The organism is Staphylococcus muscae (genome assembly GCF_003019275.1).
Classification (GTDB): Bacteria; Bacillota; Bacilli; order Staphylococcales; family Staphylococcaceae; genus Staphylococcus; species Staphylococcus muscae.
Genome location: NZ_CP027848.1, coordinates 288,357 through 403,699, shown reverse-complemented (window position 1 = coordinate 403,699; position 115,343 = coordinate 288,357). Strand labels below are relative to the sequence as shown.

At 36.9% G+C, this 115,343-nt stretch carries 103 protein-coding genes, 1 other RNA gene, 4 pseudogenes, 1 riboswitch and 3 other annotated features (2 of these 112 cut by a window edge); of the genes and pseudogenes, 12 read left to right on the top strand and 96 right to left on the bottom strand.

Annotation, left to right across the window (positions count from 1 at the left end):
• Window positions 1–252, bottom strand: the 5' portion of a protein-coding gene (gene cymR, locus C7J88_RS01890; protein ID WP_095116655.1) for a cysteine metabolism transcriptional regulator CymR. 168 nt of this gene lie to the left of the window's left edge; 252 of the gene's 420 nt are visible here — the first part of the coding sequence; it begins with the start codon at window positions 250–252; its stop codon lies off the left edge, out of view.
• Between the two features lie 129 nt (window positions 253–381).
• Here cymR and C7J88_RS01885 point away from each other — a divergent pair, with 129 nt between their 5' ends.
• A complete protein-coding gene (locus C7J88_RS01885) occupies window positions 382–1,647 on the top strand; it encodes a replication-associated recombination protein A (RefSeq protein ID WP_095116654.1) in 1,266 nt (421 codons plus the stop codon).
• Window positions 1,648–1,692: 45 nt separating this feature from the next.
• Here the strand turns inward: C7J88_RS01885 and C7J88_RS01880 are convergent, their stop codons facing one another.
• The 40 genes from C7J88_RS01880 to C7J88_RS01685 all read right to left on the bottom strand — a co-directional run bounded on the left by C7J88_RS01880 (window position 1,693) and on the right by C7J88_RS01685 (window position 42,003).
• Complete coding sequence (locus C7J88_RS01880; RefSeq protein ID WP_095116652.1) at window positions 1,693–2,463, bottom strand: tRNA threonylcarbamoyladenosine dehydratase; 771 nt, start codon at window positions 2,461–2,463, stop codon at window positions 1,693–1,695.
• A 144-nt stretch (window positions 2,464–2,607) separates the two neighbouring features.
• Window positions 2,608–3,489 carry an oligopeptide ABC transporter permease gene (opp4C, locus tag C7J88_RS01875; protein ID WP_169712270.1) on the bottom strand — a complete coding sequence of 294 codons (882 nt, stop codon included), beginning with the start codon at window positions 3,487–3,489 and terminating at the stop codon, window positions 2,608–2,610.
• 23 nt (window positions 3,490–3,512) lie between these two features.
• Window positions 3,513–4,475 (bottom strand): oligopeptide ABC transporter permease, encoded by a 963-nt coding sequence (gene opp4B, locus C7J88_RS01870; protein WP_095116647.1) that lies wholly within the window; start codon window positions 4,473–4,475, stop codon window positions 3,513–3,515.
• Window positions 4,472–5,461: an ABC transporter ATP-binding protein gene (locus C7J88_RS01865; RefSeq protein ID WP_095116645.1), complete on the bottom strand. Its 990-nt coding sequence runs from the start codon at window positions 5,459–5,461 to the stop codon at window positions 4,472–4,474. Before C7J88_RS01865 ends, opp4B begins: the two co-directional genes overlap by 4 nt.
• Window positions 5,451–6,464 (bottom strand): ABC transporter ATP-binding protein, encoded by a 1,014-nt coding sequence (locus C7J88_RS01860; protein WP_095116643.1) that lies wholly within the window; start codon window positions 6,462–6,464, stop codon window positions 5,451–5,453. The genes C7J88_RS01865 and C7J88_RS01860 overlap by 11 nt, the downstream gene beginning before the upstream one ends.
• A 97-nt stretch (window positions 6,465–6,561) precedes the next feature.
• Window positions 6,562–8,277: an oligopeptide ABC transporter substrate-binding protein gene (opp4A, locus tag C7J88_RS01855; RefSeq protein ID WP_095116641.1), complete on the bottom strand. Its 1,716-nt coding sequence runs from the start codon at window positions 8,275–8,277 to the stop codon at window positions 6,562–6,564.
• Between the two features lie 314 nt (window positions 8,278–8,591).
• Window positions 8,592–8,945, bottom strand: a complete 354-nt coding sequence (locus C7J88_RS01850; protein WP_095116639.1) for a thioredoxin family protein — start codon at window positions 8,943–8,945, stop codon at window positions 8,592–8,594.
• Between the two features lie 34 nt (window positions 8,946–8,979).
• On the bottom strand, window positions 8,980–9,294 hold the full coding sequence (gene trxA, locus C7J88_RS01845) for a thioredoxin (RefSeq protein ID WP_095116637.1): 315 nt from the start codon (window positions 9,292–9,294) through the stop codon (window positions 8,980–8,982).
• Between the two features lie 52 nt (window positions 9,295–9,346).
• Window positions 9,347–10,006: a carboxymuconolactone decarboxylase family protein gene (locus C7J88_RS01840; protein WP_095116635.1), complete on the bottom strand. Its 660-nt coding sequence runs from the start codon at window positions 10,004–10,006 to the stop codon at window positions 9,347–9,349.
• Window positions 10,007–10,074: 68 nt separating this feature from the next.
• The gene (gene trxB, locus C7J88_RS01835) at window positions 10,075–11,052 is read right to left on the bottom strand and encodes a thioredoxin-disulfide reductase (protein WP_095116633.1); all 978 of its coding nucleotides are present in this window, start codon (window positions 11,050–11,052) and stop codon (window positions 10,075–10,077) included.
• Between the two features lie 62 nt (window positions 11,053–11,114).
• On the bottom strand, window positions 11,115–11,687 hold the full coding sequence (locus C7J88_RS01830; protein WP_095116631.1) for a TetR/AcrR family transcriptional regulator: 573 nt from the start codon (window positions 11,685–11,687) through the stop codon (window positions 11,115–11,117).
• A gap of 258 nt (window positions 11,688–11,945) precedes the next feature.
• On the bottom strand, window positions 11,946–12,608 hold the full coding sequence (locus C7J88_RS01825; RefSeq protein ID WP_095116629.1) for an SDR family oxidoreductase: 663 nt from the start codon (window positions 12,606–12,608) through the stop codon (window positions 11,946–11,948).
• 237 nt (window positions 12,609–12,845) lie between these two features.
• Window positions 12,846–13,568 carry an NADPH-dependent F420 reductase gene (locus C7J88_RS01820; protein ID WP_095116627.1) on the bottom strand — a complete coding sequence of 241 codons (723 nt, stop codon included), beginning with the start codon at window positions 13,566–13,568 and terminating at the stop codon, window positions 12,846–12,848.
• Window positions 13,569–13,667: 99 nt separating this feature from the next.
• Window positions 13,668–14,051: a winged helix-turn-helix transcriptional regulator gene (locus C7J88_RS01815; RefSeq protein WP_095116625.1), complete on the bottom strand. Its 384-nt coding sequence runs from the start codon at window positions 14,049–14,051 to the stop codon at window positions 13,668–13,670.
• A 74-nt stretch (window positions 14,052–14,125) separates the two neighbouring features.
• Window positions 14,126–14,318, bottom strand: a non-coding RNA gene (ssrS, locus tag C7J88_RS01810) — 6S RNA.
• A gap of 67 nt (window positions 14,319–14,385) precedes the next feature.
• Window positions 14,386–16,152 (bottom strand): aspartate--tRNA ligase, encoded by a 1,767-nt coding sequence (gene aspS / locus C7J88_RS01805; RefSeq protein WP_095116623.1) that lies wholly within the window; start codon window positions 16,150–16,152, stop codon window positions 14,386–14,388.
• A gap of 3 nt (window positions 16,153–16,155) precedes the next feature.
• Window positions 16,156–17,424: a histidine--tRNA ligase gene (hisS, locus tag C7J88_RS01800; RefSeq protein WP_095116621.1), complete on the bottom strand. Its 1,269-nt coding sequence runs from the start codon at window positions 17,422–17,424 to the stop codon at window positions 16,156–16,158.
• Window positions 17,425–17,790: 366 nt separating this feature from the next.
• Window positions 17,791–18,669, bottom strand: a complete 879-nt coding sequence (locus tag C7J88_RS01795) for an N-acetylmuramoyl-L-alanine amidase family protein (RefSeq protein ID WP_095116619.1) — start codon at window positions 18,667–18,669, stop codon at window positions 17,791–17,793.
• Window positions 18,666–19,118: a D-aminoacyl-tRNA deacylase gene (dtd, locus tag C7J88_RS01790; RefSeq protein WP_095116617.1), complete on the bottom strand. Its 453-nt coding sequence runs from the start codon at window positions 19,116–19,118 to the stop codon at window positions 18,666–18,668. The genes C7J88_RS01795 and dtd overlap by 4 nt, the downstream gene beginning before the upstream one ends.
• 13 nt (window positions 19,119–19,131) lie before the next feature.
• A complete protein-coding gene (locus C7J88_RS01785; protein ID WP_095116615.1) occupies window positions 19,132–21,321 on the bottom strand; it encodes a RelA/SpoT family protein in 2,190 nt (729 codons plus the stop codon).
• Window positions 21,322–21,584: 263 nt separating this feature from the next.
• Window positions 21,585–22,103: an adenine phosphoribosyltransferase gene (locus tag C7J88_RS01780; protein ID WP_095116613.1), complete on the bottom strand. Its 519-nt coding sequence runs from the start codon at window positions 22,101–22,103 to the stop codon at window positions 21,585–21,587.
• A 10-nt stretch (window positions 22,104–22,113) separates the two neighbouring features.
• The gene (gene recJ, locus C7J88_RS01775; RefSeq protein WP_095116610.1) at window positions 22,114–24,399 is read right to left on the bottom strand and encodes a single-stranded-DNA-specific exonuclease RecJ; all 2,286 of its coding nucleotides are present in this window, start codon (window positions 24,397–24,399) and stop codon (window positions 22,114–22,116) included.
• A gap of 99 nt (window positions 24,400–24,498) precedes the next feature.
• Entirely contained in the window at window positions 24,499–26,778 is a 2,280-nt protein-coding gene (gene secDF, locus C7J88_RS01770) for a protein translocase subunit SecDF (RefSeq protein WP_095116608.1), read from the bottom strand.
• Between the two features lie 224 nt (window positions 26,779–27,002).
• Window positions 27,003–27,266: a preprotein translocase subunit YajC gene (yajC, locus tag C7J88_RS01765; RefSeq protein WP_095116606.1), complete on the bottom strand. Its 264-nt coding sequence runs from the start codon at window positions 27,264–27,266 to the stop codon at window positions 27,003–27,005.
• A gap of 15 nt (window positions 27,267–27,281) precedes the next feature.
• Window positions 27,282–28,421: a tRNA guanosine(34) transglycosylase Tgt gene (tgt, locus tag C7J88_RS01760; protein WP_095116604.1), complete on the bottom strand. Its 1,140-nt coding sequence runs from the start codon at window positions 28,419–28,421 to the stop codon at window positions 27,282–27,284.
• Window positions 28,422–28,438: 17 nt separating this feature from the next.
• Entirely contained in the window at window positions 28,439–29,464 is a 1,026-nt protein-coding gene (gene queA / locus C7J88_RS01755) for a tRNA preQ1(34) S-adenosylmethionine ribosyltransferase-isomerase QueA (protein ID WP_095116602.1), read from the bottom strand.
• 12 nt (window positions 29,465–29,476) lie between these two features.
• Window positions 29,477–30,475: a Holliday junction branch migration DNA helicase RuvB gene (gene ruvB, locus C7J88_RS01750; protein ID WP_095116600.1), complete on the bottom strand. Its 999-nt coding sequence runs from the start codon at window positions 30,473–30,475 to the stop codon at window positions 29,477–29,479.
• A gap of 10 nt (window positions 30,476–30,485) precedes the next feature.
• Entirely contained in the window at window positions 30,486–31,085 is a 600-nt protein-coding gene (ruvA, locus tag C7J88_RS01745; protein WP_095116598.1) for a Holliday junction branch migration protein RuvA, read from the bottom strand.
• Between the two features lie 14 nt (window positions 31,086–31,099).
• Window positions 31,100–31,543 carry an ACT domain-containing protein gene (locus C7J88_RS01740; protein ID WP_095116596.1) on the bottom strand — a complete coding sequence of 148 codons (444 nt, stop codon included), beginning with the start codon at window positions 31,541–31,543 and terminating at the stop codon, window positions 31,100–31,102.
• A 23-nt stretch (window positions 31,544–31,566) separates the two neighbouring features.
• Window positions 31,567–32,856, bottom strand: a complete 1,290-nt coding sequence (gene obgE, locus C7J88_RS01735; protein WP_095116594.1) for a GTPase ObgE — start codon at window positions 32,854–32,856, stop codon at window positions 31,567–31,569.
• Between the two features lie 215 nt (window positions 32,857–33,071).
• Window positions 33,072–33,356 carry a 50S ribosomal protein L27 gene (gene rpmA / locus C7J88_RS01730; protein WP_014613716.1) on the bottom strand — a complete coding sequence of 95 codons (285 nt, stop codon included), beginning with the start codon at window positions 33,354–33,356 and terminating at the stop codon, window positions 33,072–33,074.
• A 10-nt stretch (window positions 33,357–33,366) separates the two neighbouring features.
• Window positions 33,367–33,687: a ribosomal-processing cysteine protease Prp gene (locus C7J88_RS01725; protein ID WP_095116592.1), complete on the bottom strand. Its 321-nt coding sequence runs from the start codon at window positions 33,685–33,687 to the stop codon at window positions 33,367–33,369.
• Window positions 33,688–33,690: 3 nt separating this feature from the next.
• Window positions 33,691–33,999 (bottom strand): 50S ribosomal protein L21, encoded by a 309-nt coding sequence (gene rplU, locus C7J88_RS01720; RefSeq protein WP_044360228.1) that lies wholly within the window; start codon window positions 33,997–33,999, stop codon window positions 33,691–33,693.
• Window positions 34,000–34,010: 11 nt separating this feature from the next.
• Window positions 34,011–34,083 (bottom strand) — a sequence feature (ribosomal protein L21 leader region).
• 35 nt (window positions 34,084–34,118) lie between these two features.
• Entirely contained in the window at window positions 34,119–34,637 is a 519-nt protein-coding gene (gene mreD / locus C7J88_RS01715) for a rod shape-determining protein MreD (RefSeq protein ID WP_095116589.1), read from the bottom strand.
• A complete protein-coding gene (mreC, locus tag C7J88_RS01710; protein WP_095116587.1) occupies window positions 34,634–35,470 on the bottom strand; it encodes a rod shape-determining protein MreC in 837 nt (278 codons plus the stop codon). The genes mreD and mreC overlap by 4 nt, the downstream gene beginning before the upstream one ends.
• A gap of 172 nt (window positions 35,471–35,642) precedes the next feature.
• On the bottom strand, window positions 35,643–36,116 hold the full coding sequence (locus C7J88_RS01705; RefSeq protein WP_095116585.1) for a DUF4930 family protein: 474 nt from the start codon (window positions 36,114–36,116) through the stop codon (window positions 35,643–35,645).
• Between the two features lie 437 nt (window positions 36,117–36,553).
• Window positions 36,554–37,240 carry a RadC family protein gene (gene radC / locus C7J88_RS01700; RefSeq protein WP_095116581.1) on the bottom strand — a complete coding sequence of 229 codons (687 nt, stop codon included), beginning with the start codon at window positions 37,238–37,240 and terminating at the stop codon, window positions 36,554–36,556.
• The gene (locus C7J88_RS10730; RefSeq protein ID WP_408640785.1) at window positions 37,237–37,920 is read right to left on the bottom strand and encodes a prepilin peptidase; all 684 of its coding nucleotides are present in this window, start codon (window positions 37,918–37,920) and stop codon (window positions 37,237–37,239) included. Before C7J88_RS10730 ends, radC begins: the two co-directional genes overlap by 4 nt.
• A gap of 175 nt (window positions 37,921–38,095) precedes the next feature.
• Entirely contained in the window at window positions 38,096–39,361 is a 1,266-nt protein-coding gene (locus C7J88_RS01690) for a bifunctional folylpolyglutamate synthase/dihydrofolate synthase (protein ID WP_095116577.1), read from the bottom strand.
• A gap of 11 nt (window positions 39,362–39,372) precedes the next feature.
• On the bottom strand, window positions 39,373–42,003 hold the full coding sequence (locus tag C7J88_RS01685; RefSeq protein WP_095116575.1) for a valine--tRNA ligase: 2,631 nt from the start codon (window positions 42,001–42,003) through the stop codon (window positions 39,373–39,375).
• A 40-nt stretch (window positions 42,004–42,043) separates the two neighbouring features.
• Window positions 42,044–42,259: a binding site (T-box leader), on the bottom strand.
• Between the two features lie 58 nt (window positions 42,260–42,317).
• Here C7J88_RS01685 and C7J88_RS01680 point away from each other — a divergent pair.
• Window positions 42,318–42,872, top strand: coding sequence for a DNA-3-methyladenine glycosylase I (locus C7J88_RS01680; protein WP_095116573.1), 555 nt, complete (start codon window positions 42,318–42,320; stop codon window positions 42,870–42,872).
• A gap of 1 nt (window position 42,873) precedes the next feature.
• Here C7J88_RS01680 and C7J88_RS01675 read toward each other — a convergent pair whose 3' ends face one another.
• The 21 genes from C7J88_RS01675 to C7J88_RS01575 all read right to left on the bottom strand — a co-directional run bounded on the left by C7J88_RS01675 (window position 42,874) and on the right by C7J88_RS01575 (window position 65,104).
• Window positions 42,874–43,944, bottom strand: coding sequence for an AbrB family transcriptional regulator (locus C7J88_RS01675; protein WP_095116571.1), 1,071 nt, complete (start codon window positions 43,942–43,944; stop codon window positions 42,874–42,876).
• Window positions 43,945–44,079: 135 nt separating this feature from the next.
• Window positions 44,080–45,369 (bottom strand): glutamate-1-semialdehyde 2,1-aminomutase, encoded by a 1,290-nt coding sequence (hemL, locus tag C7J88_RS01670; RefSeq protein WP_095116569.1) that lies wholly within the window; start codon window positions 45,367–45,369, stop codon window positions 44,080–44,082.
• A gap of 22 nt (window positions 45,370–45,391) precedes the next feature.
• Complete coding sequence (gene hemB / locus C7J88_RS01665; protein ID WP_095116567.1) at window positions 45,392–46,366, bottom strand: porphobilinogen synthase; 975 nt, start codon at window positions 46,364–46,366, stop codon at window positions 45,392–45,394.
• Window positions 46,367–46,369: 3 nt separating this feature from the next.
• Complete coding sequence (locus C7J88_RS01660) at window positions 46,370–47,044, bottom strand: uroporphyrinogen-III synthase (RefSeq protein WP_095116565.1); 675 nt, start codon at window positions 47,042–47,044, stop codon at window positions 46,370–46,372.
• 15 nt (window positions 47,045–47,059) lie between these two features.
• Window positions 47,060–47,986 carry a hydroxymethylbilane synthase gene (gene hemC, locus C7J88_RS01655; protein ID WP_095116564.1) on the bottom strand — a complete coding sequence of 309 codons (927 nt, stop codon included), beginning with the start codon at window positions 47,984–47,986 and terminating at the stop codon, window positions 47,060–47,062.
• 25 nt (window positions 47,987–48,011) lie between these two features.
• Window positions 48,012–48,683 carry a cytochrome c biogenesis protein CcsA gene (gene ccsA, locus C7J88_RS01650; RefSeq protein ID WP_249027480.1) on the bottom strand — a complete coding sequence of 224 codons (672 nt, stop codon included), beginning with the start codon at window positions 48,681–48,683 and terminating at the stop codon, window positions 48,012–48,014.
• Window positions 48,684–48,863: 180 nt separating this feature from the next.
• Window positions 48,864–50,207 carry a glutamyl-tRNA reductase gene (gene hemA / locus C7J88_RS01645; RefSeq protein ID WP_095116561.1) on the bottom strand — a complete coding sequence of 448 codons (1,344 nt, stop codon included), beginning with the start codon at window positions 50,205–50,207 and terminating at the stop codon, window positions 48,864–48,866.
• A gap of 123 nt (window positions 50,208–50,330) precedes the next feature.
• Window positions 50,331–50,936 carry a ribosome biogenesis GTP-binding protein YihA/YsxC gene (gene yihA / locus C7J88_RS01640; RefSeq protein WP_095116559.1) on the bottom strand — a complete coding sequence of 202 codons (606 nt, stop codon included), beginning with the start codon at window positions 50,934–50,936 and terminating at the stop codon, window positions 50,331–50,333.
• Between the two features lie 115 nt (window positions 50,937–51,051).
• Entirely contained in the window at window positions 51,052–52,314 is a 1,263-nt protein-coding gene (clpX, locus tag C7J88_RS01635; RefSeq protein WP_095116557.1) for an ATP-dependent Clp protease ATP-binding subunit ClpX, read from the bottom strand.
• Window positions 52,315–52,538: 224 nt separating this feature from the next.
• Complete coding sequence (gene tig, locus C7J88_RS01630; RefSeq protein WP_095116555.1) at window positions 52,539–53,846, bottom strand: trigger factor; 1,308 nt, start codon at window positions 53,844–53,846, stop codon at window positions 52,539–52,541.
• A gap of 85 nt (window positions 53,847–53,931) precedes the next feature.
• Window positions 53,932–54,852 carry a hypothetical protein gene (locus C7J88_RS01625; RefSeq protein ID WP_095116553.1) on the bottom strand — a complete coding sequence of 307 codons (921 nt, stop codon included), beginning with the start codon at window positions 54,850–54,852 and terminating at the stop codon, window positions 53,932–53,934.
• Window positions 54,853–54,861: 9 nt separating this feature from the next.
• Window positions 54,862–55,473, bottom strand: coding sequence for an NUDIX domain-containing protein (locus C7J88_RS01620; RefSeq protein WP_095116551.1), 612 nt, complete (start codon window positions 55,471–55,473; stop codon window positions 54,862–54,864).
• A gap of 140 nt (window positions 55,474–55,613) precedes the next feature.
• Window positions 55,614–55,970, bottom strand: coding sequence for a 50S ribosomal protein L20 (rplT, locus tag C7J88_RS01615; protein ID WP_095116548.1), 357 nt, complete (start codon window positions 55,968–55,970; stop codon window positions 55,614–55,616).
• An 81-nt stretch (window positions 55,971–56,051) separates the two neighbouring features.
• Window positions 56,052–56,252, bottom strand: coding sequence for a 50S ribosomal protein L35 (gene rpmI / locus C7J88_RS01610; protein ID WP_095116545.1), 201 nt, complete (start codon window positions 56,250–56,252; stop codon window positions 56,052–56,054).
• A gap of 26 nt (window positions 56,253–56,278) precedes the next feature.
• Window positions 56,279–56,806, bottom strand: coding sequence for a translation initiation factor IF-3 (gene infC, locus C7J88_RS01605; protein WP_095118126.1), 528 nt, complete (start codon window positions 56,804–56,806; stop codon window positions 56,279–56,281).
• Window positions 56,807–56,830: 24 nt separating this feature from the next.
• Window positions 56,831–56,966, bottom strand: a sequence feature (ribosomal protein L20 leader region).
• Between the two features lie 41 nt (window positions 56,967–57,007).
• Window positions 57,008–58,516, bottom strand: a complete 1,509-nt coding sequence (locus C7J88_RS01600) for an amino acid permease (protein WP_095116541.1) — start codon at window positions 58,514–58,516, stop codon at window positions 57,008–57,010.
• A 116-nt stretch (window positions 58,517–58,632) separates the two neighbouring features.
• Window positions 58,633–58,806: riboswitch (Lysine riboswitch) on the bottom strand.
• A gap of 58 nt (window positions 58,807–58,864) precedes the next feature.
• Window positions 58,865–60,802 (bottom strand): threonine--tRNA ligase, encoded by a 1,938-nt coding sequence (thrS, locus tag C7J88_RS01595; RefSeq protein WP_095116539.1) that lies wholly within the window; start codon window positions 60,800–60,802, stop codon window positions 58,865–58,867.
• Between the two features lie 335 nt (window positions 60,803–61,137).
• On the bottom strand, window positions 61,138–62,061 hold the full coding sequence (gene dnaI, locus C7J88_RS01590) for a primosomal protein DnaI (protein ID WP_095118125.1): 924 nt from the start codon (window positions 62,059–62,061) through the stop codon (window positions 61,138–61,140).
• Window positions 62,061–63,434 (bottom strand): replicative helicase loading/DNA remodeling protein DnaB, encoded by a 1,374-nt coding sequence (dnaB, locus tag C7J88_RS01585; RefSeq protein ID WP_095116537.1) that lies wholly within the window; start codon window positions 63,432–63,434, stop codon window positions 62,061–62,063. The genes dnaI and dnaB overlap by 1 nt, the downstream gene beginning before the upstream one ends.
• On the bottom strand, window positions 63,434–63,904 hold the full coding sequence (nrdR, locus tag C7J88_RS01580) for a transcriptional regulator NrdR (protein ID WP_095118124.1): 471 nt from the start codon (window positions 63,902–63,904) through the stop codon (window positions 63,434–63,436). Before nrdR ends, dnaB begins: the two co-directional genes overlap by 1 nt.
• 198 nt (window positions 63,905–64,102) lie before the next feature.
• Window positions 64,103–65,104 (bottom strand): glyceraldehyde-3-phosphate dehydrogenase, encoded by a 1,002-nt coding sequence (locus tag C7J88_RS01575; protein ID WP_095116535.1) that lies wholly within the window; start codon window positions 65,102–65,104, stop codon window positions 64,103–64,105.
• Window positions 65,105–65,390: 286 nt separating this feature from the next.
• On the opposite strand from C7J88_RS01575, the gene C7J88_RS01570 reads away from it, so the two are divergent.
• The gene (locus tag C7J88_RS01570) at window positions 65,391–66,701 is read left to right on the top strand and encodes an ISL3 family transposase (RefSeq protein ID WP_095115876.1); all 1,311 of its coding nucleotides are present in this window, start codon (window positions 65,391–65,393) and stop codon (window positions 66,699–66,701) included.
• Window positions 66,702–67,072: 371 nt separating this feature from the next.
• On the opposite strand, the gene coaE is transcribed toward C7J88_RS01570, so the two are convergent.
• From coaE to C7J88_RS01490, 16 genes are all read right to left on the bottom strand, one after another.
• On the bottom strand, window positions 67,073–67,693 hold the full coding sequence (gene coaE, locus C7J88_RS01565; protein WP_095116534.1) for a dephospho-CoA kinase: 621 nt from the start codon (window positions 67,691–67,693) through the stop codon (window positions 67,073–67,075).
• Between the two features lie 13 nt (window positions 67,694–67,706).
• Entirely contained in the window at window positions 67,707–68,579 is an 873-nt protein-coding gene (gene mutM / locus C7J88_RS01560; protein WP_095116532.1) for a bifunctional DNA-formamidopyrimidine glycosylase/DNA-(apurinic or apyrimidinic site) lyase, read from the bottom strand.
• A gap of 19 nt (window positions 68,580–68,598) precedes the next feature.
• The gene (gene polA / locus C7J88_RS01555) at window positions 68,599–71,226 is read right to left on the bottom strand and encodes a DNA polymerase I (RefSeq protein ID WP_095116529.1); all 2,628 of its coding nucleotides are present in this window, start codon (window positions 71,224–71,226) and stop codon (window positions 68,599–68,601) included.
• A gap of 138 nt (window positions 71,227–71,364) precedes the next feature.
• Complete coding sequence (gene pnpS / locus C7J88_RS01550) at window positions 71,365–73,080, bottom strand: two-component system histidine kinase PnpS (protein ID WP_095116527.1); 1,716 nt, start codon at window positions 73,078–73,080, stop codon at window positions 71,365–71,367.
• The gene (locus C7J88_RS01545) at window positions 73,081–73,776 is read right to left on the bottom strand and encodes a response regulator transcription factor (protein ID WP_095116525.1); all 696 of its coding nucleotides are present in this window, start codon (window positions 73,774–73,776) and stop codon (window positions 73,081–73,083) included.
• Between the two features lie 854 nt (window positions 73,777–74,630).
• The gene (gene icd, locus C7J88_RS01540; RefSeq protein WP_095116521.1) at window positions 74,631–75,893 is read right to left on the bottom strand and encodes an NADP-dependent isocitrate dehydrogenase; all 1,263 of its coding nucleotides are present in this window, start codon (window positions 75,891–75,893) and stop codon (window positions 74,631–74,633) included.
• A gap of 49 nt (window positions 75,894–75,942) precedes the next feature.
• Window positions 75,943–77,061, bottom strand: a complete 1,119-nt coding sequence (locus tag C7J88_RS01535; protein WP_095116519.1) for a citrate synthase — start codon at window positions 77,059–77,061, stop codon at window positions 75,943–75,945.
• 344 nt (window positions 77,062–77,405) lie between these two features.
• Window positions 77,406–79,166, bottom strand: a complete 1,761-nt coding sequence (pyk, locus tag C7J88_RS01530; RefSeq protein WP_095116517.1) for a pyruvate kinase — start codon at window positions 79,164–79,166, stop codon at window positions 77,406–77,408.
• Between the two features lie 18 nt (window positions 79,167–79,184).
• Window positions 79,185–80,156, bottom strand: a complete 972-nt coding sequence (pfkA, locus tag C7J88_RS01525; protein WP_095116515.1) for a 6-phosphofructokinase — start codon at window positions 80,154–80,156, stop codon at window positions 79,185–79,187.
• 524 nt (window positions 80,157–80,680) lie between these two features.
• Window positions 80,681–81,991 (bottom strand): ISL3 family transposase, encoded by a 1,311-nt coding sequence (locus tag C7J88_RS01520; RefSeq protein WP_059108181.1) that lies wholly within the window; start codon window positions 81,989–81,991, stop codon window positions 80,681–80,683.
• A gap of 226 nt (window positions 81,992–82,217) precedes the next feature.
• The gene (locus C7J88_RS01515) at window positions 82,218–83,162 is read right to left on the bottom strand and encodes an acetyl-CoA carboxylase carboxyltransferase subunit alpha (RefSeq protein ID WP_095116513.1); all 945 of its coding nucleotides are present in this window, start codon (window positions 83,160–83,162) and stop codon (window positions 82,218–82,220) included.
• A 2-nt stretch (window positions 83,163–83,164) separates the two neighbouring features.
• Window positions 83,165–84,022: an acetyl-CoA carboxylase, carboxyltransferase subunit beta gene (gene accD, locus C7J88_RS01510; protein ID WP_095116511.1), complete on the bottom strand. Its 858-nt coding sequence runs from the start codon at window positions 84,020–84,022 to the stop codon at window positions 83,165–83,167.
• Between the two features lie 189 nt (window positions 84,023–84,211).
• Window positions 84,212–85,450, bottom strand: coding sequence for an NADP-dependent malic enzyme (gene ystJ / locus C7J88_RS01505; RefSeq protein WP_095116509.1), 1,239 nt, complete (start codon window positions 85,448–85,450; stop codon window positions 84,212–84,214).
• 214 nt (window positions 85,451–85,664) lie between these two features.
• Window positions 85,665–88,856 (bottom strand): DNA polymerase III subunit alpha, encoded by a 3,192-nt coding sequence (locus C7J88_RS01500; RefSeq protein ID WP_095116508.1) that lies wholly within the window; start codon window positions 88,854–88,856, stop codon window positions 85,665–85,667.
• Between the two features lie 32 nt (window positions 88,857–88,888).
• A complete protein-coding gene (locus C7J88_RS01495; protein WP_095116506.1) occupies window positions 88,889–89,824 on the bottom strand; it encodes a DHH family phosphoesterase in 936 nt (311 codons plus the stop codon).
• A 10-nt stretch (window positions 89,825–89,834) separates the two neighbouring features.
• Window positions 89,835–91,130, bottom strand: a complete 1,296-nt coding sequence (locus C7J88_RS01490) for a DRTGG domain-containing protein (protein WP_095116505.1) — start codon at window positions 91,128–91,130, stop codon at window positions 89,835–89,837.
• Between the two features lie 241 nt (window positions 91,131–91,371).
• Between C7J88_RS01490 and C7J88_RS01485 the strand changes: the two genes are divergently transcribed.
• The gene (locus C7J88_RS01485; protein WP_095116503.1) at window positions 91,372–91,785 is read left to right on the top strand and encodes a universal stress protein; all 414 of its coding nucleotides are present in this window, start codon (window positions 91,372–91,374) and stop codon (window positions 91,783–91,785) included.
• A 64-nt stretch (window positions 91,786–91,849) separates the two neighbouring features.
• Here C7J88_RS01485 and C7J88_RS01480 read toward each other — a convergent pair whose 3' ends face one another.
• Window positions 91,850–92,539 (bottom strand): metal-dependent hydrolase, encoded by a 690-nt coding sequence (locus C7J88_RS01480; RefSeq protein ID WP_095116502.1) that lies wholly within the window; start codon window positions 92,537–92,539, stop codon window positions 91,850–91,852.
• A 132-nt stretch (window positions 92,540–92,671) separates the two neighbouring features.
• Between C7J88_RS01480 and C7J88_RS01475 the strand changes: the two genes are divergently transcribed.
• On the top strand, window positions 92,672–93,727 hold the full coding sequence (locus tag C7J88_RS01475) for a M24 family metallopeptidase (RefSeq protein ID WP_095116500.1): 1,056 nt from the start codon (window positions 92,672–92,674) through the stop codon (window positions 93,725–93,727).
• A gap of 110 nt (window positions 93,728–93,837) precedes the next feature.
• Here C7J88_RS01475 and ald read toward each other — a convergent pair whose 3' ends face one another.
• Window positions 93,838–94,953 (bottom strand): alanine dehydrogenase, encoded by a 1,116-nt coding sequence (gene ald / locus C7J88_RS01470; protein ID WP_095116498.1) that lies wholly within the window; start codon window positions 94,951–94,953, stop codon window positions 93,838–93,840.
• A gap of 117 nt (window positions 94,954–95,070) precedes the next feature.
• On the opposite strand from ald, the gene C7J88_RS01465 reads away from it, so the two are divergent.
• Window positions 95,071–95,574 (top strand): universal stress protein, encoded by a 504-nt coding sequence (locus C7J88_RS01465; RefSeq protein WP_095116496.1) that lies wholly within the window; start codon window positions 95,071–95,073, stop codon window positions 95,572–95,574.
• 464 nt (window positions 95,575–96,038) lie between these two features.
• Here C7J88_RS01465 and C7J88_RS01455 read toward each other — a convergent pair whose 3' ends face one another.
• From C7J88_RS01455 to C7J88_RS01450, 3 genes and pseudogenes are all read right to left on the bottom strand, one after another.
• Entirely contained in the window at window positions 96,039–96,410 is a 372-nt protein-coding gene (locus C7J88_RS01455) for a hypothetical protein (RefSeq protein WP_095116494.1), read from the bottom strand.
• Window positions 96,410–96,620, bottom strand: a pseudogene (locus tag C7J88_RS10725) (BRO-N domain-containing protein); the annotation flags it as partial. The gene C7J88_RS01455 and the pseudogene C7J88_RS10725, both read right to left, overlap by 1 nt.
• A pseudogene (locus C7J88_RS01450) lies at window positions 96,592–96,937 on the bottom strand (helix-turn-helix transcriptional regulator). The pseudogenes C7J88_RS10725 and C7J88_RS01450, both read right to left, overlap by 29 nt.
• A gap of 51 nt (window positions 96,938–96,988) precedes the next feature.
• Between C7J88_RS01450 and C7J88_RS01445 the strand changes: the two are divergent.
• The 5 genes and pseudogenes from C7J88_RS01445 to C7J88_RS10610 all read left to right on the top strand — a co-directional run bounded on the left by C7J88_RS01445 (window position 96,989) and on the right by C7J88_RS10610 (window position 100,418).
• Window positions 96,989–97,700, top strand: a pseudogene (locus tag C7J88_RS01445) (XRE family transcriptional regulator).
• Between the two features lie 12 nt (window positions 97,701–97,712).
• Window positions 97,713–98,321 carry a 3'-5' exonuclease gene (locus C7J88_RS10620; protein WP_249027479.1) on the top strand — a complete coding sequence of 203 codons (609 nt, stop codon included), beginning with the start codon at window positions 97,713–97,715 and terminating at the stop codon, window positions 98,319–98,321.
• Window positions 98,322–98,382: 61 nt separating this feature from the next.
• Window positions 98,383–98,655, top strand: coding sequence for a BRCT domain-containing protein (locus C7J88_RS10615; RefSeq protein WP_249027478.1), 273 nt, complete (start codon window positions 98,383–98,385; stop codon window positions 98,653–98,655).
• A 669-nt stretch (window positions 98,656–99,324) separates the two neighbouring features.
• Window positions 99,325–99,549: an Arm DNA-binding domain-containing protein gene (locus tag C7J88_RS10720; protein ID WP_095116486.1), complete on the top strand. Its 225-nt coding sequence runs from the start codon at window positions 99,325–99,327 to the stop codon at window positions 99,547–99,549.
• A 155-nt stretch (window positions 99,550–99,704) separates the two neighbouring features.
• Window positions 99,705–100,418: a site-specific integrase gene (locus tag C7J88_RS10610; RefSeq protein ID WP_229709377.1), complete on the top strand. Its 714-nt coding sequence runs from the start codon at window positions 99,705–99,707 to the stop codon at window positions 100,416–100,418.
• Window positions 100,419–100,484: 66 nt separating this feature from the next.
• Here the strand turns inward: C7J88_RS10610 and glnA are convergent, their stop codons facing one another.
• The 4 genes from glnA to hflX all read right to left on the bottom strand — a co-directional run bounded on the left by glnA (window position 100,485) and on the right by hflX (window position 104,893).
• On the bottom strand, window positions 100,485–101,825 hold the full coding sequence (gene glnA / locus C7J88_RS01425; protein ID WP_095116484.1) for a type I glutamate--ammonia ligase: 1,341 nt from the start codon (window positions 101,823–101,825) through the stop codon (window positions 100,485–100,487).
• A 22-nt stretch (window positions 101,826–101,847) separates the two neighbouring features.
• Window positions 101,848–102,216, bottom strand: a complete 369-nt coding sequence (locus tag C7J88_RS01420; RefSeq protein WP_095116482.1) for a MerR family transcriptional regulator — start codon at window positions 102,214–102,216, stop codon at window positions 101,848–101,850.
• A gap of 186 nt (window positions 102,217–102,402) precedes the next feature.
• The gene (locus C7J88_RS01415) at window positions 102,403–103,647 is read right to left on the bottom strand and encodes a methionine gamma-lyase family protein (RefSeq protein WP_095116480.1); all 1,245 of its coding nucleotides are present in this window, start codon (window positions 103,645–103,647) and stop codon (window positions 102,403–102,405) included.
• A gap of 7 nt (window positions 103,648–103,654) precedes the next feature.
• Window positions 103,655–104,893 carry a GTPase HflX gene (gene hflX / locus C7J88_RS01410; RefSeq protein ID WP_095116478.1) on the bottom strand — a complete coding sequence of 413 codons (1,239 nt, stop codon included), beginning with the start codon at window positions 104,891–104,893 and terminating at the stop codon, window positions 103,655–103,657.
• Between the two features lie 109 nt (window positions 104,894–105,002).
• Between hflX and C7J88_RS01405 the strand changes: the two genes are divergently transcribed.
• Window positions 105,003–105,476 (top strand): glutathione peroxidase, encoded by a 474-nt coding sequence (locus tag C7J88_RS01405; RefSeq protein ID WP_095116476.1) that lies wholly within the window; start codon window positions 105,003–105,005, stop codon window positions 105,474–105,476.
• A gap of 230 nt (window positions 105,477–105,706) precedes the next feature.
• Here C7J88_RS01405 and hfq read toward each other — a convergent pair whose 3' ends face one another.
• From hfq to mutS, 9 genes and pseudogenes are all read right to left on the bottom strand, one after another.
• The gene (gene hfq / locus C7J88_RS01400) at window positions 105,707–105,910 is read right to left on the bottom strand and encodes an RNA chaperone Hfq (RefSeq protein WP_095116474.1); all 204 of its coding nucleotides are present in this window, start codon (window positions 105,908–105,910) and stop codon (window positions 105,707–105,709) included.
• Between the two features lies 1 nt (window position 105,911).
• Entirely contained in the window at window positions 105,912–106,859 is a 948-nt protein-coding gene (gene miaA, locus C7J88_RS01395) for a tRNA (adenosine(37)-N6)-dimethylallyltransferase MiaA (protein ID WP_095116472.1), read from the bottom strand.
• Window positions 106,860–106,864: 5 nt separating this feature from the next.
• Window positions 106,865–107,797, bottom strand: a pseudogene (locus tag C7J88_RS01390) (lysophospholipase).
• A gap of 148 nt (window positions 107,798–107,945) precedes the next feature.
• On the bottom strand, window positions 107,946–109,616 hold the full coding sequence (locus C7J88_RS01385) for a glycerol-3-phosphate dehydrogenase/oxidase (protein WP_095116470.1): 1,671 nt from the start codon (window positions 109,614–109,616) through the stop codon (window positions 107,946–107,948).
• Between the two features lie 125 nt (window positions 109,617–109,741).
• On the bottom strand, window positions 109,742–111,247 hold the full coding sequence (gene glpK, locus C7J88_RS01380) for a glycerol kinase GlpK (RefSeq protein WP_095116468.1): 1,506 nt from the start codon (window positions 111,245–111,247) through the stop codon (window positions 109,742–109,744).
• 48 nt (window positions 111,248–111,295) lie between these two features.
• The gene (locus C7J88_RS01375; RefSeq protein ID WP_095116466.1) at window positions 111,296–112,111 is read right to left on the bottom strand and encodes an MIP/aquaporin family protein; all 816 of its coding nucleotides are present in this window, start codon (window positions 112,109–112,111) and stop codon (window positions 111,296–111,298) included.
• A 211-nt stretch (window positions 112,112–112,322) separates the two neighbouring features.
• Complete coding sequence (locus tag C7J88_RS01370) at window positions 112,323–112,856, bottom strand: glycerol-3-phosphate responsive antiterminator (RefSeq protein WP_095116464.1); 534 nt, start codon at window positions 112,854–112,856, stop codon at window positions 112,323–112,325.
• Between the two features lie 25 nt (window positions 112,857–112,881).
• Window positions 112,882–114,858, bottom strand: coding sequence for a DNA mismatch repair endonuclease MutL (mutL, locus tag C7J88_RS01365; RefSeq protein WP_095116462.1), 1,977 nt, complete (start codon window positions 114,856–114,858; stop codon window positions 112,882–112,884).
• 11 nt (window positions 114,859–114,869) lie between these two features.
• Window positions 114,870–115,343: the end of a DNA mismatch repair protein MutS gene (mutS, locus tag C7J88_RS01360; protein ID WP_095116460.1), read on the bottom strand. It continues 2,121 nt past the right edge of the window; the window shows 474 of its 2,595 coding nt (coding positions 2,122–2,595); its start codon lies beyond the right edge, outside the window — the gene reads right to left on this strand; it ends in the stop codon at window positions 114,870–114,872.

Sequence of the window (115,343 nt, the reverse complement as noted above, 5' to 3'; positions counted from 1 at the left end):
TTCGAGTAGTCGAATAATATCACCTGCTGTAATCTCTTCAGATGACATGTTTAATTCATAGCCACCTTTTGCACCACGTACACTTCTAATTAATCCTGCATTACGTAACGGACCGACAAGTTGTTCAAGATATAAATCACTGAGGTCGTTTTCTTCAGCAATTGTTTTTAAAGACACGCAACCCGTACCTTCTCTTTTTGCTAAAGCAATCATCAATGTTAAACCATATCTGCCTTTAGTCGATATTTTCATTAAATCATCTCACCTATCCATCCTATTTGCTTACAATTTTTCACTATTTATATTATTATAATACCATTGTGACAAGAGTACAAATAATAGTTGAGTCATTCACTCGATAATACGAACAGGAGGTATTCCATGACAACCGAACCTTTAGCTTCCCGTATGCGACCACGCAATATCGACGAAGTCATTGCACAACAACACCTTGTAGGTGATAGCGGGATTATTCGACGTATGGTTCAAGCTCAACGCTTATCGTCAATGATATTTTATGGCCCTCCAGGCATTGGTAAGACGAGCATTGCTCAGGCGATTGCTGGTAGTACTGCCTTTAAGTTTCGCCAGTTGAATGCCGTTACAAATACAAAAAAAGATATGCAATTGATTGTAGAAGAAGCGAAAATGTCAGGACAAGTTATTCTGTTGCTCGATGAGATTCATAGACTTGATAAAGCGAAACAAGACTTTTTGTTACCACATCTTGAAAATGGCAAAATTGTTTTGATTGGTGCTACAACTTCAAATCCATATCACGCAATAAACCCGGCGATACGGTCACGTGCACAAATCTTTGAACTCTATCCTCTAGGCCCAGATGATATTAAACAAGCTCTAAAAAAGGCATTAGAAGACGATGAACGAGGATTAAAAAGTTATGACGCAACGATCGATGACGATGCCTTTGAATACTTCGCCACACAGAGTCAAGGCGATGTTAGAAGTGCGTTGAATGCTCTAGAACTTGCGGTATTGAGTGCGAATACAAAACCTGCACATATCACATTACAAGATGCAGAGGATTGTCTACAACGTGGCGCATTTTTAAGTGATAAAGATGGTGATATGCATTACGACGTGATGAGTGCATTCCAAAAGTCCATTCGTGGGAGTGATGTCGATGCTGCTTTACACTATCTCGCACGTCTTATTCAAGCTGGAGATTTACCGACGATTGCACGACGTCTATTAGTGATTAGTTATGAAGATATCGGACTTGCATCACCGAGTGCAGGACAACGTACACTTGCAGCAATAGAAGCTGCTGAACGCCTTGGATTTCCAGAGGCACGTATCCCACTGAGCCAAGCAGTGATTGAACTTTGTCTGTCGCCAAAATCTAATTCAGCAATTACTTCTATTGATGGTGCACTTTCTGATATTCGCAAAGGGCATGTCGGACAAATACCAGATCATTTGAGAGATGGACATTACAGTGGTGCAAAAGAACTAGGTCGAGCAATTGGATACAAATATCCACATAGTTATGATTCAGGGTTTGTCGCACAACAATACTTACCAAATAAGCTTAAAAATAAACAGTATTATCAGCCAAAAGAAACATCTAAGACTGAACAACAGATGAAACAAATCTATGAGAATATCAAAAAACAACAGAAATAGTTTATAGACACATAAAAACGCCCCACAATATGAGGCGTTTTTGCTTTATTGTTTATCTTTAATACGTGTAACAGGAATATCTTCTACAATTTTGTTACATACATAACTTGCCATAATTAAGCCTACTGTACTTGGACAGAAAGCATTTGAAGCGGGTGGCATCTGTGCTTTTCGATTTTTACCTTGTGCATCACCGACAACTGCTTTCACATCTTCACGTATGACGATAGGACTTTCATCGGAGAAAACAACTGGAATACCACGATAAATTTTCTTTTGTTTTAACTTTTGGCGAATAATACGTGCAATCGGATCTGTATGTGTCTTTGAAATATCTGCAATTTCAAAGCGTGTTGGGTCTGTTTTGTTTGCTGCCCCCATGCTTGAAATAATTTGGATACCGCGTTGTAAACATTGCTCCATTAAATGCACTTTATAAATAATTGTATCACTGGCATCAACAACATAATCAATGTCATAGTCATCGAATAGTTGTTCATATGTCTCTTCAGTATAGAACATATGTAATGATGTGACTTTACAATCTGGATTAATCAGTTTAATACGTTCTTCCATCAATGTTACTTTACTTTGACCGATTGTTGTCGTTAAAGCGTGTAACTGACGATTGACGTTTGTAATATCGACATCATCTTTGTCGATTAAAATAATATGCCCGATGTTCGTACGTGCTAATGCTTCTGCCGCAAATGATCCGACGCCGCCTACACCTAGTACGACAACCGTTGTATTTTTAAGGCGATCAAGTCCTTCTTGCCCGATCGCAAGTTCATTTCTTGAAAATTGGTGTTTCATTTTTTTCTCCTTTTTCCCTATATATTTAACTTTAGTATGTATGATATACGAGTATGATGCAAGCAACAAAATAATAGGTACATCTATAAAATCCAAATGAAGATTTTATAGATATACCCTTTTACTCTTATATTATTAAAGTATCTAATGGCGTGACTTAGGATTTAAAGCATCTTTTAATCCTTCACCAATAAAGTTGATACAAAGAATTGTCACAGTGATTGCAATTGCTGGTGGCATCCAAATCCATGGTTTCCCACGTAAAATATCTCCTTCTTGTGCATCGCTTAACATATTTCCCCATGTCGGTACTGTTTTATCAATACCAAATCCTAAGAAGCTAAGCCCCGCTTCTGCAACAATTTGTACCGCAAAAATTAATGTTGCTTGTACAATGACAACACTTAAAATATTTGGGAATAAGTGTTTGAATAATATTTTATGCACGGGTGTTCCAATTGACTTTGCCGCTAAGAAATATTCATTCTCCTTCTCTTGCATCACTTTTCCTCTGACGATACGTGCGACACCAACCCAAGACAAGGCAATAAGCACCACAGCTAAGACAATCGCTGATCCGTATTGATTTTCAATCTTGCCACTAAATGTCGCATTTAATACAACCGCAAACGGAATGAATGGGAAGAGCATGACAAATTCAGTAAAACGCATTAAGACTGTATCTACCCATCCACCATAATATCCAGAAATCATACCGATAACGATTCCGATAGCCATTAATCCAACAGTCGTAATTAATCCAAACGTGAGTGAAACACGGCCAGAGTATAGAAGACGACTAAATATATCACGACCACCAGAATCAGTACCAAGCCAATGTTCAGCTGACATCTGCCCTTTAATTAACACTAAATTTTGTACGTTCGGATCATGTGGTGCGAGAAATGGTGACAAAAGTGAAATGATGAATATTAAAGCTAAGATGATACTTGCTGTCATCGCTGGTTTGTTTCTTTTAAATTTTTGAAGCGCTATCTGTAATGGCGAACGGTTCTTTTGTTTAATTTCTTTTGACATAATTTCCCCTCCTAATTACTCTTGATTCGTGGATCCACAATACTGTATGCGATATCCGAAATCAGATTTGCTAATAAACCTAAAAATGAGAAAAATAGGAGAAGTGCCATCATGAGTGGATAATCTTTCCCACTAATTGAATCAATTAATAACTTACCAATGCCTGGATATGAGAAGATCGTTTCAGTAATCACTGCACCACCAAAGACAGATAATACATCAGCCCCGAAGAATGTAACGATTGGGATAATTGAATTTCGAAGTATATGTTTATTATAAATCGTCGATTCTGATAAACCTTTTGAACGTGCAGTTCTGACATAATCTCTTCGTGAATTTTCGATAATGTCATTTCTCAAAAATTGTACATAACTAGCGGTTGATAATAACCCAAGAACTGTTCCCGGTAAGATGGAGTGATATAGTTTACTCATGTAATACTCAAACGTACCACTTTCGAGGCCAATCGCAACAGATCCTGAGAATGGGAACCAGCCAAGTTGGAAAGCAAAAACATAAATTGCGAACACACCAGCAACGAATGAAGGAATGGCTAACATTAAATAATTGATAAATTGAATACTGTAATCGATGGGACTATACGGTTTGCGACCTGACAATATACCCAGTGGAAATGAGATAAGGTATGTAATCACGATACTGATGACACCTAATAAAATCGTATTCGGCATTCGTTCTTCAATTAAATCAATGACAGGGCGTTTATAACGAATTGAGTCACCGAGTTCCCCTTGAAGTACATTTTTACCCCACGTCATATATTGTTGAGGGATAGAATCATTGAGTCCGAGTTTTTCACGCTGCTCTTCATAATAGCTTGCACTTACATTTGGATCCATTTGACCGGTAAAAGCATCACCCGGCTGAAGCTTCGCAAGCATAAAGATAACAATTGACATGCCAATCAGTAATGGAATCATAAGTAAAAAACGTCTAATAATTAATGTTGTCATTGCGGAAACACCTCTTCTTCTAACAGAATACACGCTGCATAGTGATCTTGTTCAACACGTCGATAGTCCGGCTTTTGTGTGCGACATTCTTCTTTTGCTACTGGACATCTTGTATGGAACGGGCAACCTTTTGGTGGATCACTCGGTGAAGGAAGATCCCCATGTAACAAGATTCTCTCTTTCTTTTCACCTGGACGAATTTCTGGAATAGCTGAGATGAGAGATTGTGTATAAGGATGCTGTGGCCGATTGTAAATCGCTTCGGCAGGCCCTTGTTCGACAATATGTCCTAAATACATCACACAGATATAATCACTCACATGTTTTACAACACTTAAATCATGTGCAATAAACAAGTAGCTTAATCCAAATTCTTCTTGGAGTTCGTCCATAATATTTAACACTTGAGATTGAACGGATACATCGAGTGCACTTACTGGTTCGTCAGCAATAATCAGTTTTGGTTTTAAAGCAAGTGCTCTTGCAATGCCGACACGTTGCCTTTGACCGCCAGAAAACTCATGTGCATATTTGTAGTAAGATTGTTCATTTAAACCGACACGTCTTAATAAATCTTTTACTTCGCTCTCAATTTCTTTTTGAGACTTTTTATAATAATTCCGAATCGGTTCCCCAACAATGTCGCCCACCATTTGCATTGGATTGAGAGATGCATACGGATCTTGGAACACCATTTGAAATCCTTTACGGGCTTCACGAAGTGCTTTTCCTTTTAAATGCGTAATGTCTTGGTTGCAGAAGTGGATTTCACCTGAAGTGACATCTTGTAAACGTAAAATTGTACGTCCAGCAGATGATTTACCACATCCAGATTCACCTACAAGGCCTACTGTTTGCCCTTCTTTAACAGTGAAAGAAATGACATCTACCGCTTTTACTTCTCCGACTTTACGTTTAAAGACCCCTCCTTTAATCGGATAGTATTGCTTTAAATTTTTCACTTCTAAAATTGAATTATTCGACATGTGTTGGACCCCCTTCTGCCATTACAGTTTCGTCAAATAAATGACACGAGACACGGTGTGTTTCATTAATATGGATAGTTCTGAGATTTTGTTGAGTACAGGCTGGCATTGCATGTGGACATCGATTCGCAAACTTACAGCCTACTTCTGGAAGTTCATCGAGTCCAGGTACCGTTCCTTCAATTGTTTCCAATCGTTCTTGTTTGATGTCCAAACGTGGAATTGCGTTAATCAACAATCTCGTATATGGATGTTTCGGTTCATTAAAAATATCTTCTACTCTCGCACGTTCGACAATTTCTCCAGCATACATCACAGCGACGTTATCACACACTTCGGATATGACGCCAAGATCATGCGAGATGAATATAATCCCCATATCATTATCTTGTTGAATAAACTTTAAAAGTTCTAATATTTGCGCTTGTACGGTCACATCGAGTGCTGTTGTCGGTTCATCAGCGATCAGTAACTCTGGTGAGCATGAGATTGCCATCGCAATCATGACACGCTGACGCATTCCACCAGAAAGTTGATGTGGATAAGAATTAACAACTTCATCAGCACGTGGAATCCCTACTTGTTTCAATAATGTAATTGCACGTTCTTTTGCTTGTGACTTATTTACATCAAGATGATTGACCATCATTTCAACCATTTGGTTTCCAATCGTGAATACAGGATTGAGTGATGTCATTGGCTCTTGGAAGATCATTGCCAACTCATTCCCACGTATTTTGTTAAAATCATTCATTGAAAGGTTATCAATTCGATTCTGCTTGAAATGTACTTCACCGCTATGAATTTCACCAATTTTATCAGGTAACAAACGCATAATTGACATGCTAAGTACAGATTTTCCTGATCCTGACTCACCTACAATGCCCATGACCTCTCCCTTATTAATTGTTAAGTTAATATTTGAAATTGCATTGTATCGCTTGCCATTGATTTCAAAACCTGCACATAAGTCTTTCACTTTTAAAAGTTCTTTATCTTTCATAAAAGTGCCCCCTATCCCCTTTTTATTGTGTTGTTAGCGAAAATAAAGGATTGAGCAGTACGATTGCCCAATCCTTTAAACATCTTTCATCTAAGCCTTATTCTTCAACAGTCCATTCATAAATTGGGTTTGTTCCTCTAAGAGATACTTCAAAGTTTTTCACTTTGCTACTTACAGCTGTTACATCTTCAAGTTCAACAATAGGAATAACAGGTACGTCTTCTGCCATTGTCTTTTGCCATTCGAGATATTTCTCTTTACGTTTATCTTTATCTTCACCTACAACGTCACCGTCAACTGCATCTTCAAGCAATTTATCAGCTTTTTCATTGTTGTAACGTGATTCATTCCATAACGCATTAGATTTGTATAAGCCAGATAGATCTGGATCTGCACCTTGTACCCAAGTTCTTACATAAACTTCCATATCTTTTTCAGCATTTTCTAGGTCTTCACCGAACTTACCGAACTCAACCATTTCTGTTTTTGTTTTCAATCCAACTTTTTCCCAATAACCTTTAAGTGCTGCCGTACGTGGTTCAAATGTTGGGTTAGAGCCGGCATAGTGCTTCAAGTTGATTACGAATGGTTTACCATCTTTATCTTCTCTCCAACCATCACCATCTTTATCTTTGTAACCTGCTTCATCTAATAGTTTCTCCGCTTTTTTCACATCATATTCATAAGTGTGTACGTCATCTTTGCCTGCACCACTCCAGTGAGCTGATGGGATTAAGCCGCTTAATGGTTTACCATAGCCGTAATAGAAAGCTTCAATCCATTCTTTACGGTTAATCGCATGTGCCATAGCTTGACGTAACTTTTTATCTTGATACTTTGGACGTTCCTTTCCAATTGTTTGTGTTTTTTTATCATAGTCATTCAATACAAAACCGACAATCGTATAAGATGTAGATGGTGCTTTTAATAATGAAAGATTTTCTGCCCCATTATCACTGATTTCTTTCGCAACGGGTGGTGATAAAGTAGACATATCAATTTCGCCACTTTCTAATGCTTGTGCCATAGATGTTTGTTCAACTACACGAAGGTTGACTTTATCAAGTTTTGGTTCACCTTGCCAATAGTCATCAAATTTTTCTAATGTTACTGATTCACCGTCTACAATACTTTTTACTTTGTAAGGTCCAATACCGATTGGATTTTTACGAACTTCTGGTGATTTTGCCATATCTTTTACTGGAATATCTTTGAAAATCTTTTCACTAATCACTGCACTTGTCCAAAGATTTAATAAGTTGTTTGCTTTATTTTCTTTAAATGTTAATTCCATTGTGTAGTCATCAATTTTTTTGATGCCTTCAATTGTATCAGCTTCACCTTTACGCTTTGCTTCCGCACCTTTAACACCTTCTACGTAGTCATAGCGTGGTCCATCATAGTCAGGATCAGCTAATGTTTCTAGAGTAAAAATCCAGTCGTTAATTGTTAAAGGATTGCCATCTTGCCATTTAATACCTTTTTTCATCTTGAATGTATATGTAAGCTTGTCATCCTTCTTTTGCTCCCAAGATATAATTTTAGGTTTGATATTTAATTCGTCATCAAAATCAACTAAAGAATCGTTGAAAAAATTGATGACGTCATCGTCACCTTTCGAACCTGCAAAAATACTTTGGAAGTCCCCTTGTGGTGGTTCTGCAATACCGACATTTAGTGTGCCCCCTTTAGCATCACTTTTTTCGGTTTTGCTTTTGTTGTCCCCCGAATTTGAATCCCCTTTGCCACATGCTGCCAAAACAAAAACTAGACAAATAAACAATATAGAAATAGAACGCCATCGTTTATTCATAAAATTCCCCCTTTATTTTGTGTCTATTTATTTACAATTATTATATTAGTCTGATAATTTCGTCAACAAATTATTAGAAGTTTTTAATAATTACCTTAAAAATTATAAATACCCGATATTTTCTTTATTATCGAATATAAATAAATTGTAGTTAAAAAGGCATATCGACTTAATAAAGAGATTTTTATCGTAAAGATACTAATTTTCTATCACCATTTATCTGAAACATAATTAAAAATGGACTGCGTCATGACACAGTCCATTACAAAATATTTTATTTTCAATGATTGGATACGTATATGAATTCATTTAGTTTATTGTTTTTTTGAAAAGATAGATTCATATGAATTATTTTCAAATGTTTTTAGTTCAACGATGCGTTGTTCTAACTCTTCAAAGTTAATAATTCTTGCTTGTCGATGCATTTCTTTACTTTTGTAGAATAGTATTACAACAGGAGCTGTAAACAGTGATAATTGTCCAGCAGCTTCTGGAATTTCATTTACCATGATTTGTACACTTTCCATTTCATGTTTTTTGGCCAATGCATCTACTCTTGGAAAATCAGCATGACAAACGCTGCATCCTTCTGACATAACATATAATAATAGTTTATCTTTTTTATCAATTTTATTCATCAAATCATTGTAATTAATCACTTTTTCCATTGTTTACAACTCCTTTTTTAGTCTTTTTAGTTTACTACATATATTGTGCTAACACATTTTCTAAGTTTGATTTTGGATTAAATCTTACTAAACTTTGTACTAATTGACCATCTTTAAAAATCAACAATGTCGGGATGCTTTGAATTTGATATTGAGCTGCTAAGTTTTGTTCTTGATCAACATCTACTTTTCCAATTGTTACTTTACCTTCTAAATCATTGCTCAATTCTTCTAAGACTGGTGATTGCATTTGACAAGGTGGACACCATGTCGCCCAAAAATCGATAAGTGTGATACCTTTTTCAATTGTTTCATTAAATGTTTTTTCAGTGACTGTTACAGTTGCCATGATTCTCTCTCCTTTAGTTATATATCATATTTTTATTTTTGATTTTGGCGTACTAGTGATCATATGCATTTAAAGCATTGACGCTATGTGATAATGCTGAACCTGCTTTTAATGCTGTTGCCACAATGATTGCTTCAGCGACTTCTTCTTTCGTTGCTTGCGCTTTTTTTGCTGCTTTTGTATGAATATCAATGCAATAAGGACAACCTGTTGTATGTGCGACCGCAATTGCCATCAATTCTTTTTCTTTTGCAGTAAATAACCCTGCTTTCATCGCTTGTTGATCAAATTGCGCAAATGCTTTAAAACGTTCACCATCTAATTGACCCATTTCTTTTAGTCTATTGAAATATGATGCTCTATACAGTTCATCATCTTCTATTTCATCATATGCATTTAGCGCATTAACACTATGTGCCATCGCTGAACCTGCTTTTAATGCTGTTGCTACCATGATGACCTCTGCCATTTCTTCTTTAGCACCACCTAATTTTTTAAACGCTTTGACATGATTATCAATACAGTGTGGACAACCTGTTGTATGCGCCACAGCAACGGCAATTGCTTCCTTCAATTTTTCACTGAGTTCCCCTTCTGATAATGCCTGCTTATCAAATTCTGTAAACTTTCTGTATGATTCAGATGAAAGTTTACTCATCTCAGCTAATCTTCTAAAATCAGATTTCTTATATAAACTATCATTTTGTAACATTGTCAAAACTCCTTTAATTTTCATTTATAAACTGACCAGTTGGTACAAATTATATATTATTTTTCTCATTAAACCGTTACATGCTCTTTTTGATCATTTAATGCTTCGATATATGAGATAGCACTTTGTGCCGCAATACTACCGTCACCAGTGGCTGTCACAATTTGACGTAGTCCTTTTTCACGTACATCACCAGCAACAAATATCCCTTTAATATTTGTACTCATATCATCATTGGCAACAATATAGCCCATTTCATTTGTGATACCTAAGTCTACAAAAGCTTCTGTGTTAGGTTTTGTTCCAATATAAATGAACAAGCCATCAGCATCGACAGTCTGTTCTGATGCGTCAACTGTTGAAACAAGTGTTAATGAGCCAACTTTACCATCAATTGCATTTACAGATTTTAAAGTATGATTCCAAATGAAGTCGATTTTTTCATTTTTAAATGCACGGTCTTGAAGGATCTTTTGTGCACGTAATTCATCACGACGATGCACAATGGTTACTTTATCTGCAAATTTTGTTAAATATGTGCCTTCCTCAATTGCAGAATCACCACCACCAATCACATATACATGTCTATTTTTAAAGAATGCGCCATCACATACAGCACAATAGCTTACACCACGTCCACCAAGTGCTTCTTCATGTGGAACACCCATTTTCTTATGCACAGCACCTGTCGCGATAATCACAGCCTTAGCTTCAACTTTGCTAGATCCCAAGTCAATCACTTTGTAATCGCCTTTATCCTCAATACCGTGAATATCTCCATATTGATAATCTGCACCGAACTTTTTCGCATGGTCGAACATTTTATTGGAAAGGTCTGGTCCTGAAATCATTTCAAAGCCAGGGAAATTTTCAACTTCTTCTGTATTCACCATTTGTCCACCTGGCATGCCTCGTTCAATCATGACTGTATTCAAATTGGCACGTGAAGCATAAACAGCTGCAGTCATTCCTGCTGGTCCTGCTCCTAAAATTGCTACATCATATCTTACTTGCTCTGTCATTTTATCAAGCCTCCTATTTATCATTTGAAATTAGTATTTACCTACCAGTCGGTACAATTAAGGTAAACAATTACGTGATATGCTTATCACGTTAATTGATATTGCCATTTAATTGTATCAATAGCATTTTTCAAATATTGTGTATCTTGTTTTACTTTCATCAACATAATCGCACCTTCAATTGTTGAAAAAATAGACTGTGCTTGTTTTTCAGTATCAAAGCTTTTTATATGTTCTTGCTCAGATAAAGCATCTAAATTTTCTTTAATTGACTGTATCCATTTATCAATGAAAGCTTCTATTTTTTCTCTAAAAACTTCATCGTGTTCACTCATTTCAAGTGCTAAGTTCCCCACAGGACATCCTGCTTTTGACGCCATATCTTCATGGTATTTTAATGACCAATCCAACATCGCATTCAAATTCTCTTGAGGATTTTCACTTGTTTGAAGTCGATTTTTTAAAAGTTGTTCTGTCCATTCTTCAACAATATCATCGATGACAGCTAATCCCATATCTCGCTTTGAAGAAAAGTAATAGTAGAACTGACCTTTTCCAATATCAGCGGCATTTAATATATCGCTAATAGACGTAGCATTGTAACCTTTCGAATGAATGACGTTACGTGCCACTGTTAATATCTCTTGATTCTTCGACATTACAATTAACCTCCTTCAAAACAAAATAATGTAACTTTCCAAAACCTACCGGTCGGTACAAAATAATTTTAACTTAAAGGCTTTTATAAGTCAATATTAAAGTCTTATATAAATATGATAATCAATTAAATACCTACCAGTCAGTACAATTAGTATATTAGATCAAATTATTACAAATGTCAACACTAATGTTTTAACACTTAATTATAAAAGCTAACACGGGACGATTTGCCCCTGTTAGCTTAAATACAAGTTTGCTTATTTATGTGTCGCAATTGCTTCATGAATATCTTGATTGCCACCGATAATTTGGAATTCTTTTCCTTGAATTTCACTTTGTGTTAATACTTCATAAAGTACGCTTGCCACGTCTTCACGTGGAATAGTAATATCATCAGGATTTTCAAATAATGATTCAATTTCAATCTTACCTGTTCCTGGATCATCTGCTAAAATACCAGGGTGTACAATCGTTGCTTTTAATGAGCTACGACGTAAATAATCATCAGCATAATGTTTTGCAATCACATAAGGTTGTAAGCTGCCACCTTCTTCAATTGCTTCTCGTCGTGAATCCCAAGTAGATACCATGACAAAATGGTCTACTTTTGCTGCCTCACTTGCATGAATTGCTTTTACTGCACCATCTAAATCGACAGCGATTGTTTTGTCGGCCCCTGTATGGCCACCTGAACCAACTGAAAAGACCACTTGATCATAACCTTCAAATTTTGATGCCAATGCTTCAACATTATCTGACTCGACATCAATTAATGTTGCTTGAATCCCTTGTGCTTCAAGTGTCTCTTTTTGTTCTTCTTTACGAACACCTGCTGTAAAATCAATATTTTGTGCTTTTAATTGTTGAACTAAATAGCGTCCAACGCCACCATTTGCACCTAATACAAATACTTTACTCATATGAATCCCTCCAATTAATCATAAATTCATACTAATATATTCGGAATTGAATTTCATATAATTTGCTCAAAGCTGAATCATATAGAAACTGGCTGCGACATAATAAATTTATGTGCTGGGAATCCGATTAACAGTGTTCCAAAAGCAGGATTTTTGGCAGAACTCCCACGATTTCGGCAAAATTTGAAAAGCTATTTTGCTCAAATCTTAAACGTTTTTTCACAATCTCTTTTCATTTTAACCTTTATATAATTGTCTGTTTAATTGAACAACATCATCATGTGTCATACCAGGTTTAAAATGTTTTCCCACTTCATCTCTTTGTTTGGGCGCTGCATCTTTGTCTGCTCTTTCTAAAGCATCTCTCAAGTCACCTTGACTCAGTTCTGTACAATAGGCAGGTGTCCCTGGATGGTGTCTCCAAGAATTTTCTAATGTACCGTTATCTACCGGATCAAAGCCGACTTCATTTACAATTTGCATCACTGTTGCTTTTTGATCAGCATCATTACCAGATACAGCCATTCCAATTCGACCAGGCTCATGTTCTGCTTTGCCTCGTTCTGCAAGTGTATATGCTAATTGACTGTTAAATGCCTTCACAACATCTCTACCAATTTGTTTAGAAACCCAGACACTTTCAGGCATCCCCTCTTCAATTTCTTTCACTTGTGGATCACGGAATGGATAATAGTTTGATGTGTCTACAACAATGACATCTTTCTCTAATTGATCAATAATTGGTTTCAAATTTTCGATAACGAACAGAGGTAAAGAAAGAATCAATACATCAATATCTTTCACAACTTCCTCTACTGGTACTGCTTGTCCACTGAAGTCCTTATTTTTCAAATGATCAACAGAACGCACGTCTGCAACTTTCACTGCATGCCCTGTACCGTGTAATTTATGTGACAATGTGGCACCAATCGGACCGGCACCAATAATACCAAATTTCATAAAAACATCTCCTCAAATTGATATAATCTCATAGTATATCAAGATGAGTTATTTTAAAATAAGGCAATTTTTATTATCTTAGTACTATTTTTAGTACCTTTAATGTTCAAATGCTGATGGTATTTCTTCTGAAGTTGTTCCAAACGCTTGACCAAAATCATCCATCATTTCAATTATTTTAATGAGTGCTTTTCCTTTTTCAGTCAGACTATAAACCACTTTAGGTGGTACTTCTGGGAACACTTCACGATGAATGATGCCATCTTCTTCTAATTCTCTTAATTGTTTTGTAAGCGATCCTTGTGAAATGCCTTGTAAAAAGGATTTTATATCCGTATATCTTTTATTTTCATTCTTAAGAATCCAGACAATGATATTCTTATAACGGCCAGATAAAATATTTTGTGTGTAAGTTATGTTATAAATATCTCTATGTTTATTTAACGGACATTCTGTAAATCCGTCTTTACAAATTTTTGTCATGATATCCCTCCTGTTGTTGGAATTAACGGGTAAAAATACAAAAAAATACGCAAGACATAATGTCTTGCGTACCGATAGAATCCGTAGATGCCGTAGTTAATGAGTGCTTGATCATTTTGGCCTGCTATATACAGGTGGGTGTCCTGTTTCTTGTTTAGCACGTCCTCCAATGAGGCGTGTGCGCTGCAAGAAAACCAATTAGACTCCCTGATCAAAGAGTGTTAGGTCAAAATATAAAAAGCGAACTTACGAACATCTCAGACGACTATCTTATATACTCATATTAACACATAATCCATTTTTAGCAAGTAAAACGAATATCGCATACTTTCGATTAATGTTTAATACGTAATGACAATTCGTCTAATTGACGCTCTGATACTGTACCTGGCGCATCTGTTAATAAATCAGTTGCTGATGCTGTTTTAGGGAATGCGATTGTATCACGTAAGTTTGTACGACCTGCAAGTAACATCACAAGACGGTCTAAACCTAATGCGATACCACCATGTGGCGGTGCACCAAATTTGAAGGCATCTAATAAGAAACCAAATTGTTCTTGTGCTGCTTCTTCAGTAAATCCAAGTGCTTTAAACATTTTTTCTTGTAATTCACCGTCGTGAATACGGATTGATCCGCCACCTAATTCATAACCATTTAACACAATGTCATAAGCTTGTGCTTGCGCTGTTTCAGGTGCTGTTTCTAACTTCTCAACATCTTCAGGTTTTGGTGATGTGAACGGGTGATGCGCTGCAACATAGCGATGTGCTTCTTCGTCATACTCTAATAAAGGCCAATCTGTTACCCATAAGAAGTTCATTGCTTCTGGATCAACTAAGCCACGTTCTTTACCAAGTTTTACACGTAAAGCACCTAAACTTTGTGCGACAACGTCTTTAGAATCTGCTACGAATAATACAAGATCTCCTGCTTTTGCACCGGTTGATTCTTGTAATTGTGCTACATGTGATTCTTCAAAGAAACGAGCAATCGGACCGTTTAAGCCTTCTTCTACAACTTTCACCCATGCTAAACCTTTGGCCCCATAGATATTAACGAACTCTGTTAAACCATCGATATCTTTACGTGTGTAGTCTTTTGCACCATCTTCTACAACGATTGCTTTCACTTGGCCGCCACCTTCAACAGCACCTTTAAATACTTTGAAGTCCATTGTATGACCAAGTTCAGATACATCGATTAATTCCATACCGAAACGTGTATCTGGCTTATCACTACCGTAGCGTTCCATTGCTTCCGCATAAGTCATACGTGGGAATGCTTCTGTTAAGTCAATACCTTTAACTTCAGATACAACTTCTTTCAACATTGCTTCACCTAGTGCCATCACATCTTCTTGCTCGACGAAACTCATTTCGATGTCGACTTGTGTGAACTCTGGTTGGCGGTCTGCACGTAAGTCTTCATCACGGAAACATTTTGCGATTTGGTAGTATTTGTCGAAACCACTGATCATTAATAATTGTTTAAATAATTGTGGTGATTGTGGTAAGGCATAGAATTCACCATCATGTACACGTGATGGTACAAGATAGTCACGTGCGCCTTCAGGTGTTGATTTAGTTAAAACAGGTGTTTCAATGTCATAGAAACCTGCTTGATCTAAATAACGACGAATTGCTTGTGTTGTTTGATGACGCATTTTAAATGTTTCAGCAAATTTTTCACGTCGTAAGTCTAAGTAACGATATTTTAAGCGGATATTTTCATCGACTGTTAAGTTTTCTTCATTCAATGCGAATGGTGGTGTTTCTGATTTATTGATGATTTTTAATGTTTTCGCTTGGACTTCTACTTGTCCTGTTTTGATTTTAGGGTTAACTGTTTCTTCATCACGTTTTGTGACTGTTCCTGTTACTTCAACCACATATTCAGAACGAACGCGTTCAGCTACTTCAAGTGCTTCAGCTGAAAAGTCTGGGTTGAAGACAACTTGTACATATCCTTCTCTATCACGTACGTCAACGAAAATTAATCCACCAAGGTCACGTCGATTGTGTACCCATCCTTTTAATGTAATTTCTTGTCCTAGTAATTCTTCTGTAACTAATCCACAATAAGTTGTTCTTTGTGTCATTTTTTAAGCTCCTTTAGTAATATAACTTGCGATTTCTTCAAATTTTAAAGTCTCTGACTGACCTGTTTCCATATTTTTCACTGCGACTTGCTGTTGTTCTAATTCTTGATCACCGATAACAATCGTATATTTCGCTTGTAGACGATCGGCTTGTTTCATTTGACCTTTTAATTTACGTGATAAGTAATCTTTATCTACTTTAACACCTGCATGACGTAAATCATTTAGTAATTTCACGGCATAATCATCAGCAGCTTCACCCATTGTCGCAATAAATAAATCTAAGTGATTTTCAACTGGTAGTTCGATACCTTCTGCTTCAAGCGCTAGTAAAAGTCTTTCAATACTTAACGCAAACCCGATACCTGTTTGTTTTGGTCCGTCTAAAAGTTCTAATAAACCATTATAACGACCGCCGCCGCATAATGTCGTAATGGCGCCATCGTAATCTTTGCTATCCATCATTAATTCAAATGCTGTATGTGTATAATAATCTAAACCACGAACAAGGTTTGGATCCACTTCATAAGGAATACAGAGTCGGTCTAAATGTGCTTTGACTGACTCAAAATAAGCTTTTGATGTGTCATTTAAATAATCTGTAATAGATGGTGCTGTTTTCATTTCTGGCTGATTACGATCTACTTTACAGTCCAAAATACGCATTGGGTTCGTGTCGATACGTTTTTGACAATCTGCACAGTAATTATGAATGACAGGCTTGAAATGATCTCGTAATGCTTGTTGATATTCAACACGAGATTCTGCATCTCCAATACTGTTAATGACTAACTTCAAGTTTTTCAAACCGAATGATTGGTAGATGTGCATCACTAATGCAAGTACCTCTGCATCGATACTTGGGTCTTCAGCACCAATCGCCTCTACACCAAACTGATTAAACTGACGATAACGTCCTTTTTGTTTACGTTCATAACGGAACATTGGACCATTATAGTAAAGTTTAACTGGTTGGTTTGGTAAACCTTGCATTTTATTTTCGATATAACTACGTACAACAGCCGCTGTACCTTCAGGGCGTAATGTTAAACTACGATCCCCTTTATCTTTAAAAGTGTACATTTCTTTTTGTACAACATCCGTAGAATCACCGACACCCCTTGCAAAAAGTTCCGTACTTTCAAAAATAGGTGTTCGAATTTCTTCATAGTTGTAGCACGACATCAAATCATGCAATTTTGATTCGATATAACGCCATTTTGCGGAAGATTCCGGTAAAATATCTTGCGTTCCACGTGGGATATTAATCATTTCATACATCTCCTTACTTTCTTGGATGATCGACATATTTATTACAACAATTAGGGATTTTAATAAAAACAAAACGCCCCTTATATGCTCGCACATATAAGGGACGTTCAATTGCCGTGTTGCCACCCTAATTAAGATGTGATCTGTATTTCACATCTCCACTCTATTGCTGATAACGTGCGCAACACGACTTTATTTTCATAAAGTACCTCTTCTTGTGTTAGATGATTATGATTCAATGATTTATCTTTCAGCCTAGGATAAACTCTCTTTGGCAATTGCCACATCTCATCATATATCGTCAAGAATACATACGGTTTTTAAATTTCATCTACTATCATAACTGTTTTATGACAGATTTTCAAGTTATTCATAAAGGAAATAATTTTTCAAGCCGTCCACAATGGCTGTTTCAACAATATAACGATGGTTTTGATCGTTCATTAATATTTCGTCTGTCGGATTACTAATGTATCCAAGCTCTAATAGTACAGCTGGTTTCTTCGTTTGGCGTAAGACTTGGTAATCTTCTTGTCTTGCACCCCTATCAGATAGCAACACTTTTTTCTGAATACTAGCATTTAATGTTTTCGCTAATGGTGCTTGTTTTTTATGAAAATAATAAACGGTTGCACCATTCGCATTTTGTGACGCTAATGCATCATTATGAATACTAATAAAGGCATCTCCTTTTGCCTTGCGATCTTCCAGGCTTACAAACGTATCATCTTTACGTGTCATTACTACTTTTGCGCCTTCTTTTTCTAACATTTTCTTCAATTCTAATCCTGTTTTCAAAGTGATATCTTTTTCATGAGAATTTTTAGCAGTCTGACTGGATGCGCCATTATCTTTTCCACCATGTCCCGGATCGAGTACGATAGTTTTGTTTTTCAATGGTTTCAAATCAGGATTGACATCTTCCTTGATATCAAGATTTGTATGCCAGCCAGCAATCCAGCCCTTTTGATGATTTTTAGATGATATCACTTCAAGCCATTTGCCAGAACGTGATAGCACTTTAAACGTATCTCCCTTTTGTACATTGTATACAACTGGATACCCAGCATTAGGACCTGTACGAATCTCTGCATTTTCTACCAAATAAATTTTGTCATCATCCTGTGTAGTTGTTAAGACAATCAAAACAATCAAAAATACAAGCGCAAATAACGCTAATAACGCAAGGTAGACACGTTTAGGATTTAGTTTTCTTTGTATCAGCCATTGATTCAGCTTCATCATACAATCTTGCCATTTTCAGTTTCATAAATAATCGTTACAGGGCCATCATTTTGTATGTCAATTAACATATCAGTTCCGAAGTCTCCTGTTTTGACAGTAAGATTAAAGTTGCGCAATGCATCATTAAATTTTTCATACAATGCGTTTGCTTCATCTGGTGCCATTGCATTTGAAAATCCAGGTCGGTTTCCTTTTTTCACATCTGCATACAAAGTAAATTGCGAAATAGATAAGACTTCACCTTCAATTTGTTGCACATTTAAATTTAATTTTCCTGCTTCGTCTTCAAAAATACGTGCATTTGCTATTTTTTTAGCTAACGCTTCTACATCCGCTATTGTATCACCTTGACCCACGCCAACGAGAAGACAGAGTCCTTGTGATATTTCATGATGAATTGAAGTATTAGTCACAGCAGCAGACTTTACACGTTGAACAACAATTTTCATTCGTAGATCACTCCTAATTCCAAACTCGAGTTACCGTATAGATGTCTCCAAGTTGTTTTATTTTATCAGCAACTTTGTATACTTCATGAACATTTTTAACCATGATACTTAAATTAATCACTGCATTTTTATCAATATCCGATCGACCTGATACTTTAATCAGATTGCTTGATGTACTATTAACAGATTGTAGGACTTCATTGAGCAAACCGTTACGATCATATGCCGTTATTTCAAGGTCCACTTGATATTTTTGTGCAGCATTTTTGGATTTTACCCATTCAACATCAATTAAACGCTCATTTTCATTTTTAATGTTAGGACAATCCGTGCGATGGACTTTGATGCCGTGCCCTTTCGTAATATAACCAAGTATTTTATCTCCTGGGATTGGATTGCAACATTTTGAGAGTTTAATCAATACGTTGTCTAAACCTTCAACATATACGCCAGAATCAGTCGTAATATGATCTTTGATTGGCACAGATTTCGTCACTTCTTGTGCTTGGTTCAATGCACGTTGTTTTTGTTCAATACGAATACGTTCGGTCAATTTATTGACGATTTGTTGCGACGTTACACCACCAAACCCAACAGACGCATATAGATCTGATTCATTTGCAAAATTGTATTTTTCATTCACAATTTTAAGATTGGCATCAGTTAACACTTCATCCACTTTGAAGCCTTGTTCTTTAAGTTCTGCTTCAATCATGAACTTTCCTTTTTCAATATTAGAGGAACGGTCTTGTTTCTTAAAGAAGCCTTTAATCTTACTTTTCGCACTAGATGAGCGTACAATTTTTAACCAGTCACGACTCGGCCCATACGAATGCTTGCTCGTACGAATCTCAACAATATCGCCTGTTTGTAACACATAGTCAATAGGGACAATTTTGCCGTTAACTTTGGCACCAATCATTTTGTTTCCTACTTCACTATGAATTGCATATGCAAAATCAATTGGAACTGCACCATAAGGCAATTCAATAACATCACTTGCTGGAGTAAACGCATAAACTTTATCACTTTGTAAGTCAAACTTCAATGACTCGATAAACTCTTGTGCATCGCTAGAAGTGTGATCTGTCTCAGCAATGTCTTTTAACCAGTTCAGTTTTTCATGGTATTTTTCACTGTCTTGTGTAACTTGTTTTCCTTCTTTGTATGCCCAGTGTGCAGCAACCCCATGTTCAGCAATTTCATGCATTTCAAATGTGCGAATTTGAATTTCAAGCGGGTCACCATTTGGACCGACTACGGTTGTATGCAATGACTGGTACATATTTTGTTTAGGCATTGCAATATAGTCTTTGAAACGGCCTGGCATTGGTTTCCAAAGTGTATGAACAAGTCCGAGAACAGCATAACAATCTTTAATTGAATGAACAATTACACGAACTGCCAACAAGTCAAATATTTGGTCGAATTGTTTTTTCTGTTTAACCATTTTTCGATAAATACTATAAATATGCTTTGGACGGCCATTGATTTCGCCATCAATCCTCATAATATCCATCTCTTTGCGAATGTTATGAATCGCGTTTTGAATATACGCTTCACGTTCACTGCGCTTTTTCTTCATCAAATTGACGATTCTGAAATATTGTACATTATCGATATAGCGCAATGCGATATCTTCTAGTTCCCATTTAATTGTGTTAATCCCTAAACGGTGCGCTAATGGTGCATAAATTTCAAGTGTTTCTTTAGAGATACGAATTTGCTTTTCACGTGGCATTGCACGTAATGTTCGCATATTATGTAAGCGATCCGCTAATTTAACTAAAATAACACGTACATCTTTTGCGATGGCGATAAATAACTTACGATGGTTTTCAGCTTGTTGTTCTTCTTTTGAACGATATTTTACTTTTTTCAACTTGGTTACACCATCTACAATCGTTGCAATTTCAACGTTGAACATCTCTGCCACATCGTTAAACGTATAGGGTGTATCTTCTATAACATCATGTAGAAAACCCGCCACAATTGTCGGGCCGTCGAGACGCATCTCGGTTAAAATCCCAGCGACTTGTATCGGATGCATGATATATGGTAAACCATTTTTACGAAATTGCCCTTCATGTGCCTCGTATGCTAAATGATAACTTTTTAGTACAAATGCATACTGTTCTTCACTAAGGTACGTTTTTGCCTTATAAAGAACTTCATCAGCACTATATGGATATTCGTTATTCAAGTGGACACCCCCAACAAAAATCAATATTAATTCTATCATACTACAAGCATTGCAATAATTGAACTATCTAACCTATCTTTTTAATGTGGACTTTTTGAAAATCCTTAGTCAAAATTTGATAAAATTACAGCTTGTAAAAAATAGATTAAAGGTGATTGAAATTCAAATACAACTTATAGTTTACATAATATTTATATAGACGACTATATGTAGTTTACTATTAAAAAAGTGGAATAGCCGTAGCCATTCCACCTCTTGCAAATCTATTCATCATATGAGATTAGACACATAACGTCATAATCTTTAATCTTTTCAATCCCATTTAAGTACGCAAGTTCAATAATGAAAGCAATCCCCGCTACAATACCGCCTTGTTGTTCAACAAGGTTAATCGCCGCTTCAATCGTCCCACCTGTTGCTAGCAAGTCATCTGTAATTAAGACACGTTGTCCAGGTTTAATTGCATCGGCATGCATTGTTAATACGTTACTACCGTATTCTAAGTCATATTCATAGCGAATGACTTCTCTTGGAAGCTTTCCTTCTTTGCGGACAGGTGCAAAGCCAATGCCCATCGCATAAGCAACTGGGCACCCGATAATAAAGCCACGCGCTTCAGGTCCGACTACAATGTCTACATTTTTTTCTTTTGCATATTTTACAATTTGGTCTGTTGCATAGCCATAAGCTTCACCATTGTCCATAATCGTAGTTATATCTTTAAAGCTCACGCCTTTTTGAGGCCAGTCTTGTACCTCAGAAACGTATTGTTTTAAATCCATCGATATCCTCCTAGTTCGTGCGTGTCATCGTTGTATCAATCCAAGTTTTTATCGCACTAAATTCATCATAAAGTAGTTGTTTTTCAACTTCTAATCGTTGTATACGCGCTTGATAGACACGGCTCGATTCAATCGGTCGTTTATCAGTTTGCTGTACAGGTTCAATTATACCATCTTTTTGAGTGATGAGACCTAAGTCTAAAAAAACTTTTAAGATAAATTTTAAAATGTTTGGTTTAATATTTAAAAATTGACATAAAGGCAGTCCATCTTGCGCAAGATTGATATTGCCTTTTTGCAAGATTGCCTTATAACATTGTTTAAAAATCCCCATTTGTGGCATGCCATCAAAATAAATGGATTGTGTATGTTCAAAAACGAGATATATTTGCGACGCATTAAGTTGTTGCAATGACGTTTCAATATCTTCCATTGTTAACGGAAGGTCTCTAAACACACATTTTTCATAGTTATTCGGAATTATTTCACCATAATAAAATTGATGGTTGTTTTCTTTGTCACGACTTGGGTGTATAAAATGGCACACATTCGTCTGATTTTCAAAAGATGGTAATTTTTTATTTTTGCTTCGATAGTCTAAAATCTGACGTTCATTACTCGCAAGATCAGTCAATATAACTTGTGCTGTACGATTACCATTCCACTCATTAATCTGAAACTCCCCGAGTATATCAATAGATTGTCCTGCCATTAATTCAGATGCAAGTTGTCCTTGATTCCAAAAAAGTGCTTGTAGTAGTGTACCATCAAATGACAATTTCAGATGATTTTGTTGCTGACCAATCGCTTTTGTTTGTTGCACTTGAAGGCCCGATAATTGGAATACTGGCTTATTGAAGCCCATTCCAAATGGTCTTAATCGTTGGATCGCTTGAATGTTATCTACTGTGACATCCTCTAAGTCCAATCTTGCGTCAATACGCTTAGTCGGCTGCAGTGACACCCCTTCAAACATTTGCTTCATCCATTTATTCAAATTATCACGCAATGTATCCACATATTCAATCGACATCGTCAATCCAGCCGCCATATGATGACCGCCAAATTTTTCGATATAATCAGTTTGTATACTTAATGCTTCAAACATTGATACTTGTTCAATGCTACGTGCAGAGCCTTTTGCATGTCCTTTTTCATCATCGATATTCAGTACCATCGTTGGTAAATGGTACGTCTCAACAATACGTGATGCCACGATACCGAGTACACCTTCATGCCAGCCATGTTGTGCAAGCACAAGAAACTGGTCGCCTCTTTCAACATAACTCGCTGCCATTTGTAGTGCTTCTTCTGCAATGGCCTGTACAATTTCTTTACGTTCCAAATTGAAATGTTCCACTTGTTCTGCAAGAAATAGCGCTTCTTCATAATCGTCAGCCATTAAAAGTTCAGCTGCTAAACTTGCATCATCTAATCGACCTACTGCATTCAAACGTGGACCGATTAAAAAACCAATTGTTTCTTCTGTAACTTGGTCGTTATACTTCGCTTGTTCTAACAATGCCGAAATAGACGGTGGCATCGTCTCGTTCAATACTTTTAAACCTTTTTTAACAATCGTTCTATTTTCGTCAGTCATTGGCACAAGGTCTGCCACTGTTCCAATCGCAGCTAACCCCCAGTAGGTATCTGGCATCTCACTATCAAGTAACGCATTGGCTACTTTTAAGGCAACGCCTGCACCACATAGATACGGACACGGATATGCATAATCATCATGCATTGGATGTACAATCGCATACGCATTTGGTAGCGTGGGTCCCATTTCATGGTGGTCTGTCACGATAACATCCACACCTTGTTGTTGTACAAGTTCAATTTCTTGATGTCCTTGGATACCGTTGTCAACAGTAATAATTAGAGAAACGCCTTCATCCACTGCATTTTGAAATGCCGCTTCACTTGGCCCATACCCTTCTGTAAAGCGGTTCGGTATATACCAGCCGACGGTCGCACCGATTTTACGAAGTGCATCGACCATTATTGTTGTAGATGTGACACCATCTGCATCGTAGTCTCCATATACGAGAATCGCTTCGTCTTTAGCAACAGCTTGACGGATGCGTGCAACAGCACGGTCAATGTCGCTCAACATGTTTGGATCATGAATGATTGCTTCATCATTTAACAATGCAGATAACTCGGATTCTGAAACAATTCCTTTCCCTTCCAAGATTCCTTGCATAATTGGCGTAATATTAAATTTTTGTATTAATGTCGCATCAATTTCTTGATTTTTTTCATTATGACACCATTGAAATTTGGATTTTATCATGATTACATACCTCTTTTCACAACCCGTATTATATCTAAAAATTGCCTAAATAAAAAGGTATGTGTTATCGACTAAAATAACACATACCTCATATAAGCATTAAACTAATACTTTTTCTTCATTTGTACGTTTACGTTTATAAACAACGAGTTTATGATTGTCTGATTTACGTAACTCACGTTTCTTTAAAATACCCCATAACGGAACGGCTGTAAAGATTGATGAGTACACACCAGATACTAATCCAATTAATAACGCTAATGAGAAGTTGAAGATGCTGGATGCTCCAAAGATTAATAATGCAACAACAACAACAACAACGGTTAATACGGTATTAATAGAACGCGTTAACGTTTGACGAATAGAACTGTTCACAATGTAATCAATTTGTTCTTCTTTTGTGATTACTTTAACATTCGCTAACATCTCACGTACACGGTCAAATGTAACGATCGTATCATTGATTGAGTAACCGATGATCGTTAGTACTGCTGCGATGAATGTAATATCTACTTCTAAACGCAACAAGCTAAACACTGCGATAATCATAAACGCATCATGTAATAATGAAATAATTGATGAAATACCCATACGCCATTCAAAACGCAATGTGATATAGATTATCATGCCAATTGATGCAAGTATAACAGCTAGCATCGCATTTTTTGCTAATTCTTGACCAATAGTTGGTGAAACTGTATTCACTGAAGGATCTGCTTTGTAAGCTTTACTTAACGTATCTTTCAAGGTAGAAATCTCTTCTTTTGTCAAATCATGTTTATATTGCATAGATGCATTTTGATCTTTGTCTCCACCAATTGACATTTGGTTCGGTTTCAAGTCAATATCTTCCATTTTCTTCTCAACTTGTGCTTGTTTCAATGGTTGATCAGACTGGAAGTCCACACGTGTACCTGATGTAAAATCAATCCCTAAATTCAACTTAAAGATAGAGATTATGACGATACCTGCAACGATAATAATACCACTCAAGGCAAATAAAGGTTTGGCTACCTTCATAAAGTCAATTTTGTCATATGGTGTATGAAGGTCCGGTACGTCATAGCCTTCATTAATATCATGAATATCTTTCTTTTTCACACCGAACAACCACATTTTCTTCTTGAAGAAGTTTGAATGAACAAGTAACGATAAAAGTATACGTGTTAAGAATACAGCTGTAACGAAACTCATAAGAATTGCTAGTAAGAGCATCGTAGCGAAACCTTTTACTGAACTTTCACCGAAGAAGAATAGGACAGTTGCTGCCAATACGGTTGTTAAGTTGGCATCCAAAATCGTAATGAATGAGCTCTTGTTTGCTCGTTTGTATGCTTGTTTCAACGTTCGTCCAATACGAATCTCATCTTTTATACGTTCATACATGATGATATTCGCATCTACGGCCATACCAACACCTAATACAAGGGCTGCTAAACCTGGAAGTGTCAGCACACCACCGATAAAGTTGAATGCAACCATTGTTAAGTAGATGTACGTTGTTAATGTAATTACCGCAATCGCACCCGGAATATGGTAGAACAATAACATAAAGGCAAAGATGATTCCGATACCGAGTACTGATGCAAAGATTGTTTTATCTAACGCATCTTGACCGAATTGTGCCCCAACTGATGTTGAATATATTTCTTTTAAGTCAACTGGCAATGAGCCTGAATTCAGAAGGTCAGCAATTTGTTTTGCTTCCGCAATACCATCTTCACCTTGGAATCCACCAGAGATTTCAACACTTTCTGAGTCGATTGCTTGTTCAACAGATGCAGCTGAAATATATTTTGGATCTTCTTTCGTTTTTTCGTCTTGGTAGCTATCTCCTTTTTGGAAATCTAACCACACGACCATGACGTTCTCATCTTTTTCAGAGATTTCTTGTGTGACACGCGCAAATTTTTTGCTGTCTTTTAACTTAAATGTCACAGCGGGTGCATTTGTATTCTGTTTAAATTCTTGTTTTGCAGAACCTTGTACTAAATCTTTACCCGTTAATAATACTTTGTCATCTGAATCACGGATTGTTAAATTGGCTTGTGAAGATAAGATTTTACGTGCTTGCGATTGGTCTTTGACTCCAGCTAATTGAACACGTATACGGTTTTTATCTTCGACTTGAATTTTTGGTTCTGAAACACCTAGTACGTTGACACGTCTTTCTAATGTCTTCGCAGTAGATTCTACTGCTGTGCTATCAATTTTATCCCCTTTCTCCAAAGGATTAACTTGATAGAGCACCTCGAAACCACCTTGTAAGTCAAGTCCTAGGCTAACATCTTTGATTACACTTTTGTATGTTGTTGCCATCATACCAAATAGCAATGCAACTAATACGAAAAAGGCAACCAACCTACTTGCTTTTTTCACATAAACACCTCTTTTATTGTTGTTTCATAGTTAACACTTTAATATAACCTATGTAGAAGAAGGGTTAATGCAACATGACGTTGTGTAAGTCTAACTATTAATCTTTACTATCATATCAAATTCATGCGGATTCGTAAAAATATTATCCGAATCATGATTCAGCACTAAAATGATACAAGCTGGAGCAAATACATTTGCCCCAGCTGTTATTGTTTCTACTTGTATTATGATGGGTCAACTTGTTTAATCGCTTGCTTCTCAAAAGTAAGTTCAGTGCCTTTACCATTCACTGTAATGACTGCTGTTGTTTCATCAACAGCACGAACAGTTCCTTTGATACCACCGATAGTTGTTACACGTTGACCTGATTGTAATTGCTCCACCATTTCACGATGCTCTTTTGCACGTTTTTGCTGCGGACGAATCATGAAAAACCACATGACAACGAACAGCAATATAAGTGGTAATAAACTAATAATTGATGACATAATTCAAACTCCAATCTAGAAATTTTTCGGATTTTCAACATTTAGACCATATTGTTCAAAAAATTCTTCTTTAAAATCTAAAAGACGATCTTCTCGAATAGCTTGTCTAATGTCCTCCATTAATTTTAACAGAAAATGTAAGTTGTGATAAGTAGTTAGGCGTATACCGAACGTTTCGTCTGCTTTGATCAAATGACGTAAGTATGCACGTGTGTAATTTTTACATGTATAACAATCACAATTTTCATCTAATGGTCTAAAATCATCCTTGAACTGTGCATTTTTCACGACTAAACGTCCGTGTGACGTCATACAAGTACCGTTACGTGCAATACGTGTTGGTAGCACGCAGTCAAACATGTCCATTCCACGAATACTACATTCAATCAATGCATCAGGAGAGCCTACCCCCATCAAATAACGTGGTTTGTCTTCTGGCATATATTGAACGGTATGTTCAACCATATCATACATCACAGGTTTTGGTTCACCGACTGATAAGCCACCAATCGCATATCCCGGGAAGTCAAGCGCAACTAACGCTTCAGCAGACTGCTGACGAAGGTCTTTATATTCACCACCTTGAATAATACCAAACAGCGCTTGGTCTTCTGGGCGTTGATGTGCCTTTTTACAGCGCTCTGCCCATCTTGTTGTACGCTCTAATGAATTTTTCACATAATCGTACTCTGCTGGCATCGGTGGGCATTCATCAAACGCCATAATAATATCTGATCCTAAGTCATTTTGAATTTTAATAGAATCTTCGGGTGATAAGAATAGTTTTGAACCATTCGTATGATGACGGAATTCAACGCCTTCTTCTGTAATTTTTCTTAAATTACTTAAACTAAATACTTGGAAACCACCTGAATCCGTCAAAATCGGGCCATCCCAGTTCATAAACTTATGAAGGCCGCCTGCTTGCTTCACAATATCATTGCCCGGCTGCAACCATAAATGATATGTATTACCAAGCAAAATTTTCGTGTTCATTTGTTTTAATTCTTCAGGGCTCATCGTCTTAACCGTTGCTTTCGTTCCAACTGGCATAAACATTGGTGTTTCAAATGACCCGTGTGGTGTGTGAACAATACCAAGTCGTGCACCTGATTGCTTACACGTTTTAATATGTTCGTATGTCACTGCTGGCATCGTGTTCTCTCCTATCATTAAATAATAATCATCGCATCTCCAAAGCTAAAGAAACGATATGATTCTTTGACTGCATGTTTATATGCATCCAATACAAATTGACGTGTGCTAAACGCTGACACAAGCATCACAAGTGTTGATTTCGGCAAGTGGAAGTTTGTAATTTGACCATCAACTGCTTTAAATTCAAAACCAGGATAGATAAAGATATCTGTCCATCCACTTGTCGCAACAAATTGCGTATGATCACGACGAATAGTCTCAAGTGTTCGAGTCGAAGTAGTTCCGACTGAAATAATTCGATGACCTTCTGCCTTTGTTTGATTCAATAGATCAGCCGTTTCTTGAGACATCATATAGTACTCACTATGCATCTCATGATCATCAATATTATCAACACTCACAGGACGAAAAGTACCCAATCCTACATGTAGTGTGACAAATGCTAATCGAACGCCCATAGCTTGCAAGTCTTGAAGTAAACTATCTGTAAAATGTAATCCTGCTGTTGGGGCAGCCGCCGAGCCTGTTTCTTTTGCATAAACAGTTTGGTAGCGATCTTTATCGTCCAAACGCTCTTTTATATAAGGTGGTAGTGGCATCTCACCTAACTCATCCAAGCGCTCTTGTAAGATACCTTCATACTCTAAACGCATAATACGTCCACCTTGATCTAATGTATCAATACATGTCGCAATGATTTTACCGTCCCCAAAGCTAAGTGATTGACCAACCTTGATTCGTTTTGCAGGTTTCAACAAAACTTCCCAGTCATTACCTTCTACTTGATTGAGCATCAACATTTCAACTTGTGCATTTGTTTCGACTTTGACACCGAACAAACGTGCAGGCATCACTTTCGTATCATTTAAGACAAGTGTATCACCCGGCTTGAAAAACTTTGTAATATCTTTAAAATGTAAATCTTCAACTGCACCTGTCTGTCTATCCAAATGTAATAATCGGCTTGTATCTCGATCTTTCAATGGGGTTTGGGCGATTAAAGATTCTGGTAAATCATAATCAAATGCTTCTATATTCAACGTGCAAACTCCTCACTTTTGTCCGTAATTGAAATGTTCATAGGCGAAAGGTGTTGCCTTCCGACCACGTGGGGTACGTTCGAGAAAACCTTTTTGTATGAGAAAAGGTTCATACACATCTTCTATCGTGACACGTTCTTCTCCGATGGATACTGCAATGGTATCCAAGCCGACTGGCCCACCATTATACTGCTCTATAATACAAGCCATCATTTTATGATCAATATAATCGAGACCTTGATCATCCACTTGTAATAATTGCAGTGCATGTTTCGTCGTTTCAATATAAATCATGTCATCTTGGTTCACTTGTTGGAAGTCTCGAATTCGCTTCAACAAGCGATTTGCTATTCTCGGTGTACCACGGCTACGTCTCGCAATCTCAAATGCACTTTCTTTATCTATGGATGTACCGAGCACTTCAGCAGTACGCATGATGATATGTTGTAGATCGACTTCACTATAATACTCGAGCCTTAAGTGTACACCAAAACGATCTCTTAAAGGCCCCGTTAAGCTTCCAGCACGTGTTGTTGCGCCTACAAGCGTAAACGGTGGCAAATCAATACGTATGCTACGTGCTTCTTCACCTTTTCCAACAACAATGTCTAAGAAAAAGTCTTCCATCGCAGGATAGAGAACTTCTTCTACTACACTACTTAATCGATGTATTTCATCAATAAACAGTACATCACCAGGTTGTAAATTCGTTAAAATCGCCGCTAGGTCTCCGGGACGTTCGATTGATGGACCTGACACAGTACGCATGTTGACGCCCATTTCATTTGCGATAATATGTGATAACGTTGTTTTACCAAGACCGGGTGGACCAAATAATAGAACGTGATCGAGCGGCTCTTCACGAAGCTTTGCCGCTTGAATAAATACTTCCAAATTAGACTTAATCGCTGACTGTCCAATATATTGACGTAAATATTCAGGTCGCAATGACAGTTCTATGTCATCATCAAATGTATTTTCGTGTCCATCCATCATACGGTCATGCTCCATGATGTACCTCCTAACCAATCAATTGCTTCAAGCCAAACTTAACAGCTGCATCAACTGATTCAAATACTTCTTTTTGCATCGCTTTTTCGACTTTTTGTAGCTCTCGCTTAGAATAACCTAACGCATCCAATGCAAGCAAGGCATCCTTATAAATATGTTCATTTTCGTTTGATTCCACTGCGAATAAACCACTTTCAACTGGTGTATCTACCGCAACTTTACCTTTGAGATCCAAAATGATTTGACGTGCAGTTTTTTTACCAATACCCGGAAACTGCGTCAAATAAGCATCATCTTCTTGTTCGATCGCTCGTTTCACTTGAGCTGGTGTGCTGGCAGCTAAAATGGCTAGTGCTGATTTCGGACCGATACCTGTCACCTTAATCAAACTCAAAAACATCGTCTTTTCTTCTTGGTTGATAAAGCCATACAGTAATTGTGCATCTTCTCTAACAATGAGAGAGGTATATACAATTACTTGTTGCTGCAATTGACTTTGGAAACGATAAGAATTCGGCGTTTGAATTTCATAGCCGATGCCAGAAGACGTCTCAACAACAATATGTGAAGGTTGTAGTTCCGTTACTGTACCACGTATATATGCATACATACTCATTCTTCTCCTTACGTATTCATCCCGATGATATCTACGTTATAAACATAGTCTATTTGGCGCAACTCATTGATAATTTCATAAGCAGTTAGCGTTGCTTTACTCGCATTCAACGACAAAGTAATTGACGCTTTTTTATCAATTGGGACGCTTTGATGTATCGTTAATACCGAGAAATTTAATGATGACAATTTCTCTAATATATGCGCTAAAATCCCTACCTTATCATTCACATATAATATGATTGTAAATGCTTCAAGATTTTGTTTCATATCTTCTAAAGGGAAAATCGTATCTCTATATTTATAAAAAGCACTGCGGGAACAATCATGCAAAACAACTGCTTCCTGTACCGTCATTGCTGGATTCTCCTTGAGTGATGCTTTTACCTTCAATACTTTTTCAACAACAAACGGCAATACATCTTCCCGAATTAAATAAAATTTAGATGTCATTCGATCTCCCCCTTATTCAATTGTTATTCTACAAACTCAAATTCACCACCAAGAATTCGGACAATGTCTCCATTCTCAGCACCTCTTTCACGCAATGCATCATCGATTCCCATCGAACGCATTTGACGTGCAAAACGACGTACGGCTGGATCACTATTGAAGTCAGTCATCTTGAACATACGTTCAATTGCGTTACCACTCACGACATAAGCGCCGTCGTCATCTCGTGTAATGACAAACTTATCTTGAGATGGTGTATGTTTATATAACACACGATTTGTTTCATCTGCCGTCTCTTCTTCATTAAAATCAATATCTTTCACTTCTTCAAGTGTATTCGCAATTGTATAAAGGAGTTGATCAATATTTTCACGCGTATATGATGAAATTGGCACAACTGGCGTGTCTGGCCCTAATTGTTCTTTGAAAAGTTCCAACTGTTCTGCAGCTTCTGGAATATCCATCTTATTCGCAACAATAATTTGCGGTCTATCTTCTAAACGTTGTTGATATGCTTTGAGCTCATGGTTAATTGTTTGATAATCTTCAAATGGATCTCGACCTTCCATACCACTCATATCGATAACGTGTACAATGACTTTTGTACGCTCAACGTGACGTAAAAATTGATGCCCGAGTCCAACACCTTCAGAGGCACCTTCAATAAGACCTGGTAAGTCAGCCAGCACAAAGCTTCGTTGGTCTGGCGTCACAACAACACCTAAGTTAGGTTGAATTGTCGTAAAATGATACGCACCAATTTTCGGTTTTGCTTTTGAAACAATCGACAACAACGTTGACTTCCCAACACTTGGAAAACCTACTAAGCCGACATCTGCTAAAAGTTTCAATTCAAGAACAACTTCTAACTCTTCACCCGGTTCACCATTTTCACTGAAATCTGGTGCTGGATTTTTAGGTGTCGCAAAACGTGAATTCCCTCTACCACCACGACCACCTTTTGCTATAATCGCACGTTGTCCATGCTCTACTAAGTCAGCGAGCGTTTGTTCGGTTTCAACATCCTTCACAATAGTGCCTGGAGGTACTTTTAGAACGAGGTCTTCCGCATTTTTACCATGCATATTACTACTCTGTCCGTTTTCACCTTTTTTGGCTTTAAATTGACGTTGATACCTAAAGTCCATTAATGTTCTTAAACCTTCATCCACTTCAAAGACGACTGATGCACCACGACCGCCATCGCCTCCAGCAGGGCCACCGAATGGGACATATTTCTCGCGACGATAAGCGGTAATACCGTTCCCACCGTCACCTGCTTTTAAAAATATTTTAACTTGATCGACAAACATCTCATTCACCTCTTTTACTCTTATTTAGATGTACGCTGAACAGAGACATCGTTCGTTTATGTCTAGGTCTTTTTGTATGAGTATCTACACACCACACATGACGCACTTTCTTATTATTTTATGATAAATGTCTACGATATAAAAACAATATCTATTAAAACGCGACCTAATAAATAAACACCAGAAGTTACCTTCTGGTGTTAAATGTCGACAGATTATTCAGCAACTGCGTATACAGATACTTGTTTTTTGTCGCGACCTTTACGTTCAAATTTAACAACGCCGTCGATTTTAGCGAATAATGTATCATCGCCACCACGACCTACGTTTTCACCTGGGTAAATCTTTGTTCCACGTTGGCGGAATAAGATTGAACCACCTGTAACAAATTGTCCGTCAGCGCGTTTTGCACCAAGGCGTTTTGATTCAGAGTCACGTCCGTTCTTTGTAGAACTTACCCCTTTTTTAGATGCGAAAAATTGTAAGTTTAATTTAAGCATGAGTTACACCTCACTTTAGATTTAATTTAATAAAATCACTATATTCGTCTTTTATTGTTTGTAGAGATACGAGCATCGCTTGTAGTATAAGCTGTGCTTGTTCATTCTTAGTATCAACACTTCTTACATGAAAATAGCCACCATCGTCAGAATAATCAATATCCGGTCTTTCTGATGTTAAGCCCATAATAGCATTTACGCTACCAAAGACAACTGCTGAAGCACCAGCGCAAACAATATCTTGTCCATGCTCTGCAAAGTCAGCATGACCATCCATTACAACATCTGTAATGTGACCTTCTTCGTTTAACGAAATATCTACGTGTATCATATATTAAGCGTTAATTTTTTCAATCGTAAGCTTTGTATAAGGCTGACGATGACCTTTTTTGCGTTTAGAGTCTTTACGACGACGGTATGTGAATACTGTAATTTTTTTACCGCGACCTTGTTTGTTAACTGTCGCTGTAACTGTTGCACCTTCAACTGTTGGCGCGCCAACTTTAACAGCATCTCCACCTACAAAAAGGACTTTGTCAAAAGTGAAAGTGTCACCTTCGTTTACGTCTAATTTCTCAACGTAAATCTCTTGGCCTTCTTCAACTTTGATTTGTTTTCCACCTGTTTCGATAATAGCAAACATACTTTGCACCTCCTAATTTTAAGTCACGCCATATATAGGTGACTTTACGTTCTTAAACCTATATTTGAGCGGTTGTATGTAGCTATAAACTACTCAACTATTGCATCATATCACTCTGGTTATTTGATGTCAATACTTGTGTTTACTTTTGTGCGCCTATCTATCAATAAATATATCACGATAAGCAATAATCCATTTAACATAACAGTTGGCGCAACTCTTAATAAAAGAAATGGTAATAAGTGAAACGAAATCAAACCTAACATATTGTATACTGCAACCACAAATATTTCTAAGAAAATCATACCTAAAAGGATCATGCAGTAAACCATCGTATGGTCTCTATAAAATGGTTTTAAAAATTTATCAGCAATTAAAATTGAAATTAAATAACCGAATAGATATAATCCATAAATCTGTCCGAAATATAAATCTTGCATGATTCCTAATAATATACCAATCACAAGTGCGGTACTCGTGTTACGATAAACCGTCATTAACATAAGGAATAAAAAAACTAAGTGTGGTACGAGAATAAACTTCAATTGTCCGATTGTTATAGGTGATAACAAAGCGAGTAACGTATCTAAATAGAAACATAACAAGGCTCCTAGTACATATATCAATGCCTTTCTCACTTTTCTACGCCCCCATCATCTGCAAAAGTTTTAGGATCTCTTTTTGCCACATAGACATGAAGCATTTGATTCAAATTCGCACCTGTCTTAATTGAGACTTGTTTTGACAGCCCATACTGATCATTATGTACCTTCTCAACTTCTCCTACATAGAGCCCTTTAGGTAATTGGTCTCCCAGTCCACTCGTTACAACTTTGTCACCTTTTTCAACTTTTTCTTTATTGTCAATATCACTAATAACGAGTCGATTATTCTTTTCATCATAATGATCGATAAGACCGAACACTTCATTTTCTCCATGCATCACATTAACAGAAAGACGATTTAATCGTCCTTTTGTTGATACAAGGTTCACTTGTGAAGAAAATTGATTCACTTTTGTGACTTGACCGACTAAGCCATCTGTCGTCATAACAGCCATATCCGGCTTAATGCCATCTTTGGCACCTTTATCTAAGACGAGAGAGTTCATCCATTGATCAGGTTGACGTGCGATGACCGCAGCCGAAACAGGTTCATACTCAGATATGTCCTTGATATCAAGTTCTTTCTTTAACTTCTTATTTTCTGCTTGCAATCGCTGATTATCAGCTTCTAGTTGCTTTGTTTGATTCGTCGTAGGTTGTCTGTCGCTAAGCAAATTTGTGATTGAGCCAGTGACAAAATGCACTGGGTAAGAGAACACACGCTGTCCGAACGAAGTCGTATCACTCACGTATTGTTCAGGGACTGATTGTACATTGGATCTAATAGACAAACCAATTAAACCGATAAATAAAATTAGTGCACAAAACAACACTACAAGTTTGTTGTTTCTAAAAAAATTGGACAACCTCAACACCTCAAGTTACATGTATTTGTTTGTATCTATCTATTTTATATCAGTCTTTTTGTTAAATAAAGTATCAAACGCACATTTGTTTCATCAATATCTCGAAAATATTTTCAGACAGTCATTTCCCTATAAAAAAAGACTAACTTGGCAAACAGTTTTGCTCTTCACATTATTTCGTTCGATCATCATTTGATTGAAAAGACTCGATTGGTTGTAATTCAAGTTGATGACCGAGTTGATATAAATCATATTGCATATCGAGTTCTGTTGTATATACACGCATCTTGTCGTCTCCAAAGCGATATAAAACAAAATGTGAATTTTGTTCAGCGATTAAATACGCATCATCATACCCCATTTTTTGTAATTCATTCACTTGCATAAATTCATATTTATCAATCCAGTCAAAAATTTGGCGACTCTGACTTTTAGGTACATTTCGAAACAAATCATTGTCTTCTACAACATATGTTTCCCCTAGTGCAGGAACAGCATAACCGGATTCATCAATTGCTTGTGTTGTCTCAGTGTGACTGAAAGGATTCCATGCTTGATTCTTAACACTTGGTAGAAATTTCAGTGATGTGACAATAAGTGCAATGATTAGCAATAGTAACACAAAACCTTTTATGACCTTTGTCATAGACTGATATCCCTCTCTTTAAACAATTTATTTTTGCATAGGTTGAAACATTAAAAGTATATCGGCTTAAAAAATAAAAACTCGTCCAAATACACATACTACCTTATTATATCCCACCTATATTTTTACTGCATCCTACTAAGGTACGAATCCATACAATGCTGAAGTAGGATGTCTAGATTTTGCATATCGTGTACAATATAGTTAAAGGAGGTAATCAAATCATGAGTTGGCTTACAATATTTTTAATGATATTATTGATTGTGTTTATTGTACGCTTTAGCTTTACACTATTAAGATGGATTTTTAAGCTCGGATGCTTTTTATTGCTAATATATCTAGGTTACCAATTCTTCTTGTGGATCATGCAATATTTGTAAAAATGGGAGATGAATGGAATGATGTGCATTTGCGACACTGAACCATCATCTCTTTTATTAATTATCCGTCTCAAAATCACTCATAATCGACACAAATTGATGATCTCCAATAATGATATGATCTAGCACATCAATTCCCATAGCTTCTCCACAAGCTACTAGACGTTCAGTCGTTTTAATATCTGCTTGTGATGGTGTGGGGTCTCCTGAAGGATGATTATGAACGACAATCATTGCATGGGCAGACCATTTCACCGCTTCTTTAAAGATTTCTCTCGGATGAATAATCGCACTGTTCAATGTACCTATGAATATCGTTTTTTGGTGTATGATTTGCAGCTTGGTATTAAGCAACAAAACTACAAAGTGCTCTTGTGTATATCCACTCATTAAGTGATACATTTTTTCTGCAATTTGTTTCGGTTCTTCTATTGGTTCAGAATGATTAAGAAATCTTTCTTGTTGTGCACGTCCCCCTAATTCAAATGCTGCCATCAATGTAATCGCCTTATTTATACCAATCCCTTTCATCGATGTGAGTTCTACGATAGTTAATGCTTTTAATCGCTCCAATGTTTGATATGTACTTAACAATTGTGATGCCAATTGCAAACTAGAACAACCTAAATGTCCCGTATTTAACAAAATTGCTATTAATTCTGTATTTGACAGTGCTGACGCACCATATGACATTAACCGCTCTTTTGGTTTTTCTTGTACACATAATTCATACATTTGACTCATATAATACCTCCTAACAAAGCTAATAACGTGGGGTAAAAGAAAGCAACGACATTAAAACTGAGATATATTGCTGGAACGAGTGGATAATGAGGTGGACTAAAAAATCGGCAATAATAAAACAAAGGAAATAGCAATAGACCGATAGGGAAAGTTAACCAAATGATAAAAAGGAGAAATGAAGGTGGTAACAAAATTGAAAGTGTCATTAATAATTTAAAGTCGCCCATACCAATATAACGATGTAAGCAAAGACTACATACAAGTAAAACAGCCATTAAAACAAATTGCTTTAAGGTAAATGACGATAATCCCGTCAAAAAAAGAGAACATGTAAATAATAAAAAGAGAAAGCGATGTGGAACGATAAGACATCTGATATCTTGAAACATCATTACAAGTAACAAGAAACTTATCGTATAAAAGAGTGTCGTATTCAAAAAGAGTGTAGCGTAAATAGGTAAAATAACAATACATCCACCTATTATTTCCGCTATAAATAAGTCTTTCGGTATAGGTGAATGGCAATGTCGACAATACCCTTTTAACACAATAAAACTAAGGAGTGGTATCGTATCATACAAAGCAAGCTGCTGCTCGCATGCCCTGCAACACGAACGTGAAAATAACTGTTGTATGGAGAGATGTCGTATATCTGCCAATTGCATTAGAAAACTCATCATTGCACTACCAAGAAAAAATAGTAGAAGAATGCCCATGTGACGCCCCCTTGTTCATTGAATTGTTGATAATTATAATGTGCAGGCTTAGTATCGTCAAACTGCCTTTTATCAAAAAAAGAGTGATATACACCTTTATTTTTAAGGTTATATATCACTCACTTTTTATATGCTCTAATTAATGGTACCCAAGCTTTGTTTTAACTTCACTAATAAAGTATAAGCTTCCTGTTATCAACAGTGCGTCCCCATCATAATTTTGGATAAAAGTCACATAGTCCTCAACCATTGATTTTTGTTCACTATCTACTTCATCATATAACTTTTCGATAGGAAGCGCTTTAGGGAAGTTAAACTGTGTGACATAAATATGTTCTGAGATTTCATCAAATGCATGCAACATATGATGAATCGGTTTGCCGGCTATTGCTGAAAATAAAATATCAACTTTTTCTAAATGGTAATACTTTTCGATTGTATCAATTAAAGCATCGACACTTTCTTGATTGTGGGCACCATCCAATATAATTAGTGGTTTTTCTGATACACGCTCAATGCGTCCTTTCCACTTCACTTGTTCAATGCCATCAATCATTTTATTGAAATCAATCTCGATAAGACCTTGCTCATTCAATTCAATGAGCGCTGTTATCGCCAACGCCGCATTTTCCTTCTGATGTTCACCCAACATATCTAATGCAATATTTTCAAGTTCATAATCTTTATATCGATAAGTAAATTCATCATCTTCTGACACGATAAGAATATCACGATCAAATTCTAAAGACTTGGCATGCATATTTTCAGTGGTATCACGTATGAGTTTCAGCGCCTCTTCATTTTTAACTGCATAGACAACAGGAATGCCTTCTTTAATAATTGCACTTTTATCACGTGCAATATCTATATAAGTGTTCCCTAAAATATCTGTATGGTCTAAACCGATACTCGTCAAAACACTCAATATCGGTGTGATTACATTTGTTGAATCATTTTTTACGCCGAGTCCTGCTTCTACGATGACAAAGTCAACAGGATGTATCTCACCAAAATAGAGATACATCATCGTTGTAATAATTTCAAACTCTGTCGCAACACCGAGTTCCGTCTCTTCATCCATTGCTTCACTCACTGGCTTCACACGACGAACCAGTTCAACAATCTCCTCATTCGAAATGGGTGTACCATTTAAACTAATACGTTCATTGAAAGATTCAATATAAGGCGATGTAAATGTCCCTACTTGATAGTCGTTATTCAACAAAGCATCTCGCAAGTATGCAACTGTCGAACCTTTTCCGTTCGTACCACCTATGTGAATCGCTTGAATCTTTTGTTCAGGATTACCGAGTCGCTGTAACATCCATTCCATACGTTTAACACCTGGCTTAATGCCAAACTTCGTACGCTCATGGATCCAATATAAGCTATCAAGATAATTCATAGTTCATACTCCTATGCTTTTAATTGTTCAATTCGCGCTTTCACACCGTCATATTTTTCTTGATACTTCACTTGTTTGTCACGTTCTTCTTGAATGACTTTTTCAGGTGCTTTTTGAACGAATTTTTCATTTGCGAGTTTCTTATTAACACGGTCCAGTTCTTTTTGCCATTTTTCCAGATCTTTTTCTAATCGTGCGATTTCTTTATCCATATCGATAAGACCTTCTAAAGGTAAGATTACTTCCCCAGCTGCGACAACCGTAGTCATCGCTTTTTCTGGAATTGAAACTTTCGTATCAATTGTTAGTTCGCTCGGATTACAGAAACGCTCTAAATATCCTTTATTGCTCATCAATAACTGTTGAATTGTTTCATTTTTAGCTTGGATAATAATTGGAATTTCTTTTGATAATGGTGTGTTCACTTCTAAACGTGATTGACGAACTGATTTAATAATTTCTACTAACTGTTCCATCACATCTTTACTTTCTGGGAACATTAAATCTTCGTTCACTGTTGGCCAAGCACTTGTAACGATTGACTCACCTTCATGTGGTAAGTTTTGCCAAATGTGCTCAGTCACGAAAGGCATGAATGGATGTAATAAGCGCATAATACGATCTAATGTGTAGCTTAATACTGAACGTGTGACATTTTTCTGTGCTTCGTCATCACCATTCATTGGAATTTTACTCATTTCAATGTACCAGTCGCAGAACTCGTCCCAAATAAAGTTATACAAAGCACGACCTACTTCACCAAATTCGTACTTATCACTTAGATCTGTTACTGTTTCAATCGTTTCATTGAGACGTGTTAATATCCATTGATCTGCAACAGATAAGTTTTGAGTCAAATCAATATCTTCATACTTAAAGTCTTCAGCGATATTCATTAAACTGAAACGTGCCGCATTCCAAATTTTATTGATAAAGTTCCATACAGATTCGACTTTTTCTGTTGAATATCTTAAGTCATGTCCTGGTGAAGAACCTGTTGCTAAGAAATAACGTAAGCTATCTGCACCATATTGGTCGATGACATCCATTGGGTCTACACCATTACCTAATGATTTACTCATTTTACGTCCATCTTCTGCACGTACAAGACCATGTAATAACACATCATTAAATGGTTTTTGACCAGTAAACTCTAAACCTTGGAAAATCATACGTGCTACCCAGAAGAAGATAATGTCGTATCCTGTAACTAATACGTTTGTTGGGTAGTAACGTTGATAATCTGCCGCTTCTTCATCTGGCCAGTTTAATGTTGAAAAAGGCCATAATGCACTTGAAAACCATGTATCAAGTACATCTTCATCTTGTGTCCAGTTTTCACTATCTTCTGGCGCTTCCATACCAACATAGAGTTCTCCTGTTTCATTGTGATACCATGCTGGAATTTGATGACCCCACCAAAGCTGACGAGAAATTGTCCAATCACGAATCTCTTCCATCCAGCGATTGAATGTTTTTTCGAAACGACCTGGTACAAATTCAATACGGCCATCTGTTTTTTGGTTATCTAAAGCCTGTTGGGCAAGTGGTGCCATTTTAACAAACCATTGTGTTGATAAATATGGCTCAACAACTGCACCACTACGTTCAGAATGTCCAACTGAGTGCATATGGTCCTCAATCTTAATCACAAGACCTTCTGCTTCTAAGTCTTTCACGAGTTGTTTACGGCATTCAAAGCGGTCCATACCTTCATATTTACCTGCTTTGTCATTCATATGGCCTGATTCATCCATAACAACGATGCGCTCTAAGTCATGACGATTACCAATTTCAAAATCATTTGGATCGTGTGCAGGTGTTACTTTCATCGCACCACTACCAAATTCTTTATCAACGTATTCGTCTGCTAATACAGGCAATGTGCGACCTACAATTGGTAAGATGACTTCTTTACCGATGATGTCTTGATAGCGTTCATCATCTGGGTTAACAACAATCGCAGTATCCCCTAACATAGTCTCAGGACGAGTTGTTGCAATTTCAATAAAACCGCTACCGTCTGCATACGGATATTTGAAATGATAGAATTTACCATTAACATCTTCATGAATCACTTCGATATCTGAAAGTGCTGTGCGTGCTTCTGGATCCCAGTTGATAATGCGTTCGCCACGGTAAATTAAGCCTTTGTTGTACATGTCAACGAATACTTTACGTACCGCTTCACTTAAACCGTCATCTAAGGTGAAGCGCTCACGTGAGTAGTCCAATCCGAGTCCTAATTTCGCCCATTGTTGGCGAATGAATGACGCATATTCTTCTTTCCATTCCCAAGCTTTTTCAAGGAACTTTTCACGACCGATATCATGACGAGAGATACCTTCTTCTCGCATCTTCGCTTCTACTTTCGCTTGTGTCGCAATCCCGGCATGGTCCATACCCGGTAAATATAGTGTATCGTATCCTTGCATGCGTTTCATACGCGTTAAAATATCTTGTAAAGTTGTATCCCAAGCATGACCTAAATGCAACTTACCTGTTACATTCGGTGGTGGAATAACAATTGTGTATGTTGGTTTTTCTAAATCACCACTTGGTTTAAAGCGGTTATGATCAAGCCACTCTTGATAGCGACCTGCTTCAACTTCTTGCGGATTATATTTTGTTTGCATGTCCATTTATATCCCTCCATAAAAATAAAAAAGAACACCTGTCCTAAAATAGGACGGATGTTCCGTGGTACCACCTATATTCAATAGATACTTTCAAAATTTCACTATTGCACTCATATGATTAACGCTCATGACACGCTTAAACCTACTTGATTCAGCCTAAGTACGAGTGGGCTACCTTCTGCTGAAACTTATATGCATTCTCACCGACCATGCACTCTCTACAATAAATTATCAACATACTCTTCCCAAAGATTCATATTCTATTTAACAATATAGTATAATGAATTCAAGATTAAGTCAATATTGGAGTTGATGATATGAACCCTTGCGCATTCGGAACAACTGACCCATTATACATTCAATATCACAATGAGTTTTGGGGCAAACCACTTTATGATTCGCAACAATTATTTGAATTACTTGCACTCGAATCTCAACATGCTGGGTTGTCGTGGTTGATAATCTTAAAGAAAAAAGAAGCATATCAAAATGCTTTTCATCAATTTAACCCATACAAAGTTGCCGAAATGTCTGATGAAGATATCGATGCCTTGATGGACTTTCCGAACATTGTTCATCATCGCAAAAAATTAGAAGCAATTGTTGCACAAGCACGTGGTTACATCAAAATAGAAAATGAACACGGAAACTTTTCTGAATTTTTATGGTCATTTGTCGACGGTTCCCCGATTGACTTTCGCTTTGAATCAGTTGATGAACGCATTACAGTAAATGAAACTGCAAAACAATTATCCAAAGCATTAAAACAATATGGATTTAAATTTATTGGTCCTGTAACGACCTTTTCATTTATGGAGGCAGCTGGGATGTACAACTCACATCTTGTAAGCTGTCCCCATCGACATGCATAAATTATGATGGCTTTTTAGCTCGATATTTTAAATAAATATCGATAAGCGGTGCAATCAACATCAATATGAAAAAGATACGGAATATATGGAATGAAGAGACGATTGCAACGTCTGCTCCCGTATCCAACGCAACGAGCACAATTTGTGCCATACCACCCGGAGCTGCACCTAAAAACAAGGTGTTCAGTGGAATGTCATTCAAATATTGTAATCCCCAAACCATCAATAATGTCCCTGTGATTAATAAGATATTTTGAAAGGCAATTGCCAATGCGATGCGTCCTTTGAGTCGATCTGTTAAACCAGCAATTTGTACACCAACTCTAATCATATAAATCACTTGTGCTGTCGCAATAATCGGTGCATCAAGTGTAAATATATTTTCTGTCGTTAAGTTCCATAAGATTAACACAATGATAGGTGCAAGTAACATCTTGGTAGGAAAATTAACTTTCTTCATTAAGACATATACGAATACAATCGCAACAATCAAAATAAGCAAATGCTGCATACCAAGTGTTTCAGTTAATAAAGGCGTTTCATTGAGATGCGCCTTATTTTGCTGTTTTTCATTAAAAAACAATGTGAATAAAGGCACTAAAATCACAACAAAAATAATACGAGATGTTTGTGTTAAGCTGACGACAAGAATATCTGCTCGCTTATTCTCTTCTGCCATGACAAGCATTTGACTTAATGCACCTGGAATGACACTGAGTATTGCTGTTTCTTCATTTACTGACGCAATTTTACGGAAACCATAGGAAACAATGATGGCAAGTGTGAGTGTCAGCACATTGACAATGACAATTAACAGCCAATGACTTTGAATATCTTCAATCACTTGTCTGGTAAAACTACTCCCTATTTGTACACCTAACATGATTAAACCTAGTTCGCTCAGCCAATGTGGCCAGTGAATCTCGCGCTTAAAACCTTTCACAACGATTAAACTGCCGACTATCGGTCCAAACATCCATGGAAGTATCATGTGGCACCGCCATAATATCCAGCCACATAGAACAGATACCGCTAAGACAAGTAAGTTATTGCCGATATATTGTTTTTGCATCTGTGCCATCTCCCTTAACTACCAATGCGTATGTATATGATTTCATCTTAACAAAAATACGTAATTAAAAAAATATTCATCTCTCATCTATAAAAAAGCCATGTCAATCTTTCAAACTGACATGGCGATTACTATTTATTTTGGGGATACTTTACTTAATGCAACGTCAAATGCCGCAATTGTTTTCTCGATATCTTCTTTCGTATGCGATGTTGACAAGAACATCCCTTCGAATTGAGATGGTGGTAAAAACACACCTTGTTCTGTTAATTCACGATACATTTCACCGAATAACTTCAAGTCAGATTGATTTGCCTCTTCAAAGTTCGTAACAGGGCCTTCATTAATAAAGAAACCAATCATTGAACCTGCACGATTCACTGTCAATGGCACATTATGTTTTGCGAAGACTTCTTTTAGGCCCACTTCTAACATATCTCCCAACTCATTGAAATACGTGTAACTTTCTGGTGTTAATTGACTCAATGTCCAATAACCACTTGTCATTGCGAGTGGATTTCCAGATAATGTTCCCGCTTGATAAACATCACCGCTTGGTGCAATACGATCCATGATTTCTTTTCGACCACCAAATGCACCGACTGGTAAACCACCACCGATGACTTTACCAAGACATGTTAAGTCCGGTGTTACGTCGAAGTAACCTTGTGCACAGTTATATCCGACACGGAAACCTGTCATCACTTCATCGAAAATAAGCAATGCATCATATTCTTTAGTAATGTCTCTGAGCCCTTGTAAGAAATTGTTGATTGGTGGCACAACGCCCATGTTTCCTGAAACGGGTTCAACAATGATTGCAGCAATATCAGCACCAAATTGTTCAAATGCTAACTTAACCGCTTCTAAATTATTATAAGGCACAGTAATTGTATTTTTAGCAATACCTTCTGGAACACCCGGTGAATCTGGTAAACCAAGTGTTGCCACACCTGAACCGGCTTTGATTAACAATGAATCACTATGGCCATGATAGTTCCCTTCAAACTTGATGATTTTATTTTTTCCAGTGTATCCTCGCGCTAAACGTAGCGTATCCAACGTTGCTTCTGTACCTGATGACACCATTCTGACTTTCTCAATAGAAGGGACACGTTCAATGACAAGCTCTGCCAATCGATTCTCTTCAAGTGTTGAAGCACCAAAGCTTGTACCACGTTCTAATACGCTATGCAATTCACTGATGACACGTTCATTGCGATGCCCAAGAATAAGCGGTCCCCAACTTAATACATAGTCAATATATTCATTGCCATCAATATCATAAATGCGACTACCCTTTCCGCTTTCCATAAAAATGGCAGGCGTATCAACAGCTTTAAATGCACGTACAGGACTATTCACACCACCTGGCATCAATTGTTCTGCTTTTTCAAATGCTTTTATCGATTTGTTGTAACGCAATTCAATCTCCTCCTAAGGCAATTTATTTATCTAAATAACGACAAATATCTTTCGCAAAATATGTGATAATCATATCGGCACCCGCACGCTTCATTGAAATCATTTGTTCCATGACTATACGCTCTTCATCAATCCAACCATTTTGTGCCGCTGCTTTTGTCATACTATATTCACCGCTCACATTATATGCCACAATTGGAATATTACTGTTATTGCGCACATCACGAATGATATCTAGGTAGCTCAATGCAGGCTTCACAATCATCATATCAGCGCCTTCTACCAAGTCACTCTCGAGTTCACGCATTGCTTCTAGACGATTAGCTGGGTCCATTTGATATGTTTTACGATCACCGAATGATGGTGTTGATTCTGCTGCATCACGGAAGGGACCGTAAAAGCTTGATGCATATTTAATACCATAACTCATAATTGGGATATTATAGAAGCCCGCTTCGTCTAAACCTTGACGAATTGCTGCAACAAAACCATCCATCATGTTACTAGGTGCGATAATATCTGCACCGGCTTTTGCTTGTGATACAGCCGTTTTCACTAGCAATGGAAGTGTTTCATCGTTATCAACATCATGCGTATGGTCATCGATGACACCGCAATGGCCATGATCCGTATACTCGCAAAGACATGTGTCTGCTAAAATCAACAAATCGTGATATAACGACTTCGCAATTTTTGTTGCACGTTGAATCACACCATCATCGATAAATGCGCCTGTTCCACATGCATCTTTTTCATTCGGGATTCCGAAAAACATCATGGCACGAATACCTAGATCATACGCTGCTTTGATTTCTTCATGTAATAAGTTCAAGCTGATTTGATAAATGCCCGGTAGTGACTTAATCTCTTCTTTTACATCATCACGTTCCACGACAAAAATAGGATAAATCAAATCTTCTTTTCTTATATGTGTTTCACGCACCATATCTCTGATTGTATGAGATGCACGTAATCGTCTATGTCTATCAAAATTCATTCTTTAGAACCCCATTTCTAAAATTTTATCAATCATGGCTTCAAGTGTTTGTAACTCAGCCATCTCTCCAAAATATCCATATCGGGATAATGTTTGTTGCGTTTGTGCACCAATCACAACCCAATGGTCGAACGCTATGTTTGGAAAGCGTTCAAATAATGCATTAACCGCTGACGAACTAGCGAAAGTGATGGCGTTGACTTTCTGACTCGTCAACATTTCATAAGCCGCCGTTACTTGTGTATCATTGACCTCGATATCATACAAATCAATCTTCGTCACTTTACCATAACGCTGATGAAGTGTGTCTGCAAGCAACGGTCTCGCACGTGCACTCGATGGCAACAATATCTTATCATGTTCACTCGCACAAAACTGTGCAAGAAATCCTTCTTGCGAGAAGTCATTTGGCACAAAGTCAACGTGAATACCTTTCGTCTCACAATACGCTTTTGTTTTTTCACCAATCACCGCAATCTTCCTTACACGCGTTTTTGGAAGATATTTCATGAAGTATTTCACCGCATTTTTTGACGAAAAAATCAGCCAATCATATGTTTCGTCAAGAAGACGTTGATCAAAAGAACAAGCAACTGTTGTGATGAGTGGCAAATGACACACGTTAATACGATCATCATGATATGGATGTGTCTGCGTCATGATTACAGTTGGTTTCATTATGAACACCTCTACTTAGTGTGTTTCATTTAATGCTTCAATAATATCATATGCGCCTTGTGCTTTCAGTTCTTGACTCACACGTTGGCCTACTTCCACTGGATCTGTTCCTGTTGCAGTATGTTGGAAGCGTTGCTTGCCATCTGGAGACATAATTAACCCTGTGAAGTGGATTTGCTGATCATCTGCAATGACAGCATGCCCACCAATCGGTACTTGACAACTTCCATCCATTTCTTTCAAAAATGTACGTTCTGCTGTTACACAGTCTGCCACTTCTGAATTATGTACTTTTGCTAAGAGTGCTAATAATTCTGTGTCATCTGAACGACATTCAATACCTAATGCACCTTGTCCAATTGCTGGTATTAACAGATCATCATCAAAGTATTGTGTCACAATATCATCTGACCATCCCATACGTTTTAGCCCTGCTGCCGCTAAAATAATCGCATCATAGTCTTCTTCTTTTAACTTTTTGAGACGTGTATCAATATTGCCACGAATCCATTTAATCTCTAAATTTGGAAATTTTGCTAATATCTGTGCACCACGTCTTAGAGAACTTGTTCCGACGATGCTACCATCTGGCAAGTCTTCCAATGCTACATGATTTTTAGCAATATAAGCATCATATGGATTCTCACGATCTGGGATACAGCCAAGTGTTAGGCCATCAGGCAATTCACTCGGGACATCTTTCAATGAGTGGATTGCCATGTCTATGTCTTTGCTAAAGAGTTCATTTTGAATTTCTTTAACAAAAAGTCCTTTACCGCCCACCTTTGACAGTTGTCGGTCAACAATTTGATCACCTTTCGTCACAATTTCTTTAATCTCAATCTCTAAGTCGGGTTGAACTGCTTTAAGACGTTCAATGAATTGACCGCTTTGCGTCAAAGCAAGTTGACTTCTTCTCGATCCCACTATAAGTTTTCGCATACTACGAACCTCCATTGGCATTGTATTATACTCCCGTCCACTGATGGAATGAAGAGAGTTGTGTGACTACAATTAAATTAATCATACAACATAGAAACAAGATAATATTAACATAAATTAAAAACTGCTGCTTGAACCTCTGTGTCATTCTCATTGCGATGTATGCAACATAACTCAAGAAGATAAAAAATGACGATATCACTTTCAAATCAACAAAAATATGAGAACCAACTGAAAATAAGCCCCATTGCACACCACAGAGAAGACTAACGAATAACGTAATGACACCAATAAGTGTAAAATAAAAAACGGTTTTTTCGAGTGTGGATACACTTCCGATTCTGAAATAATTTTGATTGAACCGCTTCAATCGTAAGTTTTGATATTGAATCAAATATAGAATAGCATTCACAAAAGCAATCGCAAAGAGTACATAACTAATCAATGCAAATGAAATATGAACGGTCAGTAATTCGTTGATGACCTTTAATCTCGCACCTTGATGACTGAACTGATACGGATGAAAGGTATGAACAACCATAAAGATAAAACCAAGCATATTCAACAGTACAATGACAACATCAAATTGTCGGAAAACAGCACAAATAAATGTAAATGTTAAAATAAGCCAAGTTAACACATAAAAACTTTCAACGATTGACGTCAAAGGCAATTGCCCACGCCAAAGAATATACATAGTTAAAGAGATTGTTTGACATACCCAAACAATCCCTAACAAATAGAAACCAATATTTTGAAGGCGATAATTTTTTTGAAATAGATCGAGTGTCAAACAGATAACACATAGGAAATAAAACAAAACAACCGCCTCATGAAATCTTACAAAAAACGTTTCTACCATAGGCATCACCTATCTTTAAGATTCAAATCCTAATAAACGTTGCTTCAAAATACGTTTTTTCTTTTCAACTGCTTCTTGTTGATAGTTCGTATCGACTTCGATATCGAAAATCTCTTGGAATAACTGTAATTTTGCCGCTGCATTGCGGTCATCACTAATTTCTTTCGCTTGTTTAATCGGCTGCTTAAGCATTTGATTGATTATACTTTTCGTATGTTTCGACACCACTTTACGATCACGTTCTGACAAATGTGGTAACTTTCTATCAATGCTTGCCATTGTTTCTTGCTGAATACCCATCGCTTGCTCTCTTAATGCACGAATCACTGGAACAACACCAAGCATGCGTACCCACTCGTTATGCTTATCAATTTCACTAGGGATACGTTCTGCAATTGCTTCAGCAGCCAAACGACGTTCACGAATATTCGCATCTACAAGACCTTTTAAGTCATCGACATCATAAATAAAGACTTCCATATCATTTGACTCAAATGGCTCAATATCTCTCGGCACAGCAATATCCACTAATACAATTTGTGATGTTTTTTTCGTTACAGCATGTCGCATTTCTAACATGTCTTTTGTAATGACATAATTTTCTGCACTTGTTGAACTGATGACGATATCAGCTGTCGTCAACAATTGAGCTAAATCAGACATCGGTGCTGCATGTACATGGTGTTTCTCCGCTAATGCCTGTGCACGTGAGAATGTGCGATTAATAACCGTTATGTCAGAAACATTCGCACCTTTTAAGTTTAATACAGATAGTTCACCCATTTCTCCTGCACCGATGACTAGCGCACGCTTTCTATTCAACTTACCGAACATTTTTTTCGCGAGTTCTACTGCTGCATAAGATACACTAATCGCATTATCTGCAATATCTGTTTCATGGTGTGCTTTTTTACTGAATGTAACAGCTTGCTTAAACAATTCGTTAAATATCGTGCCAGTTGTCTGTGCCGCTTGCGCCGTTAAGAATGCATCACGCATTTGTCCTAATATCTGTGTTTCACCTAAGACAATTGAATCCAATCCAGAAGTCACTCTGAATAAATGTTCAATTGCATCGTCCCCTAACTTCACTTCTGATATCGCTTTGATATCATCCACTTCGAAGTTAAATTGTCTTGCTAAAAAACGTTGAATATAATATCGACCCGTATGAATTTGATCTACCACTGCATAGACCTCTGTTCGGTTACACGTTGATAGAATGACATTTTCCAAAATTGATTTTGTTTCAAACAATGCTTCATGCACACGAATCATATCTTTATCTTGAAATGTGAGTTTTTCACGTAATGTCACATCTGCTGTACGATGATTGACACTCACTGCAATAAAATACATGAACATGTCCCCCCATAAACTACAATAAAATCATTATAACATAGATAGACCGCTTTCAATTTAGATTCAATAGGATTCCATTGAGAACCATTCTTATTGTCCACGATTTATTCAAATGTCCGTTTATTCCATACTTTCATCTGTAATATAGGCATCAATACTTGCCCAAATCTCCGGTTGTTTACTTTTTGACAGCGATGAATAACTGATGATTTTATCATTGGTGTCTAAGTCTAAATCTTGTTTGATGCGTTTGATGTGTTTTTGTATCTTTCCTTTCGGCACTTTATCTTCTTTTGTTGCGACGATTAGTGTTGGTATATCAAAGTGCTTCAGGTAGTCATACATCAAAATATCATCTTCTGTTGGTGGATGTCTCAAATCTACGAGCTGAATAACTAGCTTTAATTCTTCTCTTGTTGTTAAATACATCTCAATCATTTTACCGAATGCTTCACGTTGTTTCTTGCTTACTTTTGCATAACCATATCCAGGTACATCAACAAAAATCAACTGTTCGTCAATATTGTAAAAATTAAGTGTTTGCGTTTTACCCGGTTGTTGTGAAGTACGCGCCATATTTTTACGACCGATCATACTATTAATAAATGTTGACTTCCCTACATTTGAGCGCCCACTCAATGCTACCTCTGGTAAACCCATCTCTGGGTATTGCTCTTTTTTCACCGCACTGATGATGAGCTCAACATGATTTGGATTAATCTTCATGGTTTCTCTCCTTATACCGCTTATATATTATAGATTCATTTTATCGCTCATTATTATACTTGAACAGCAAAAAAGCTTAAGACATGCAGACACATCATCTTAAGCTTTTCATCAATTATGCAGATGTTTTACTATCGTTTAACAATTGACCTTCACTGTCATAAAGTTCCGGTGCTGTTTCATTCACAATCGTATCTTTTGTAATCACTACTTTTGTGACATTTTCAGTTGAAGGAATATCAAACATAATGTCGATCAGTGCTTCTTCAATAATTGAGCGTAATCCACGTGCACCTGTTTTACGTTCAATTGCCTTTTCACTAATCGCTGATAATGCCTCTTCTGTAAATTCTAAAGCGACATCATCAAGTTCAAGCATTTTCGTATATTGTTTTACCAATGCATTTTTTGGTTGTGTTAAAATATTTTTCAACGCTGCAATATCTAATGTTTCAAGGTTCGCAACAATCGGTACACGTCCGATGAACTCTGGAATTAAACCGTAAGATTGTAAGTCTTCAGGACGAATATGCTCTAACAAGCTTGTTTCGTCATATTTAGACGCTTCACTGCTTGCGAAACCAATGACTTTTTCACCAAGGCGACGTTTGATCACTTCTTCAATACCATCAAACGCACCACCAAGAATAAATAAAATATTAGTTGTGTCAATTTGGATAAATTCTTGGTTCGGATGCTTACGTCCACCTTGTGGGGGTACACTTGCTGTTGTACCTTCAAGAATCTTCAACAATGCTTGTTGGACACCTTCGCCAGATACATCACGTGTAATAGACGTGTTTTCTGACTTACGTGCAATTTTATCGATTTCATCAACGTAAATAATCCCTTTTTCAGCTCTATCAATATCAAAATCAGCCGCTTGAATTAAACGTAATAATATATTTTCAACATCTTCACCCACATAACCCGCTTCTGTTAAGCTTGTAGCATCGGCAATCGCAAACGGTACATTTAATGTGCGTGCGAGTGTTTGTGCCAATAGTGTTTTACCACTACCTGTTGGTCCGATTAAAGCGACATTACTTTTTTGTAATTCAACATCATCTTCTTTAGGACCTAATTGGTTAATACGTTTATAGTGATTATATACAGCTACCGCAAGAGACTTTTTCGCTTTCTCTTGTCCGATCACATAGTGGTTCAATTCTTCCATGATCTCTTTCGGTGTCGGTAACTCAGTAAGTTCTTCTGTTTCAGTATGATTGAGTTCTTCTTCTACAATCTCTGCACACAATTCAATACATTCATTACAAATATAAACACCACTACCAGCCACTAACTTTTTGACTTGGTCTTGATCTTTACCACAGAAAGAACATTTTAAGTTTTCTTCGTCTTCATTGAATTTAAACATTTTGTATTACACCCCTATCCTCTACGACTATACTAGAAAGCATTTTATTATGCAATCACGCTGTCTTTCAAGTTTTTTGCATAAAACAATGAAAGCGGGATAGAAATCTATAAAATGATTAGATTTCTTTATCCCGCTCTGGCAAGTTACATTTTTGAAATCATATGATTCGTTCGTGTGAACAAACCAGCATTGTCCTATCTTTATTCAGATTAGTGTTCAGTTTACGCTTCGCTATCAGCTGGTGCGTCTACTAATTTTGCTTCTGAAATTAATAAGTCGATTACTTTTCTAACTCGGACATCATTTTTAATAAGATCAGAGTTGCCTAAAGTCTTTTTGATGTCTTCAACTGAGATACCGAATTGGTCGCTCATTTTTTGTAATTCATTATCAACATCTTCATCGCTTGCTTCGATGTTTTCAGCTTTTGCGATAGCATCTAATGTTAAGTTTGTTTTAACGCGTTGTTCTGCATCATCTTTCATTTGCTCACGCATATCTTCTTCTGTTTGACCTGAAATTTCGAAGTATGTTTTCAAGTCTAAACCTTGTTGTTGCATGTTTTGAGCAAACTCTTGAATCATGCGATCTTGTTCTTGTCTAATCATCGCTTCTGGAATGTCAATTGTTGCATTGTCAGCAGCTTTGATAACCGCTTCTTCTTTTTGTAAGTTTTCAGCGTCATTTTTCTTCGCTTCTTCTAATTGTGTACGAACATTCGCTTTGTATGCGTCAACGTTTTCAGCATCTGCGTCTAATTCGCTCGCTAATTCGTCGTCTAATGTTGGTACTTCTTTTGCTTTGATTTCGTTGATTTTCACTTTGAATGTTGCAGCTTTCCCTGCTAACTCTGCTGCGTGATATTCTTCTGGGAATGTAACTTCAACGTCTTTTTCTTCTTCAAGTTTCAAACCTACTAATTGTTCTTCAAATCCAGGAATAAATGAACCTGAACCAACTTCTAAGTCATAACCTTCAGCTTGTCCACCTTCGAATTGTTCACCGTCAACATAACCATCGAAGTCTAAGTTTACAGTGTCGCCTTCTTCAACTGCACCGTCTTCTTTAACAACCATGTCAGCCATTGCTTCAAGACGTTGTTTTACAGCATCTTCAACCATATCATCAGTTACTGTCACATCTTGTTTTTCAATTTCTAAACCTTTGTAATCACCAAGTTCTACTTCTGGCTCAACTGTTACAGTTGCTTCAAAGATAAAGTCTTTTCCTTTTTCTAATTGTTTGATGTCAATTTCAGGTTGCGCAACTGGGTTGATACCCGTTTCATCAATTGCATCGCTGTATGCTGGTTGTAATAAGATATCAAGCGCATCTTGGTATAAGCTTTCTACGCCGAAACGTTGTTCAAAAATCGGACGTGGTACTTTACCTTTACGGAAACCAGGTACGTTAATATTTTTAACTACTTTTTTGAATGCTTGATTTAATGCTTCGTCTACTTTTTTAGCAGGTACAGTTACTTCTAGTAACCCTTCGTTACCTTCTTTTTTTTCCCATGTTGCTGTCATGTATAAAAACCTCCATGAAATCCTTTTTTAAAATTTTTCAACTTCTTTATTATAACATAGGTAAGTCGTGTTTCAAGGGACTTACTTATGTATTTAACAATTTAATGAATGATAAAATATGAGTGTCCGCTGAAAATGATGGTGACACACCAATCATCTCTTCAAAATAATACACGTAAGTTTGGATCCAAGTCTGATCATCTGCAAGTTGCGTGATGTCATATGGATACATGGCAATATTATGTGCATTAAGATGAATACGTGCTTCTTGTACCAAAGACGGGTAGTCATTTTCCAATTGTGCAATGACTTCTGGAACAATCGACTCCATAAATCGTGTCACATCAAACCCTTCCAATTGTGCAGGAACTACTGTTATTTCTTCCCCATTAACTTCCAATTGAATGCTTTGATTGTACCGAGCAAATCGTAAATATTCAAGCATTAAACTTTGTAACGACGCCGATACATCATCTTGCATAATCCAATAAGCTATCGTATCAGCAAAATAATAGGCACTATCATCAATCATAGACAATATAAGTTCTGTACGTGGCCCTTCTGATAATTGATCAAACTGCTGTAACTGTACTTGCATATCTTCTTGTCGTTTGTTCAATTGATGCTGTGCTTGATCTTTCAAAGGTAACAGAATCATACGTGTCTGGTGTGCCTTCACATTATCTAGAATCTCATCTACTACTGAAACAACCGATTGATATTGTTCCAAAGCAAATAAACTTTTGACATAATATATCATCAACTCATCTTGAGATGTATAGCCTTGTTCCAACAAAATATGCGCTTCTTCACGCAATTCTAAATAAGATTCAGTTTCCCACAATACATGACATTTCATCAACGCAAGTGCTTCTGTCATTTCAAAATATTGTTCGTATTCTACAAAACAATCGTATGCTATGTCGTATTGTTCTTTTGCAATTGCTTGTTTAATATCTGAGCAAAGCTTTTGTTTTAACTTCGGAAACGGTATGAGTTCTGACATTCACATCACCTAGTTCCATTTTTCTAATATGAGCGCACTCCATGATTCAAATTGAGATAGATCATTAATATCATCCATTGATTGCCATTGAATAGATAATGTGTCTGTTTCTCGCACTTCTACTTGTGACTTTTGTACTTGTACTTTGAAAACAACACCGAGATGTACTTGTCCTACTTCGTTCAAATCATCATTAATAAAACCAACATGTTGTAAACCTGCTGTTTCATTCACCGCAAGCCCAACTTCTTCCAACAGTTCACGACTCGTATTTTCTTCAATGATTGCCATTACATCTTTTTGATTCGGCACATCATTCATATGGCCGCCAACGCCAATCGATGCTAAGCCATGCAATCGTGATTCACCGCCCCCTGACAGACGTTGATAGACGAGTATGTCTTGATCTTCGTTTTCAAGGATACAATACGAAATCAATTGTTTGTACGACGGATCTTCTTCCATATCACCTCGTCTTTTTACATCATACTGTCCTAACGTGTCAAAGATCGCTTGACTTTTTACATCATCTTGTCTAATAAAACCATTGAATGCATGCTTTTCATTATCAAATATAATATCTCTTGGAACTACTATAATTTGTTCATCAAATTTAGACATAATTAACTCCTTTTTCACGGATTATCTTTATCGTACCAAACCTTAACTGGACACGCAAAAGTAATATGATCTCCTATTCAAATTCAAATAAAAAAAGTTGGTTGCTTATCAAATAAACAAACCAACTCTCTATTTAAAAATTATTTTAAAGCGTCTTTCGCTTTGTTTACTAATTCAGCAAATGCTTTTTCGTCAGCGATTGCGATTTCAGAAAGCATTTTACGGTTAATATCGATACCAGCTAATTTTAAGCCGTTCATTAAACGTGAGTAGCTCATGTCATGTTGACGAGCTGCTGCGTTAATACGAGTGATCCATAATTTACGGAAGTCACGTTTTCTTTGACGACGGTCACGGAATGAATATTGACCTGATTTCATTACTTGTTGTTTTGCTACTTTATATAATGTGCTTTTCGCACCGAAGTAACCTTTAGCTAATTTGATTGTCTTTTTACGACGCGCTCTTGTTACTGTTCCACCTTTTACACGTGGCATAATAAATTCCTCCTCATAATCTCTTAAATGTAATCTCTACATATTTAGATGTTTATATATTCGTTCGTTTAATTTTTATAATTATTTAACGTAAGTTAATAATTGTCTTACGCGTTTTGAGTCACTCTTAGACACAAGTGCTGCTTTACGTAATTTACGTTTTTGTTTTGTTGATTTGTTAGCGAATAAGTGAGATGTGTAAGCTCTAGAGCGTTTTAATTTTCCACTTCCAGTTCTTTTAACACGTTTCGCAGCTCCGCGGTGAGTTTTCATTTTAGGCATGATGATTTTCCTCCTATTGTCATTGTTTATTTTTCGTTAATTGGCGCCAACATAAGGAACATTTGGCGACCTTCCATTTTAGGTTTTTGCTCAACAGTCGCAATATCTTTGCACTCATCAGCAAAATTCTCTAAAACGCGTTGACCAATCTCTTTATGTGTAATGGCACGCCCTCTGAAACGAATTGAAACTTTAACTTTGTCACCTTTTGTTAAGAATTTACGTCCGTTCTTAAGTTTTGTATTGAAGTCATGTTCTTCAATTGTTGGACTTAAGCGGATTTCTTTCACATTGATGACTTTTTGTTTCTTCTTCATTTCTTTTTCTTTTTTCTGTTGCTCGAACTTGTATTTACCATAATCCATAATACGAGCAACAGGTGGTTTTGCATTAGGGGCAACAACAACGACGTCTAAGTTAAGACGTTCTGCCATTTCCAATGCTTCTTGCTTTGATTTGATACCGAGTTGGTCACCGTTTTGTCCGATAACACGTAACTCTCTAGCGCGAATCTTTTCATTTACTTGCGTTTGATCCTTAGCTATGGTTGACACCTCCAAAAATTTTACGAATGGTCCAAGCACGAAAAAAAGCGAGGATATTAATCCCCGCTCCTAACGTTAACATGAACAAACTCACATGTTTATATCGTTAACCTGCCAACAGCTTCGTGCGTCGCCACAGGTGAGAAGCGGGTTGCTTCTACTTGGTCCGTTTCGTATTCAACAGATATAATCATACCAAGTTGTTATCTATTAGTCAACATATTTATGAAAGTTTTTTTCATCCATTGAAACATCTTGACTCAAGTTCACTTTTTCCAATGGAATTAATTTCGTTTTATATCTTAACTTGTGATATAGGAAGAAGAATAAGAATACTGGAATCCCCATGTATGTGATAAAGAATCGTTTCGGATCAAATCCGCCACCTTGAATAAAGTCAACGTCTTGACCGATAATAACGATCACACATAGTACAAGTGCAAGTATTGGGCCGAATGGGAACCATTTTGCTTTATATTTCAGTTTAGATACATCATAGTTTTGTGCGTCAAATGCCTTACGGAAGCGATAGTGGCTAATCGCAATACCTAACCAAGCAATAAAGCCTGTCAAACCACTTGCGGCAACGATATATTCATAAGCGTTACCACTGACTTGTTCAACAATAAAGATAAGAATGACGACAAATGCAGTTGAAAGCATCGCTACCCATGGCGTTCCATCTCTATTTGTCTTGCTAAATGATTTCGCTGCCAAGCCATCACGACTCATTGAATAAAGCATACGTGTACTTGCATACATACCAGAGTTACCTGCTGATAATACAGATGTTAAGATGACTGCGTTCATGAATGATGCAGCGAATGCAAGACCCGCATTTTTAAACACAAGTGTGAATGGTGATGTTGCGATATCTTCTCCACCACCCATTAATGCTGGATGATTGTAAGGAATCAACATACCGATAATGAAGATGGCGAATACATAGAATAAAAGAATACGCCAGAATACTTGTTTGATCGCCTTTGGTACAGCGCGTTCAGGATTTTCTGATTCTCCTGCTGTAATCCCGACAATCTCAGTTCCTTGGAATGAGAAGCCGGCGATTAAGAATACACCGAATACGGCAAGTAAACTACCACCGAAACCGTCACCTAAAATAGGGCCCTCGCCTTGTGTAAATGTATCAAAGCCAACTGCTGTACCACCCATAATACCGAAGATGGTTAATAAACCTACGATAATAAAGACGATGACTGTTGCAACTTTGATAAATGCGAACCAGTATTCACTTTCACCATATACTTGGACTGAAAGTAAATTCAATCCAAAAATAATTGCCATGAAAACCAAACTCCATGCCCATGCTGGTAAAAATTGTAATGGCTCCCAATACTCGATAACATGTGCAGCAATTGTTACATCAGCTGCAACGGTAATAACCCAGTTGAACCAGTAGTTCCATCCTAAAGCAAATCCAAGTGACGGATCTACAAAGCGTGTTGCATATGTACTAAATGACCCTGTTACAGGCAAGTAAGTTGCCATTTCCCCTAATGATGTCATTAAGAAAAATACCATTAAACCGATAATCGCATAACCGAGTAATGCACCGAGCGGCCCAGCATCGTGTACTGCTCCTCCAGATGTCATAAAGAGACCTGTTCCGATGGCTCCACCGATGGCAATCATCGAGATATGACGATCTTTCAAATGACGTTGCACGCCATTCTCTGTTTGTAATTTTTCGTTACTCATGTTTCCTTCCTTTCTTTCACCTAGAGGTCAACCAAATGAACAAATCAATGACTTTACTCCTAGATAACGAAATAAAGGTTACATCACGTATGATGTAACCTTTACTTTATCTAAAACAAATAAGTAGCACATCACGTTTGTGACAGTCTAGCATCTTTCGACAACTAGCCCAACAAGTTATGTAGATGTTCATAACTCGCTTCGGCATTTTTACCTTTAACTTGTGCAACATACGCAACATCTCTGCTTCTGACAAGCGACTCATTAAAAATGCAACCTCTAACTAAATTGGATATTTATTTTTTGAATTACATATCAGTATACAGTATCAAACTGCACTCTGCAATGCTATCTTTGTTTTTTTAAACGAATTTCATCCACCAATTGCCATACAAAATCTTCTGCATCCATTGTTTCTTGGTCTTTTGAACCATATTGACGAACATTCACTTCATGATTTTCAACTTCTTTATCCCCTACAACAATTTGATATGGGATTTTTTTCATTTGCGCTTCACGGATTTTGTATCCCATTTTTTCATTACGATCATCAATATTCACACGGACACCTTGTGATTTTAATGTATCGTGAATTTGACGTGCATAATCATAATGGAGGTCAACATTAACTGGGATAATCTCAACTTGTTGTGGTGCTAACCATGTTGGGAATGCCCCTTTAGTTTCTTCTGTTAAGAAGGCTACAAAGCGTTCCATTGTAGAAACGACACCACGGTGGATAACAACTGGTTGATGGTGTTCACCGTCTTGACCAATATATGTTAATTCGAATTTTTTCGGTAATAAGAAGTCAAGTTGTGCTGTTGATAAAGTCTCTTCTTTGCCCATTGCTGTTTTTACTTGAACGTCTAATTTCGGTCCGTAGAAGGCCGCTTCACCAATTGCTTCTTCATACTCTAAACCAAACTCATCAACCGCTTCTTTTAACATTGTCTCAGCTTTATTCCACATATCATCGTCATCGAAGTATTTTTCTTTATCTTCAGGATCACGATAGCTCAAACGGAATTTGTAATCTTTGAAACCAAAATCTTCATAAACATTCAAGATCATTTCAACGACACGTTTAAACTCTTCCTTGATTTGGTCTGGACGTACGAAAATATGCGCATCGTTCAATGTCATACCACGTACACGTTGTAAACCAGATACCGCACCACTCGCTTCGTAACGATGCATTGTTCCTAACTCTGCAATACGAATTGGTAACTCACGGTATGAATGTGGTTTGTTTGCATATACCATCATATGATGCGGACAGTTCATTGGACGTAAAACCATTGCTTCATCGACATCTAATTGCATCGCCGGGAACATGTCATCTTGGTAGTGATCCCAGTGACCGGAAGTTTTATATAATTCAACGTTCGCTAAAACTGGTGTGTATACATGATCGTATCCAAGTGCAACTTCTTTATCGACAATATAACGCTCGATTTCACGACGGATTGTTGCACCATTTGGTAACCATAACGGTAATCCTGCCCCTACTAATTGATTGTTTGTAAAGAGCTCCATATCTTTACCGATACGGCGGTGATCACGTTCTTTGCGTTCTTCTAACATTTTCAAGTGTGCTTTCAACTCTTTTTTATCGAAGAAAGCTGTACCATAAATACGTTGCAACATCTTGTTGTTACTGTCACCACGCCAGTATGCACCTGCTGTTGATAAAAGTTTAAATTCTTTAATTTTTGCTGTTGATGGTACGTGAACCCCACGACATAGGTCAGTGAACTCACCTTGAGAATAGAGTGTCACGAGTTCGTCTTCAGGAATTGCATCAATCAATTCAAGTTTGTATGGATCTTCTTTGAAAAAGTCTTTTGCTTCTTCTCTTGAAACAACACGACGCTCAATTTTATGATTTTCATTCACAATTTGCGCCATTGTTTTTTCGATTTTTTCGAAGTCATCACTTGATACTTTTTCAGTCATATCGAAGTCATAGTAGAAACCACCATCAACGACAGGGCCAACACCGAACTTCACATCGCCATATAAACGCTTCAAAGCTTGTGCCATCAGATGAGCTGTTGAGTGTCTTAAAACTTCTAACGCTTCATCGCTTCCTGGTGTCACAATTTCAATCTCACCATCAACTTCAAGTGGACGTGTTAAATCAACCATTTCCCCATTATATTTACCTGCAACCGCCTTTTTACGCAACCCTGGACTGATTGATTGCGCAATATCCTCAGTTGTGATCCCTTTGTCAAACGCCTTGCTATTACCATCTGGAAAACGTACGTTAATTTGTGCCATATTCATCCTCCTAATTTCAAACATGTCAACAATCTCACTTACCCTTTATCTCATCCACAGGCGAATAAAATAAAAAGACCCCATCCCATCAAAGGGACGAGGTCTTCGCGATACCACCCTAAATTCGTCACACGTTGTGCAACATCTCTACATAAGATAACGGTCTTGAGCCGAGTATTCATTACAAATACTATTTATTTGAGGGAGTAACATGATGCCGTATTAACTGCACTCTCATCATCGGCAGCTTTCTGTGTAATACCAACACCCTATCATATCCTCTAATTCGTTAACATGATTCATTTATATCTATTATAACGCTATTTTGCATTTTTTCAACGGTTTCTATAATTTTCACCTTCTAATTTATACGGTTTTGCCAATGTCTTGATACGTTCCATGATACGTTGTGCTTTCGTCCACTCTACACCATTCTTCGTACGAGCAATATGAGCTTCCAACTCTTCAAAATTAAAATTAGAACTAAAGAAAGTCGGTAGTTCCTGAATCATGCGGTAGTGTAACACCGGACCCAACACTTCATCTCGAGCCCAAGGTGTCATATCTTCTGCACCGATATCATCCAATATAAGCACTTTTGCCGAGCGAATTTGTTCAATTCTTTTCGTAGTTGTGCCATCATTGAAACCATTTTTCAAAATTCGTATAAACTCAGGTACATATATAATTGTTGTGTGTACATGTTTTTCTTTCAGTTCATTTGCGATTGCTCCAAGAATAAATGATTTACCCGTACCAAGTGCACCGTATAAATAAAATCCCTTCACAGGCTTTTGGTTCACAATATCATCAATCAATGTCTTAAACTGCATTGCCAAATCTAAACGGTTACGACGATCCATATAAACATCTTCCAATTTGGCGTTCAATGTTTCTGGGTGCATATGGAATGATGTTATCATACTTTGTGCTAGGCGTTCTTCATCATGTCGTATCTTACATGGGCATGGTTTATAACGAATCTTAATACGCTGATTTTCCACATACAACTCAGGAATATGCCCTTTTACAAAGTTAGGACAGTTCTCAAATGTATGATTATCCGTATAATGCTTCTGTTGGTCCTTGTACTCTTGAAGAATGTTCAAATCATTTTCAATCATATCATTTGTTATTTCCGATTGATGTGCGTCCAAGAACGCCTTCACATCAGGATCATTAATCACTTGGCGTTTAATCTTCTCAATACGCTTTTGAATCGCATTATTCGACCCCATAATTTGATTAAATGATTTCATCATTCATCACCCGCCTTTCTACTTTGTTGTAATTCTTTCAAGAAAGCTTCCCGATCTCGCTCTAACACATCCAAATCTTCTTCTTTTGATTTGAATTCTTCTGGATGCGTCATCCAACGTGGTTTCTCTTCGTAAACAGTCCCTTTAGAATAGTTCTGACGTTGTGGCTGCTTTCTTTTTTCCTGTGCCTTTTCTTCATTGCGCTGAATTTCCATCGCTTTTTGATGTGCCGTTTTGGCATCCACGACACCGCTTTTTTTCCATGTAGATGCGACAGAATAGACGTATTTCTCTGGTAAGTTATTGTCGATCTTTTGCATAACATACTGCAGTAGGATATTGATAACACCAAAATTAAAACCTTCTCGCTCCATCAACTCTTCAATCATACGCTTCTGATATAATGGCGGTTCAGATCCACCGTATGATGTTAACATTACAACAGGGCTCGTATTATCCATTAAATGATACCAGTCTTCCCAACTTTCCACTGACACATCTTCATGTTCCACTCCTCCTTGATTCACCGTATCAGATGTTGCATTCATACGCTGAAGCTCCGGAAGCGTTTGTTGGTTGCCATTTAAGAAGTGTGTCTGTGCCTGTTTGCGTAAATCTATAATGGATAAAGTCTGATCACTATTTAGTGATTTTAAAATCAATGTCTTCATTTGGTCTGGCGCAATACGATATAACGTGGCGAGTTGAACAATCAATGTCTTAGTCGGTTCAGTTAGTATTTCTTTACTAATGTAATGCGTCTGCAACATATCTGCTAATAAGTCGAAGTCGAAAGAAACATCTGTCAAATCAACACCGTTGTATTCTGTTTCAGCTAGATGCTTCTCAGGCTGATAAAATGATTGCTTCGGCACTTTGAATACATCGGTAAACTTTTTCGTCACATCCACGTATCCTGTTGTATCAACTGTCTGTATAATAAAGTGCGATTTCAATTGATGATAACGTTGATTCCCTACGATTTGGTAAAAATAAATCGACAGCATTGGATCATTGAAAAATTCATCAGGGCTTGGTGGTGGCAATAACTCATAAATAAATTGTGTCGTCTCATCTGAATGACGGACGTATGTGCGCATAAGACCGATACCTTCTAATAAATCTGCATATTCTCTAAAACTCATCAAATTAATCTTCAACTCAGACATCACTGTATAGTGTGTCAGACCTTCTTCAGCGGATGACATACTGAATTGACTCAAAAAATGATAAATACCGACAGATTGCGCACCAATTAACGGCGTAAATAGGCGACTTAATATTTCATCGTGCAACGGCTGCAAGCGAAACTGTTGTATCACTTGAAAGCCATCGTGAGGACGAAGTGTGTTTGCATACATCGATAACGACATTATGATTCACTTCGCTTGTTGTCTTTTAAGATACCTTGCATCGATTCGAGCAATTGATCCACATCTTTGAATTCACGATATACTGATGCGAATCGCACATATGAAACTTGATCTACTTGCATTAATAAGTCCATCACATATTCACCGACATCACGTGACGACACCTCAGCAATACCTGATTCACGCAATTGCCATTCCACTTGATTCGTAATCTCTTCAAGCTGTTGAAAACGAACCGGTCGTTTCTCACATGAACGTACCAAACCGTTGATAATTTTCTCTCGATTAAATTGTTCTCTTGTCCCGTCTTTTTTAACGACGATCAGTGGACTCATTTCTATATGTTCAAAAGTTGTGAAACGCGTGCCACATTGGTCACATTCACGTCTTCTTCTAATCGCATTCGTATCTTCAGCATGTCTTGAGTCTACAACGCGAGATTGTGTATGGTTACATTTAGGACATTTCACGACTTCGTCACCTTCTCCAAAAGATTTTTGTTTCATTATACTATAAACCACCCGATAGCAAAAGCGACAGGAACAAATGGTATTTATAATGAATTTGCCAACGCTTATTCGTTTCTTCATATCGTGAAATAAAAAAGCTAAGACTTGAATCATCTATCCAAGTCTCAGCCTATAAGTAAATTGATTTCTTTATATTAATTATGCAATACCTTTTGCGATTAATTGTAATACTTCAACAACTCGGTTTGAGTAACCCCATTCGTTATCGTACCAAGCCAATACTTTCACTTTGTTGTCTCCCATGACAATTGTTGATGGTGCATCAATAATTGCTGAATGTGGGTTAGTCATAAAGTCGTCTGATACCAATGGTACGTCTACTGTTTCAACAATACCATCTAAGTCGTTTTGACGAAATACTTCATTCACTTGTTCTTTAGTCACTGATTGTTCTAAATCTACAACTAAGTCAACAAGTGACACATTTTTAGTTGGTACACGTAATGCCATACCGTGTAATTTACCTTCTAATTCAGGTAATACAAGTGCGAGTGCTTTTGCTGCACCAGTTGAAGTTGGAATAATACTTTCAAATGCTGCACGTGCACGACGTAAATCTTTATGAGGGTTGTCTAAGTTCTTTTGGTCATTTGTAACAGAGTGAACAGTTGTCATTAATCCATTCACAATACCAAATTCGTCATTTAAGATCTTAGCAACCGGTGCTAAGCAGTTAGTTGTGCAAGATGCATTACTGAAAATGTCATATTTTTCCACATCTAAGTCTTTATCGTTCACACCTTTAACAATTGTTTGAACGTCTCCACCTTTAGATGGGCCTGTTAAAATAACTTTTTTTGCGCCTGCTTTAATGTGCGCAATTGCTTTATCACCATGGTTGAATTTACCAGTTGCTTCAACTACAACATCAATTCCTAATTCTTTCCATGGTAAATTTTCTGGATTACGGTCTGATACCAGTTTGATCTCTTTTCCGTCAACTTTAATACCATTTTCTGTCGCTTCTACTGGCTTATTGAAAAGACCATGTGTTGTATCATACTTAATAAGATGAGCAATTGTTTCAGGTGGGTAACTTGCATTTAAAGCTACTACCTCAATATCCTCATTATTTAATGCAATACGTAATACCATACGGCCGATACGACCTAATCCATTAATCGCAATCTTTGTCGTCATGTTAAAAAGCACTCCTTAGAAATGTGTTATACTTATATTTAAGAGTATAACATAATTTAAAATAAATGAAACCGTTTTCTTTATTATTTTTATTTATAACCTATTATTTGATTGTTGAATAACTCATTTGTGGCCGAAAAAGGATGTTCACCTTTTGTGGTGGGATGGCATGAAATGCTATCCCGCCTTTTTTATGTTTTAAATCATTTGGATACAAAAAAAGCGCTCATGCCTCTATAATTTTAAGTGACTAAACAAAAAAATAAAGAGGAGACATGATGCGCCTATGTGTAATGATATATTAAAACTACTAAAAATAAAAGATGAAAATATTCAAGTTCTTAAGGTGGAAGAAGATGTAGAAGTGCGTGGTCGGCTTTCTACGGTTGTTTATGGAACACTTTCTTATACACCCAAAGCTTGTATGAAGTGTGGTTGTGTCAATGATGGGCAAATCCATAAGCATGGTAAACGCGTTTCGCGTTTAACACTATTAAAATCTCAAGAATCCAATGTTTATCTTAATTTAGCGAAAGAACGCTTTAAGTGTCTACATTGTTTAAAGACTTTTACGGCTCAAACAAACATTGTTGATAGTAACTGCTTTATTACCAACCGTGTGAAATTAGCGATTCAGGATAAACTCACACGTGTACAGTGTGAGATAGATATCGCTCATGATTGTAGTGTTTCACCGAGTACAGTTAAAAGATGTATTCATCAACTCTCACAATCATTAATAGTCAAACCTTCATCTGGATTGCCAAAACATATCTCCATAGATGAGTTTAAAAGCGTTAAGAACGTGACAACAGCGATGAGTTTTTTGTTTATAGATAATGAAACGAATCAGATTATTGATATCTTAGAAGATAGACGTATTCATAAACTCAAAGAGTACTTCTATCGCTTTGATCGACGTGAACGATTAGCTGTTAAAACTGTAACTGCTGATATGTATGAACCATACATCAACTTCATTCATGAAGTATTTCCAAATGCGATTTTGATCTTTGATCGCTTTCACATTGTTCAGCACCTTAATCGTGAATTAAATAAGCAACGTATTTCTGTAATGAATGCTTATCGCTATCGATCATCAACAGATTACACGAAAATGAAAAAGCACTGGAAACTCTTTCTTTCTGACAGGCAGGATATTAATAGTTATGAATACTTTTGGTCGAAGTCTTTCAAAACGTACACAACATCAAGAGATGTTTTAACATATCTACTAAGTCTTGATCAGCAGCTCTATGACACTTATATGTTAGTTCATCAACTTCGTGAAGCATTGAAACAATGTGACTGGTTACGTTTCAAAGAAACTTTAATGGGTGTCGAAAAGAAGCATGTATCACGTGGTGTTTGGCGTATCATTCGATTCTATAAGAAATACGAGTATGTCCTTTACTCAACAATCAAGTACCCGAAGTTTAACAATGGAGCGATTGAAGGTATCAATAATAAAATTAAGCTTATTAAACGTGTATCATATGGCTATCGCAACTTTAATAACTTTAAAGCGAGAATACTCATCATTTTTAAGCTGTATCAACGTTCTAAAAAGCAAGGGCTATTAAACTGTGTTGCATAAAGATTACCTAGTAATCACAACTTAACATGTCACAAACACTCATATAACTGTATAGTGTAAAATCATTTCTAATACGAGACGCCTAAGGCAACAAGCCGAACTGAAAATCCATTTTGGCTTCACTTATTCAATAAAGCCAAAATTAGTTGAAGTGAGGCGCCTTGGCAAGTGAGTATTAAAGAAATGATAGTACTCAAAAAGCGTACAATTAATGAATAACTGTACGCTTAAATGAATGTAATGATTACTACGTGTTATGATTAAGTTAAATATAAAATTAGTTACTTTAAATTATCTGCCCACCACAAAAAATGGACTTCCCCGAAAAAAGCACATGGAACTCCTATGTGAATTCCATGTGCTTTTCATCTTTATTCTTCTGTATTTGTATAAGGTTCAATATAGCCCTTTTCAATTAAGAGCTTTTCAACATTTTGTTTTAACTCTAACGTCGTATCAAGGTTATCGATTACGACATCTGCCATTCTACTTTTTTTGTCGATAGAGATTTGGCTATATACACGTGCCTTTGCATCTTCAATCGATAAATCATTTCGTGCCATGAGTCGATCGACTTGAATCGGCTCCGAAGCATACACAAGCCACACTTCATCTACGGTATCTTCCAGTTTATTTTCATATAACAATGGGATATCCATAATAACGTTGTGACCTTCAGCTAAATAGCGCTCTTTTTCCGCTTCCATCAGTTCACGTACAATTGGATGAACAATCGCATTTAATTTTTCACGTAAGCCGCTATCATAAAATATTTGTTCACCTACATACTGACGATTCATCTCGCCTGACTCAGTGATTGCTTCTTCTCCAAACGCTTCACGCACTTGTTCCAAGCCTTTTGACCCTTTTTCTACCGCTTTTCGTGATGCGATATCTGCATCTACAATTTTAAAGCCGTGCGCTGATAACAATTGTGCGACTGTTGATTTTCCAGTCGCAATTCCTCCTGTTAATCCTATCACTTTTGGCATAATTTCCCTCTTTCTAACATTGACAATGCTCACAGTAGTGGGTATTTCTACCACCAATGATGGCAGTAACAATGTCATTCCCACAATTAGAACATGTTTTTTGCTTATATACTTTTAAATTATTTTGCATCGTTCCTCGTTGACCATCTGCATGGACATAATCCGAGATACTTGTTCCACCATTCTCTATACCCATTTTTAGCACCTTTACAACACTTTGAAACACTTTTTGTCGCTGTGCAATTGATAATGTACCAGCAATCGTATGCGGGTTGATTCTCGCATCAAAGAGCGCCTCACAGGCATAAATATTACCACAACCTGCAATCACACGATGTTCCAAGATCATTTGTTTAATCGGCATTTTTTGAAATTTTTTATGCGAAAACTGGCTAAGATAATGTGCTTCTGCTTCATCAGTAAATGGTTCGGGCGCAATCTCTATAATTGATGGATATTCCGATAGTTGTGCTACATTTCGTATTTCACCGAACCGTCGAATATCTGAATAAATCAATTTCAACCCATTATCCAAATGGAAAATCACATGCCAGTGCTTTCGATAATTTGGTATGACAATATCTTCAACATCTTGTGCCACGAAGAAGCCACCAGCCATACCGAGATGAGAGATCAGTATTCGTTCACCTGCATCATATTTCAATATAAATAATATATATTTGCTACGACGTGTCACACTTTGAATTGTATAGCCAATACTGTGTGTTTTAAATGCATCCAATGAAATACCTTTAATAATTGTTTCTTTTCCTACATCTTTTCCAGCAATGACTTTATCTGAAAATGTCACATCAATAATTTGTTGACCTGTTACATATGGTTCAATACCACGTTTCACATGCTCAACTTCTGGTAATTCTGGCATCGTTCAACCAACTTTCTTTCTATTTTGCGTCGTACCATGTCGGTCCATATTCAGACTCAACACTTAATGGGACATCTAATTCTAAAGCATTCACCATAATGTCTTCAACGAATTGACTGAAACGTTCAACTTCGTCTTTTGGTACTTCAAAGATTAACTCATCGTGTACTTGTAATAACAATTCTGCTTTAAAGTCTGTTACTTGAACAGCTTCATGAAAATCAACCATTGCTTTTTTAATAATATCAGCGGCACTTCCTTGAATCGGCGAGTTCATAGCTGTTCGCTCTGCAAAACCACGTTTATTAAAGTTTCGACTTGTAATATCTGGAATATAACGACGACGATGTAACAATGTTTCTACATAGCCTTGTTGTTTCGCATCTTGAACAATTGTTTCCATGTACGTTTTGACACCAGGAAAATGTGCGAGATAATCATCAATGAATTGTTGAGCTTCTTTACGTGTGATACCCAAACTTTGGCTTAGACCATAGTCACTAATACCATAGACAATACCAAAGTTAACGGCTTTCGCTTGACGACGCATTAAAGATGTCACTTCGTCTGCTTCAACATTAAATACTTTCATCGCTGTTGTCGTATGGACATCTTCATTATTAATAAATGCTTTTTGTAAAGTAGGGTCACCGGTAATATGTGCCAATACACGCAGTTCGATTTGTGAGTAGTCAGCTGCTAAGATAACATAATCTTCATGAGATGACTTGAAAGCTTTACGGATTTGACGCCCTTCTTCCAAACGAATTGGGATGTTTTGTAAATTGGGATCAACAGATGACAGACGGCCAGTTTGTGCAAGCGTTTGATTAAAACGTGTATGAATACGCTTGTCATCCCATATTACTTTTTGTAAACCTTCAACATACGTGGACTGTAACTTAGACAATGTACGATATGTGAGGATATTTTCAATAATTGGATGTTGTCCATGCAATTTTTCTAGCACATCAACAGCAGTTGAATAACCCGTTTTTGTTTTTTTGATGACTGGTAATTCCAGTTTCTCAAAAAGAATGACTCCAAGTTGTTTCGGTGAGTTAAGATTGAATGTTTCACCTGCTTGTTCATGAATGTTCTCAATCAATTGATCTAAGCGTTGTTGTATGTCCGATTCCATCACTTGGAGGGTTTCTCTATCTGTATAAATACCAGTGAACTCCATTTCACTTAATATGCGAGCCAATGGTAATTCAAGTTCAGTTAATAAATCTAATTGTTGATGCGATTCCAGTGTTTCTGTCATTTCTGGTTTTGAGATTGCGATGGCATCCAATATAGAAGCGATATGTGCATTGAGTACAGAATCTTCTGGCACCTTATATGACTTCCCTTTTCCATATATCGTCACATCTTCTTGAACATGTGTATTTTTAAAGCGCGACACCACAGAATGCACATCATCTATTGTTTGTGACGGATCAATCAAGTAACTCGCTAACATTGCATCAAACGTAACGTTTTGCAAATCAATACCTAATCGTTTCATTGCAGTATATAACTTTTTCGCATCATATGTGATGATCGATGTATTGACGTTTGATAACCAGTTAATTGCAGGTTGATGAGCCGTTAGATCTTCTATTGAAGACACCACATACTGAACACCATCATAAATACCGAACTTTAATAAGTCGTCTTTCAAATAGTTAGCCCCTGCAACCTCTATGTGCACAGTTGCTTCGTCCAACTGTTCAAAATCAATCGTTCTAAGATCTGTCGATATTTCAAATGTCTTCGATGGTGCTTCTTCAGAAGGTATACTATCCACTTCATCTAACATCTGACGAAATTCTAATTCTTTAAATAAAGCAATTTTTTCTGTCTCATCATATGATTCTGGTAAACGTGTATCAGCCAGTGACACTTCGATAGGACTTTCACGATGGATTGTTGCGAGCTTCTTACTCATGAGTGCATCTTCTTTACTCGCTAATAACTTTTCTTTTAACTTTTTGCCTGATACCGCATCAATATCTTCGTATACTGCTTCCACAGAACCAAATTGATTGAGCAATTTGATCGCTGTTTTTTCTCCAACACCTGCAACACCCGGAATATTATCTGACGCATCGCCCATAAGCCCTTTCATGTCGATGATTTGTTTCGGCTCTAACCCTTGATATTTTTCCGCAATAAATGCAGGTGTGTAATGATCAACGTCTGTAACCCCTTTTTTCGTATAGTAAATGGTTACGTTATCCGATGCCAATTGCGTTAAATCTCGGTCACCGCTAATAATAATGGTTTCCATACCTGCTTCATCTGCTTCACGACTGAGCGTGCCAATAATATCGTCTGCTTCATAGTTGTCTAATTCATATGTTTTAATGGCATACGTCGACAACAATTGTCGTATATAAGGGAATTGCTCACTTAATTCCGTCGGTGTTTTTTGACGGCCACCTTTATATTCAGCATAATCTGCATGTCTAAACGTTGTTTTCCCAGCATCGAATGCAACGAGAAAATGCGTCGGTTGTTCTTCTTTAAGCACTTTTTCTAAAAGCCGAACGAATCCATAAATCGCATTTGTATGAATACCTGCTTTATTTTGTAATAATGGCAAAGCATAAAAAGCTCGAAAGCTTAAACTATTACCATCGATTAGTATCAGTTTATCCACAGTCTTACCTCCAAGAATAGTAGTGCTTTTATTTTATCATAGAATACGATGAAACCCTATTACACAACGTTGTGATTCAGTGTATACAAAAAGCTGGCAACTCATGAAATAACATGTTCATGAATTGCCAGCCCTACATTACTTACCTTTGATTTGATTCGGTAACACAACTCTAAACATCGAGCCTTGTCCTTCTTCAGATTCAACTTCTATTTTCCCTTGATAAGCTTCTACAATATGTTTCGTAATAGATAAACCTAATCCTGTACCACCAGAATCACGACTTCTCGCTTTGTCTACTCTATAAAAACGTTCAAAAATGCGGTATTTCTCATTGTGATGAATGCCAATCCCTTCATCAATCACTTCAATAACATGCTGTTGCACATCATTATAAACACGCAATGTTACCTTTTTATTTTTAGGTGAATAATTCACTGCATTGGTCATTAAATTGACAATGACTTGTGTGAGTTTATCTTCATCTGCCATCACATAAATATGAGGGGCAATTTTGTCGACAAGTGTAATCTGCTTCGTATCAGCAATTGGTTGAATCATAGACAAACTATCACGTGCGACTTGTGACAAATCAATGCGATGTTTTTCCAACGTTGGGTTTTGTTCAATCTTTGATAGATTCAGCAAATCTTCAACAAGTGATTGTATACGGTTCGATTCTTTCAAAATAATATCTAAAAACATTTCTAACGAATCAGCGTCATTCTTCGCACCATCAATCAGCGTTTCTGCAAAACCTCTAATAGATGTAATCGGCGTTCTCAATTCATGAGATACATTCGCAACGAAATCTTTACGTAAATTTTCAAGTTTTTTCAATGCAGTGATATCATGTAACACGATCACCATACCTTGAAGCCGCTTCTTTTTTCGCGTTAGGATTGGGACGCAAGCCGCATCAAAAAATTTCTGATGAATATCATTCAAATGAAGTTCAATTTGTTGATAGATTCCCTTTTCAACTTTAAATCCTTCAACGATTAGCTTTTTCAAATCCATATCTAATACATCTTCGTAATGACGTTGTTCGACATTCTCTCCATTATGAAACATATCAATATATGTTTTATTTGCAACGACTACTTCACCTTTTTTATCAATCATCAAAATAGCACTTGGAATATTTTCTAAAGTCGTTAGCAATCGATTTCGTTGCATTTTTTGTGCATGATTCAGCTTCTCCAATCGACGTGCTAACACATTGATAGCATGATACAGCTCTTTTGTCTCTTTTACATTGCTTTCAGGAATACGAATATGGTAGTTCCCTTCTGATAATAGAGAGGCAGCGTATGAGACTTCATTGATTGGCTTAATGTATGTGCGGTGGATATAACGAACAATAAAATAGATAAAACCAAGCGTCAGCATACCGATAAAAATTAAATATTTCCAAAATGTCATTTGTAATTCTGTTACGATATCGGAATGACCACGTATTAATAAAATCCGGTCATTCTCTTTCTTTCCATATGTATAGATACCAGACTTTTTGTCCCATTCATAAATCGCAGACTGTCTTCCAAGCTTCTCTACCAATGCCGATTTTTCTTTATCAAGTGATGGATATGTCTGTGAATGACTTCGCTTTTCTTGATCACCCTCGATTAACAATGTATTAGCATGCATCTGTTTCGCAAGTTGTTCAGCATGAATATCACTTTTTTCTTGATAGGCAGCGAGTAGCAGTTGTGCAGATTGACTCGCTCTTAACTGCTGATCATCCATTGTATTTGTATAAATACTATTATGAACAAAAAATCCAAGTATAAGAAAACTTACAACAATCAACGTTGTAAGTAGTAGTAATAATTTATGATAGAATTTAATCATTTATTTCTCTCGCTCCAGTTTATAACCGAGACCACGCACTGTTTTGATTAACTGTGGTTTCTTAGGATTCTCTTCTAATTTATCTCGCAAATGACTGATATGAACATCGACAATTCGTGAATCACCTGCAAATTCATAATTCCATACAGAATTCAACATATGCTCACGAGTAATCACACGGCCTTGTCGCTCAATCAAGTACAATAACAACTCGAATTCTTTCGGTGTAAGCTCTACAAGTTCTCCATCTCGATATACTTCAAAAAACTCAGGACGAATACGTAACGAACCGATGTAAATGTCGTCGTTTTCTTGTTGCCATTCTGCTGATGTTACACGACGTAATATAGCTTTCACACGTGCCACCACTTCACGTGGTGAAAAAGGTTTTGTCATGTAATCATCTGCGCCGAGTTCCAAACCTAATACACGATCAAAAGCATCATCCTTAGCTGTAAGCATTAATATTGGCACAGAATTTTTATTTGTACGAATCGTTTTACAAACTTCTATGCCATCTTTTTTTGGCAACATGATATCTAACACAATAATATCTGGTTTGACTGTATCAACCATTTCAAGTGCTTCTTCACCATCTTGTGCCACTACGGTCGTGTATCCTGCTTGTTCCAAGTTATATTTCAACAATGTCACAATTGAATGCTCATCATCAACAATCAGTACTTTTTGAACCATTTGCGAAGTCCCCTTCTCGTTAATTTATAAATATATTATAACGATAAATACGAAATACGTTAAGAAAATTAACAATGTTTTAATAAAACCTTAATAAACGTATTTCTTAGATTTAAATTACATTCATTTGGAAGTGAATATTTAATCAAACGTCGGAAAATTATTTTTCATCTAATTTTCTTCCAATAACACAAATAATCAATCCTATAATAAATAGAGTCAACGTTGACATAAAATGAATCATCGGATTATCTAAATTTAATTTAGGCTGTATTAGAAAATAATAAGTCAATGTAGTGATTGAAAATAAAATAATGGCTAAAATGCGATATTTCATCAAAATTTACCTCAAATTGTATTTGTGATTCCATAAATATAATTATACACAAACGTAATAGTAATTTATTTTTATAGTAGACTTTTAATAATAACATATGAAAACTTTAGTAATCATATATATAGCTAGTAAAATACATGGTACGAAAAGCAAAGATGACAATAATAATTTTTTAAAATCAGATCCTTTTTCATCTTTCGTAAATGCCATCAAATAATATACATAAGAAAAAGATAGTTAAAATCATCATAGCTTCCATTACCATAAAGTCAGGCGTTAAATAACCATGAATAATTAACAAATATAAAATTGCTACACAAAATAACAGAAGCATTTGATACAAAATTATAGTTACCAATTGCCTCTCCATTAACTTTTATAAATATTTACTTAAGTATATGTGCTACGAGATATTTTACCAGTTGATTTTGTAATTCGTAACCTATCGATGCTTCTTTACCTAAAAAGAGATCAGACATATCAACGTCTGATCTCTGAAAATCATCGAAACGGATGATTATAAGTTTTTGATAAGTTCATCTGCAAATGCTGATGTTGATACTTCTGTTGCACCGTCCATTAAGCGAGCAAAGTCATAAGTTACAACTTTAGATGCGATCGTTTTTTCAACAGAAGCTGTAATCAAATCTGCTGCTTCTTGCCAACCAAGGTGTTCTAACATTAATACACCTGATAATAAGACAGATGATGGGTTTACCTTGTTTAATCCTGCATATTTTGGCGCTGTACCATGAGTTGCTTCAAAAATAGCATGACCTGTTTCGTAGTTGATGTTCGCACCTGGAGCGATACCAATACCACCTACTTGTGCTGCTAATGCATCTGAAATATAGTCACCATTTAAGTTCATTGTTGCAACAACATCATGCTCAGCAGGACGTGTTAAGATTTGTTGTAAGAAGATGTCAGCGATAGAATCTTTGACAATAATTTTACCTTCTTGTTCTGCTTTTTCTTGAGCAGCGTTTGCAGCACCTTTACCTTCTGATTCTACTAGGCGATCATATTGTTGCCATGTGAATACTTTGTCACCAAACTCTGCTTCAGCTAAGTCGTAACCCCATTGCTTAAATGCACCTTCAGTAAACTTCATAATATTACCTTTGTGTACAAGCGTTAAAGACTTACGGTTGTTGTCTAAAGCATATTGAATCGCTGCACGAACTAAACGCTCAGTACCTTCTTTAGAAACGGGTTTAATACCGATACCTGATGATTCAGGGAAACGGATATTCTTAGCGCCCATTTCATTTTGTAGGAAGTCAATGACTTTCTTAACTTCTTCTGAACCTTCTTTGAATTCGATACCTGCATAAATATCTTCAGTATTTTCACGGAAGATAACCATATCTGTATCTTCTGGACGTTTAACAGGAGATGGCACACCTTGGAACCAACGCACTGGACGTAAACATGTGAATAAATCTAATTCTTGACGTAACGCAACGTTTAGTGAACGAATACCGCCGCCAATTGGTGTTGTTAATGGCCCTTTGATTGCAATCAAGTATGATTTGATGGTATCTAATGTTTCAGCAGGTAACCATTCGCCCGTTTCATCAAATGCTTTTTGACCTGCTAATACTTCTTTCCATGCAATTTCTTTCTTGCCATCATAGGCTTTCTTTACAGCTTCGTCGATTACGCGACTTGCCGCTCCCCAAATATCTGGTCCAATTCCATCACCGATAATAAATGGAATAATTGGTTGATCCGGCACTTGTAATCCACTGTCTGTTTTTACGATTTTTTCACTCATTGTTAAATAACCTCCAAAAAATAATTTAGTTGCTTAATCTGAAAATATTTTAGCGTTTTTCAATTGGCTCGTATTTACGGTTTGTTTCGCCAATATATGTTGCACGAGGACGAATGATACGGTTGTTCGCCAATTGTTCAATGATATGAGCTGTCCAACCTGAAGTACGGCTTACCGCAAAAATTGGTGTGAACAAGTCATGCTCGATACCCATGCTGTGATACACAGTCGCACTGTAAAAATCAACGTTTGGTAAGAGACCTTTTTCTTCTTTAATAATATCTGCAATTTTTACAGACATTTCAAAGAGTTCTTTTTGACCTGTCTCTTCAGTAATTTTGCGACTCATTTCTTTTAAGTATTTTGCACGTGGGTCGCCATTTTTATATACACGGTGACCAAAGCCCATTACTTTTTGTTTGTTAGCAAATGCATTTTCAAGATACGCATCTACTTTATCAATAGAACCAATTTCAAATAACATGCGCATTACTTGTTCATTTGCTCCACCATGTAAAGGTCCCTTTAATGAACCGATTGCAGCTGTTACACCAGAATACATATCAGATAAAGATGATACCGTACAACGTGCTGTAAATGCTGATGCGTTTAATTCATGGTCAGCATGTAAAATTAATGCTTTGTTGAAGCCTTCAATTTCTACATCTGTTGGTTTTTCACCACGTAACATATATAAGAAGTTTGCAGCATAACTCAATGATGGATCTGGCTTAACTGGTTCTTTACCTTCACGAACACGTGCAAATGATGTCACTAAAGATGCAACTTTTGCTTGAATACGAATTGCACGTTCTTTGATCGCATCTTCATCATTCTCATCTGCATTTTCATCGAAGTGTGCAAGGTAAGATAATGAAGTACGTAAAGCCGTCATCGGATGTACCTTGTCAGTCGTATACTCTTCGAAGTGACTGTACATTCGTGGATTTAACGTCATATAGCCGTATAATTTTTCTTGTAATTCTTTCAGTTCTTGCTCGTTTGGTAAACGATAATTCCATAGCAGGAACATCACTTCTTCAAATAATGCATTTTCAGTTAAGTCATCGATATCATATCCCGCATAAGTTAATTGGCTATCGATAATCGAACTAATTTTTGTTTCGGCTGCAATAACCCCTTCTAAACCTCTGATTAATTCTGCCATAGTAATTTCCCCTTTACTGTATATTCGCTCTAATGTAACGGCTTTCATAAATATATTATATCTAATTTTAGCAAATTTGTGAACAATTTAAGAACTTGCGAAGTCAGAATTATCTAATAATAGTATATGTAACAACCGACATTAGTGGCATAAATGTGATGATGGCACGCTTTCTATGCGTTTTCACTTTACAAGACATCCTGTTTTGTATGCCTTTTCATTTATTTATCATACACCATAATTAAATATGATGACAACAGATTGGCCTGTTCTTTCGGCTGTTGTAAAAAAGACAGTAAAATCCTTTTCAGATTTTACTGTCTTTTGACATTTATACTTAAAGATTATAATACGTTAGCATAACCTTCGAATACTTTACCTTGTGCTGCGTCTACTGTTACGAAGACATTATCAGGAATGACTGATGTCACATCTTTTACACCTACGATTGTTGGAATTGATTTTTCTAATCCGATAATCGCACTTGGAGATGTCAAGCCGCCTTCTTCTGTAACTAATGCTGCAACACCATCTAAGTAAGGTACGATCGCATCATCAACTGAAGTTGTTACGATAACTGCACCTTCTAGGTTTTTACCTTCTAATTCTTTCGCATCGTTGACAACAACTGTACGACCGACTGCTGAAGTACGACCAATACCTTGACCACTTGCTAAATCTTCACCAATTAAGTGCAATTTCATCAAGTTTGTTGTACCTGTTTCACCAGTTGGGACACCCGCAGTAATGATGATAAGATCACCATTCACAACACGTTCTGTTTCTACTGCTGTTGCAACTGCGTTGTTTAACATTTCGTCTGTTGTATAGATTCCTTCACGGATGACTGGATAAACACCCCAAATCAATGAACATTGTCTTGCAGTTGTTGCTTTCGGCGTCACTGCAATGATGTCTGATTTTGGACGATATTTAGAAATCGTACGCGCTGTATTACCACTTTCTGTCGCTGCAACGATTGCTTTAACGTTTAAGTTTAAAGCTGTGTGTGCAGTTGATACTCCAATTGCGTTTACAAGTGATGTTTCAACAAGTTTCGTACGATCAGATAATAACTTTTTGTAGTCCTGTGCTTGTTCAGCAGCAAGTGCAATATTATTCATTGCGATAACAGCTTCTTCAGGATATGCCCCAGCAGCTGTTTCACCTGATAACATTACTGCATCTGTACCATCGTAAATCGCATTGGCAACGTCTGATGCTTCCGCACGTGTTGCACGTGGGTTACGTTGCATTGAATCTAACATTTGTGTTGCTGTGATAACTGGTTTACCAAGTTTGTTACATTTGCGAATTAATTCTTTTTGAACAACTGGTACTGCTTCTGGTGGAATTTCCACACCCATGTCACCACGCGCAATCATCAAACCATCAGAAACTTCTAAGATTTCATCGATATTGTCGATACCTTCTTGGTTTTCGATTTTAGGAATAATCGTAATATTATTGTTGTTTTCATCTTCTAAAATGCGTCGAATTTCTAGTACATCACTCGCACGACGAACAAAGCTTGCTGCGATGAAATCAACGTCTTGTTCGATACCGAATCGGATATCTGCAGCATCTTTTTCAGTAATTCCTGGTAAGTTGACGCTTACACCCGGTAAGTTGACACCTTTTTTATTTTTTAATTCACCTGTGTTTAAGACTGTACAATGAACTTCTCCAGCTGCTTTATCAATCTCTTTAACAACTAATTCTACTAAGCCGTCATCAAGCAAAATATATGATCCAATTTCAATATCATCGATTAATTGTGGGTAAGTCACTGAGAACTTTTCTTCTGTCCCTTCAACTTCTTCCATACTTACTGTTACGTCTGAACCTTTTTGTAACATAATAAGACCATTTTTCATATTATGTGTACGGATTTCAGGTCCTTTTGTATCTAGTAAAATACCGATATTTTTGTTTAATTTTTTTGCAACTTTACGAATCGTTGCAATACGTGCAGCATGTTCTTCATGTGAACCGTGTGAGAAGTTCAAACGTGCCACGTTCATTCCTGCTGTCATTAATTTTTGCAACATCTCTTCAGATTCAGATGCTGGACCAATTGTACATACAATTTTTGTCTTTTTCATTAACATTGCCTCCTAAGTTTATATCGATAATTCTTTTGTCAATTCGAGCATACGTTTATTGATTTCTTTTTTGTTTGCTGGGTTGAAAATTGTATCAAAGTCTGTCGCACACAAGCGATTGTCTGAAATTCCAACACCTTTTGCTGTTTCACCTTGCATCAGTAATTCAACAGCATAGCCGCCTAAGCGAGATGCAAGTACTCGGTCATCACCTGTTGGACTACCACCACGTTGAATATGTCCTAATACAGAGACACGTGCGTCCACATTAATATATTTCGTTAATTCTTTCGCACATGCTTCTCCCGACATGCAGCCTTCTGCAACAATAATTATTGAGTGTTTCTTACCACGATCAATACCTTGTTGAATTTTTTCTGCAATGTCTTTGATATCTATATCTATTTCTGGAATTATAATTGTCTCTGCCCCAACTGCAAGACCTGACCATAACGCTAAGTCTCCGCAGTCACGTCCCATCACTTCAATGATGAATGTACGTGCGTGACTTGATGCTGTATCACGAATACGGTCAACAGAGTCAATGATTGTATTAAGGGCTGTATCGAAGCCAATTGTAAAGTCTGTTCCATTGATATCATTGTCGATTGTACCCGGAATGCCGATTGTTTTAATCTCTGTGCATTCTTCAGTGATACGTTGTGCACCACGATAGCTACCGTCTCCACCAATTACGACAAGACCTTCAATGCCACGTTTCAATAAATTCTGAATTCCTTTTTCGCGTACTGCTTGCTCTTTGAATTCTGGACAGCGTGCTGAATATAAAAATGTTCCCCCACGTTGAATCGTATCCCCAACAGATCCTAATTCAAGTTTATGAATATCATCTGTAATTAATCCTAGATATCCTTGATATACACCATACACTTCAATATCATGATAGATTGCTTTACGTACAACGGCACGAACAGCTGCGTTCATACCTGGTGAATCGCCACCACTTGTTAAAACTGCAATTTTTTTCATATATACATACCCTTTCCTGCTTAATTCTTAAGTTAAAAATAACACAAATCAATTGTGCATTCCATTAATATTCTAGCGCCAAAAAAATGAAAACGGTTTAAAATGATAATTTCATAATTTTGACACCAAACTTGTTATGGTAGCTAATTTTTCTTCTTTACAAGCAATGAGGAATTGAAACTTTTTACACAATTAAAGTTATTTAAAAAGGATGTCCATCTTTTGTGGTGGGCAGATAATTAAAAGTAACTAATTTTATATTTAACTTAATCATAACACGTAGTAATCACTACATTCATTTAAGCGTACAGTTATTCATTAATTGTACGCTTTTTGAGTACTATCATTTCTTTAATACTCACTTGCCAAGGCGCCTCACTTCAACTAATTTTGGCTTTATTGAATAAGTGAAGCCAAAATGGATTTTCAGTTCGGCTTGTTGCCTTAGGCGTCTCGTATTAGAAATGATTTTACACCATACAGTTATATGAGCGTTTGTGACATGTTAAGTTACGAGGTAATCTTTATGCAACACAGCTTAATAGCTCTTGCTTTTTAGAACGTTGATACAGCTTAAAAATGATGAGTATTCTCGCTTTAAAGTTATTAAAGTTGCGATAGCCATATGATACACGTTTAATAAGCTTAATTTTATTATTGATACCTTCAATCGCTCCATTGTTAAACTTCGGGTACTTGATTGTTGAGTAAAGGACATACTCGTATTTCTTATAGAATCGAATGATACGCCAAACACCACGTGATACATGCTTCTTTTCGACACCCATTAAAGTTTCTTTGAAACGTAACCAGTCACATTGTTTCAATGCTTCACGAAGTTGATGAACTAACATATAAGTGTCATAGAGCTGCTGATCAAGACTTAGTAGATATGTTAAAACATCTCTTGATGTTGTGTACGTTTTGAAAGACTTCGACCAAAAGTATTCATAACTATTAATATCCTGCCTGTCAGAAAGAAAGAGTTTCCAGTGCTTTTTCATTTTCGTGTAATCTGTTGATGATCGATAGCGATAAGCATTCATTACAGAAATACGTTGCTTATTTAATTCACGATTAAGGTGCTGAACAATGTGAAAGCGATCAAAGATCAAAATCGCATTTGGAAATACTTCATGAATGAAGTTGATGTATGGTTCATACATATCAGCAGTTACAGTTTTAACAGCTAATCGTTCACGTCGATCAAAGCGATAGAAGTACTCTTTGAGTTTATGAATACGTCTATCTTCTAAGATATCAATAATCTGATTCGTTTCATTATCTATAAACAAAAAACTCATCGCTGTTGTCACGTTCTTAACGCTTTTAAACTCATCTATGGAGATATGTTTTGGCAATCCAGATGAAGGTTTGACTATTAATGATTGTGAGAGTTGATGAATACATCTTTTAACTGTACTCGGTGAAACACTACAATCATGAGCGATATCTATCTCACACTGTACACGTGTGAGTTTATCCTGAATCGCTAATTTCACACGGTTGGTAATAAAGCAGTTACTATCAACAATGTTTGTTTGAGCCGTAAAAGTCTTTAAACAATGTAGACACTTAAAGCGTTCTTTCGCTAAATTAAGATAAACATTGGATTCTTGAGATTTTAATAGTGTTAAACGCGAAACGCGTTTACCATGCTTATGGATTTGCCCATCATTGACACAACCACACTTCATACAAGCTTTGGGTGTATAAGAAAGTGTTCCATAAACAACCGTAGAAAGCCGACCACGCACTTCTACATCTTCTTCCACCTTAAGAACTTGAATATTTTCATCTTTTATTTTTAGTAGTTTTAATATATCATTACACATAGGCGCATCATGTCTCCTCTTTATTTTTTTGTTTAGTCACTTAAAATTATAGAGGCGTGAGCGCTTTTTTTGTATACAAATGATTTAAAACATAAAAAAGGCGGGATAGCATTTCATGCCATCCCACCACAAAAGATTAAGACCCTTTAAAAATATGGACTTGTGATATGTTTATTAAAAAAAACAGCTATTATGCTATTTTAACACAATAACTGTTATCATTTTACTATTCAATAAATGTCCCGATATTTCTATACTTTTGATATCTGTCTTCTCGTATATCGTTCGGTGCCATATGTTGAAAATCTTCTAGTTGCTTTGTCAAAGTTTTTTTAATACGGCTCGCTTGCATATGCACGTCATGATGCGCCCCACCTAATGGTTCTTTAATGACATCATCTGCTACATTCAACTCAAGTAAATCATAAGCTGTAATTCTCATTGTTTCAGCTGCAATTTTAGCGAGACTACTATCTTTCCATAATATGCCAGCAGCACCTTCTGGAGAAATAACTGAATACGTACTATTTTCAAGCATTAGTAAGCGATTGGCAACACCAAGTCCAAGTGCACCTCCGCTACCACCTTCACCAATAACAATTGCAATGACTGGAACAGTTAAGGATGCCATTTCGACTAAGTTTCTCGCAATAGATTCACTTTGTCCACGTTCTTCTGCAGCTTTACCCGGATAGGCTCCTTTCGTATCAATAAACGTTATGATTGGGCGTTGAAATTTCTCTGCTTGCTTCATCAATCTTAATGCTTTACGATACCCTTCCGGATGTGCCATACCAAAGTTACGATATATGTTATCTTTTGTATCTTTACCACGCTGCTGACCTATGACAGTTACAGGCTTGCCATCGAAATATGCCAATCCACCAATCATTGATGGATCATCTCTAAAACTCCGATCTCCATGTAATTCGATAAAGTCATCAAATATGTACGGTATGTAATCAAGAACAGTCGGTCGTTCAGGTAAGCGTGCAAGTTGAACACGATCCCATGACTTCAATGATGTGTAAACTTTCTCTTTTTCATTTTCAAGAGCCGCTTGTAACATCTCAATTTCGTCTGTCAAATCAACATCATTTTTACTTTGTGTTTCTTCTAAAGATTGAATTTTCTTCTTAATTGCTTCTATCGATTTTTCAAATTCTAACATATTTATTTCACCTCACGATGCATTTCAAACAGTGTTGCGAGTGTCTCTCTCATCTCACTGCGGTGTACCACTTTGTCCAATTGGCCATGTGCTAATAAGAACTCTGCTGTCTGAAAATCATCGGGTAACTTTTCGTTAATAGTTTGTTCAATGACACGACGCCCTGCAAAGCCAATCAACGCTTTTGGTTCAGCAAGATTGATATCTCCAACAGAAGCAAAGCTTGCTGAAACACCACCGGTTGTCGGATGCGTCATATATGAAATGAACAATTGACCTGCTTCAGAATGTCGCTCTAGTGAAACAGAAGTTTTTGCCATCTGCATCAATGAAATGATACCTTCTTGCATGCGGGCACCACCAGATGCTGTAAACAATACGAATGGCAGGCGATGTTCTGTACAGTGATCGACAATACGACAAATTTTTTCACCAACGACGGATCCCATACTCCCCATACGAAATCTTGGATCCATCACGCCGACTCCGAATGGGATACCGTTCAACTTAGCAACACCTGTGACAATAGCTTCGTTTAGGTTTGTTTTCTTCTGATCTTTTTCTACTTTCTCTTCATACCCTGGAAAGTTTAATGGGTTTGCAGAGGTCATACCTTGGTCAAACTCTTCAAAACTACCTTCATCCACTAAGGCTTCGATACGTCCATATGCTGAGAGTTGGATATGGTGATCACAGTTAAAACAAACATTTAAGTTTTCTGTGAGCTCTTTCGTATACATAATTTTTTTACAGTTAGGACATTTCGTCATAATGCCATCTGGGACATCATTTTGCTTTGAATCTTGAACCGTTACATACTTTTTCTTTTTCGAATTGCGATTAAAAAAGTCTTTAAACATATTATAACCTCCACAAATCGGCGAAGAAGCGCTAGGTCTGTATGCAGCCATCACATCGAGTCTTCGATATATGAAACCTAGCCTTTCACCTTCAGAAAAGGTTGAGACATTATATCGGAAATCGACAAATAGTGCTCAACCTTTATTCTGTTAAATAATTTTTAGGGGGAACTGTACATGCTAGTTAATTTATGCATTCCCTTTTAATTCAGAAAGTTCAATTGTTTTGCGATAGACATCTTCTGGGTCTACTTCAATTCGTGCCACACCAGATTCCATCGCTGCTCGTGCCACTTCTCGTGCAACAGAAGGTGCAACACGATAATCAAACGGCTCAGGAATAACATAATCTGAATGACGCTCATCTTCTGCAATCAAGTTGGCAATTGCTTCAACAGCAGCTTGCTTCATATCTTCATTGATATGTGTAGCGCGAACATCTAATGCACCACGGAAAATTCCCGGAAACGCCAATACGTTATTGATTTGGTTCGGGAAGTCCGAACGTCCTGTTCCAATCACTTTTGCACCCGCAGCTTTTGCTTTATCAGGTGTAATCTCTGGATTAGGGTTTGCCATCGCAAAAATGATTGGATCGTCTGCCATAGACTTCACCATTTCTTCGCTCAATGCATTCGCAACAGACACACCAACAAACACATCAGCATCTTTAATCACATCGACTAACTTACCTTCAACTTTGTCCTTATTCGTCCATTTTGCTACTGTTTCTTTCGTAGGGTTCATACCATGTGGACGACCTTCGTAAATGGCACCTTGTGAGTCACACATAATCATGTTTCGCACGCCGTATGAATACAATAACTTAACAATTGCAATACCTGCTGCGCCAGCACCGTTAAGTACCACTCGAATATCTGACAATTCTTTGCCTACGATGCGCAATGCATTGATAAGACCTGCCATCGTCACAATGGCTGTTCCGTGTTGATCGTCATGAAAAACAGGTATCTTCGTCTCTTTTTTGAGTCGCTCTTCTATTTCGAAACAGCGTGGCGCTGAGATATCTTCAAGATTGACACCACCGAAGTTTGGCTCGAGAAGTTTGACTGTTCGAATGATTTCTTCTGTATCAGTTGTTGCAAGTGAGAGCGGAATTCCATCTACACCTGAGAAACTCTTAAATAATACAGCCTTCCCTTCCATCACAGGAATACTTGCTTCAGGTCCAATATTGCCTAGGCCGAGTACAGCTGTTCCATCTGAAATAACTGCAACTGTATTACTTTTCATTGTATAATCGTAAACTTTATTTGGACTTTCATGTATATCCTTACAAGGCTCTGCAACACCGGGTGAATAAGCCAAGCTCAATTCTTGCTTGTTTGTTACCTTCACTTTAGGGCTTACAGCAAGCTTACCATGATTTTCTAAATGCATTTGTAGTGCATCATCTCTTAAAGACATCTCTGATCATCTCCATTTTACTTATGATTGGGGTAAACTATTTTGATTCAAAACACCTGCGCAAAATCGCTAGAGTGCATTTTTTGTAAATCATCATCTTACTATATCATAGTTCTAACAATATCTTCTACAAACAGGACAAGCGAATAAAGCGTTTCCATTCTTTCTTAACTTTCAAATTAAAATTACTCAAGATAACGCAATATCTTTTACATTATAATAAACGGATATCGTTTGGTTCAAATAATTGTATAAATGATTCTAAACGATCGTGTTGATTATCGATAACGCCGATTTGTGTCATCCGATTTGATTGTTCATCAAAATATGAGACAGGAATACTTGTACGACTTGTCGCTGTTAAATAACGATTTGTTACCTCATCGGAAAGTTCTTTTCGTATGACAATTTGTTGAATATGTTTTAATTTTTCTACTTCAAATGTATTTAATGGCACAAGTTGGTTAATGATGATTTGACGTTGTCCTTGACGCCATTCAAACTTACCATGAATGACATAAGGGGCTTGTGGCTCCAATTTAAAAGATAGTTGTTGGAATACAGATGGAAACACAACGCCTTCTATCGTTTGTTGACCGTCATTTAATGTTAAAAAGGCCATTTGTTGCCCTTTCGACTTTGTTCGAATCACTCTTGAACGTTCTATTGTAACGAGAATGGGTTGATTCAGCGCTTGCTTATGAATGCGGTGAATACCTAAATATTGCTTTTTCAAAAATAATTTTTCAATTGGATGTAGTGACACATAAAACCCCAAATATTCTTTCTCATATGCGCTAAGCTGTTCATCAGGCATTTCATCGGTATCGTGATATTCTTTTTTCACCGTCGCAAAATGCTCAATAAGTGACTGATCTACTTCAGAACTCGTATCAGCAATCAGGTCAATCGACTGTAATAAAGTAGCACGATTTTTACCGAAACAATCGAGCGCCCCAGCAAAAATCAACGCTTCTAACAAACGTCTCGTACGAATGCGATTAGGTATGCGATCACAAAAATCAAAAAAGTCTTTGAACTGACCGTTTTCGATGCGTTCACTGATGATTGCTTGCACACTGTGATACCCAACCCCTTTGATGGCACCGAGCGAGATATACATCCCTTCTCGTGTCGCAACATAGCGCCATTGACTGTGATTGATGTTAGGCGCATGAATCTTTATTTGATGTTGTTTAGCTTCTTGTATAAATTGCGCCGTTTTATCTTCATTATTGATAACATTCGTTAAAATGTTTGCATAAAAATAAGGGGCAAAGTGCACTTTAAGGTATGACATGATATAAGCTATCTTAGAGTAACTTACTGCGTGGGCACGTGGAAAACCGTAGTTGGCAAATTTGAGTATCAAATCAAATATTTGTCCACTAAGCGCATTGTCGTAACCCTTCTTTGCTGCACCATCAATGAAGTGTTGTCGTTCACTCTCAAGAATAGATCGATTCTTTTTACTCATCGCACGTCTTAATATGTCCGCTTCACCATAACTAAATCCAGCGAATTGACTGGCTATCTGCATGATTTGTTCCTGATAAATAATAACGCCATATGTACGGGACAAGATAGGTGCCAAGTCTGGATGAAGGTACTGCACTTGTTGTGGATCATGACGACGTGTAATATACGTTGGAATTTCATCCATTGGACCGGGACGATAAAGCGAAGTCACCGCAACAATATCTTCAAAATGCTCAGGTTGCAGTCGCTTTAACACATCTCTAACACCTTGTGACTCCAACTGGAAAATACCAGTTGTTTCACCTTTTGAGAGCATCGCAAAAACATCCTTATCATCAAATGGAATCTGTTCAATATCAATATGAATATCTCTATCCCGTGAAACTTGCTTAATAATTTGATGAATAATCGTTAAATTTTTCAATCCTAAAAAGTCAATTTTCAACAAGCCAATTTGTTCCGCTTCCGTCATCGTCCATTGGGTTAATAATCCTGTATCCCCTTCAGTTAAAGGAACCGACTCGTATAATGGTCTATCGTTGACGATGACACCTGCGGCATGCGTTGACGTATTACGTGGTAAACTTTCTAGCTGGCAACAAAGCTCGTACCATTTTTCGTGTAGATGATTGCGTTTTACAAATGTTTGAAAAGGCTCGAAATGATATGCTTCTTTTAATGTTTGTTGTCCACTCATAGAGATAAGTTTTGAAGCTTCACTCAACGTTGGTTCGTCAAAACCGATAACACGTCCAACATCACGTGCAACAGCTTTTGCTAATAAATGACCGAAAGTAATAATACCTGACACACGAAATTCCCCGTATTTTTCTTGGACGTAACGAATAACTTTTTCACGTTGTGTGTCTTCAAAATCGATATCAATATCCGGCATTGTTACTCGTTCAGGATTTAAAAAACGCTCAAATAGCAAGTCATAACGCAACGGGTCAATCGTCGTGATATTTAATAAATAGCTGACTAATGATCCCGCTGACGAACCACGACCAGGACCGACGAGAATTCCGTTATCCTTCGCATACCCAATGAGATCACTTACAATAAGAAAGTAATCCGCATAACCCATTCTCGTAATGACATCGAACTCATAATCCAGTCGTTCTTGATAATCTTTTGTCTGCAATTGTCGTTCTGCTAATGCTGTCGTGAGTTTTTGCCACAGATATTCATTTGCCGTTTCACCGTTTGGCGTTTGAAACTCTGGTAACAACGATTGATGGTATTGTATGTGCGCATCACAAAGCGCTGCAATATCATCCGTACTTGACAATAAAGCTTCTTGAACCTGATGCTCTTTTAACGTTTCTACGTCAATAATATGTGTTGCAGGTTCATGCTGTTGTTCAATCAAGTTGACTTTCGTATTGTCACGTATTGCTGCCAATGTTTTAAGCGCTTCTCGATCTTCTAGATATGCACAATAAGCAGGCCGAGCCCACACTTTAGGATAAGCTTCATAGGATGATGATGTTTCATCAACATATATAGTCGTAGAGTTTGGCAAATGTGTTAGCCAATCGATTGTGTCATCATGCATATTTTTAAAAATGATAACCGTATCTTCAACATAACTTGGCAAATCAGCAATATCTACTTCTGCTTGATGCTGCACTTTGATATCAGTAGAGAGTTTGAACAATCGTTGTAAACCATCGTTATTTTTGGCAATAATGATTGTTTCGCGTTGTGTCAAATGATCGGTGACATGGATTGTCATACCAAGCAATGCTTTTATCCCTGCTTCTTGGCACACATTGTAAAACTGAGGAATGCCATACATAACATTTAAATCAGTTAATGCGACTGCTGAATACCCAGCCGCTTTTGCTCTTTCAACCGCACTTTTCACCGTCAACGTCGAATTCAACAAGTCATATGCCGAATGAATATTCAAATGTGCAACCATTTTTACTCACCTCTTTCTAACTTTTATACAGCCTATTGTGCTTTTGCGCGCAATTGCGTTGCCAACTGTTCAAATGCATCCCAGTCACCCACAGAAACACCAGATGCATTCGGATGACCCCCACCGCCAAAATCAGCAGCAACATCATTTATAACGATACCTTTAGATCGAATACGACAGCGAATCTCTGAACCTTCATCAACCGCAAATACCCAAACTTTCAAACCTTTCAAATCAGCGATGGTATTCACAAATAAAGACGCTTCTGATGCACTCACGTTATATGTTGCCAAGACATCTTTCGTTATCTTCACATAACAAAAACCATTATCTTCTAACACAAAATTTTGCAGTACATATCCTTGAAATGGCATGAGGTGTGGATCTTTCTCACCGAGTTGATTTAATAGCGCTGTATGTTCAATGTCGTATGTTAATAATGCACTGGCAATTGCCAGTGTTCTTGGTGTTGTATTATTGAATAAAAAGCGTCCTGTATCTCCGACGATACCGAGATATAGCGCTGATGCAATTGACGCATTCATCTGTGACAAACCATCGACTGCTTCAATCATTTGGTAAATAATCTCACTTGTTGATGATGCATCAGTATCGACATAGTTAATCTCCGCATATTGATCAACGGGTGGATGGTGATCAATTTTGATTAATACTTGTCCTTTGTTAAAACGTTCATCGTCAACACGAGGAGCGTTTGCCGTGTCACACACAATGACAAGTGCATCTTGATACGTTTGATCATCAACTTGATTGAGTGTTCCCATAAATGCTAATGAGGGTTCCATCTCACCAACCGCAAAGATTTGTTTTTCCGGATATCTCGCTTGTAAAAACCGTTTCAAGCCAAATTGCGAACCAAATGCATCCGGGTCTGGACGTACGTGTCGATGAATGATAATTGTTTCATATGATTCAACTTTCGAGATAATTTGTTCAAAGGTATTCATTTTTATCCTCCTAGTGGTCTAGTAATTGGCACATAATCAAAGCTTTCGCAACGGGCGCTTGATTACTTTCCATCGTCACTTCTACTTTTGCGAAGTTACGTCCCATGTCTAAAATTTGATATTGTACTTCTATTTCATTTTCTATTTGAACGGTTTTGATATAAAAGATATTTAAACTTTCAATCATAACCTCTACTTTTTTATTTTTTCTCATGACAGATCGTATCGTTTCTTCAATAATTGCAACAGATACAGATTTGCTTAAAGTCCCAAACTGATTGGACAGTTGTGGCGTAATTTCAACAAAAATTTGATGGTTTCTAATCTCGATATGCTTTGCCACTTGATCATTGATTGTTTCGCCTACTTGTGGTTGTCTACCAACGACTTGCATTGCTTTTAGCACATCTTCTCGTGAAATCACACCGAGTAGTTCACGGTCGACTCCTGTAACCGGAAGTAACTCTATCCCTTCCCAGATCATGAGATGTGCACAACTTGCGACAGTTGTATGTAACTGCACGCTAATCGCTGGCTTCGTCATTACTTGTGAGATCATCTCACCCGCATCACGATTAATAATGTCTTTACTCGTAATCAACCCGGTTAAGCGCACTTGTGTGTCCACAACAGGAAATCGAGAATGCCCCGATTCACTCGACTTATTGCGTACATCATGCACGGTTAAAGTTTCCATCAAATAAGACGTCTCTTCAATTGGAATGACGATATCTTCCACGACTAAAATTTCTTTCTTGATCATTTTATTGTACATCGCACGGTTGATCATATTCGCAACCATAAACGTATCATAATTTGATGAAATAATTGGAAGTTCTTTTTCGTCAGCCATTCGTTTAATTTCACTCGTTGTGTCAAAGCCACCTGTAATTAAAACAGCACTTCCTTTCTCTAATGCTGCTTTTTGTACGTCTACTCTGTTCCCAACAATTAATAACGTATTTTTTGATACATAATGGACTACATTGTTCACTTCCATGGCACCTATCGCAAACTTCGTCAATGTTTTAAATTGTCCGGAACGCCCACCGATAAAGTGTCCATCTATAATTTTCGCAATCTCTCCAAACGTGAGATTGTCCATATGTTGTCGTGCTTTTCGTTCGATGCGGACAGTCCCGACACGATCAATCGTTGCGACTAGTCCACGTTGACCTGCATCCTTGATTGCTCGATAAGCTGTCCCTTCAGAAACATCTAAATATTTCGCTATTTTACGCACAGAGATTTTTTGACCAACCGTCAAGTTCTCAATGTGCTTGATAATTTGTTCATGCTTTGTCATTAAATCATTCACACCTTTTCATATTGCACGCAATCGAACAGAACACTCATTAAGATGTTGCGACGCCCCAAAATAATTTTAAAACAACCATTGTACATACCTTATCTATTATAACTTTTTTCGTCATCTTTTTGCACGTTTATACGTCTTAACTAAAATACAGATTCTCACAGAAATTCCTTTGAATGCATGGCAATTTAATAGGATATTGTTTACACTAGTGTTAGGGAGGTTGATTGAGATGCATAAAAATATACTACTCGCAGTCGACACAGATTTGAAAAATGCCAAAGCACTACAAGAAGTTGTAAAACTTTCAGGAGAAGGAACAACAGTCACATTGTTGAACGTCATCGGCGAACAAGATGCACAAGCATCCGTTAAAATGGGCACACACATCAATGAATTGGAATCCATTCGTCATGAGAAAATGGCACCCACTCGTGAAACATTAGAATCTAACAACATCACATACGAAGAAATCTTAGAGCGTGGCAACCCAAAAGACAAAATCGTCGCATATGCGAATAGTGGAAAATACGACATTGTCGTCTTGAGTAACCGTAAAGCAGAAGACAATAAAAAGTTTGTCTTAGGCAGTGTCAGTCACAAAGTCGCAAAACGTGCGAAGATCCCTGTGCTAATCGTAAAATAACTAACAAAGTGAGCCTATCATGTGGAATGTTTGACAGGCTCACTTTTTCATATTTATACAGTTATTAAAATTGTACTGCTTCACCCGGTTTTAACACTTGAACTTCTCCATGTTTGACAGCTGCCTTAAAGTCTTCTGGATTTTGTTCAATAAGTGGGAATGTATTGAAATGAATCGGTACAGATACTTTCGGTTGAATGAATTCATTAATTGCATAACTTGCATCTTCAATCCCCATCGTAAAATTATCTCCAATTGGAATAAAGCATACATCCACAGGGTGACGGTCTGCAATGAGTTTCATATCGCTAAACAATGCAGTATCACCGGTATGATAAATTGTTTTTCCTTCTAACTCCAAAATAACACCCATCGGCATGCCTAAATAAACAGGTACACCATTGTCATCTAATAAACTTGAACTATGGAAGGCTTGAACAAATTTTAATTTACCAAAATCAAACTGCCATTGTCCCCCAATGTTCATCGGGTGTACATTTTCAATCCCTTTCGCAGTCGATAAATAATTGGCAATTTCAGCTGTTGAAACCACTGTGGCGCCCGTTCTTTTCGCTAGTGATAATGTATCACCGAAATGATCTTCGTGACCATGCGTTAAAATGATATAATCCACTTCTAATGTATCAGCGTTAAGGTCACTTAAATCATTTCCTGTAATAAACGGATCAATAATCCCCTTTTTCCCATTCGCTTCGAAATAAACTGTTGATTGTCCATGAAAAGATAATTTCATTGTGTCATCCTCCTTTTATTCTACTCAATGTAACTATACCACGTGTTCAGTACGAATACACATCGTTCCCTGTTTGAATTTTAAGAATAAGTCGCTTACAATTAAGAATGACAGAGACGAAGGAGGATTACCATGACAAAAATTGAACAACTCACAAAAACACTCCAAGAACAACAAGCAGATGCTGCATGGGTATCAGACCCTATCAACATCTTCTATCTTACAGGTTTTAAGAGTGAACCACATGAACGCCTATTCGCATTACTCGTAACAAAAGATGGTATACAAACACTATTCGTGCCACAACTCGATGTTGAAGAAGTAAAAGCATCTCCATATGAAGGAAACATCATCGGCTATCTCGATACAGAGAACCCTTACGCAAAACATTCAGCAAAATATCCGAAAATGCTCATTGAAGAAACACATCTAACCGTTAAACGTGCACGAGAATTAGAAGCTGAATTCGGCGTTCAATCGTTCGAAGCACTAGATCTTACATTAAAGACGTTGCGCAATATCAAGACAGATGCAGAAGTTAATGCAATGCGTCATGCAGCTAAACTTGCTGATAAATGTGTAGAAATCGGAGTGGCATACTTGAAACCAGGCGTCACTGAACGTGAAGTCGTCAACCACATTGAAAATGAAATTAAAAAGCACGGTGTGAGTGAGATGAGTTTTGATACGATGGTTCTATTTGGTGATCATGCTGCTGCACCACATGGTACGCCGGGTGACAGAACATTACAAAACGATGAATATGTATTATTCGACTTAGGTGTTATTTACGACCACTACTGCAGCGACATTACTCGTACCATTGCATTTGGTCAACCAAGTGATGAAGCAAATCATATCTACAATATCGTAAAAGAAGCTGAACAGGCTGCCATCGATGCCATCAAACCAGGTGTTACTATTCGCACACTTGATGAGATTGCACGCGGTGTCATTGAAAAAGCAGGATACGGTGAATATTTCCCACATCGCTTAGGACATGGTTTAGGTCTTGAAGCACATGAATATCAAGATGTGTCAAATACAAACGATAACCTTTTAGAAGCTGGAATGGTTATCACAATTGAACCAGGCATTTACGTGCCAAACGTAGCAGGTGTTCGTATTGAAGACGATATTCTTGTAACTGCTGATGGTTATGAAAGCTTGTCACATTATCCTAAATAAATTTGTCATATGAAGCGGGGACACTCCCAACATATGAGTTTATTAGGTTCCAATATTGGTTATACAAAAAAGTCCCGCAACTATTTCAAGTTGTAGGACTTTTATTGTTATTATGATAAAACGTCAGTCACTGGCGTGTATTCACGATTGAATGCTTCAGCAACTGCTTTGTTTGTTACTAAGCCGTTAAATGTGTTCAAGCCATGTGATAATGGTTCATTATCAAGTAATGCTTGCTTGTAACCTTTATTAGCAAGTTGCAATGCGTATGGTAATGTCGCATTGTTCAAGCCGATTGTAGAAGTACGTGGCACCGCACCTGGCATGTTCGCAACTGCATAGTGAACCACACCGTGTTTAATATAAGTTGGGTCATCATGAGTTGTGATTTTATCTGTTGTTTCGAAAATACCACCTTGGTCAATTGCGATATCAACAATTACTGAACCTGGTCTCATCTGTTTAATCATATCTTCAGAAACAAGTGTTGGCGCTTTAGCACCTGGAATTAATACGGCACCGATTACAAGATCACTTTGCTTCACATTTTCTTCAATGTTTAATGGATTTGACATAATTGTATGTACGCGTCCATCGAATAAATCTTCTAACTCTTGTAGGCGTTTTGCATTAACATCAAGAATTGTAACATCTGCCCCAAGACCGAGAGCAATCTTCGCCGCATTCGTGCCTGCTTGACCGCCACCGATAATTGTTACTTTTCCTTTTGGAACGCCTGGAATACCAGCTAATAAGATTCCCATACCACCGTTTAATCTTTGTAAGAATTGCGCACCGATTTGTGCAGACATACGCCCTGCCACTTCACTCATCGGTGTTAATAATGGTAATGAACGATCTGGTAATTGAACTGTTTCATACGCAATTGAGATCACTTTTTTCTCAACTAACGCTTCAGTCAATTCCGGTTCATTTGCTAGATGTAAATATGTGAATAACACAAGACCTTCTCTAAAGAAACCGTACTCTTCTTCTAAAGGTTCTTTAACTTTAACTACCATATCTACGTCCCATGCTTCTGCAGCAGTGTCCACAATTTGCGCACCTACTTCGATGTAATGTTTATCTTCAAAGTAAGACCCCTCACCAGCGCTCTTTTCCACAAGAACTGTGTGACCTGCTTCAACTAGGGCGTGTACCCCACTCGGTGATAAACTCACACGGTTTTCATTATTCTTTATCTCCTTAGGAATTCCAATTTTCATACTCCTACACCTCCAACTCAATAATACTCCATACTTCGTTGTAAGCGCAATCATAATGATCCCATTTTCCATGAATTTATGATATAATAATGGTGAAAAAGGAAAGGGGTTTTTGCTATGCTAATGTATAAAAACATTTTAATCGCAGTCGATGGTTCTCATGAAGCAGAGTGGGCATTCAACAAAGCCGTTGCAGTTGCAAAACGTAACAACGCCAAACTGACTATCATCAATGTCATCGATTCAAGAACTTACACATCTTTTGAAGTATATGATTCTCACTTCACAGAAAAATCAAGAACATTCGCTGAGAAATTATTAGACGGATACAAAAAAGTAGCAATCGACGAAGGTGTCGTTGATGTTGAAACTCGCTTAGAGTTCGGCTCACCTAAGTCTTTAATCCCTAAAATGGCAAGCGAAGAACAACTTGATGTCGACCTTATCATGTGTGGTACATCTGGTCTAAATGCTGTGGAACGCTTCATCGTAGGCTCTGTATCAGAAGCAATTGTTCGCCATGCAACTTGTGACGTTCTCGTTGTACGTACTGAACAAATCCCAGAAAACTTTGAACCAAAAGTTGCAACAGATGATTTTTTAAAGGACTTCAACATTTAATTGGAGAAAACCAACTCGCTCAATTTTGAGCGGTTGGTTTTTTAGGTTGTTAAAGTTGATTATACCAATCTCATATGTTAAATTAACATTATAAAAGGGGCATGCGTCTACATGCCCCACTGAGCCTGTTAAAAAGACGGTGACGTTTTTTAGAGTTAAAACCATCTAATTACTCGCCAAAGTATTGATTAGATGGTTATTTTTTATGGTTGTTTTGATTCATCCTGACTAAGCTAATAATTGTTAGTACAATCATCAGCATTTCATAATCTGTCACGCTATTCCTTCCTAGGAGTAACATCTATAACCATAGGCATCACCCCTTTTTCAAGAGATTAGCCACCATCTATCCAACTTGCCCATTCAATATATTACCATAGTAATTTTCGATGTATCTATTAACATGATGTAGCTATCAGTATTATTTTTCTATCTCAATTCCTAGTTATATGATATTTACAATATCAATTATCTTTAATATTATAAATATCTTGAATATATGATGCTAATGAGATAGGAATTTGTTCAAAATCTAAATCCAACCTAAAAGGTTGCTTACAATAATATAAAAAGCTGAGACCTATGCAAATATCACATGGGCTAAAAAGCATGATATCTTTCATTGCATAATTAGATATAGTCGGATTTAATTCAAATTTTTCATGATATTGAATTAAAAACTGTTTCAAACTCTTCTGAATATCCTCTTTCGAAAAGTTAATAGGTGCCTCCCATTCAAGTATTTCAATAAGAGATTCTGTTAACATTTGTTGATCATTTATTAAATAATTCATTCCTTCAAGTGTATCAGATTGAAAAAAGGAAACACCTGTCATCCTAATTCATTGATGATAGTCATATTCCTATTTTGACCTAATGCACTGAATTGGTGTGTCGTCAGCTTATCCCCTTGATTAACATGATTACTAATAGTTTTGTCAGCTCTCACATAATCTAAAATTACCACTACAAAATAAAGGTTCATCAATGATAGTTACTGACTTCAATTTTAAGTCTTCAAAATTGAATAATTCTAATTCTTGCATTGCTTACATCGCCTTTTTTAAATGCCAAAATTATTGACTTCTTTTTATCATTCGTAAATAAGAAATATTCGTATTGATTACGTCAAAAAATTATCATAATATTTAACATTGAAATAAACCATATATTTAGACAGTAAACTATCTTTGATGTTTGTGGAATCCTCTCCCATGTTTTGAATTGTTCTAAGTTAAAATACAAATAGTTCTTCTTGATTTTCTTCAGTTAATTTGTAATCAACTCTTAATTCTTTTAACGTTTTTAAGTCAACACCGTCTTTTGTTACTATTTGTATAATACGATTTTTTCGTAACCTCATTTACTCCAATCGAATATTTTCGTATAATATGAGTTAGGAAAGGTGTTATTTTTGGATAAAGAACGAAATAAAATAATTGCTAACAATATAAAAATATTTAAAAATTCTGGAATGAATCAAAAAGAATTAGCTGAAAAATAGAAATACAACCTTCAACTTTAAGCGATTATTTTAATTTGGGGTCTAACCCTTCAAATGATGTCATTCAAAAATTGCCGATGTTTTTGAAATATTAAAAAGTGATATAGATACAACTTATAAAGTTACCAATGATATCACAAGCGTGTATGATCAACTAACGTACTATCGTCAACAAAACGTCCTTAGATTCGCAAAAGATCAATTAGACATGCAGAACAACAGTAAAACTGACGTAATCGACATAGATAACTACAAAGGAAATCTTATTCAAGAAACACCTGTTTATGGCTATGTCTCTGCCGGCACAGGAAAACAACTTTTTGATAAACCTCAATTCACTGTAAAAGTGAAAGGATACATACCACCACATGATATAGCTTTACAAGTCAATGGTGATTCTATGGCACCAATGTTTCAAAATGGAGAAATTATCTTTGTTGAGAAAACACACGATATTAAAAACGGTCAAGTTGGTGTATTCATTATAAATGGAGAATCATACATCAAAAAGGTTCGTGTGGAAGATGATAGATTGACTTTAATTTCACTAAATATAGAATATAAAAATCTCCACTTCTACCAAAATGAAGATATGAACCTTGTAGGCAAAGTGATTTTATAGGAGATGTATAAAATGAAAAAATATGATATTGCAGTAATAGATTTTGAAACTATGAATGAACATACTAATAGTCCATGTCAAGTTGCAATTTCTCTTATTAAAGATTTATCTGTTGAATATATTTATAATTCATATATTAATCCGCCAAATAATTTTTATAGTCAAGAAAACGCAAATATACACCAAATTCCCAAAGAAGTGATTTTAACAGCTCCCAGTTTTGATAGTATTTTTGATAAAATAGAGAAATTATTAAATGAAAGCTTCTTTGTAGTTGCTCATAATGCTAATTTTGATATTTCTGTATTAAATCATACTGCCAACACATATAATCTAACACCGAAAAATTTCTTATATATAGATAGTGTTAATATTTTCAAATATTTCCATCAAAATATTTCCGTAAGTATGAATAGTTTGTGTGATATATACAATATAGAAAAGTCTGGATTACATTCAGCTAAATATGATGTTGAAGCTCTTTCAAAATTGCTAATTTCATTAATGAAAAATGAAGGTTTCTCTAGTTTTTTAGAACTTATACAAAGTATGAAAACACAATATATAAGATTTAGTAAACTTGCAAATGTTCAATATACTATTAAAAACTGCATTTACTAAAAGTTCTGTAAAAATTACTGATATTAATAAACTTAAGATAGAATACAATAATTTAAATCTTATGAATAAAAATATAGTTTTTACAGGTGAATTTGAAAATTCAAAAGAGAAATTAATGATTCAATCGCGAAAAAATGGTGCAAAGGTTAGAAGTAATGTTTCCGCTAAAACAAATATTTTAGTGGAAGGTATTCAAAACGAAAAATATGTTGATGAAAACGGGCTTGTATCAAAACAAAGAAAAGCAAGAGCATATAAAAATCAAGGTGTAGACATTCAAATCATTAATGAGCAGGGACTAATATCTTTATTGAAAGGAGAAATAAATGATTAAAAATCACTACTCATCAACATGTTTTTAGTTGAAGAAATATCCACAAAAGAACATGTTGACGCTATATATGGTAAGTCTTTACTACTTTCAATTTACATCGGAGTAAATAGAAAAAGAAAACTAGAACTGGTCATTATTCTTTTTCTAATAATTCAAATAGAATAGCCCTAAAATCTTCTGTGTTAACCTGTACAGATGCCACCGAAAAAGAAATTGAATTTTACAATTATGTAAAAGAAAATGAAACTGTTAGTTATTCTAATAAGATTGCAATGAAATATAATATTATGAAATACTTGTGGTTCTATTTTATTACTCCAGAAGAAGAAAAAATTGATTATCCTAAATGCACTCTTTATTACAAATCTGAATTACTATAATTATGTGATTTCATTATCTAAACAACTATTTACTATATATCACGACAAAGACAACTAGCTCAAAGATACCAGTCATCGATAGATACTAGATTAATAAGCGAAGAAGAAATACAAATAGAGTTATCAAAATTAGACTAATATACTGGGTAGCACGCCTACCCTATATATTTTTATGAATAAACCGAACATACGTTCTTAAAAGGGTGGTAAAAATGGCTTCATTTGAAAAGCGAGGTAAAAAATGGCGATTTAAAGTTCATTATGTAGATGAAAAAAGAATAAAAAGTACATTACTAAAAGTGGTTTTAACACAAAAGCAGAAGCAAAGCGTGCTGCCATTGAAGTTGAAAACTTTATGAATAAAGATATGCAAGAAACTAAAGATTACTTGCTAAATGATTGGTTAAATTATTACGTAGAAACTTGGCGAAATGATAAATTAAGTCAAAATACAATTGAAATTGAAAATTTCTCGAAAATGCGTTTATTAAAAAGAATGGAAACATTTCATTAAAATCAATCACCCACTCAAAACATCAAGAAGTCATTAACAACTTAATTGATAAAGGATACAGTAAGTCTACAATCAAAAAATCACATTCGTTTTTGAAACGAGCTTTGCAACGTGCTGTATATGACAGACTTATTTATTTTAATCCGTACGATGGCGTGGAATTACAATATAAAAACTTAAAAGAACCGCAAAAAGCTCAATATCTTCCAAAAGATAAAATCAAACCGTTTTTAGATTTGGTAAAGAAACGAAATATACACCAATATTATATGTTCAGAAGGATGATTGAAACTGGCATTCGTGTCGGTGAGGCTAATGCGTTATTGTGGTCTGATTACAATAATAAAGAGAAAACATTATCAATCACGAAATCATATGATCAAAAGAAAGACCAATGGAACCCTATCAAAAATAAAGAAAACAGAACTATCTACATTACTTATGACCTTGCAAAAGAATTGACTAAACTTAAATATCTACAAAATGCTAACCGTATTGTTAACGAAGATATGTATAACTCTGATAACGACTGTACTTTCTACAATGCATTCGACGACCCGCTTCCTCGAAGTACCACCCACAATACTATGAAGCAAATAACAGAAAAACTTCTGGGAAAAGATAACGCATTGAGTATTCATAAACTTAGACATACGCATGCTACATTGCTTTTAGTAAGTGATGTACCAATGAAAGTTATACAAGAAAGACTAGGTCATAAAACGATGGCTGTAACAGAGCAAGTATATAGTCACGTTACTAAACAAATGAATCAAAAAGCCAAAGATGATTTTGAAGAATTTATCAATAAAACAAAAATTTTTTTATTGTTTTGCACCCACTTCGCACCCAAAAGAGTATATTTATAGATGATGGGTGCAAAAAGTATTGAACTAAAAAACCCTCAAGACTTATAGTCTCAAGGGTTCTAACGATTAATATTGCTTCATGTATTGCTCAATTTCCCATTTAGATACTTGCGTGCGGTAGTAATCCCACTCAATTGATTTTGAGTTGATGAATTGGTTATAGATATGCTCACCTAATGCATCTTTTATCACTTCATTTTCACGCATTGCTTTTAATGCTGTGTAAAGTGTTGATGGTAGATCTTCAATACCTATCGCTTCACGCTCTTCACGGTTCATTTCGTAGATGTTTTGATTTACTGGTTTTGGCACTTCTAATTTGTTCTTAATACCATCTAAACCAGCTTGTAAGATAGCTGCAAGTGCCATGTATGGGTTTGCTGCTGGGTCGACTGAACGAATTTCCACACGTGTTGACAAGCCACGTGATGTTGGGACACGTACTAATGGTGAACGGTTTTTACCGCTCCAAGCGATGTAACTTGGTGCTTCGTAACCTGGAACTAAACGTTTGTATGAGTTAACAAGTGGGTTACATACTGCTGTGTAACCACGTGCATTTTTCATACAACCTGCAATAAAGTGGTAAGCATCTTTCGTTAATTGCATTTCACCATTTTCATCATAGAAAGCATTTTCTTTCCCTTTGAATAATGATACGTTGAAGTGCATACCGCTTCCGTTCACACCGAATAATGGTTTTGGCATGAATGTTGCGTGTAGGTTATGTTTACGTGCAATTGTTTTTACGACAAGTTTGAATGTTTGAATGTTGTCACAAGCTGTGATCGCATCTGCATATTTGAAGTCAATTTCATGTTGACCTGGCGCAACTTCATGGTGAGAAGCTTCAACATCAAAGCCCATATCTTCAAGTTCAAGTACGATGTCACGACGGCAGTTTTCACCTAAATCTGTTGGTGCTAAGTCGAAATAACCACCATGATCGTTCAATTCCATTGTTGGTTCGCCTTTTTCATCAAGTTTGAATAAGAAGAATTCTGGCTCAGGTCCTAGATTAAAGTCAGTAAAGCCAAGTTCTTCCATTTCTTTTAAGACGCGTTTCAAGTTGCTACGAGGGTCGCCTGAAAATGGTTTGTGTTCTGTTGTGTAAACATCACAAATTAAACGAGCAACTTTCCCCTTACCTGCTGTCCATGGGAAAATAACCCAAGTGTCTAAATCAGGGTATAAATACATGTCAGACTCTTCAATACGGACAAACCCTTCAATAGAAGAACCATCAAACATCATTTCATTGTCTAATACTTTCTCCAATTGTCTCACAGGCACTTCAACATTTTTGATTGTTCCAAGAATGTCTGTAAATTGTAATCGTAAATAACGTACATCTTCTTCTTTTGCGAACCTTCTAATGTCATCCTTCGTAAACTTTTGCTTTGTCATTGCGTTTTGTCCCCCAGTAAAATTATTTAAAAAAGCGCGATAAGTCACCACGATTTAGTGGAATAGATTCGTGCTGCGGTTTTTGTGTCGTATCCACGATCATTTGCTTTCTTAGACGCTCTTCTTCATCATTTAGTGCATTGCTTTCTTCTGCTAACATAATTTGCTTAATCCCTTTCATATTAAAACCTTTTTCCAATAGATGTTTAATAGATAGTAGAATTTCTACATCATTTAATGAAAAAAGTCGTTTGCTTCCATCTGTGCGAAAGGGATGGATCAGTTCATGTGTTTCATAGTAACGAATTTGTCTCGGTGTGAGCTCCGTTAACTGACTAACAACACGCATCGGAAATACTGGCATATTACGTCGAATTGTATCATTGCTCATCTATGCCATCTCCTTGAACTTTTGAACTGTCTTAACATTAGCACAAATTTTTCTGCATTTCAAAAATATGTAAGAAAACCTTACATGAAATTCAACTTTTAATATTAAACGTTTTCAAAATATTGGTCTCATCGACTTTTCACACATACAAAAACCCCCACCTTTCAAAAGATGGGGGGCAAAATGTTAAATTGAAATAAGTCCTTCATTTAACATTTTTTCAACCGCACGTGTTACGGCAATTTTAACATGTTCGTATGTTAAGCCGCCTTGAACATATACCTCATATGGTTCACGAATCGGACCATCTGCAGTTAATTCAATCGACGCACCTTGTATAAATGTCCCTGCTGCCATAATGACATCATCCTCATACCCTGGCATATAGCTTGGTTCAGGGCTGAAATGTGCATTGACAGGTGAAGCAGCTTGAATGCTCTGGCAGAATTGAATCATCTGTTCTGCACTATTAAATGAAACAGTTTGAATTAAATCCGTTCTTGGTGCATCGTAACTTGGTGTTGTCTGCATATTACAACGTTCTAACAACAGACTTGTAAATAAAGCCCCTTTTAAACTTTGACTTACCACATGTGGACTCATAAAGAAACCTTGATACATTTCGTGCAATGCATTCAATGAAGCGCCTGCTTCCTTACCAATTCCCGGTGCAGTCAAACGATAACCACAACGTTCTACAAGATTTTTACGACCTGCAATATACCCACCGATTTTCGCAAGTCCACCACCTGGGTTTTTAATCAGTGATCCTGCAATTAAATCGGCCCCTACTTCAATTGGTTCACGTTTCTCCACAAACTCACCATAGCAATTATCTACAAACACAATCAATTCTGGATAAACTGCTTTGATTTGTGAAATGGCAGACTCAATTTCATCAACTGTAATAGATGGTCGTTGATCATAACCTTTTGAACGTTGTATCGCAATGACTTTTGTTTTAGGCGTCACAGCTTCTAATACGGCTTTAACATCAATTGCTCCTTGATTTAACGGTACTTCTTGATAGTCAATACCATATTCCTTTAGGCTTTCAATCCCAGAACCATTGACTCCGATTACTTCAAGTAACGTATCATACGGACTTCCTGTGATATACATCAGTGCATCTCCAGGCTTCAACAAACTTTGCAATGCGACTGTAATTGCATGTGTACCTGAGATAATTTGTGGCCGTACCAATGCATCTTCTGCTTTAAATGTTTCAGCATATACCGCTTCTAAATGATCTCGACCAAAATCGTCATAACCATATCCCGTTGAACCTAGTAAATCTGTTTCTGTAATTTTTATTTTATGAAAAGCATCGAGCACTTTTGCTTGATTTTCATAAGCACGCTTCTCTATTTCTTTAAAATAAGGTGTGAGTGTTTCTTCTACTTCTGTAATCAATTGTGATAAGTCTTTCATGTTCTCGCTACTTTCTATATTTTTTATATCCTTCAACTTTATATTTGTTTGTCATTTCATCAAACTCAAGGTAAGTGACAAGTGTGTGTTGCTTCAAGTCATACAATTGTTTCGCTTCATGACTCGGTACTTCAATTTGATAATACGTCATCTGTTCTTTCATTTGAGAAATCAATATGGATTTTACTTTTTCAATATCATCTTCATTTTTAGAAGATACGAATACCATTGGTTTGTTTGTCACTGGACGTGGCCCACTGTGTAGATCTCGCTTATTAAACAAGACGATTTGTGGAATGTTATCCATATCTAATGTCTTAATCAAGTCATTTACGGTATCATATTGTGATTTGTAATCTGGATGACTTGCATCGACGACATGTAATAACATATCAGCACGTTTCGCTTCTTCTAACGTTGATTTGAATGCTTCAATCAGTGTTGTTGGCAATTTTTGAATAAATCCAACTGTATCTGAGATCACCACTTCAAATCCTTCATTCAACTTCAATTGACGTGTTTTCGGATCCAAAGTCGCAAATAGCTGATCTTTTTCGTATGTACCAGCCTCTGTCAATGTATTAAACCAAGACGATTTCCCAGCATTCGTATAGCCTACGAGTGCGATTTGGAAGATGTCTTGTTGGTCACGCTTTTGACGATATCGTTCTCGATGTGCTGAAACTTCTTCCAACTTTCGCCTGATTTCCGTCATACGTGTTCGAATATGTCGTCGATCTGTTTCTAACTTGGTCTCACCAGGACCTCTTGTTCCAATGCCTCCACCGAGACGTGACAAGCTCTTACCATGACCCATTAAACGTGGTAGTAAATAATCCAGTTGGGCATATTCAACTTGTAGCTGCCCTTCTCGACTCTTCGCTCTCAAGGCGAATATTTCTAGTATCAACTGTGTCCGGTCAATAATCTTAATACCTAATCGTTGATTTAAATTTTTCGATTGTGCTGTGGTAAGTTCATCATTGGCGACTAACACGTCTATTTCATGAAATTCAATAAAATCCTCTATTTCTTGTAGTTTTCCTTTTCCAACATAATAGCGTTGATCTACAAAGTTTTTACGTTGTGAAAAGTCGCCTTTAACATCAAGTTCACATGTATTCGCCAATGCCTCTAACTCTTGCATTGTACTGTCAAAATCATATTCCGATTGATAGAGATCCACCCCAATCAATACTGCTTTTTCACGTACCTTTTTTGTCGAGATTGGTTTTTGTTTTTGCATGCTTATCACCATATATTCTTTAGACATAATACACATTATTGTATCACAGAGTGCCTATTAAGACTATGCACTCGGAATGTGCTATATTATTTATAAAGGAGTGGTCGTTATGAGTTTATACGATATCGAAGTAACTAAAACAGATGGTACAACTTATCCACTTGAAAAATATAAGGGTGAAGTTTTACTCATCGTCAATACAGCAAGTGAATGTGGCTTCACATCACAATTTGGTGGTTTGGAAGAATTATACCAAACTTACAAAGATCAAGGATTTACAGTACTCGGTTTTCCTTGTAACCAATTCGGTAAGCAAGAACCAGGTACAGGACAAGAAGCTGAAACGAACTGTAAGTTGAACTATGGTGTCACGTTCCCAATGCATGAAAAAATTGATGTAAATGGAGATAACGCACACCCATTATTCAAACATTTGAAAGAACAACAATCGGGTGTATTGGGAGAAAATATTAAATGGAATTTCACAAAGTTCTTAATCAATCGTCATGGTGAAGTGATACATCGCTATTCTCCACAAAAGACGCCTGAAAAATTAAAAAGAGATATTGAAAAATTATTATAATGAACGTGATAAGCAAGCATTCCAACAGAGCGTGTATTCTGTTAGGATGCTTGCTTTTATGTTGATGACTCAAAAAAGCACCACGCATTGGCGTGATGCTCTTTAATATGACATTCTTCATTCTCACTTCAAATAATCATTTGAAGATGTGTGATGTGTATTCAGCGACATTGTCAACGGTATTTTTCCAAATGTCGCTATTTATGCTGTAATTCCTGCTCATCAGGTGTTTATGCCCCTTCTACAAACGTACTAATCGCATGTTTATAGATGATATGGTGTCGGTCTTGTGAGTAAAAGTCAATGACATACTTATCGTAGTCATATAATGTGCCACGTAATTGGAACCCATTCGTCAAAAAGACTGTCAGCTCCTTCTCCTCATTCTTGAAAGTTTCAAGGTACTCATCTTGAATGTTTCTTTTCTCAACCATTTTAAAATCTCCTTTTGTTTATTTGGGTTGTGAGCTCAGATAACATTGAAGTAAGTGACATCTTCTCTCTATCTAACCAATGAACATCTAATTTGTTTTTGAACCAGGTCATCTGCCTTTTTGCATAGTTGCGTGAATGTTGCTTCAGCTGTTCACTAGCAGTATGAACATCCATATCTTCTGTTATTACAGGAATCATTTCTTTATATCCTATCGCTTGCATACTTTGACACGAAATATACCCTTGATCAATCAGTTCTTGCACTTCATCCAATAAACCTTGAGACAACATGATATCGACGCGTTTATTTATTCTTTGATATAATGTTTCGCGCGACATTTCTATCCCTGCTATTAATGTATCATAATTTTCTGTTAACTGGGTACTTTTCTTGCGATTACTCATAAGTTTTTTTGTTTTATAATAATATGCAATGGCTCTTTCCACCCTTTGACGGTTATTTGGGTGAATCGCTTCCTTAGATTCTGGATCAAAAGTCCCTAAATAATCATGCAGTTCTTCATTTGAATACGATGATAACGCCGCCATTTTCTCAGCTACGACTTCTGCTTGTTCAGGTGTCACTTCTTCATCATCAAACTGATAGTCGTATAAAACAGATTGTATATACAAACCTGTGCCGCCTGCAATGATTGGTACTTTTCCTCGAGCTGTAATAGCTTCAATTAATGGCTTCACACGTTTTTGAAAGTCAAAGGCAGAGAAATTCTCATTCGGTTCTAAAATATCAATCAAATGATGTGGAATACCTGCCATTTCTTCTTTTGTAATTTTTGCTGTTCCAATATCCATACCTTTATATACTTGCATCGAATCTCCACTAATCACTTCACCACTTATTGCTTTCGCTAGTTCGACACTCAATGCTGTTTTACCACTAGCCGTTGGTCCGACAATCACAACGACGAAAGGTTTTGCTTCACTCATTCATTTCACTCACTTCTTGATTTTTGTATAATTTGACGGCTCATCCACTCGAGCATATGTTTCCATACCGTTTCATAATCTTGATCGAATAAGACTTCGTGACGCTTATGCGGGTACAACTGAACTGTGATGTGCTGGATACCACCCTTTTTAAATTAGTTGGCAAGTCGGCGAATACCTTTGCCATTCTCACCAAATGGATCATCCTTGCCTGAAACCAACAAGACGGGCATATGTTGATCCATCTGTTGAATATGTTTTAGTTCCCCAGTCTTCATCATCGCTTTCGTAACACTGTATACAAGTTGATTCGACACATTAAATCCTGAATAAGTGTCTGCGATGAACTTGTCAACTTCATGTGTATCTGTGCTCAACCAATCACTCGGTGTTCGTGGTGGTTTGAACTGGTTGTTAAAACGACCTGTAACAAGATGATTGACCCAATTCATTCGTCTTTTGCCACCAAGTACAAGTGTCACAAGCTTTAATAGACCGACTGCAGGATATCCTTGCCATTTCGTGTAATAACCTGTTCCACTGAGAATAAGACCTTGAAAAGTATCAGAATAGGTTTGTGCATATTGACGGGCAATGATGGAACCCATTGAATGGCCTAAAACAATGCATGGAAGTTGTGTGTCGAAGTCTCCACGTAACGTGGTTTGTACTTCATAAGCATCTTTCACGACTTGTTCCATTGAATCAAAATGTCCACGAATGCCTTCGATGTCTTTACCATGGCCACGATGATTATGTCGAATCACATGGTAACCACGGTCATTAAACTTTTCAACGAGTGCTTTGTATCGATCCATATGTTCTGCCATACCATGAAAGATGTGGACAATGCCAACTGCATCTCGGCTAGTGCAATCGAGTTTTGTTTCTATCATCACTCCATCTGACATCGTCATTTTCATTGATTCATGCTTCACCATTTTCCGCACTCCTTTCACTTATGTTGTTACTTCTACTTTACCATATTGCAAGGTTTGACGGGAGTCTGATGAACTTTCTAAACAGCCCCAAATTTAAAAAACCATCCGTCTAGAAATGACTAAACGAATGGTTTCAATATCGATTCTATGCTTCTGCAGGTTGGTGTTGTCCGAAACGTGCTTCATCGATTGCTTTTTCAAGTTCTGCTTTGTAGCGAACTTTCGTTGCTTCATCATAACCGACTAAGTCAGCTAGAACATCTGCCACGATATCTTTATAGCGCATCACAGCATCGATGTTGAAGTAAATATCACCTGTACGACGAACGAAGAAGTCTGTTGGTTTAACGACTAATTCGTGTTGCACGCCATAAACAAGTTCAACATAAAGCGCTAGCGGCAAACCTGTATTTTGATGTTGTGCCATATGTGCAATTTCAAAGAGTAAATCTGCGTTAGAACCGTAACGACGTGCAAAAAATTCAGCGTCTTCTGGATCTAAATTGAACTTACGTGCTGCTTCAACTTTTTCTTGAACGAAGTTTTCGAAGTTTGCACTACCACCTACATCACCACCAGAAATGGTAATGTGTTTTGTATTCACATCTTTGAATTTATCTCCGTATTCTTGTTTCAATCGTTTTTCAACAAGATCCATGATATCAGCAGCCATATGACGATAACCCGTCAATTTACCTCCTGCAATTGTTAAAAGACCTGATTTTCCTTCCCAAACTTCATCTTTACGTGAAATTTCAGATGGATCTTTGCCTTCTTCCAGAATCAGTGGACGAATACCTGCCCAAGTTGATTCAATATCGCTATCTGTCACGTTCACTGTTGGGAACATGTAGTTAATGGCATCAATGAGATAGTCACGATCTTCTTGGTTTACTTGTGGATTCGCTTTGTCATTGTCATAAAATGTGTCTGTTGTCCCAACGTATGCTTTGCCATCACGTGGAATTGCGAAGATCATACGACCGTCATTTTCTGTATCGAAGTAAACTGCTTGTTGTAATGGGAATTTTGATTGATCAATAACAACATGAACCCCTTTTGTTAGGCGTAATTGTTTGTTGTTTTTAGAGTAATCTGCACGACGCACTTCATCTACCCATGGACCTGTCGCATTAACGACCTTTTTCGCATGGATTTCAAATGTTTCATTTTCTAACAAGTCTGTGACTGCAACGCCAGATACTTTTGATTTATCATTATATAAGAAATTGGTTACCTTCGCATAGTTAATAATGTCTGCACCTTGTTCAGCGGCTTTTTTCATTACTTCAATTGTTAAGCGTGCATCATCTGTGCGGTATTCTACGTAGTAACCGCCACCTTTTAAACCTTCTTGCTTCACTAATGGTTCTTTGTCCATTGTTTGTTGTTTGCTTAACATTTTTTTACGTTCTGATTTTTTTACACCTGCAAGGCGGTCATACATCCCTAATCCGATAGATGTTGAGAATTTACCGAAAGTACCACCTTTATGCATTGGTAACAACATCCATTCTGGTGTTGTTACATGTGGACCGTTTTCATACACAATCGCACGTTCTTTACCTGTTTCTGCGACAACACCCACTTGTAGTTGTTTCAAGTAACGTAAACCACCGTGCACAAGTTTTGTTGAACGAGAGCTTGTTCCTTGTGCGAAGTCTTGCATTTCAACAAGTGCGACTTTCATGCCACGTGCTGATGCGTCAAGTGCGATACCTGCCCCTGTAATACCTCCACCGACTACAACAACATCGTACATATCTTGTTTCATGTTTTCTTTTACTGATTGACGTTTTACTGTTGATAAACTCATCTATAACTACCTCCTATTATTTTTACTAAAAAAAGAGAGACCCCTCCTACGACTTATTTAAAGTTGTACGAAAAATCTCTCCAAATCTCGAGTGCTTCTATTAACTTAGCTTCAGTATAACAGAATTACTCTGCATCGTCTAACTTGAATACTTGTGTTGCTTCTACTGCTTTTTTCCAACCTTTATATAATTGTTCACGTTTTTCTTCTGACATTTCAGGTTCAAACGCTTTTTCCAACTTCCAATGATTGCTGACATGTGATTGATCTTTCCAGAATCCTGTCGCAATACCTGCTAAATATGCCGCCCCTAATGCTGTTGTTTCTGCTACTTCTGGGCGTTCTACATCAATGTTCAACAAATCTGATTGGAATTGCATTAAGAAGTTATTTTGAACGGCACCGCCATCGACACGAAGACTGTTCACGTCGATGCCTGAATCTTGCGCCATCGCTTCGATAACGTCACGTGTTTGGTAACATAATGATTCTAATGTTGCACGGATGAAGTGTTCTTTCTTCGTACCACGTGTTAATCCAAAAATTGCACCACGTGCTTCTGAATCCCAATAAGGTGTTCCAAGACCTACAAATGCTGGGACAACATATACACCTTCAGTATCATCTACACGTTTGGCATAGTCTTCTGATTGTGGTGCAGATTGAATCATACGCAATCCATCACGTAACCATTGAATGGCAGATCCTGATACAAATATAGACCCTTCCAATGCATAATTCACTTTGCCATCGATACCGTATGCAATTGTTGTTAATAAACCGTGATCTGATAGTACCGCTTTTTCACCTGTATTCATTAACATGAAGCCACCTGTACCGTACGTATTCTTCACGTCACCACGTTCAAAACATGCTTGACCGAACAGTGCAGCTTGTTGGTCACCTGCAATACCTGCAATTGGTACATTTTGTCCAAAGAAGTGATAGTCTTTTGTTTCACAGTATATTTCACTTGAAGGACGCACTTCCGGTAACATTTGTTTTGGTACGTCTAATAACTCAAGCAACTCGTCATCCCATTCAAGATCATGAATATTGTACATTAATGTACGACTTGCATTAGAGTAATCAGTCACATGTACTTTACCGCCTGAAAGTTTCCATACAAGCCATGAGTCAATCGTACCGAATAGTAAATCACCGTTTTCAGCTTTTTCACGTGCGCCATCTACATTGTCAAGAATCCATTTCACTTTAGTCCCTGAAAAGTATGGATCTAACAATAAACCTGTTTTTTTGCGGAATAATGGTTCGTGACCGTCTTTTTTCAATTGATCACAAATATGTTGTGTTTGACGTGATTGCCATACAATTGCGTGATAAACTGGACGCCCTGTCTTTTTATCCCATACAACTGTTGTTTCGCGTTGGTTTGTAATTCCAATTCCTGCTACTTCTGATGCTGTAATATCATTTTCATTTAGAACAGATGCCATAACTGAAATGACTGATGTCCAAATTTCATTTGCATCATGTTCTACCCATCCAGATTTTGGAAAGTGTTGTTTAAATTCTCGTTGTGAAATACCGCAAATTTCTCCATTTTCATCAAATAAAATCGCTCTTGAACTCGTAGTACCTTGGTCGATTGCTAAAATATATTTTCCCATAATTAAGATGCCTCCCTGACACATTCGTCTTTATCTATTATTGTAATGTTAAATTTTACCGATGTCATTGCGTGACGACTTTTTATTCATCACTTGGCCGAGAACTAATGTACATGCCACTAATACGATAGAGATGACTGACCACGCATTGAATACATTTTCAAATACAAGTAGGTAAATCGCTGCACCAAGCATACCACCTGCGATTGGCCCAAGAATTGGTACGATGGCATATGACCAGTCGCTGTTACCTTTATTATGAATTGGTAAAATAGCATGCGCAATACGAGGTCCTAAGTCACGAGCTGGGTTAATAGCATAACCAGTTGGTCCACCTAAGCTGACACCAATTGCAACGATTAATGCCCCAACAATGAGTGGGTTCAAGCCATCAGTGAATTTATTCGCCCCAATGAATAATAAACCAGCAATTAGAACAGCTGTTCCAATAATCTCGGCTAAAAAGTTCGCCATATAGTTACGGATACCAGGCGCTGTTGAAAATACACCTAGCTTTGCACCTTGATCATCTGTTGCACGCCAATGTGGTAAATACGTCAACCAAGTAAGTACTGCACCAACGATACCACCTAGCAATTGTGCAATGATATATCCCGGTACTTGCGACCAAGGAAAATCACCTGTCATTGCAAATGCGATTGTTACTGCTGGATTCAAGTGCGCACCTGAGAATTGTCCAACTGCATACACACCGAGCGTTACAGCAAGCCCCCATCCGACAGCAATAACAATCCAGTCTGCCGCCTCACCTTTTGACTTTCTTAATACAACGTTAGCAACAACACCGCCACCCATTAACAGTAAGAGCGCTGTCCCGAAAAATTCTGCTAAGTAAATATTCATTTCTCTTTTTCCTCCTTTAGCAAAAAAGAGATCGCCACAAGACGCACTACACCCAATAGATATAATACGAACGCAGAAATCTCTTAGTCTCTATTCTAATATTAACTTGTTATTTACAATACATGCATATGAAAACGCTGTCAAATTATATTTTTCATATTTTGTCAGCAATTTTAATTATTGCTTTTACATGTTAAATACCAAAGTTAAGTTACCATAAATTTCGGTCACTTGTTGTTACATGCGTTGCGCCATGCTTCACTGCACGCATCACTTCATCTTCTGTGTTAATCAAGCCACCCGCTATCACTTGCGCACCAGTTTCTTGTTGAATCTGTTGAATCACTTTATCCGCTATTCCCGGCAATACTTCAACATAATCAGGTTCCAAGCGTTGTATCAATTCGATACTACGTTCTAATGCATGACTATCTATAATAAATACACGGAAGATTGTTACAACACCAAGTGCCTTCGCTTTTTTGATCACTTTCATCTTCGTTGAGACAATGCCTTTAGGACGATACGTTTGAATGATATACTCACATGCGAATTCGTCATGACTCATCCCTTTAATCAAGTCAATATGAACATATGGTTGTAATAGGTGTTGTTGCATAAATTGCATCACGCCTTGTAGATGACCGATATGTGTATCCAATAAGACACACGTTTGATAGTCTGTTTTTACTAATTTTTCAAGGTCTTTCATAGATCGGATTGCTGGTAAGATATGTGGTTTCACTCGATCAAATTCCTTTCAAATCATTTTATTGAACACGCTTAAATAAACGTTCTAATTCATAGTTTGTAAAGTTAATAATGATGGGACGTCCATGCGGGCACGTAAACGGATCTTCCATCTCTCTTAATTGATTGATCAACGAGATCATATCTTCTTTCGTTAAATAATGATTTGCTTTAATCGACTTTTTACAACTCATCATAATTGCTGCTTCTTCACGGAACTTGGCGATATTCATCGTTTTATGCGACAAAACATATTCGATGAGATCTTTAATAATCTCTTCCACTTCTTGTGGTGGGAACCAGACTGGATAACTATTGATGATATAATCATGTCCACCGAATGGTTCTAAGAAAATACCGACCTTTTCTAACTCATCCCGAAATTGTTCAATTGTCAATTGTTCATCTTTTGAAAAGTTAAATGTCATCGGAATGAGTAAACTTTGATTTTCATTCGTCACTTCACCAATCTTATCTCGGAAGTACTCATACTTTATACGTTCTTGTGCCGCATGTTGGTCGATCAAATACATCCCCGTGTCATTCTGTGCAACAATGTATGTTCCGTGCACTTGTCCAACGACTTCCATATAAGGAACACGTGGTGTTGATTCTTGTGCATTTTGAACATGGATGTCATTCTTTTGTTCTTCTAGTACATTATGTGTCTCCACTAACGTATCAGGCTGTTCAACATGATATGTGTCTTCACTATTTTGTTGTTGCTCATCAGTCGATGCATTGTACATGTTTGCAACTTCTTCAACTGGCGATGTTTGAGACGAAACATCTGCGCTATCACTCGTTTCATCTGCTACACCTTGTACAGAACGCGTATCTGTTGTATCAATGGCTGAAGCAGCTCGTATATCGTCATGATTGTATATTTTATCAGTGACTGGCGAATTTTGAGTCATTTGCTGACGTTGTTCAAAAGCTATTTTTTGTTGTTCAAACTTTTCAAGTACTTTTTTTGGTTTGTTTTTATCAAAATCATTTTTAGGAATCAACACTTTATCTTGAAAGGCTGCTTGTATTTTTTCCACGATTAAAGCATACAACTGGTCTTCTTTCGATAATCGTACTTCCAGTTTTGTTGGGTGGACATTGACATCGACTAATATCGGATCCATTTTAATATTTAAATACACAATCGGATAACGACCAATCGTTAATAACGTATGGTATCCTTCCACCACTGCTTTATTTAAGACAAAGTTTTTAATATAACGTCCGTTAATAAACAGAGAAATGTAATGACGATTGCTACGGGAATGTTCTGGTTTGGCGATAAACCCTTCAATTTCGTAATCGCTCGTTTCACCCGTAATGTATAACAAGTCTCGTGCGACTTTCATCCCATAAATCTCAGCCATTACTTCATTCGTACGGCCTGAACCGTTTGTTTGAAGTATTTTTTTGCCGTCACTTGTTAATGACATACGAATATCCGGATGACTCATCGCCATACGATTCATAATATCTGTAATCTTACCAAGTTCTGTATACAAACTTTTGATATATTTGAGCCTTGCCGGCGTATTATAAAATAAATCACTGACTAAAATATCCGTTCCTTGACGTGCTTTTGCTGGCTTCTGAGACAGAATGGCACCTTCTTCTGCATACACTTCGTAACCATCAATGCCATCCGTTGATGTTTGTAATGTGACTTTTGCCACTGACGAAATACTTGCCAACGCTTCTCCACGAAAACCGAGTGTGCGAATATGGAATAAGTCGTCATCTTCATATAATTTACTTGTAGCATGTCGATGAAATACAAGTGGCAAATCTTCTTGACCTATCCCTGACCCATTATCCACAACACGGATAGCTGTCACACCTGCTTCTTGTACTTCTATATTAATTTCAGTAGCCCCTGCATCGATACTATTCTCAAGTAATTCCTTCACAACGGAGCTCGGACGTTCAACCACCTCACCTGCTGCAATTTTATTGGCAAGTGACGTTTGTAACGCTTTAATTTTTCCCATACTGTCACCTTCTAAATTAATCGATTTTGTAATTCTCGCAGTTTATCAAATGCATCTAATGGGGTCATTCGAGACATGTTTAATTGTTTAATTTCTTGTTCAACTTCACTTTGTTCAGCCGGGTTGAACAAATCAAATGTTGGTTGTTCAAATTTTGTTTCTGATGAAGTTTGAGACATCGTTGTATCCGACACAATTTCATTCAAATCTTCACTTGTATTAGAAGTAGCAATCGTAGTTGGTTTTTCATTGGATTCAAACGCTTCAAGAATAACTTTTGCACGTGCAATCACAGGTTCAGGTAAGTCTGCTAACTGTGCCACTTGGATTCCGTAACTGTTCGCAACTGCACCTTCTTTCACCTTATGCAAAAAGATGAGTTCGCCTTTGTATTCGTTCGCCGCAACGTGCACATTTTGTAGGCACGGTAATGATTCTTCTAGCGTAGTCAATTCATGATAGTGTGTCGAGAATAATGTTTTTGC

Bases quoted from the DNA above. Each gene is read 5' to 3' on its own strand.
- C7J88_RS01885 (WP_095116654.1), top strand. From the start codon at position 382: ATGACAACCGAACCTTTAGCTTCCCGTATGCGACCACGCAATATCGAC.
- C7J88_RS01880 (WP_095116652.1), bottom strand. From the start codon at position 2,463: ATGAAACACCAATTTTCAAGAAATGAACTTGCGATCGGGCAAGAAGGA.
- opp4B (WP_095116647.1), bottom strand. From the start codon at position 4,475: ATGACAACATTAATTATTAGACGTTTTTTACTTATGATTCCATTACTG.
- C7J88_RS01865 (WP_095116645.1), bottom strand. From the start codon at position 5,461: ATGTCGAATAATTCAATTTTAGAAGTGAAAAATTTAAAGCAATACTAT.
- C7J88_RS01860 (WP_095116643.1), bottom strand. From the start codon at position 6,464: ATGAAAGATAAAGAACTTTTAAAAGTGAAAGACTTATGTGCAGGTTTT.
- opp4A (WP_095116641.1), bottom strand. From the start codon at position 8,277: ATGAATAAACGATGGCGTTCTATTTCTATATTGTTTATTTGTCTAGTT.
- C7J88_RS01850 (WP_095116639.1), bottom strand. From the start codon at position 8,945: ATGGAAAAAGTGATTAATTACAATGATTTGATGAATAAAATTGATAAA.
- trxA (WP_095116637.1), bottom strand. From the start codon at position 9,294: ATGGCAACTGTAACAGTCACTGAAAAAACATTTAATGAAACAATTGAA.
- C7J88_RS01840 (WP_095116635.1), bottom strand. From the start codon at position 10,006: ATGTTACAAAATGATAGTTTATATAAGAAATCTGATTTTAGAAGATTA.
- trxB (WP_095116633.1), bottom strand. From the start codon at position 11,052: ATGATAAATAGGAGGCTTGATAAAATGACAGAGCAAGTAAGATATGAT.
- C7J88_RS01830 (WP_095116631.1), bottom strand. From the start codon at position 11,687: ATGTCGAAGAATCAAGAGATATTAACAGTGGCACGTAACGTCATTCAT.
- C7J88_RS01825 (WP_095116629.1), bottom strand. From the start codon at position 12,608: ATGAGTAAAGTATTTGTATTAGGTGCAAATGGTGGCGTTGGACGCTAT.
- C7J88_RS01820 (WP_095116627.1), bottom strand. From the start codon at position 13,568: ATGAAATTTGGTATTATTGGTGCCGGTCCGATTGGTGCCACATTGTCA.
- C7J88_RS01815 (WP_095116625.1), bottom strand. From the start codon at position 14,051: ATGACAAAAATTTGTAAAGACGGATTTACAGAATGTCCGTTAAATAAA.
- aspS (WP_095116623.1), bottom strand. From the start codon at position 16,152: ATGACACAAAGAACAACTTATTGTGGATTAGTTACAGAAGAATTACTA.
- hisS (WP_095116621.1), bottom strand. From the start codon at position 17,424: ATGATTAATATCCCACGTGGAACGCAAGATATTTTACCGGAATCTTCC.
- C7J88_RS01795 (WP_095116619.1), bottom strand. From the start codon at position 18,669: ATGATGAAGCTGAATCAATGGCTGATACAAAGAAAACTAAATCCTAAA.
- dtd (WP_095116617.1), bottom strand. From the start codon at position 19,118: ATGAAAATTGTTGTTCAACGTGTAAAGTCTGCTGCTGTGACTAATACT.
- C7J88_RS01780 (WP_095116613.1), bottom strand. From the start codon at position 22,103: ATGGATTTAAAACAATACGTTTCTGAGGTACAAGACTGGCCTCAAAAA.
- recJ (WP_095116610.1), bottom strand. From the start codon at position 24,399: ATGATAAAATCCAAATTTCAATGGTGTCATAATGAAAAAAATCAAGAA.
- yajC (WP_095116606.1), bottom strand. From the start codon at position 27,266: ATGTCATCAATTATTAGTTTATTACCACTTATATTGCTGTTCGTTGTC.
- tgt (WP_095116604.1), bottom strand. From the start codon at position 28,421: ATGCCAGCAGTGACATACGAACATATTAAAACGTGTAAGCAATCAGGT.
- ruvB (WP_095116600.1), bottom strand. From the start codon at position 30,475: ATGGAGCATGACCGTATGATGGATGGACACGAAAATACATTTGATGAT.
- ruvA (WP_095116598.1), bottom strand. From the start codon at position 31,085: ATGTATGCATATATACGTGGTACAGTAACGGAACTACAACCTTCACAT.
- C7J88_RS01740 (WP_095116596.1), bottom strand. From the start codon at position 31,543: ATGACATCTAAATTTTATTTAATTCGGGAAGATGTATTGCCGTTTGTT.
- obgE (WP_095116594.1), bottom strand. From the start codon at position 32,856: ATGTTTGTCGATCAAGTTAAAATATTTTTAAAAGCAGGTGACGGTGGG.
- rpmA (WP_014613716.1), bottom strand. From the start codon at position 33,356: ATGCTTAAATTAAACTTACAATTTTTCGCATCTAAAAAAGGGGTAAGT.
- C7J88_RS01725 (WP_095116592.1), bottom strand. From the start codon at position 33,687: ATGATACACGTAGATATTTCGTTAAACGAAGAAGGTCACATTACAGAT.
- rplU (WP_044360228.1), bottom strand. From the start codon at position 33,999: ATGTTTGCTATTATCGAAACAGGTGGAAAACAAATCAAAGTTGAAGAA.
- C7J88_RS01705 (WP_095116585.1), bottom strand. From the start codon at position 36,116: ATGACAAAGGTCATAAAAGGTTTTGTGTTACTATTGCTAATCATTGCA.
- radC (WP_095116581.1), bottom strand. From the start codon at position 37,240: ATGAGTCAAATGTATGAATTATGTGTACAAGAAAAACCAAAAGAGCGG.
- C7J88_RS10730 (WP_408640785.1), bottom strand. From the start codon at position 37,920: ATGATGAGTTTTCTAATGCAATTGGCAGATATACGACATCTCTCCATA.
- C7J88_RS01690 (WP_095116577.1), bottom strand. From the start codon at position 39,361: ATGAATTATCTTGATAGCTTATATTGGATCCATGAGCGTACGAAGTTT.
- C7J88_RS01685 (WP_095116575.1), bottom strand. From the start codon at position 42,003: ATGGACATGCAAACAAAATATAATCCGCAAGAAGTTGAAGCAGGTCGC.
- C7J88_RS01680 (WP_095116573.1), top strand. From the start codon at position 42,318: ATGAACCCTTGCGCATTCGGAACAACTGACCCATTATACATTCAATAT.
- C7J88_RS01675 (WP_095116571.1), bottom strand. From the start codon at position 43,944: ATGCAAAAACAATATATCGGCAATAACTTACTTGTCTTAGCGGTATCT.
- hemB (WP_095116567.1), bottom strand. From the start codon at position 46,366: ATGAATTTTGATAGACATAGACGATTACGTGCATCTCATACAATCAGA.
- C7J88_RS01660 (WP_095116565.1), bottom strand. From the start codon at position 47,044: ATGAAACCAACTGTAATCATGACGCAGACACATCCATATCATGATGAT.
- hemC (WP_095116564.1), bottom strand. From the start codon at position 47,986: ATGCGAAAACTTATAGTGGGATCGAGAAGAAGTCAACTTGCTTTGACG.
- ccsA (WP_249027480.1), bottom strand. From the start codon at position 48,683: ATGTATATTCTTTGGCGTGGGCAATTGCCTTTGACGTCAATCGTTGAA.
- hemA (WP_095116561.1), bottom strand. From the start codon at position 50,207: ATGTATTTTATTGCAGTGAGTGTCAATCATCGTACAGCAGATGTGACA.
- yihA (WP_095116559.1), bottom strand. From the start codon at position 50,936: ATGAAGATTAATCCAAATCATGTTGAGCTCATCATCAGTGCGGTGAAA.
- clpX (WP_095116557.1), bottom strand. From the start codon at position 52,314: ATGTTTAAATTCAATGAAGACGAAGAAAACTTAAAATGTTCTTTCTGT.
- tig (WP_095116555.1), bottom strand. From the start codon at position 53,846: ATGACAGCAACATGGGAAAAAAAAGAAGGTAACGAAGGGTTACTAGAA.
- C7J88_RS01625 (WP_095116553.1), bottom strand. From the start codon at position 54,852: ATGTCAGAACTCATACCGTTTCCGAAGTTAAAACAAAAGCTTTGCTCA.
- C7J88_RS01620 (WP_095116551.1), bottom strand. From the start codon at position 55,473: ATGTCTAAATTTGATGAACAAATTATAGTAGTTCCAAGAGATATTATA.
- rplT (WP_095116548.1), bottom strand. From the start codon at position 55,970: ATGCCACGTGTAAAAGGTGGAACAGTAACAAGAGCGCGTCGTAAAAAG.
- rpmI (WP_095116545.1), bottom strand. From the start codon at position 56,252: ATGCCTAAAATGAAAACTCACCGCGGAGCTGCGAAACGTGTTAAAAGA.
- C7J88_RS01600 (WP_095116541.1), bottom strand. From the start codon at position 58,516: ATGAGTAACGAAAAATTACAAACAGAGAATGGCGTGCAACGTCATTTG.
- thrS (WP_095116539.1), bottom strand. From the start codon at position 60,802: ATGGCACAAATTAACGTACGTTTTCCAGATGGTAATAGCAAGGCGTTT.
- dnaI (WP_095118125.1), bottom strand. From the start codon at position 62,061: ATGAAATCATTTAATCAAATTATGGGGTCGAATAATGCGATTCAAAAG.
- dnaB (WP_095116537.1), bottom strand. From the start codon at position 63,434: ATGTCGTTATCGATGTATGCAAACACACTTCGTCCTCACGATGGCTTT.
- C7J88_RS01575 (WP_095116535.1), bottom strand. From the start codon at position 65,104: ATGACGACAAAGATTGCGATTAATGGATTAGGTCGTATCGGCCGTATG.
- C7J88_RS01570 (WP_095115876.1), top strand. From the start codon at position 65,391: ATGTGTAATGATATATTAAAACTACTAAAAATAAAAGATGAAAATATT.
- coaE (WP_095116534.1), bottom strand. From the start codon at position 67,693: ATGCCAAAAGTGATAGGATTAACAGGAGGAATTGCGACTGGAAAATCA.
- mutM (WP_095116532.1), bottom strand. From the start codon at position 68,579: ATGCCAGAATTACCAGAAGTTGAGCATGTGAAACGTGGTATTGAACCA.
- pnpS (WP_095116527.1), bottom strand. From the start codon at position 73,080: ATGATTAAATTCTATCATAAATTATTACTACTACTTACAACGTTGATT.
- C7J88_RS01545 (WP_095116525.1), bottom strand. From the start codon at position 73,776: ATGGTTCAAAAAGTACTGATTGTTGATGATGAGCATTCAATTGTGACA.
- icd (WP_095116521.1), bottom strand. From the start codon at position 75,893: ATGAGTGAAAAAATCGTAAAAACAGACAGTGGATTACAAGTGCCGGAT.
- C7J88_RS01535 (WP_095116519.1), bottom strand. From the start codon at position 77,061: ATGGCAGAATTAATCAGAGGTTTAGAAGGGGTTATTGCAGCCGAAACA.
- pyk (WP_095116517.1), bottom strand. From the start codon at position 79,166: ATGAAAAAGACAAAAATTGTATGTACAATTGGTCCAGCATCTGAATCT.
- pfkA (WP_095116515.1), bottom strand. From the start codon at position 80,156: ATGAAAAAAATTGCAGTTTTAACAAGTGGTGGCGATTCACCAGGTATG.
- C7J88_RS01520 (WP_059108181.1), bottom strand. From the start codon at position 81,991: ATGTGTAATGATATATTAAAACTACTAAAAATAAAAGATGAAAATATT.
- C7J88_RS01515 (WP_095116513.1), bottom strand. From the start codon at position 83,162: ATGTTAGAATTTGAAAAATCGATAGAAGCAATTAAGAAGAAAATTCAA.
- accD (WP_095116511.1), bottom strand. From the start codon at position 84,022: ATGTTTAAAGACTTTTTTAATCGCAATTCGAAAAAGAAAAAGTATGTA.
- ystJ (WP_095116509.1), bottom strand. From the start codon at position 85,450: ATGTCTTTAAGAGATGATGCACTACAAATGCATTTAGAAAATCATGGT.
- C7J88_RS01500 (WP_095116508.1), bottom strand. From the start codon at position 88,856: ATGGTTGCACATTTGAATATTCATTCGGCATATGACTTGTTGAATTCG.
- C7J88_RS01495 (WP_095116506.1), bottom strand. From the start codon at position 89,824: ATGAATACCTTTGAACAAATTATCTCGAAAGTTGAATCATATGAAACA.
- C7J88_RS01490 (WP_095116505.1), bottom strand. From the start codon at position 91,130: ATGACAAAGCATGAACAAATTATCAAGCACATTGAGAACTTGACGGTT.
- C7J88_RS01485 (WP_095116503.1), top strand. From the start codon at position 91,372: ATGCATAAAAATATACTACTCGCAGTCGACACAGATTTGAAAAATGCC.
- C7J88_RS01480 (WP_095116502.1), bottom strand. From the start codon at position 92,539: ATGAAATTATCTTTTCATGGACAATCAACAGTTTATTTCGAAGCGAAT.
- C7J88_RS01475 (WP_095116500.1), top strand. From the start codon at position 92,672: ATGACAAAAATTGAACAACTCACAAAAACACTCCAAGAACAACAAGCA.
- ald (WP_095116498.1), bottom strand. From the start codon at position 94,953: ATGAAAATTGGAATTCCTAAGGAGATAAAGAATAATGAAAACCGTGTG.
- C7J88_RS01465 (WP_095116496.1), top strand. From the start codon at position 95,071: ATGCTAATGTATAAAAACATTTTAATCGCAGTCGATGGTTCTCATGAA.
- C7J88_RS01455 (WP_095116494.1), bottom strand. From the start codon at position 96,410: ATGACAGGTGTTTCCTTTTTTCAATCTGATACACTTGAAGGAATGAAT.
- C7J88_RS10620 (WP_249027479.1), top strand. From the start codon at position 97,713: ATGAAAAAATATGATATTGCAGTAATAGATTTTGAAACTATGAATGAA.
- C7J88_RS10615 (WP_249027478.1), top strand. From the start codon at position 98,383: ATGAATAAAAATATAGTTTTTACAGGTGAATTTGAAAATTCAAAAGAG.
- glnA (WP_095116484.1), bottom strand. From the start codon at position 101,825: ATGACAAAGCAAAAGTTTACGAAGGATGACATTAGAAGGTTCGCAAAA.
- C7J88_RS01420 (WP_095116482.1), bottom strand. From the start codon at position 102,216: ATGAGCAATGATACAATTCGACGTAATATGCCAGTATTTCCGATGCGT.
- C7J88_RS01415 (WP_095116480.1), bottom strand. From the start codon at position 103,647: ATGAAAGACTTATCACAATTGATTACAGAAGTAGAAGAAACACTCACA.
- hflX (WP_095116478.1), bottom strand. From the start codon at position 104,893: ATGCAAAAACAAAAACCAATCTCGACAAAAAAGGTACGTGAAAAAGCA.
- C7J88_RS01405 (WP_095116476.1), top strand. From the start codon at position 105,003: ATGAGTTTATACGATATCGAAGTAACTAAAACAGATGGTACAACTTAT.
- hfq (WP_095116474.1), bottom strand. From the start codon at position 105,910: ATGGTTGAGAAAAGAAACATTCAAGATGAGTACCTTGAAACTTTCAAG.
- miaA (WP_095116472.1), bottom strand. From the start codon at position 106,859: ATGAGTGAAGCAAAACCTTTCGTCGTTGTGATTGTCGGACCAACGGCT.
- C7J88_RS01385 (WP_095116470.1), bottom strand. From the start codon at position 109,616: ATGAGTTTATCAACAGTAAAACGTCAATCAGTAAAAGAAAACATGAAA.
- glpK (WP_095116468.1), bottom strand. From the start codon at position 111,247: ATGGGAAAATATATTTTAGCAATCGACCAAGGTACTACGAGTTCAAGA.
- C7J88_RS01375 (WP_095116466.1), bottom strand. From the start codon at position 112,111: ATGAATATTTACTTAGCAGAATTTTTCGGGACAGCGCTCTTACTGTTA.
- mutL (WP_095116462.1), bottom strand. From the start codon at position 114,858: ATGGGAAAAATTAAAGCGTTACAAACGTCACTTGCCAATAAAATTGCA.